Origin of the sequence: Dokdonella ginsengisoli, assembly GCF_042652785.1 — a bacterium.
Taxonomy (GTDB): domain Bacteria; phylum Pseudomonadota; class Gammaproteobacteria; order Xanthomonadales; family Rhodanobacteraceae; genus Dokdonella_A; species Dokdonella_A ginsengisoli.
The window spans coordinates 1-109,827 of record NZ_JBHSHD010000010.1; the positions used below are offsets into that span (position 1 = coordinate 1).

Here is a 109,827-nt window from a genome sequence, read left to right on the forward strand (position 1 = left end):
GGACGCTGCGCGTTGACGCGCGCCAGCAGGTGGTCCAGGCGCTGCGAGCGCGCCTCGAGCGCGCGCCGCACGCGCTGCTGCAGCTGCGCGCGTTCGCGCTCCAGCGTGCGCGCCACGGCACGTGCGTCCGGCACCAGCAGCTCGGCCGCCGCCGACGGCGTCGGCGCACGCAGGTCGGCGGCGAAGTCGGCGATCGTGAAATCGGTTTCGTGGCCGACCGCGCTGACCACCGGAATCGCGCAGGCGCGGATCGCGCGCGCGACGCTCTCGTCGTTGAACGCCCACAGGTCCTCGAGCGAGCCGCCGCCGCGCGTCAGCAGCAGCACGTCGTGCCGCTGCGCGCGCGAGGCCGCCGCGAGCATCGCGGCGATCGCCGGCGGCGCCTCCTTGCCCTGCACCGGCACCGGCAGGACGTCGACCTCGACCAGCGGGAAGCGCCGCGCGATCACGCTGAGCACGTCGCGCACGGCCGCGCCGGAGGGCGAGGTGATCACGCCGATGCGCCGCGGCAGCGGCGGGATCGGCCGCTTGTGCGCGGCATCGAACAGGCCCTCGGCGGCGAGCTTGGCCTTCAGCTGCTCGAACGCGCGCTGCAGCGCGCCTTCGCCGACGTCCTCGAGCGACTCGACGATCAGCTGGAATTCGCCGCGCGCCTCGTACAGGCTGACCCGCGCCCGCGCCAGCACGCGCTGGCCGTCGACCGGACGGAAGCGCAGCCAGGTGCTGCGCGGCCTGAACATCGCGCAGCGCACCTGCGCGGACGCGTCCTTCAGCGTGAAGTACAGATGCCCCGAGGCGGGGCGCGAGAAATTGGAGATCTCGCCCTCGACCCAGATCAGCGGCAGCGTGTCTTCCAGCAGGTCGCGCACGAAGCGCGTCAGTGCCGACGGCGTGTACACCTCGCGCGTGCGCGCGGCGGGAAGGTCGGCAGGGTCTTCGATGTCCGGCATGCGCGTATTGGAGCACAGCCGCGCCGCGTGAATGACAAGATCCCGTGAGCGTCAGGGCTTCTTGCGCCGCGCGGCCAGGTACTGCGCGACCAGCGTCACGCCGATCCAGATCGCCAGCACCGCCAGCGGCCAGGCGAGCGCGCGCGGCCAGACGATCGCCAGCGCGGCGGCGGCGAACAGCAAGATCGCGGCGAACAGCAGCGGGCCGGATTCGGCGCGGCCGAGCACGCGCCGGTTGGTGATCGCGGCGCCGACCGAATTCGCCAGGCGCAGCGCGCTGGCCGCAGCGGCGCGGCCGCTGCCGCCGCTGCCCGGACCGCTGCCGCTGCCGTGCGCGCGCGGCGCGTCGTCGCTCCTGCGCGATCGGCGCGGCATCTTCAGCACGATCTCGGTGGCGTTGCCGAGGTCCTCCAGGTACTGCGCCTCCATGCGCTGCGCGAACGCCTCGTCCTCGATCGCCACGTCGATCTCGCAGTTGCCGATCCAGCTGGCGACGTTCAGGTTGGTCGAGCCGACGCGCGCCCAGCGGCCGTCGGCGACCGCGGTCTTCGCGTGCAGCATCGAGCCTTTCCATTCGAACACGCGGATGCCGGCTTCCAGCAGCGGCCGGTAGCCCGCGCGCGACAGCGCACCGACCGCCGGCACGTCGCTGGTGCCCGGCACCAGCAGGCGCACGTCGACGCCGTCGCGCGCCGCGGCGACCAGCGCCTGCACGTACGGCGCGACGCCGACGAAGTAGGCGTCGGTCAGCCACAGGTTGGTGCGCGCCATGCCGGCGATCAGCTGGTCCAGGCGATACAGGCCGGCGGTGTTCGGCACGGTGGCGACCACGCGCAGGTCGACCGTCCCCGCCGGCAGGGCGTTGGTGCAGCGCGCGAGCGCCTCGTCCGGCAGCGGATCGCCGAGCTGGGCCCAGCTTTCGGCGAACGCGCGCGCGAGGTCGGCCAGCGCCGGCCCGCGCACCGCGACCGCGGTGTCGCGCCAGGGCTCGACGCCGCGCTGCGCGTCGCCGAGCCATTTCGCGCTGACGCACACGCCGCCGAGGAAACCGACCTCGCCGTCCACGATCAGCAGCTTGCGGTGATCGCGCGAGAGCCAGCCGAACGGACTGGCGAAGCGCGGCGGGTTGTACACGCGCACCTGTCCGCCGGCCGCCAGCAGCGGCTTCCAGAAGCCGGCGCGCGACTGACCCAGGCAGCCCATCCAGTCGCGCAGCACGCAGACGGTCACGCCGGCCTGCGCGCGCTCGACCAGGGCCTGGAGGAATGCACGGCCGACTTCGTCGTCGCGGAAGATGTAGTTCTCGAACAGCACGGTGCCGCGCGCCGCGCGGATCGCTTCCAGCCAGGCGTCGAAGGTGGCGCGCATGTCGATCTGCAGCTCGACCGCGTTGCCGTCGGTCAGGGGCGCGCCGGCGGCGCGGCTGAAGGCCTGTTCGGCGAGCAGGCGCAGGCTCGACGGCTTGGTATGCGGAAACGGTGGCGCGGCGGTCATCGCCGCAGTGTAGCCGCAGGAAGCGGCTCTATACTCCGCGGCGGGAATGGAGGGCATGGCTTGAGCGAGACGTATCTGCGACTCGGCGCGGCGCTGCCGCCGCGCCAGATACCCGGCAGCGACGCGTTCCGGGCCGAGCCACGCGCGCTGCGCAACTGGCTCGACGCCCTGCCGCTGGCGAATTTCGGCGCGGCCGCCGGTCAGGTCCTCGACGGCCTGCGGCGCCTCAACCGCCAGCGCGGCGACGCCTCGCAGCGCCTGGACGCGCTGGAGGCGATGCGTCCGACCGTCGTCCAGCTCGCCGAGGCGGCCGACCGGCAGATCGTCGGCGCGAGCTTTCCGCTGCCGGCGCCGAAAGTCGAACTCGGCCGGTCCGCGCTGGCCTTCCAGGACGAACTCGCGCTCGGCTACCGCATCGCGCTGGTCGAGCTGTGCGCGCCGTCCGGTGCGGTCGGATTCCTGCGCAGCCGCGCGGTCGCACTGGCCGCGCTGCGCGCGCTGCAGCACGGCCACGAGCATCTCGCCCGCGCGTACCTGCTGTACCGCGCGCCGCCGCAGGGCGTGTGGCAGGCGCTGCACGACGTGCACCGCTTCGCCGCCGCGGCGCGGCTGGACGATCGCGAGCTGGACGGCACGACGGCGCGCGCGGCCTACGCCGAGGCGCTGCTGCTCGCCCTGCTCAATCCGTACCGCTACACGCAGCGCGAGCAGGGCGAGGCGGCCGCATTCGCGCGCGTGCTGGCGCCCTACGTCGAGCTGCGCGAACGCGGCGGCGGCGCGCGCGACGTGCCGGTGCAGACCGACGTCGACCGCGGTCCGGGCTACGTCGCCGCCGAGCGCGCCGGCAAGACCGCCGGCGTTCCGGCGCTGTATCTGGACCGCGCCTTCGTCTTCATCGACGAGCAGTTCGCGCGCACGCCGCAGGGCGCGCTGGCGACGCCGTTCCGCCAGCGCGGCGGCAGCGCGCTGACGCTCGACAACGAACTGGCGCGCCGCTTCGTCGCCGACCTCGGTGCGCACGCCACGCGCGGCCACGTGCGCCTGGGCGGCGGCTACCGCTTCGACAGCGTGCTCGGCCTGCACGACCTGCACTTCGTGCTGGCCGGCGGCGAGGAGTTCGGCCGGTTCCTGCGCCGCTCCCTCGACGAGCCGGGCGAACCCGAACACGCCGGACGGACCGCGGCGGCGCCGCGCGTCGCGCGCGTGCCGGTGCGCGTGCTCGACCAGGGCCTGGGCGGCTACCGCCTGCTGTGGGATCGCGGCGGCGCGCAGAACGCGCGCGTGCGCGTCGGCGAGCTGGTCGGGCTGGCGCTGCCCGAACCCGAAGCGGGCGTGGCGCAGGACTGGCTGGTCGGCGTGGTGCGCTGGATCCGCATCGACGAGCAGGGCGCGATCGACGCCGGCGTCGAGCTGCTCGCGCGGCGCGCGCTGCCGGTCGGCGTGCGCGCGCCCGCCAGCGGCGACGCGCGCGCACCGGTGCGCGGCCTGCTGCTGGCGTCGCTGGAGCGCGGCGTCGAGGCCGGCTACGACTCGCTCGTCGCCTCGATCGAGCTGGCGCGCGACGCGACGCAGGTGGAACTGGTCCTGCCGGCGGATGAGCAGGGGCCGCCGGCGCCGCCGCGCAGCGTGCGCGTCGACGGCCTGGACGTGCTGGAGGAAACCGGCCTGTGCCGGCGCTTCGCACTGCCGGCTGGAGCCGCGGAAGGGGCGGCCGTGGCATCGCCCGAACTCGACGAAGCCTCCTGAGCGGAAGGCGCAAACGAAAACGGCGCCGGGATCGCTCCCGGCGCCGCCGAAATCACGCGGAACGGACGCTTACTGCTGCAGCGCCGACGCGGTCGGATCGTCCAGCTGGCCGGTCACCGGCAGGCCGCGGATCTGCTGGAACTTGCGCAGCGCGCTGGCGGTGCCCGGACCGGAGATGCCGTCCGGCTTGCCGGCGTACAGGCCCAGATCCTTCAGGCGACGCTGCGCGTCGATCAGCGACATGCCGGCGGTACCGGCGCTGCTGGCGCCGTCGACCTTCAGCTCGCCGCCGGTGCCCAGGCCGCCGGCCGTACGCTGCGGCGCGTAGGAACGCAGCGCCTGCACCATCTGGTTGTACGAGTCCATGAACGCGCTGGCGATGACCTTGCCCTGCGGGGTGCGCGCGTAGGCGCCTGCACCGGCCGCCGCGGCGCCGCCGGCGAGCACGCCGCCGAAGCCGAAGTCGGTGTTGCGCGCGCTGCCCTGTGCGGCCGAGACCTGCACGCCCGAGCGCGTGTCGGTCAGCATCAGCACGGTGGAGGCTTCCGAGGTCTTCATGCTGCCGGCGACGGCGCCGGCCAGCGGGTGGAACGCGCCGGCGATCGCGCCGAGGCCGCCACCGCCGGTCTCCTGCGAGAACTGGATGGTCGGCGTGATGATGTAGTCGGCCGCGACCATCTGGCCGCCACCCATGTTGCTGCGGTTGCGCAGCTCGCCGGACTTGGCGAGGTCGCGCTCGGCCATCATCGAGCCCATCGCGCGGCCGCGATCGACGATGACGAAGCAGTTGCTCTGCTGGATCATCAGGCGCAGCAGCGGCGTGGTCGCCGGCAGCTGGTACTGCGAGGTCAGGATCACGTACCACTGCTGCGAGGTGTCTTCCTCGACCGCGGCGGTGCCCAGCGGGCGATCGCAGTGCTCGAGCTGGGTGCTGCGGTTGACCGTCGACGAACCGCCGGCGGCGCCCGTCACCGGATTGTTCTTGCCGCCACCCATCTGCGGCCCGGTGGCACAGCCGGCCAGCAGCGTGGCGATGCCGGCCAGGCAGGCCATCTTCAGCGAATTCATGTGCTTCTCCATTGCTTGCTCCAGGTATGAGGTACGCGCCGGCGGCAGGCGCGCGCGATGCCGCGACCGGAGTGGCCGCCGCGTCGTCGCTGCCAGATGAGCCCCGAAAACTCCGCCCCCGCGGGGCGGAAACTATACCAGACCGCCTGCCCGAAGGCGTCGCGGCCGGGCTGCCCTCGGCGTGGCCCGCGCGGAGTCTAAGGCAGGTGCGCAGCGCACGGTGTCGCCGGCCGGTAACGGATCGGTAACTTCGCCTCGGGCGCGCGGCGCGGGCTCCGCGCGGAGCGCTCGCGGCGTCGCCAGCCGGCCGTGTGCCGGCCGTATAATCGGCGTTCCGCTGCGCGTCGCGCAGGCGCGCACGTAGAGAAAATGACCGATCCAGGCGAAAACGCAGCGTCCCCGCGCCGCCCCAGCGTGGGCGTGCGCATCGGCGCGACGACGATGGGCGGCTCGGCGCCGGTCGTGGTGCAGTCGATGACCAACACGGACACCGCCGACGTCGCCGGCACCGCCCGGCAGGTGGCCGAGCTGGCGCGGGCCGGCTCCGAGCTGGTGCGCATCACGGTCAACACCCCGGAGGCCGCCGCCGCCGTGCCGCGCATCCGCGAGCGGCTCGACATGATGGGCGTGGGCGTGCCGCTGATCGGCGACTTCCACTACAACGGCCACCAGCTGCTCGAGGGCGAGCCGGCCTGCGCGCAGGCGCTGGGCAAGTACCGCATCAATCCGGGCAACGTCGGCTTCGGCCGCAAGAAGGACATCCAGTTCGCCGCGATCGTCGAGGCGGCGCTGAAGTACGACAAGCCGGTGCGCATCGGCGCCAACTGGGGCTCGCTCGACCAGAGCATGGTCGCCGCGCTGATGGACGAGAACCACGCGCGCGCCGAGCCGTGGGATGCCGCGCGCGTCGGCCGCGAGGCGCTGATCCGTTCCGCGCTCGACTCGGCCGCGCGCGCCGAGGAGCTGGGCCTGCCGCGCTCGCGCATCGTGCTGTCGTGCAAGGTGTCCGGCGTGCAGGAGCTGATCGCGGTCTATCGCGACCTGGCCGCGCGCTGCGACTACGCGCTGCACCTGGGCCTGACCGAAGCCGGCATGGGCTCGAAGGGCATCGTCGCCTCCAGCGCGGCGCTGTCCGTGCTGCTGCAGGAGGGCATCGGCGACACGATCCGCATCTCGCTGACGCCGGAGCCGGGCGAATCGCGCACGCGCGAGGTGATCGTCGCGCAGGAACTGCTGCAGACGATGGGCCTGCGCGCGTTCACGCCGCTGGTTACCGCCTGTCCGGGCTGCGGCCGCACCACCAGCACGCTGTTCCAGGAGCTGGCCAAGACCGTGCAGGACCACGTGCGCGCGAAGATGCCGGAATGGCGCCTGAAGTACGACGGCGTCGAGAACCTGACCCTGGCCGTGATGGGCTGCGTGGTCAACGGCCCGGGCGAGTCCAAGCACGCCGACATCGGCATTTCGCTGCCGGGCACCGGCGAGGCGCCGGCCGCGCCGGTGTTCATCGACGGCGCCAAGGCGATGACCTTGCGCGGCGACAACATCGCGCACGAGTTCGTCGGTGTCGTCGAGGACTACGTCGCGCGGCGCTACGCCCCGCGCGCCTGACAGGCCGTGGCCATTCCTTAAGCTTCGCGGCGCAGGCTGCACGGATCGAAGGAGCGATCCGGCATGCCGATGGCTGCAAGAAACGACTGGAACGTTCGCACGCGGGCGGCGCGCCCGGCGCGCGATTGGGCGATCCTCGCCTTCGCGCTGCTGCTGGCGCTGCGCGTGGTGCGCGCGTTCACGCTGGCGCCCAACACCGACGAGGCGCAGCACCTGCACGTGGTCTGGGCCTGGACGCAGGGGCTGGTGGTCTACCGCGACGTGTTCGACAACCACACGCCGCTGTTCCACCTGCTGTGCGCGCCACTGCTGAGTCTGCTCGGCGAGCGCGCCGACGTCGTCCTGTGGGCGCGGCTGGCAATGATTCCGCTGTACTTCGGCACGCTGTACGCGACCTGGCGCATCGGCCGCAGCGTCTGGTCCTCGCAGGCCGGCGTCTGCGCCGCCCTGCTGGCCGGCGCGACGCCGGTGTTCTTCGACACCTCCACGCAGTTCCGCACCGACGACCTGTGGATGCTGCTGTGGACGTGCACGGTCGCTGCCGCGGTGGCGCGGCCGTTCACCGGCGCGCGCGCGTTCCTGGTCGGCGTGCTGGCCGGCGCGGCGTTCTGCGTTTCTGCGAAGACCACGCTGCTGCTCGCCGCCGCGCTGCTCGCCGTCGCCACGCTGCTGGTCCTCGACCGGCGGCGTCTCGCGACGCAGCCGGCGCAGCTGGCCGCGTGGGCGGCGGCCGCGCTTGCCGGCGCGGTGCTGACTCCCGCCGCGTTCGCCGCGTACTTCGTCGCGCACGGCGCCTGGCACCAGGCGCTCTACGCGATCTTCGAGCACAACCTGGTCGCCGGCCTGGGGCACTGGCAACACGGCGCCTGGCGCTTCTGGCTGTTTCCGCCCGGCTATGCGCTTGCGGTCGGTGCCGCGGCCGCGCTGCGATCGCGCGTCGAGGCGTCGCGCTGGCGGCGTGCCAGCGGAGTGCTGCTGTCGGCGACCGCCTACCTGCTGGCGCTGTTCGCGTACTGGCCGCTGTTCACGCACCAGGATCTGCTGCCCGTGCTGCCTCTGCTCGCGCTGCTGCCGGCCGCCTGGCTGACGGCACGTGGCGCGCCGCGGCGTGCGGTGCTCGCGCCGGCGCTGCTTTCGTTGATGCTGTGCGCGCTCGCAGCCGAGGTTCTCGGCGGGCCGGATTACTACGCGCCGGCGAAGGACGAACTCGCGCGAATCCTGTCCCTGAGCCGGCCCGGCGAATACGTGATGGATCCGAAGGGCGAATCGGTGTTCCGTCCACGCCCGTTCTTTTGGGTGATGGAAGGCGTCACCGAACGGCGCCTGCGCGACGGCTCGGTACGCGACGATCTGCCGGCGCGGCTGCAGGCGACCTCGACCGCGCTGCTGGTGGACGACCGGGTGCCGGCGGCGGATCGCGCCTTCGTCGAGGCGAACTACCTGCCGTCCGGCGGCCGGTTGCGCGTCGCCGGACGGCATCTGGGGCCGCTCGCCGCGGGACGCAGCGTCGACTTTTCGCTGGCGATCGCCGGCGACTACCGTTTCGTCGATCGCCGCGGCGGCGTGCCGGGCTGGGTGGACGGCGATCGCCGGGTCGACGGGCCGGTGCACCTGGTGGCGGGGCGGCACCGGTTCGTGCCGCTGGCCGATGGAGACGTCGCGCTGATCTGGGCGCGAGCGCTGGAGCGTGGCCTGTCGCTGCAGTCGCTGCTGCCGTCCGCGCGCGAGGGGAAGGCACCTTCGGCGTCCGGGATGGATCGCCGCGACGCCGCTGCGGCACACTTGCAGGGCGGTCGCGCCGGTGCGCGACACGACCCATTCGCAACGGATCCGGTTCCATGTCTCCACCCGCGCGCTCCTCGATCCTCGTCGCCGGCTCGGCCAACCTCGATTTCGTCGTGCGCGCGCCGCACGTGCCGGCGCCGGGCGAGACCGTGCTCGGCGGCGAATTCCGCACGTTTCCGGGCGGCAAGGGCGCCAACCAGGCCGTCGCCTGCGCGCGCGCCGGCGACGCTTCCACCCGCATGCTGCTGGCGCTGGGCGCCGACGCGTTCGCCGCGCCGATCGAGCAGTCGCTGCGTGACGCCGGCGTCGCCCTGCACGTGCAACGGTCGCAGACGCAGCCGACCGGCACGGCGTTCATCTGCGTTTCCGATCGCGGCGAGAACGCGATCACCGTCGCGCCCGGCGCCAATTCGGCCCTGCGCCCGCAGGACCTGCCGCCGCTGGACGGGGTCGGCCATCTGCTGCTGCAGCTGGAGACGCCGCTGGACAGCGTCGCCGCCTACGCACGCGCGGCGCGCGCGGCCGGTGTCGGTGTCGTGCTGAACGCGGCGCCGGCACAGGCGCTGGCGAAGGAACTGCTCGCCGACGTCGACGTGCTGATCGTCAACGAAGGTGAGCTCGCCGTGCTGGCCGGTGCCGGCGATTCGATCGAGGCGAACCTGGCGCGCATCGACGTGCCCTGCGTGATCGTCACGCTCGGCGAGCGCGGCTGCATCGCCCGCGTCGGCGGCCAAACCCTGCGGCAGCCGGCGTTCGCGGTCGAGGTGGTCGACACCACCGGCGCCGGCGACACGTTCTGCGGCGCGCTGGTCGCGGCGCTGGCGCGCGGCGGCGCGATGGCCGACGCGCTGCGCGAAGCCTGCGCCGCCTCGGCGCTGGCGTGCACGCGCATGGGCGCGCAGTCCAGCATCCCGACCCGCGCCGAAGTCGAGGCGTTCCTGCGTCAGGCCGACAAGGCCGGTACTGGCCGGTGAGAAGTGCGGCCGGGGATGGCCGCAGGGTGGATCCGCCGAAGGTCCGCCTTTCGTGACTTGCCGAACCGGCAGATCGCAGCGATCACGGACGATCGCACGAGTTGCACCTACTGCTCGAACTGCACGCCCTCGGCCCGGCAGTGGTCGACCGCGTCGACCTGCCAGCGCTGCCAGTGCGCGATCCAGCAGTCGTCGTAGACCGAGCAGTAGCAGATGTCCATGCTGAAGCGCCCGATCGCGTCCTTGAACAAGGTGGCGAGTTCGCGGCCGTGCACGCGGATCGCCGCGACCGTCGTCTCGCGGTTCGTGTTCGGCGGGATCACCGCGCCGGCGAAACTGGTGGTCGCGGTGCTCGGACGCTCGCGCATGCCCAACGCGGCGATCACCTCGTCCCAGTTGCGCATCGGCTTGCCGTCGAGGCCCACCGTGACCGACTGCACGCGCGCCGGGCCGACGCCGTTGTTGTCGATGGTCCAGATGAAGCCGTTGGTGTCGACGTTGCTGGTGTAGGTGTAGCCGATGGCGAGGTACGGCCACACGCTGGCGCGCGCCTGGCTCTGCATCAGCCGCGTCTGCCAGGCGCCGACGGCGAGCGCGAACACGCTGACCGCGAGTGCCAGCATGCTGATCAGGTCGGGCCGCGACGACCGCGGCGTTTCCGTCGACGGGGCAGGGGTGGGTTCCGGGGGCGAGGTCGTGGTCATCAGTGTCTCGATTCAAATCTGCGGTTCGGCCTTTTCCGCTTCGCGCGTGCGGCGCTGGCGCGCGAGCACGGCCTCGCGGCGGGCGATGTAGAGGCTGGCGCCGATCACGATCGCCGCGCCGAGCGCGGTGTAGCGGTCCGGCGTCTCGCCGAACAGCGCCCAGGCGAGCACCGCGACGAAGACCAGCTGCAGGTAGCTGAACGGTGCCAGGGTGGACGCGTCGGCGAGCTTGAGCGCGTGCGTCCAGCTGTACTGGCCGGCGGTACCGAGCACGCCGATCGCCACCAGCCACGGCCACAGGTCCGCCGGCGGCCACTGCCACACGGTCAGCGCGGCCGGCAGCGACAGCGGCACCCACAGCCAGGTCGTCAGCAGCACGATCGTGTCGGCCGGATCGCTGCGCGAGAGGAACTTGATGCTGATCGTCACCACGCCGGTCATCGCCGCCGAGAACAGCGCGACGAGGCTGGCCGCGCTGAAGCCGTCGCCGCCCGGACGCACGATCACCAGCACGCCGACGAAGCCGGCGGCCACCGCCGTCCAGCGCCGCAGGCGCACGGCCTCGCCGAGGAACAGCACCGCACCGATCGTCACGAACAGCGGCGAGGAATACGACAGCGCGATCGCCTGCGCCAGCGGCAGGTGCGCGATGGCCCAGAAGCCGGCCAGCATCGACACCGCGCCGATCGCACAGCGCACCACGTAGAAGCCGAGCCGGTCGGTGCGCAGGGTGCGCAGGCCGAGCGGCCACAGCAGGGGCATCGCGGCGAAGGCGCCGAACAGGCTGCGCAGGAACGCGATCTCGAACGGATGCACGCGCGCCGAGGCGATCCGGATCAGCACCGCCATGGTGCCGAAGCACAGCGTGCTCGCGACCATCATGACGACCGCGCGCAGCGGCAGGGCGGGTGCCGTGGGCGATGCGGCGGCGGGAGGGCTCAAGAGACGGGGCGGGGTCGGCGAAAAGTGGCGCGCATCGTAACACCGCGGCGCGCCGTGCCCGCGTTGTCGGCACGGCCGGCGCTCGGCTACGCTGCGGCGGACTCCTTCCTCCGGCGCCTCCCATGTCCCGCGCAGTCCCTCCGTTCGTCGTCGCGATCCCGGCCCGCTACGGTTCGACGCGCCTGCTCGGCAAGGCGCTGCTGCCGCTGGCGGGCGAGCCGATGATCGTGCACGTCGCGCGCCGCGCGCGCGCCGCCGGTGCGGCCGAGGTGGTCGTGGCGACCGACGACGCGCGCATCGGGGCCGCGCTGGCCGGCAGCGGCGTGCGCGTGGCGATGACGCGCGCCGACCACGCCTCCGGCAGCGACCGCCTGGCCGAATGCGCGGACCTGTGCGGCTGGCCGGACGACGCCATCGTGGTCAACCTGCAGGGCGACGAACCGCTGGCGCCGGCCAGCGGCATCCGCGAAGTCGCCGCGACACTGGCCGCCGACGATGCGCCGATGGCGACCCTGGCGACGCCGCTGCACGACGTCGCGGAGCTGTTCGACCCGAACTGCGTCAAGCTCGTGCGCGCCGCGTCGGGGCGCGCGCTGTACTTCAGCCGCGCGCCGCTGCCGTGGCCGCGCGACGCGTTCCAGGGCGACCGTTCGGCGCTGCCGGCCGGTCCGTTCCTGCGCCACATCGGCATCTACGCCTATCGCGCCGGATTCCTGCGCCGCTTCGCGAGCCTGCCGCGCACGCCGCTGGAAGGCCTCGAATCGCTCGAGCAGCTGCGCGCGCTCGAGCACGGCCACGCCATCGCCGTGCGCCTCACGCCGGAGCCGTTCCCGCCCGGCGTCGACACCGCCGAGGATCTCGCGCGCGCCGAGCGCCTGCTCGGCGGCGCGGCGGACTGAATCGGCATCCGGGCGAGGACTCCGCGCCGCCGGGAGTCCTCGCCGCGCCATTCACGCACTCATCGCGGCGTCGCGACGAAGCCGTGGCTGTGGTTCGCCGAATCGACGTAGTAGCCGACGATCACGCCGAAGCCGTTGATGTGGGTCGGGAACGTCTGCACGGCGCCGGGCACGTCCAGATAGGCGGTTTTCCCGCGCGTCTGGACGAAGCCGTGGTAGTGATTGGCCGCGTCCATGTAGTAGCCGACGATCTGGTCGGCATCGTTGATGCCGATGGAGACCGTCCCGCCCGGGCCGGCGATCGGTACGTCGATCGCGGAATACCGCCCCGCCGCGTTGCGGTAGAAACCGTGCGTCGTGCGCGGATCGGTGTACCACATGCCGACGATCCCGCCGCTGTTGTCGATGCCCAGCGGATAGGTGCCGAGCGAACCGGGAAATTCGATCGGCGTGTCGTGGCCGTAGCGGCGCAGCACGCCGTGCTGGATGCCGTCGGCGTCCCAGTACACGCCGGCGATCGCGCCGAACAGGTTGACGTCGTCGCAGTTCGAGTTCAGGTGGCCCGCAAAATCCACCGTCTCGAACAGTCCCCACAGCTGCACGAAGCCGTGCTGCCGTTGCGATTCGTCGGTGTAGAAGCCGCACAGCGTGCCGAGGTCGTTGGGGCCGCCCGACGCGCTGCCGCGATCGCCGAACAGTCCGTCCGGATCGAGCGACTCGAAGCGGCCGTTGCGATACGTCATCGCGTGGATCGGCGAGCCGTCGAGGCGGTACTCGCCGGCGAGATCGCCGAAATCGTTGATGCCCCAGAATTTCGTCGAAGATGCGCCGGGGTAGTCGAGCGTGCGGTAGGCGTAGCGCGCGACGCCGCTGGACGATGCGGCGGTTTCGGCCGCGGTGCCGGCCGGAAGCGGCGCTGCGGCGGCGCCGGCGGTTCCCGCGAGCGTGGCGAGCAGCAGGCTGGCGATGCGGGCGATCGGCCGGCGCGGGATGCGTGGGTATGACATGGGGTCGCTCCTGGATGGGTCGGGGAGGGCGGCGCCGCGGCGCCGCCGACGGCCGGAATCGGCTCGTCTTCCGATAGAGCGCAAAAGCGGCGGCCCCACCGACACGGCGCCCTCGCGCTAGACTGCGCGCGCGAATGAACGCCGAGCAGGACATCACGCAATTCCTCGCGCACGCCGGCGGCGACGCGGCGGCGCTGGAGCGGCTGATTCCGCAGGTCTACGCCTCGCTGCACCAGCTCGCCCACCGCCAGCGCGCACGCGAGGCGGCGCACACGCTGCAGACCACGGCGCTGGTGCACGAGGCCTACCTGACCCTGGCGCGGCAGAGCGGCGTCGCCTTCGCCGACCGCGCGCATTTCTATGCCTACATGAGCCGCGTGATGCGGCATCTGCTGATCGACCATGCGCGGCGCCGCAATGCGCGCAAGCGCCAGGCGGTGGAGCAAACCGAAGCGGAAGGCGAATCGCCGGTCGTCGACGTGCTCGCGCTCGACGAGGCGCTGCGCCGGCTGGCCGAGGCGGACCCGCGCCTGGCGCGCGTCGCCGAACTGCGACTGTTCGCCGAGCTGTCCAACGGCGAGATCGGGCAGATCCTCGGCGTGAACACGCGCACCGTCGAGCGCGATTGGCTCAAGGCGCGCACCTTCCTGGCGGGCTGCCTGCTGCCGGAGGCGTGAGCGATGTCGGTCGCGGCCGCCCGGTTGCGCTGGTAAGGATCATGACGCCGCTCCGCCGCCGCCGATGACCGCCGCCTTCGCCCGCCGCTGGCAGGAGATCGAACCGCTGCTCGACGCGCTGTTCGACGTGCCCGCCGCCGGCCGCGCCGACTGGCTGCGCCGCCATTGCGCCGACGAGACGCTGCGCAGCCTGGTGCTGCAGGCGCTCGACGACGTCGCCGGCGCCGAGGGGCTGGAGCGCGGCGTGGCGCAGTGGCTGCCGGCGCTGGCCGGCGAGCGCTTCGACGCGCTGCCTTCGATTGCCGGCTACCGCGTGCTGCGGTTCGTCGGCGCCGGCGGCATGGCCAGCGTGTTCGAGGCCGAGCGCGAACTGCCCGGCGGTCCGCAGGCAGTGGCGCTGAAGCTGCTGCGCATCGACGTGCACGACCCGGACGAGCGCCGGCGCTTCCTGCGCGAACAGGGCATCCTCGCGCGCCTGCGCCATCCGCACGTCGCGCAGCTGCTCGACGCCGGGTTCACGCCGGCGGGCACGCCGTTCCTCGCGCTCGAATTCGTCGCCGGCGATGGTCTCCTCGCGCACTGCGAACGCCGCGGGCTCGACGCGCGCGCGCGGCTGGCGCTGTTCCTCGACGTCTGCGCCGCGGTGGAGCATGCGCATCGCGGCCTGGTCGTGCACCGCGACCTGAAGCCGAGCAACGTGCTGGTCGGCGCCGACGGTGCGGTCAAGCTGGTCGATTTCGGCATCGCCAAGCTGCTCGACGGCGAAGACGAGCCGACGCGCACCGGCGCGCAGCGTCTGACGCGCGCCTACGCCGCGCCCGAGCAGATCGCCGGCGCGCCGGCGACCACCGCGATCGACGTGTACGCGCTCGGCGTGCTGCTGTGCGAGCTGCTCGGCGGCGCGCGTCCGCCGCGCGGCGACGGCGACGCGGACGCCGTCGACCAAGCCGTGCTGCAACGGCGGCTGGGCGCCGACCTGCACGCGATCGTGCGCGAGGCGACGCAGCCCGATCCGCAGCGCCGCTACGCCGGCGTCGCCGCGCTGCGCGAGGACGTCGAGCGCCATCTCGAAGGCCTGCCGCTGCGCGCGCGCGCCGGCACCTTCGCCTACCGCGCGCTCACTTCGGCGAAGCGGCACGCGCTGGCGCTGGCGCTCGGCGCGGCGGTCGCCGCCGTGCTGGTCGGCGCGACCGCGGTCAGCTCGTACGAATCGCGGCGCGCGCGCCACGCCGCGCAGGAGGCGCAGGCGCAGACGCTCGTCGCCGAAGGGCAGGCGCGCCGCGCCGAGGCGCTCAAGACCTTCCTCGAAGGACTGTTCGACGGCGCCTCGCCGTCGGCGAAGAAGAACGAAACCGCCGCCGACCTGCTGGCGCGCGGCCGCGAGCGCGCCGAGCGCGATTTCGCCACGCAGCCGGGATTGCGCGCCGAGATCCTCGCGCTGCTCGGCGACCTGCAGCGGCGCAGCGGCTATCCGGACCGCGCGCGGCCCGCGCTGGAAGAGGCCGCCGCGCTGGCCGGGGCGCAGTTCGGCGCGGCCGATGCGCGCACGCTGCACGTCGCCACGCTGCTGGCGAAGGACCTCGACGAACTCGGCCTCGTCGCCGACGCGCGCACGCAGCTGCGCAAGGCGCTCGACGCGTTCGAGGCCGGACCGGGCCGATCCGCGCCGCAGGAAGTCTCGGCGCTGGCCTGGCTGGCCGGGCTGGAGGAACGCAGCGGCGAATCGGCGCAGGCGATCGAACTCGGCGGCAAGGCGCTGGCGCTGGCCCGCCGCGCCTTGCCGGACGACAGCGACGTGGCCACCGAGGCGGTGACCAATCTCGGCTGGATCCTGATGGACGCCGGCCGCGCCGATCGCGCCGAGCCGCTGCTGCGCGAGGCGCTCGCGCGCAAGCGCAGCCGCTTCGGCGAGCGCCACGCGGAAGTCGCCGACGCGATGGAATACCTCACGCTCGCGCTGATCCGGCTCGGCCGCTACGGCGAAGGCGAGCGGCTGATGCGCGACGCGCTTGCCGTCGACGCGCAGGTCTACGCCAACCCGCACACGCACCTGGCCTGGCATCTGAACGAACTGGCCGTGGTGCTCTCGCTCGAAGGCCGGCTCGCCGAGGCGGACGCCTTCTTCGCGAAGTCCATCGAAGTCTGCCGTGCGCTCGGCGCCGGTTCCGCGCTGGCCGAGGCGGTGACGCTGGGCAACCGCGCGCGCATCCGCTTCCAGCAGGGCGATTACGAGGAAGCCGAGCGCGGCTTCCGCGACATGCTCGAACGCAAGCAGCGGTTGCTCGGCGAGGACTACGGCGACAACGGCCGCAGCTACGACCGCGCCAGCCTCGCCGACGTGCTGGTCGCGCGCGGGCGCTTCGACGAGGCGCAGGCGCTGCTTGACGCCGCGCTGGCGGAAGCGCGGCGGCGCCGCCAGGCCGCGAATCCGGACACCGCGTTCGCGCTGTCCGTCGCGGCGCGGCTGTCGGCGGCTCGCGGCGACCGCGAGCAGGCCGCGGCGCAGGCGAAGGAGGCCGTCGACGCCTACGCCGCGCTGGTGGATCCGGCTTCGGAGAAATCCATCCGCGCGCGGCTGCTGTACGGCGAAGCGCTGCAGGACCTCGATCGCGCGGCGCAGGCGAAGCTGCAGCTCGAAAGCGCGCTGGCGTCGATCCGCGCCGCGGCGCCGAACCCGCCCGCGCTGCTCGCGCACGCCGCGGTCGACCTTGCGCGTGCCGACGAATCGCTCGGTGAGCGCGACGCGGCGCTCGCACTGCGGCGCGAGGCGGCGGCCACGCTGGCTGGAAACGCCGCGGAGCCGAGCGTGGAGCGCGATGCCGCGTTGCGCATGCTCGCCGCGGCGCCGGTTCGCGCGCGGCCGTAGCGCACTGCCGGCGCGTTCGCCACGTGGCTGCACGTCACGCGCGCCGCTCCTATGATGGACGCCCGTCCGGTCGCGGCGGCTTCTTCATTTCGACGGTGTTCCGATGAGCCCGCAAGCCTCGCCTTCGTTCCTGTTCGTGTGCATGGGCAGCAAACTGGAAGCATCGTAAGACACTGTTCCTAAACAAGTTCTCAACGCCTCTCCGGTTCCTCTCCGCTTCGTCTCCGGATCAGCCTATTGCGATCCGCATCCACTCGGCGCCGCGCGCATCGTGGTAGAGATTGGCGCTGCGCGGATCCCGATGCCCGAGAAGCTCCTGCGTGTTGACGTTTCCCTGGGCCTTGTACAGTCGCTCCGAGAGCGACCTGATCTCATGGAACGTCGGCGGCGTCCGTCCCTCCCAATCGAGCTTCAGCCGGGCGATGCACTCGGACCAGCGTCGGGTGATCGTGTCGACCCAGATCTCGCGTCCGCGAGGGCTGTTGCCCCATGACTGGGTCTGATGCACCAGGTGCTTCGACAGCACGCCGGTGCCGCGGCACTGCCGGACGACGTCGTCGAGGCTCAGGCCGACTGCATCGAGCCGAAGCGCGAGCGGGATGCAGAGCCGCTGTCCGGTCTTGCTCTGCTCGACCCACCACGCGCCGTCGCGCACGTCACTGAAGCGCGCGGACGCGACATCCTCGCGCCGCTGCGCGCTGACGAGAGCCAGATTTGCTGCATTGCGAAGCCAATCGACGGCGAGCTCGCGCGCGGCGAGGAAGGCGTCCAGCCGCGCCGGCGCGATAGCTGGATGCGCCTCGGGCGCTCTGCCGTGCTCATGCTTCACACCCCCGTCCGATGGTGGCCCCACCGTCGGCGGGGTTCGTGAAAATCTCCCAATGGACCCAGCCGCGCTCCGGGCAGTGGAACCCCCAGTCGCGAACGACGGGGCCGGTCAGGAACAGCGTGCGCGGGTACAAGCCGCGCGCGCGGTCTTCTTCCAGCAGCTCGATCCGATGCGCCGCGATCGCTGGCCGGGAGATGACGTCACCAGCGTTGCGGAGCTTTCTGACGTGGATGCCCGACCATCGGTAGCACCTAGCACGGACAGTGCGAGTGGTCTAGTGAATTAGGCCCGAAGATCCGCGACGGACCATCGGCGCGCGATCGCTACAACTACATGAATGTGGCTTCTTTTAGCCGGCGCGAAAAGTCCGCGGCCGCTCCGGCTGGCAGGATGTCGGGCAGCTAATTCAGTAGACGGAATCGGGGTGCAGCGACCAACCTGTGAATTCGCAGCCGTAGTTCACTGGAGCCGGCACCGGGGCGGCTGCAAGATTGCCCTATCAGATTCGTGGACACGGAACCACGTTCAGCGCAGCCGAAAGTGCACGTAGAACGTGGTCGGCGAAAGGCGTTGAATCGCTAGGCGTCAATCGATGCAGAGGAGAACGAACAACGTGATTGAAGCTGGCCAACTAGCCCGGAAACGCGATCTCGCGCGCTGCCATCTCGGCAAGATAGAAGGCCTCCTCGCGGCTCAAGCCTTCCGCAAGAAGCTCATGCATGCGCCGCTCGAAGACCATGGAGAACATCTTCAGCTTCGCGCCTTCTACTTCCTGTCGCTGCGCGTCGAGGCGGTCGAGGATTCGCTGCAGCGCGGCGGCGTTGTCCCTGGCAGCGTCCTTGACTGCGGGTCGCTCGAAGCTGGCGGTGAGGCGCCCGACGATCTCAGCATTCATCGATCGCGACGTCCGCGCCGCCTCCGCCGTCAGCTTGGCGTGGAGGTCGTTCGGCATGCGTAGCGTGATTCGTGTGTAGCCGTCGTCGTTCATTTGTACCGGTGTGTAGCGGTGTGTATGCCTGTCTTAGATTGCACCAAATTCGTGTCAGAAGGTATTGACACCACTTTGGTGTCATGATTTGATGTGTGACACGACAATGGTGTCGTGTCACAGAAGGAGCATTCGATGGCAGCGGAGGACGACAAGCCGGCGATCTTGAATCTTCGGACCACCCGGCAGGTGAAGCAGGAACTCCAGCGTCAGGCGCGGGAGCAGGAGCGATCGATGAATTGGCTGCACGACCGACTGCTCCAGCAGGCGCTTGGGCTGGAGGGGAAGGTGGCATGAACGAGCTGACCATCATCGACACGCCGATCCGCCTAGATGGCGAGGGTCGCTACAGCCTCAATGACCTGCACCGAGCGGCGGGGAGCGAGGCGAAGCACCAGCCATCGAATTGGTTGCGGCTTGATCAGACACAGGCGCTCTGCGCCGAAATCGACCAGTCCTCAGATGTGAGGAGTGCCCAGGTAGTTGTTGGTGGCACGGCACCGGGCACCTATGTCGCGAAGGAGCTCGTCTACGCCTACGCGATGTGGATATCCGCGGCCTTCCACTTGAAGGTGATCCGGGCTTTCGATGCCATGATGACGGCCGAACGGGAAGGGCACCGCCAGCGCCGCGGCCGCGCCAACTTCGGTCTGCGCGAACTCGCTTCGGAGTTCCAGGGCGGCCTGTCGATCGCGAAGATTGCCGGCCTGAAGGGCAACCAGGCGATTTTGGCCGCGTCCAAGGCGGTGAAGGTTACGACCGGCACCGATCCGCTCGCGCTGATCGGGGAGACGCAACTGGTCGCGACCGAGCAGGTTCGCCACTACACGCCGACCGAGCTCGGGAAAAGGTATGGCGAGAGCGGTCAGGCGTTCAACCGTCGTCTCGAGCATGCCGGGTTGCAGATCCGCAATACGGCGAGGGGCTGGACGGCAACGCCAAAGGGTGAGCCATTTGCGGTCCTTCTCGACACCGGCAAGGCGCACTCGAATGGCACGCCGATCCAGCAGCTCCGCTGGCTGGAATCCGTGATGGACGCTCTCACGGCGCCGGCAGCATGACCTCTGAAAAAGCGAAGCCCCGACGGCGGCAACCGTCAGGGCTTCAGGTCGAAATCCCCTAGCGAGGAAATTTCAGTGAATAAGGCTAGACCGAAGCGGGCGAACAATCAAGCACTTGGGAACGTAGTCTTCATGGCCGACTGGCTGGCGGCGAAGCACCCTCAGCCGACAGCGCGCATGTACGACCTCCGTCCGAGCCTTCCAGCCCAGCGGGCCGGGCTCGCGCAGCGCCGCATGGCCAGCTTAGCGACTGAAGCCGAAGCGAGCAGCGAGACCGAGCAGCCCTTCTCCTTGACCGAAGAGGAGATCGCAGAGCTGGCGGCCATCCTCGACGAGCGAATGCGCGAACGTCGGATGGCGGGAGCCGGCGCATGAGCTCGACAACCCTAACTATTGCCGCTCCGAACATCCGGACAGGCACGACGTCGCAGGCATGACACGGCGAGGCAATGCCTGGCCAGGATTTCCCAGGCTCGGCGCCAGCCCCGGCAGTTCACTCTGTCGGGGCCTGTTGCTCCGGGGAAGCAATCCGAATCATTGTTTCTTCACATCTACCTGTAGGTCTTTTTCACCTCTATCTATGCGAGCTTTCTGATCCTCAAGCCTATCAATCTGATTTCGATATCGCCGTATCTGGTCAATGTAGGATTTCTCGTTGGCCCTCAGTATGTTGATGGTTTTCTTGCTCTCATCAGCGGCCATCTTGAACTTCTCGGCCCTTGCATTTGCATCTGTGGCGGCCATCGCCGCAATTGTGCTTTCAGCAATAGCGTCATCCGATTTCTTGATAGCTATCTCCGTATCTTTTCTGGCTGCCGCGAGATACTCGTCCTTTTCGTCGTTTTCCTTTTTTACATCCGCCAACCAGGCAACGAAGCCTTCACGCAGCTTCGCGGAAGCCTGAGCCAGAACTCTGTTCTCACGCTCCGACGCCGAGAAGCCCAGTACAGCACCGACAGCTAGCGTGAGGAGAACGAGGAGCCATATCGGCATCTCGAATGCCAGCCCCCAAACCGTGAAGGATATGGAGCTTGCGCCGCCCGACCCGCCTCCACGACCAGACACGCTCGGACCGCTAGCCGATAACGACGCACCCTGAGTTGCAGCCCCATGCATCACCCCGAGGGCCTGCGCCGCGATAGCCATCATCTCCCCCCTTGCCACATTCGCATCTTGCGCGCGCGCCTCCTGTATCTCCTCCATTCGCGCCTGGAGCCGCTTTCGTTCCTCTTCGAGCAGTCGCCATTGTTCATTCTGATCCCTGACGATCTTTTCTAGGAACGCGGTTCGACCCACAAGAATCATCGTCATCGGATCGATCGCGACATTGTTCTTAATAAGTAACTGAAGAAACTTCGATACATCAGCGACCGGTATCTCGTATCGCCCGCTCGTGTCCTTGGACAGCGTGATCTCCCGCTGTGCCTTCGCTATTTCTAGAACCTCATCCGAGTCGGCGCTAATTGATTGCGCAATCGACGACGTCCTGATCAGATCAGTAGACATGGCACCTCCCCCTTGGATTGGAATACACCCGATAACCCCGGAGGGAATGCTACGCCCGGTTTCGCATGGTGTCTCCAGGTGCTATGGCGCGTTGGAAGAGTCGCTTGGCCCTGCCATCCGCAGCGTCGACGCAGCGCAATCGCATCCCACGACGCGACGCATTCCTACAGATGTGGCCCGCGGTCGCGCGTAGGATCCCAGTGATCCCCGCGCCATATCGCCTGTCCCGACTTCGCCGGGACCAACGGCTAGCCTGCGTGCCGACCTCCCGGAAAATGTTGCCTAGCGACCAGAATCTCCAGGGTGTGCCACGCCCCCCTAACAGCGGGACACCCCTTCACATCACGCTTCACCTCGTAGCCAGCGCGCGGACGCGCGTGGGCGCCATCTGGCCGGAAGGCCGCGATTGGGCGGATGCCCGCACGAGGATTTCATGAAGATCAAGACCGCCGAGATCGAAGGAAAGCAGTACGCAGTACTGCAGGACGGCATGCCGATTTACGTGCATGACGACGGCAAGGAGTCGCCATTCGACGCTGCTGCCACGGTTGCTGCGATCCGCACTCGAAACGCCGAAGCGAAGGCGAACCGAGAGCGTGCCGAGGCAGCCGAAGCCAAGCTCAAGGTGTTCGATGGCATCGAAGATGCGGAGGCCGCGCGAAAGGCGCTCGACACGCTCGCCAAGCTCGATCAGAAGAAGCTGATCGACGCCGGCCAGGTCGACGCTGCGGTGGCTGCTGCTCTGAAGCCGGTGCAGGCCAAGGCCGACGAGGAGGCGAAGCGTGCGTCGACACTCGAGCAGCAACTGCACAACGAGATCGTCGGAGGTGCGTTCGCGCGCTCCAAGTACATTACCGATCGACTGGCGATCCCTTCGGACATGGTGCAGGCCGCGTTCGGCAGCCGGTTCACTGTGAAAGACGGAAAGCTCTCGGCGTCCGGCATCGATGGCGGTCCGCTCTTCTCCCGGAAGAACCCTGGGTCAGCGGCGGACTTCGACGAAGCATTGGAAATCCTCATCGACGCGTATCCGCACAAGGACTCGATCCTGAAGGCGGACAACAAGTCCGGCTCCGGCGCACCGACAAACGGTGGTGGCGGGAAGGGCAGCAAGAATATCAATCGCGCCGCATTCGAAGCCCTCGATCCCGCAGGTCGGCAGGCGCACATCACCGGCGGCGGCACCGTCACCGACTAAGCATCTGAGGACTCACCCGTGGCCAACACTCTGACTGGCATCATCCCGACCCTTTACGAGGCGCTGAACGTCGTCTCGCGCGAGATGGTCGGCCTCATCCCCGCGGTCCGCCGCGACTCGAACGCGGAACGTGCGGCGGTCGGTCAGACCGTGCGCGTGCCTCTCGGCGAGGCCGGTGCGCTGGAGGACATCGCGCCTGGCGCCACGCCGGCGAACTCAGGGGACACCACGGTCGGATTTACCGACGTGATGATCACCAAGAGCAAGGCCGCGCCAGTCCGCTGGAACGGCGAGGAACAGCGCGCCGTCGGCACGAGCGGAACCTACAACGCGATTCTGGCGGATCAGTTCGCCGATGCGATGCGCAAGCTGGTGAATGCGGTCGAAGTCGACCTCGCCATCGCTGGCAAGCAGGGTGCCTCGCGCGCCTATGGAACGGCGGGCACGACCCCGTTCGGCACCGCTGGCGACCTATCCGATTTCGCTGGTGTGCTCCAGATCCTTGAGGACAACGGCGCACCGAAGACGGATTTGCAGCTCGCGCTCGGCTCGATGGCGATGGCCAATCTGCGCGGCAAGCAGTCGGTGCTGTTCAAGGTCAACGAGGCCGGCACAAACGACATGCTGCGGAACGGTATGACCGACCGCGTGCAGAGTTTCGCTCTTCGCAATTCGGCCGGCATCGCGAAGCACGTCAAGGGAACGGGCGCGAACTACGTCACCCGCGTCGTGTTCTCGACGGATTGGGGCGAGGATCGCCCCGTGTGTGACATGCAGATCGTTCTGCCGTCCTGGGCCGTTCCCGGCGCGGCGGTGCCGGAGGCGCCGGCGAGTCTGGTCGCCCCGGCCGTGACACCGTCGCCGGCGACGACCGAGGGCACGCTGAGTACCACGTCCGGAAACTGGAGCGGCTTCCCGGCCCCGACCTTCGCGTACCAGTGGACGCGCGACGGCGCGGATGTTCCCGACGCCACGTCGGCCAGCTATCACCCGACTGCGGCCGGAGAGCATCGCTGCCGCGTGATCGCGACAAACGAGTCCGGCTCTGCGTCCGCCCTGTCGAACGTGGTGACCGTCACTGTCGTGGAGAGCGAGGCGCCTCCGTCGAACGTCCTGGCCTTCTCCGGCCAGCCTGATGGAACGCTGCTGTCTGCTCTCCCGCCTGGCTGGTCCGAGGACGCTGCGCACTACGCCGTCATGGCCGGCACGCTGCGCGCGGGCGGCAACGGGTACGACGAGGGAATGGCGTACATCGCCACGGCGCGCGGCGAGGATCAGACGCTACAGGTCACGCGCCAGGCGGCGCCGACGGACGGATACGCGGAGCTGATCCTCCACATCCATGCGTCTCCGCTGACGGCAGGCTACGTCGCGAAGATCCAGCAATCGAACATCCAGCTCTACCGCGGCGACGAGTACATGGGCCAAGCCGCGCACGGCGTGAACCTGGACACGACCGACCTGACCGTCCGCCTCGCGAACTTCGGCGGCCGAGTCCGCGTGTATCTCAACGGCTCTGCGGTCCCTCTGATCGAGATCAACGACCCGGCCCCGCTCGTCGAGGGCGCTCAGGGCTTGAACATCTATAGCAACGGCAACACTGCGCGGCACCAGATCGCCGAGCTGCGTTACTCGTAACTTGTGGGCTCTGCCTCTATCGTCGGCGAGCATTGGCGGCGTTATGATTCCCTACAGCCACGGTTCGGCCGTGGCTAACAGGGGAAAACGCATGGAATGCCGCATCTGCATCTTCGCCGCAGCGTTGCTTTTCGCTGCGCCGCCGACCTCCGCGACAAGCGACGAAGCCTTCCGCATCTACGCGACGTGGAATCCCTTCGACGCGCACGATCTCCTCGAATTCGACAACGACCGTTTGACCGTCGCCAACGGGCGGAACTTTTGGGCCGGCTCGCGCGCGACGATGTCCGTTGCCGAGGGCGTGTGGTACTGGGAGATCACCTACAGGTACTTCCCTCTCGGATTCTCGGATGCTCAGACGGGGCTCGCGTGGACGAACTGGAGCGTCAGCGACCCTCCCGGCGCGTTCGGCAGCGTCGCCCGCGCCGTCGGCACGAACAGAGCCGGCGACATCCTCGTCGGAGGCAATCTCCTCGCCTCTATCGGGCCAGTCGCGGATGAGGCGGTCGTTCGGCACCTCCTCGACGCTGACACGGGCAACTACCAGGTCGCCAACGGTGGAGAGCCGTGGGTGTCAGCCACGCTCTTTCCTGGCTACTTCTCCAGAACGCCGCAGTTTCCAATCGTGAGCGTCAGGGCCGGCGCCGTAGTGACGGCGAACTTCGGAGCCTCCGCCTTCGTGTACGAGGTTCCCGCCGGGGCGCACCCAGGCATCTACATCGAGTACCGGTACGACGACTACATCATGCGCGATGGGTTCGAGTGGTAGCGGGAGTCGCGCACCTCGACGCGGTCGGCTGCGGGGATGTACGGCGAAGCCGCCGCGGCCGCGAGCGAAGCGAAGGGCTTCATGGTTTCCCCATGTTCCGTGTAGATGGTATTCCCGAGCGCTGGGTGAATTGAAGCGGCTGCGCCGCTCGACTCTGCGTAGGAAATCTCCCACTGAGTCCCAAGAGTGCCTCTCCGGTTCAGCCTTGTAAGCCTTTGATTCCATTACATCGGATTTGCACGTTTTATCATGTTTCCGACGTCGTATATATGATCATAAGCTAATGAATAGTAAAGAAAAACCGTCAGTTTTGTTCGTGTGCATGGGCAACATCTGCCGCTCGCCGATGGTCGAGGCCGTCGCGCGCGTGGAGTTCGCGAAAGCCGGCTTCGACGCGCGCGTCGCGTCGGCCGGCACCGAGGGCTATCACGTCGGCGACCGCGCCGATTCGCGCGCGATCGAAGTGGCCGAGGCCCACGGCTATCCGCTGGCCAAGCACCGTGCGCGGCAGGTCGTGAGCGAGGATTTCCAGCGGCACGACCACGTGTTCGCGATGGATCGCGTGAACCTGCGCGCGCTCGGCCGGCTGCAGGCGGAGCATCCGTCGCGGCTGTTCCTCGACGGCGCCGCGCTCGATCTGGACGAGGTGCCCGATCCGTACTACGGCGGCCGCGAGGATTTCGAGCGCGTGCTCGCGCTGGCCCGGGACGGTGTCGCGGCGCTGATCGCGCGGCTGCGCGCCGGCGGATGACGCCGCGAGCGCCGCCAGGCGCCGAGGGCGCCCATGGCGAGGCCGATGGCGACCGGCGTTACGACCAGGTGCCGTAGCGGAAGACGAACGCGCCGGCGCCACGGTCGGAGGCCTCGACCGTGACGAACGGATTGGGCGGCGAGGCGATCGGATACAGCCGCCACACCATCGAGCGCTTGCGCGGACGGCAGCGGAACTCGGCCAGAAGGGCGTGGTCGATTTCCGACCAGAGTTTCTGCTTCAGCAGCGGGTGCATGGCTGGAATCCTCACTCGATCCGCAACGATGACCGGTCCGGTGCGGTTTCCTGCCCCGGCTTCGCGCGACGCTTCCGCCGCGAGCGGCTAGGATATTCGACCTGTGCAGTACGGCCCGCCCCGTGAAGACGACGCAAATCCCCAACAGCGCGCCCGCCGCTGGCGAGTCCCCCGGTGCGCGCTAGCCGCGACGCAGAGCCGGTGAGCGCGCCCGCGGAACCCTTCGACGGCAAGACCTTCGTCCGCACGCTGACCGGCGCGCCGGGCGTCTACCGCATGTTCGGCGACGGCGGCGAACTGCTCTACGTCGGCAAGGCCGGCAACCTGAAGAAGCGCGTCGGCAGCTATTTCCTGAAGCCGGCGCTGCAGCCGCGCATCGCCTCGATGATCGCGCAGATCGGGCGCATCGAGACCACGGTCACGCGCACCGAGGGCGAGGCGCTGCTGCTCGAAGCGCAGCTGATCAAGACGCTCAAGCCGCGCTACAACATCGTCCTGCGCGACGACAAGAGTTATCCGTACATCCATCTGACCGGCGGTCCCGCGCCGCAGGGCCGCGGCGCACGCGCCGCCGCGGCGCAGGACGCTTCGCCGTCGCAGGCGTTCCCGCGGCTTGCGTTCCATCGCGGCGCGCGCTCGGAAGCCGGCCGCTACTTCGGCCCGTTTCCGAGCGCGGGCGCGGTGCGCGCCAGCCTCGACCTGATCCAGAAGCTGTTCAAGATCCGCAACTGCGAGGACAGCTACTTCCGCAACCGCTCGCGGCCGTGCCTGCAGCACCAGATCAACCGCTGCACGGCGCCGTGCGTCGGCCTGGTCTCGGTGGAGGACTACGCCGAGAACGTGCGCCACGCGGAGATGTTCCTCGACGGCCGCGCCAGTGCGGTGATGGACGAACTCGTCGCGACGATGGAGCGCGCCAGCGCGGACCTCGCGTTCGAGCGCGCCGCGCAGATCCGCGACCAGATCGCCGCGGTCAAGCGCGTGCAGGCCAACCACTACGTGCAGGGCGCCAGCGCCGACATGGACGTGATCGCCTGCACGATCCGCGCCGGAATCGCCTGCGTCAGCGTGCTGTTCTTCCGCAACGGCGTCAGCCTCGGTTCGCGCGACTTCTTCCCGCGCCTGCCGACCGAGGCCGACGAGGGCACGATCCTCGGCACCTTCGTCGCACAGTACTACCTCGAGCGCCCGCTGCCGTCCGAGCTGATCCTGAGCCACCCGATCGAGGACGCCGCGCTGCTCGCCGGCGCGTTCAGCGAGCGCGCCGGGCGCGCGGTCGAGATCAAGACCAGCGTGCGCGCCGAGCGCGCGCGCTTCCGCGACCTGGCGATGCGCAACGCGGAGGCCGCGCTGGCCTCGCGCCTGGCCAGCCGGCAGACCCTGCTGGCGCGCTTCGAGGCGCTGCGCGAGCTGCTCGGCCTGGACGAGGTGCCGCAGCGCATCGAGTGCTTCGACATCAGCCACACGATGGGCGAGGCGACCGTCGCCTCGTGCGTGGTGTTCGGGCCGGAAGGGCCGGAGAAGTCGCAGTACCGGCGCTTCAACATCGCCGGCATCACCGGGGGCGACGACTACGCGGCGATGCGCCAGGCGCTGCAGCGGCGCTTCCGCCGTGCGGTCGCGACCGCGGAGGCGACCACGGAACCGGCCGCGGAGCCGGCCGGCGAGGACGCGGCGAAGACGCGCCGCGTCGACGAATCGCTGGCCAAGCTGCCGGACCTGCTGCTGATCGACGGCGGCAAGGGGCAGGTGCAGCAGGCCGTCGACGTGCTCAACGAACTCGGCCTGGAAGGCGTGCCGGTGGTCGGCGTCGCCAAGGGCGAGGCGCGGCGATCGGGCGACGAAACCTTGATCCTGGGCCGATCCGGACGCACTCTGTGGCCTGGGCCGGAATCGCTGGCCTCGCACCTGATCCAGAGCGTGCGTGACGAAGCGCACCGTTTCGCGATCACCGGCCACCGCGGTCGTCGCGAGAAGGCGCGCGAAGCGAGTACGCTGGAGGAAATCGCCGGCGTCGGCGCGCGCCGCCGGTCGGCCCTGCTGCGGCACTTCGGCGGTCTGGGCGGACTCTCCAAGGCGGGTATCGAGGAACTCATGCAGGTAAAAGGCATCAGTCGAGATCTGGCCGAACGAATCTATGCGAGTTTCCATGGATGACGCTGCACCCCCGTCGCCGAAGATCACCATCCCGACCGCGCTGACGCTGTTCCGCATCGCGCTGCTGCCGGTGATGGTGCTGGTGTTCTACGCGCCGTTCCGCGGCTCCAACATCGCCGCCGCCGTGATCTTCGTCTTCGCCGCGCTGACCGACTGGCTCGACGGCTGGATCGCGCGCCGCTACGACATGATGTCCGCGTTCGGCGCGTTCCTCGACCCGGTCGCCGACAAGCTGATGGTGGCCGTCACGCTGTTCCTGCTCGTGCAGGACAACCCGCAGCCGCTGCTGGCGGTGACCGCCGCGGTGATCGTCGGCCGCGAGATCAGCATCTCCGCGCTGCGCGAATGGATGGCCGAGATCGGCCAGCGCGCCACCGTGCGAGTCGCCACCATCGGCAAGATCAAGACCGTCATGCAGGTCGTCGCCATCGTCGTGCTGCTGCACCAGCGCGACTTCCAGGAGCTGCGCTACTACCGCATCGGCGAAGGCCTGCTGGTGATCGCGGCGATCCTGACGATCTGGTCCGGCCTCAAGTACGTCCGCGCCGCCTGGCCGATCCTGCGCGGCCACCAGTAGCACCGGCCGCGGGTAGACCATCCGAAGCCGCCACGCGAAGGTTCGTACGCACCTCGCAGATCAAAGCGATCCAGGAAGGATCGCAAGAGCTTCGATGAAAAGTGCGGCCATGGATGGCCGCGAGTGGACCAGCCGGAGTCGCTGTGCAAAGGGTTGGTACGACCTTGCCGATCGCAGCGATCCCGGACGGATCGCAAAAACTATTGACTCTGCGGCGCCAAACCGTAATATGCGCGTCCCACGCGGGAATAGCTCAGTTGGTAGAGCACGACCTTGCCAAGGTCGGGGTCGCGAGTTCGAGTCTCGTTTCCCGCTCCAGATTGCAGACGAAGCCCCGGTACGCCGGGGCTTCGTTTTTCTGCAGGATGCAGACGTTCCGTCGCGACGACGGGACTCCAAGCACGGATGAAGAAAGTGTGTGTCGTCACCGGCCTGGTGGCAGAGTGGTCATGCAGCGGACTGCAAATCCGTGTACGCCGGTTCGATTCCGACCCAGGCCTCCACTTCGCCCCAAGCGGGCGAAGTGACGTTTCCCTCCGTATCATTTCCGCATTCTTCCTCCCGCGACCGCATGCCTTCCACGCGTCCTCGCAGCCGCACGCCCGCGCCCGACCCGAGGCCGTCATGACCTACGCCTTCTGGATTTCCTACGCCTGCATCGCCGCGCTGGCGATCTGGCAGCAGTGGCAACTGCGTCGGCTGGCGCGCGACAACCGGGACCTGATCGGGGCGTTCGAGGCGGTCCGGGCCGCCGAGGCCGGCTGGAAGAAGGACTTCTTCGAGCTGCTGGAAAAGGTGGATCCGCCGCAGGCCGCCGCGTTGCGTGTGTTCGAGGCGAAGGCCATCGCCGAGGCCGGGCACGATCGCTGAAGCGGGTGTAGGCGGTCGATGATCGGGCAGCCTCGGCGCGGAGCGCCGACGGGCGCGGTCGATGCATGTCGATCGCTTTGCGTGAACACCCCGCGGCTCCGGCCGCGCATGGGACGCGGGAGACGAAGCCGCGGGGTGGGGTGACAGGCCGGACGGCGCCGCCCGCTGCGGCGGAGGGTTCCATCCTCGACGCGGCTCAGTGGCACTGGTAGTCGCCGCTGCCGGGTGTGCCGACGATGCGGATCTGGTCGAGGAAGAAGCCGTCGAAGCCGGTGTTCTGGTCCGACGAGAAGCGCCAGCGGATCTGCACCGTCTGCCCGGCGTAGCTCTGCAGGTCGGTGGTGAACGGCTTGAACACGGCCGTGGCGGTGCCGTTGCCCGGATCCGCATTCGACGAGGCGGTCGAGACGCCGCTGAACGCGCCTTGCGCGGCGGGGTAGCCGCAGGCGTTGATCGGCGGATCCTGGGTGCGCGCGAACGAGCTCGGATAACCGTCGTCGGGCGGCAGGTCGGTCCAGCTGGCGCCGCCGTCGGTGGAGATTTCCTGAACGACACCGTCCCACTGGTATTCAAGGTCGTAGCGCGCCTGCAGGCTCAGCACGGCGTCGGCGGTCAGGGTCAGCGGCGGCGTGCTCAGGCTGCCGCAGGTTCGATCCGGATACGGTGCGCCGTCGGCGCCTGCGCGATAGCTGTAGGTTCCAGCCGCCGCGGCCGCGTCGGTGACCCGCCACGGCGTCTGCAGCACGGCATAGCTGCGTGTATCGACGTCGTCGAGATAGTCGCTCGGGTCCGGGCCGTCCGGGCCGGTCGGCGTCACCACGATCGGATACGAAGTCAGGCTCGGGTTGCCGGCGTCGTCGTGCGCCGTGACGCGGTAGTAGTACGAAGTGCCGTTCGTCACCGCCGTGTCGACGTACTCGGGCGCGCTCAGCGCTGCGGCCACGGTCTGCGGATCGCCGAAGTACGGATCGGTGTCGCGCTCGACCTGGTAGGTCATCGCCGTCTGCGTCGGGCAGCTCGACGTCGCCGCGCTCCACGACAGATCGACGCTGCACGTCGCATGCGCACCCGAAGCGGTCACCGACGCGCGATCGAAGTCCGGCGTCAGGCTGCAATCGTCCTGCGAGACGACGTCGACGCATTCGGACAGCTCGCCTTCGACGTCGTGGCGCACCCCGCGCAGGCGATAGGCGTAGGCGAAGCCGCCCTGGCTGCGCGTGTCGGCCAGCGGCAGCGCCGGCCCGTTCGCGACCGGATGGAAATCGCCGCGCGCCGCCGTCGCGCAGTGGCCGTCGGCGCGATACAGCTGGAAGCCCTGCGCATCGCCGGCGGCGTTCGCCTCGACGCTCACGCCTTCGCTGTCATTGGCCGCGACCGACAGCGCGGTCGGCGCCGGGAACGCCGGCGCGTCGGGCAGGCCGAACGCGCCGGACACGGCGACGGCATAACCCTGCCGGTCGGTTTCCGCTTCGCCGTTGCCGGGCACGTCGGTCGCCTTCACGCGGATCGTGTACGCGCCGGCGAGCGGTGCGGTGAAGCGCACCTGTTCGACCGTGTCCTTGCGGTCGGGCGAGCCGCCGGGGGCCGAGACGCCGTTGCTGAAGCGGTTGCCGCGGTAGGTGGTTCCGTCCGGCGCGACGACTTCGAGGTCGAGATTGTTGACCAGCGCCGCCGCCGCGCCGGCCGAGGCCGGCGGATCGAACCAGGTCAGCGTCGCGCGGAATTCGATGCCGGCAGCGACCTCGGCGATCGCGTACTCGTCAGCCTCGCCGGTGACCAATCCGGCCGCATTGGTGCGCTCGAACAGGCGCAGGCGGCGGCTGTCGTCGCCGCCGGGCAGTGTTTCCTTGAACCAGACGTTGCCGTCGAGCCACGGACGGCCCCAGCCGGTGCCGGTATTGGGGAAGGCCGCCGGCGTCGTGGTCGGCACGGTGCCGTTGAGCAGCACGGCCTTCAGCACGGCGCCGGTCGGGTTGAACGCATCGACCGCCTCGCCGCCGGCGGGCGACGGCGGCGCGACGCCGTCGAAGCCGTCGGCGAACAGGCGATCCGCCGCGGCGGCGGTGTTGGCGAAGCCGCGCGGGTAGAAGCCGTCGACGAAGTACTGGCGCAGCAGCACGGCGTTGCCGGCGACCACCGGAGTCGCCATCGAGGTGCCGGTGTTGGGCGCGGTCTGCGGTGCGGTGATCGTCGCGGTGACTTCGCCGCCGGCCGCGGCGGAGATCGTTTCCGTCCCCGGTGCGGCGAGATCGGGCTTGAGGCGGCCGTCGGCGGTCGGGCCGGCGTTGGAAATCGCGGATTTGACCAGGCTGCCGCCGTGGCCGAGCGCCGCCACCGTCAGGCCGTTCTTGGAATTGCCCGGCGAGCCGACCGCCATCGCGCCGGTCTGGTTGTTGCCGGCCGCGATCACCACCAGCAGGTCTTCGAGCCGGTGTGTCATGCGGTCGACGTTGGCGTCGACAGTGCTGTACTGGCCGGAGGTCGAACCACCCCAGCTGTTGCTGTGGACGCGCACGCCGCCGCCGTGGGCCTGCTGCAGCGTGCCCTCGAAGTCCTGCACGATCAGCTCGACCGGATTGTCGCCGCCGATGTCCTGCATCAGCAGCTGCGCGTTCGGTGCCATGCCGTCGGCGAGGTCGTGGTTGGGCAGCCACGGCGTCGACGGCAGGAAGCGGTCCGCGCCGAAGGTGCCGGCGGCGTCGCCGACCAGGGTGCCGCTGGTGTGCGTGCCGTGGCCGGAGAAATAGTCATAGTCGGTCGGACCGCCCGGCTGCGTCCAGTACGCGATGATCTTGTTGTCCGGATGCAGCGTGCCGAGCGCCGGCGGCAGCGGCGGCGGATTCTCGGCGAAGGTCACTTCGGTGTGCGGCCCGTCGCCCTTGTCCAAGGTGGTGAACCAGGCCGCGTTCGGCGTGGTACCGGAATCGGCGATGCCGGCGATCTGGCCGCTGCCGGTCAGGCCGTGATCGAACATCGGCGCCGCGCCGCAGAGCCGGCCGCTGCCGGCGCAGTCGTCGGTCATGTCGCCCTGGATCGCGCCGATGCTGGCGGCGTTGCTCGTGCGCAGCGGATGCCACGGCGAAACGAAGGCGACGCCGTCGATCGCGGTCGCGCTCGCCAGCAGCGCATCCAGCGCGGCGGCCGGTACGCGAGCGCGCACGTAGGGAGTCGCCTCGCTGCGCTGGCTGCGCAGCGGAATCTCCACGTCCGGCACGTCGCGACGCAACGCGGCCTCGATCTGCGCCGCGGAGACACCGCGGAAGGCATCGACGAGGATTTCGTAGCGACCGTCGTTCTGCAGCGCGGCCGAGTTCGCGCGCGCCGCCTTCCACAGGCTCGGATCGAGCTTCAGCGCCGGCCGCAGCGGCCCGGCCCAGCGCACGGCGGGATCGCTCGTGAGCGCGGCCAATCCATCGCGTCCCAGACGTAGGTAGTAAGCGTTGTTCGGCACGTAGCCCAGCACCTCGATGCCGCGCGCGGCCAGTGTCTTGTGCGCGGCCGTCCTGCCCGGCTGGAACTGCACGATCGCATAGCGCGTGGCCGCATCCGGCGCCGCACCGACCGCGGCGACGTCGAGCGATTGCTGCGTTGGGTCGAAGAGGCCCGAACGCAGGATCAGCCGGCTCGAATCCCCGCGCGCCGCCTCGACGGCGTCGAGCGAGGGAGGCGCAGCGGGCTGGCGTTCGGATGCGATGGCCTGGCCGAGCGCCAGCAGCAGGGCAGTGGAGAGGGCGGTGCGGCGAAGGGATGGGCTGGGCATGAGGGCGTTCCGAAGAGGGTGTGTTTGCGAATGAGAGGGCGAGTCGCGCTCGACGCGGCCTTTGAAGTTCGTCCAAGGAGGAAGGCAACGCTCCGATTGCCCTCACCCCACCCCTCTCCCGCAAGCGGGAGAGGGAGAAAGGCCCGGCAGGTTTTCACCTCTCCCGTTTGCGGTAGAGGTCGCGCCGAAGGCGCGGGTGAGGGGAGCCGGAGCGCAGCACTCCGCTTTCCCTCACCCCAGCCCTCTCCCGCAAGCGGGAGAGGGAGAAAGGCCGGGCAGGTTTTCACCTCTCCCGCTCGCGGGAGAGGTCGCGCCGAAGGCGCGGGTGAGGGGAGCCGGAGCGCAGCACTCCGCTTTTCCTCACCCCAGCCCTCTCCCGCAAGCGGGAGAGGGAGAAAGGCCGGGCAGGTTTTCACCTCTCCCGCTCGCGGGAGAGGTCGCGCCGAAGGCGCGGGTGAGGGGAGCCGGAGCGCGGCACTCCGTATTCCCTCACCCCAGCCCTCTCCCACACGTGGGAGACGGAGAACAGCGCGACGCTCAGGCCGTCACCTCTCCCGCAAGTGGGAGAGAGGAGAAAGCAGCCGCGATCGTTACGGCTGCGCGCCTTCAAACCCGTCGGCGAAAATCGCATCGCCCGCCTCGATCACCGTCAGCTCCACCGGCACGCGCATCATCGACGGCAGCGGACCCTTGGTCGCCACGCACAGCTCGGTCGAATACTGTCCGGGCGCGAGGTCCGCAGCGTCGATCGCCACCGCGAGGTCCTGCGAGGAACCGGCTGCGATGCGCCCTTCCGTCGGCGCAACGACGCGCAGCCACGGAGTGTTCTGCGGTGTCGCGCAGCGGATGCCCGAAGCGGCCGGATCCAGGTGCGGCGAAATCAGGATGTGCGAGGTCTGCCCCGCGTACAGGTAGTCGCCGCGGAACGAGGTGATGAAGGTCGAGTGCGTCTGCGGCGAGGCGTTGGCGCCGGGCACGAATGCCGGCAGGCCGGGATGCTCGTCGACGTGGTATTCGACGACCAGGTCCTCGAAGGCGGTGTCCTGCACCGTCACCGTGCCGTCCATCGGCACGCGCAGCAGGCTGTGCGGCGTACCGTCGGTGACGGCCGTACCGCCGCCGATGTATTCGAGCTGGAAGGAGTCGAGCGTGTCGACAGCGTCGTCGTCGTGCGGCTTGGTGTACAGCTTCACTGACACAGGAATGCCGGCTTGCGCGCCTTCGATGCCGACGGTGACCGCGTCGATCGTCGCACTGGCGCCGACGTGCGGGTATTCGCCGAAGTAGAAGCGGCGGTACCAGCTGGTGGCGGCGGTGCCGATCACTTCGACGCAGTCCTGCACGACCTCTCCGCGCAGGCGGCACTGCGGCATGCCGATGCCCATGCCGGGTACCGGCGTTTCCTCGCTCATCTGCGTCAGCGTGCTGCCGTCGGTCAGACTGAAGGTCAGCGCTGCGCCCGCACCGGCATTGCCGATGCGCACCGAGGCCGAAGCCTGCTCGCCCGGTGCGAGCGAGAGCGTCAGCGATTCCGGCGCGGTTGTGGCCTGCGCCGGGAAATCGAAGATGCCGATGCTGCCGAAGTCGACGCCGACGTCCTTAGCACCTCCCCCAACCACCGTGCTGCCGTCGATTCCTATGACACCAGCACCGCCACTGTTGTCATACAGATAGCCTGGCCCGCCTCGAATGACCCTGTCGGACACGCTCCAGCCCGATCCGCTTCTGCTGAAGACATAGACGATGCCGTTCGCGAGATACGGGTCGCTACCGAAGGATCGAAGCGAACCGATCGCCAGAAGATCGCCTTTCAGCGCGAAGGACACACCGAACGAGTCGCCTGTCGTCGGATCGTCCGCGGTCAGGGCCTGGCTGTGGGTCCAGGTGCCGTTCGATCGCGTGTAGACGCAGGCGATGCCGGTTTGTTCGCTGGTATCGGGGGTGGTCAGCGATCCGACGGTGTCGGCGATCACGGCGGTGTCGCCGGCCAACGCAATGGCTCGGGTGCCGAAATTGTAGACGTTGCCGTCTTCGGTGAGCCCGCAGCTCGTCAAGCTTTGCGTGGAACTCCATTGGCCGCTCGATGCGTCGCGTTCATACACGTGGACAACCGGATTGGCATGCGGCGTCGGCTCCCAGCCGACCATCGGGGCGGTGATCATGGCGGTCGAGCCGTCCAGGCCAAGGCCGTTGCCGAACTGCGCGAGTTCCGGTGCGTCGGTGAGCGTCAGTCGTTGCGTCTGCATCCAGGCGCCGTCGCCGGATCTGCCAAAGGCATATACCGCGCCACGCAACCCGTTCTCCGCCACGTCGGCGATGAGCGCGCGGTCACCTTGCAAGGCCATGTACGCGCCGAAGCCGGAGCCGTGGTTCTGCACGACACCGTCGGTCAGGATCTGCGTCTGCCGCCAGACTCCCTCGATGCGTTTGTAGACGTACACCTTGCCGGGGCGTGACGCGGCGACGTTGCCTCTCGGGGCGCCGACGAACAGCGTGTCGCCGGAAACAGCCAGCGTCTGGCCGAAGTTCGCAGTCGTTCCGACCACTTCGGACGGGAATTCCAGCTTCTGGATGCGTTGCCATGCTCCTTCGCGCTTTTCGAGGAAATGGATCGCACCGGGACCGGCCTGCGGGCCGTTCTCCGGGTCCGGATAGAGGGGATTGGCCCTTTCGATTCTGGCCACGATGACCAGGGTGTCGTCGGACAGGGCCGCGTTACCGAAGCGGTTGTCCTTCTGGAAAGTCCAGGTTTCGCTCAGGGGAATGACGCCATCGTAGATTTCGCTGGTAATCACCTGAATTTCGCGCCGCGTGGCGTCGCCCAGCGGGTTCGCCAGCATCCCGGCGCCGACGCTGTCGGTCCATCGCGGCTGCGTGGCGCCGCTGTGCTGCAAGCCCGGCTCCCACGGTGCAGAAGCGACGGCGCCGAAGTCCATCGGATCATCTGTCGCTACGCGCAGATAGGAAGAGTTCGTCGTCGAGGGAGGAAACGGCTGGGCCGAAGCGGCCGCCGGAGCGAGTCGGGGAGAGCTTGCTGCAGCAGGGACGGCGAAGCCTGTGGTGGCAAGTCCCAGCGCGGCGACCATGGCCGTGCAGTGGACGAAGCGGATGTTCATGGGCGATATCTCGATGATGGCTCGGGCGAGGCTTGCCTACTCCGCCGGTCCCGAGGGCCGGTTGGGGGCAGATTCATGGGCTCCTCAAAGAGTGAAGCGGAATGGGCAGGGCGGATCCTGACATCGGATTTCGTGCGAGGTCGTCGCGCCCGCTCGGGAGGCGGAGAGGGCGGGCAAATGGATGCCCGCGTTCGCGGGCATGAGGCCGAAGGGGTAGTGCGGCCCCGGCTGTCTCGGAGAGCAGGAGAGCCGGGATCGCCTCGCGGACTCAGAATTCGCTGAGCCCGACATAGGCCGGCGGCTTCGAGGCCCCGGCGGCGCGGCGCAGGCCAGCTTCGGCGCGTGTGCGGCGCTCGACGTCGATGCCAGAGCGGCCGAGGTGGCGTGAAAGATCGTCGAGCAGCCGGTCGAGCTGCCAGACCTGGAGCTTGTCTTCGCCACCGAGTGCGGCGACCAGCACGATGCGCTTTTCCTGCAGCCGGTCGAGGAATTGCGGATCCTTCGTCGCCAGCGCCCGCGCCCACAATTCGTGGATCTCGCTGCGCAGTATGTCCGCCTTGTCCACCGCCTGGATTCGGCGAAAGTCTTCCGCGGCTCGCTGCAGCGACTCGATCGCCGACGCGGTGTCGCCTTCGGCCAGTCGGGCACGGCCAATGCCGTCCTCCAATACGGCACGCCGTGCGATTTCTCCTGGCGTCACCTCGCTCAGCACGGCTTCAAACGTCGACAGCGCATTGGCGGGCTGGCCGAGATGCAATTGCGCTTCGCCGAGCAGTCGCCGGATGTCGTTGCGACGGCGCAAATCCGCCGGATCTCCCTCGGGGACTTTCTCCAGGTAGTCGCGTGCGAGGCGCAAGGCGTCGCCGAACCGTCCCGTTGCGAGTTCGTAGCGCAACATGCCGTTGGCGGCGTATCCCTGCGCGCGTGCGAACTGCGCGCCAGCCGTCGGCAAGACTGCCTGCAACTGGTCGAACAGCGGGCGTGCCCGCTGAGGGTCCCCGGCGGCGAGATAAGACTGCGTCAGCAGCATCTTGGCCGCGAGCGTGCCGAGATGCGCCACGCCGACCATGGCCTCGGTCTCCTTCAAGGTGGGCTCCAGCAGCTCGATGGCCGCGTCCGTTTCGCCGGTGTCATAGAGCGTCACGGCGAGATTCATCTTGGCGGTCAGCAGGTTGGATTTAGCGATCGGTGGATTGCGTCCTTCCAGCGCGATGATCCTGCGCAGCGCGGCTTGCGCGACGGGATAGTTCGACTGGTAGGACGCGGCGACGGCGAGCTTGCTCAACGCTTCGAGCACGTCGTCACTGTCTGTTTCGCCGCGCGCGTTCAAGTGGTCGAGTGCAGTGCGCGCATCGACTTCGGCTTCGGCGTACTTTCCTAGAGAAGAAAAGGCGAAACTGCGCTGCCACAGCAGCGCGGCATACGTGTCGCTTCCGTCGCCGCGCACGCTTCGAGCCAGTGGAAGCGCGCGGGTCGCTCGGTCGAGCTGGTCCTGATAACGCCCCAGGAAATTCTGGATCGTCAGCAGCACGCCGAGATTGTTCAGATATTCGGCGGCGTGCTGTCCGCGATGCGGTTCCATCAGTTCCACCGCGCGTTCGGCCGGCGCGAGAGCGGTTTGCGGCTGGCCGAGATTGGCGAAGGCGGATGCCACTTCCGTAAGCAGTTCGGCGCGCGTCAGATCGTCGACGTCGACGCGTTGATCGAGGGCCGCCAGCGCACGCGAGAGCAGCTCGGGCGCCATGAGTTCGCTGTGGCCTTGTACATCCGGATTGGCCTGCCGGAACACGCTGCGCAGGAAGCCAACCATCGCCTCCGACCGCTCGCGCTGGCTGCGCGCCAGGTCGCGCTGCTGCTCCGCTTCGCGGCGCTGGGCTTCAGCCTGTTCGCGCTGGTGCCGCTCCGAGGCGGCCTTGTCGAAGGCGATCACCGTCGCGGCGACGAGGCCGAGGCTGAGCAGCACGATCGCCGCCGCCGCCCAGGCGTGCCGGCGCAGCAGCTTGCCGAACGAATACGCCAGCGACGGCCGGTGCGCGCGCACCGGCAGGCCGGCCAGCCAGCGTTCCAGGTCGTCGGCGAGCGCCTGCGCGGTGTCGTAGCGCTCCGCCGGCCGCGCGGCGGTGGCCTTTGCCACGATGTTGCCGAGATCGCCCTTCAGCAATCGCACCAACCGATCCGGCGATTCGCCGCGCGCGCGGGCGGCCTGTTCGGCGGCGCTGCGGTCGCCGACGATGCGCGCGGCGAGCGCCTGGTGCGGCCGCGGCAGCTCGCCGATGGCGTCGGCGTCGCGCGCGGCCGCGCTGCGCGCCTGCTGCACCGGCACGCCGCAGAGCAGTTCGTACAGCACGCTGCCGAGCTGGTAGACGTCGCTGGCGGTGGTGGCCGGCTCGCCGCGCAGTTGCTCCGGCGCGGCGTAGGCCGGCGTCAGCGCGAGAGTGCGCGTCTGGTCGGTATCGTTGGCGTCGATGACCTTGGCGATGCCGAAGTCGAGCAGCTTCGGCACGCCTTCGTTGTCGATCAGGATGTTCGACGGCTTCAGGTCGCGATGCAGGATCAGGTTCTTGTGCGCGAACTGCACGGCGTTGCAGATGTGCACGAAGCGCCGCACGCGATCGGCCACGTTCGAACGGCGGCCGTCGCACCAGGCGATCAGGCGCTCGCCGTCGACGTAGTCCATCGCGAACCACGGCCGTCCGCTCTCGCTGACGCCGGCGTCGATCAGGCCGGCAATGTTCGGATGCGACAGCCGGGCCAGGATCTGCTGCTCGCGCCGCGCCCGCGCGCGCGACATCGCGCGGCCGCCTTCGTGCAGCAGCTTGATCGCGACGTACTGCTCGATCCCGTCGGTGCGTTGCGCCAGGAACACCTCGCCCATGCCGCCGCTGCCGAGCGGGCGCAGCAGGCGGAAGCGCCCGCCGATCAAGGAGTCCGGCCCGAGGCGTTGCGGATCGAGCGGCGCGCCGTCGTCGCCATCGTCGCCGTCAATGGCGTCCGCCGATGACAGCAGCTCGCGCACGGCCTCGGCCATCCCGGCATCGCGCGCGGCGAGCGCGCCCAGCTCCGCCTCGCGCGCGGAGGCGGGCAGGTCGAACAGGCGGTTGAGCCATTCCAGCTGCGCGAGGCTGCGCGCGCGATCGGCCGGGTTCGTCGTCACGGCGCCATCTGCTTCTGCAGCCAGCTGCGCGCGACCGCCCAGCCGCGATAGACCGTGCGCTCGTCGACCTCGAGCGCCTTGGCGATGTCCTGCATGGTCAGGCCGACGAAGTAGCGCAGTTCGACGATGCGCGCCAGGCGCGCGTCGACCTGGTCGAGATCGTCGATGGCGACGTGCAGCCGCTCGATGTCCATGTCGTGCGGCAGCGGCAGGTTGATCGCCTCGATCAGGTCGACGCGCTCCCAGTCGCCGCCGCGCTTCTCGGCACGCGCTTCGCGGATGCGGTCGACGATCAGGTGGCGCATCAGGCGCGCGAACGCGCTGAAGAAATGCCGGCGGTCGACGATGCGCAGCGCGTCCACGCGCAGCACCTTGAGCAGGGTGTCGTGCAGCAGCTCGGTCGGCTGCAAGGTGCTGGCCGATTCGCCGGCCAGAAGGCGCGCCGCCATTGCGCGCAGGTCGGCGTAGACCACCGGCAGGAGTTTTTCCAGCGCGCCGGATTCGCCGCCTTGCCAGGCATGGATCAGCAAGGTGACGTCATCGCTCTGCTGCATCGACGATGCCCCGAAGACCCCACGTGTCGCGGCATTGTAGGGATGCCTGCGAGTGGACGTCACGCCGGCATCCGTGCTCGGGCGTATGGCGCCGCTCCGGCGCCGTGAACAAAGGTGTCGCCGCCGTACGCGGCGTGCTCGCGGGCCGGATTCAGCTCGCCGGTGGCGCCGTGGCGGCGCGCCGTGCGTCCTCGCGCAGCACGTGGGCGAGGGTGTCGATGCTGTCGGTGATGCGGTCGAAGGCGTCGGTGATCGCGCCGGCGACGTTGCGCGCCTCGTCGTCGGCGGCGGAGGCTTCCAGGCGCGCGACGAGCGCGCGTTCCTCCTCGCGCAGACTGCCGATCTGCGGCGGCGTGCCGCCGCGCAGGTCGCGTGCGAGGGCGGCCAGGCTCATGTCGATGCGGTCGATGAAGGCGAGCACGGCCTCGCGTTCGGGCAGCGCGCGCGCGTCGAGCGTGACGGCTTCCAGCGCCATGCCGGCGCGGATGAAACGGTTGGCGTTGGCGAACACGCCTTCGGCGAAGGCGATCAGCTCGCGGTCGCGGCGCGGTTCGCCGCGCAGGCGCTCGAGCGAGGCCTGCGCGTTGGTGCGCGCGGCGCGCGCCGAGGTGCGCGTGGCGGCGCGCCGCGCGGCGTCGTCGCGCAGCAGGACGGAGAAGTACGCGCGGTATTCGTCGAGCATCGAGGCCAGCGCCGGCCGCACGCGCAGGTGTTCCCAGGTCGGCCAGACCACGTAGGCGACCAGTGCCAGCGCGCTGCCGATGGCGGTGGCGAGGCCGCGCGCCTGCAGCACTTCGCCCGGCGCCAGGCCGTCGAAGGTGAACAGCAGCACGACCAGTCCGGTCAGCATCATCACGCCGATGCCGTAGTGCACCGTGGTCAGCAGGCGGAAACCGAAGGCGAACAGCGCGACCAGGGCGACGCGTTCCCACGGATCGTCGAACGCGTAGTGCACCAGCGCGGTGACCAGCACCAGGCCGAGCATGGTGCCGATCACGCGCAGCAGGCCGAAGCTGAAGGTGCCGGCGAAATCCGGTTTCAGCACGATCGCGGCGGTCATCGGGATCCAGTAGCCGTGCGGGATGCCGGCCAGGCGCGCGCCGACGATGGCCAGGGCCAGGCACACGCCGCAGCGCAGGGCGTGCCGGAACGCGATGGAGGACAGCGTCAGGTTCGCGCGCAGGGTCTGCAGCGCGTTGCCCGGCTGCATCGCCGCCGGCAGCTGCTGCTCGGCCGCGCCGGCGCGCAGTTCGCCGCGGCTGCCGGCGAAGTCGGCGTTGCGCGCGGCGGCGCGCAGCTGGCCGCCGAGGCCGTCGGCGCGGGCGAGGGCGATCATCAGTTCGCGCGGCGCGTGCCCGGCGTTGCAGATCTCGCGCAGCGAGGCGAGGGCGGCGTCGAAGCCTTCCATCGCGGCGGCGGCCCCGTGCGGGCTGGCGCCGTCGTCGAGCGCGCGCGCGATGGTTTCCAGCGCGCGCGCGGCGTACTCCAGCACGCGCGCCAGGGTGCGCCGCGCGTCTCCCTCGTCGAGGGTCTCCTGCAGGTCCTTCAGCGCCAGCAGCTCCAGGCGGATGCGCTCGACCAGTTCGGCCAGCACGCGGAAGGTCTCCATCACGCTGCCGCGCGCGCGGTGCGCGCCGTGCAGCAGGCTTTCCACGTCGAGCAGGGCCTGGGTGACCGGCGGCGCGCTGCGCGCGTCGGCGCGTTCGCGCACGCTGGCCGCCAGCTGGCGGCAGACGTCGGCCAGCGCCTGGCGTTCGGGGCGATAGCGCTGCAGCGGCCACGCGGCGATGGCGAACAGCATCTGCAGCACGCCGCCGGCGACGATCAGCGCGGCCGGGCCGAGCGCGGTCAGCGCATCGAGCGGCGTGGCGGCGCTGATCACCAGCAGGATCATGCAGGCCAGCCCGGTGCGGCCGGCGTTCGGGCCGAGCGCGACGAGCAGGCCGCCGCTCACGCCGCAGAGCATCGCCGCCAGTGCCAGCAGCGCGGTGTGCGCGCCGAGCAGGCTGCCGACGTAGGCCGACACGCCCGAGGCCAGCGAGGCCAGCAGCATGCGCTGCATGCGCAGCCGGTACGGGCCGGGCTGGTCGATGAACATCGTGTTGAGCGCGCCGGCGGCCATGCCCAGGCCGACGCCGGGGCGGCCGGCAGCGAGCGCCAGCGCCAGCGGCAGCACGATCGCCAGCGTGTTGCGCAGCGCCACGCGCAGCGGCACGTCGCGCGGCTTCAGTTCGAGCAGGGCACTCAGCATGGTCGCGTGGTGGCGGCCGCCTCGCGGACGGGGACGCGGACGTTCAGCGGTACTTTTCCGGCGCCGGGTTCACGTGGGCGCAGGACTTGCAGGTGCGCGCCTCGAGCGAGCGGTAGAAATGCTCGAACACGCGCGGGAAGTCCTTTTCGATGTCGACGAGGTGGAAATACTCCTCGTACAGCGGATGGTTGCAGCGCTCGCAGAACCACAGCAGACCGTCCTGCTCGTGCGGCAGGCGTTTGCGCTCGATCACCAGGCCGACCGAGTCGGGCATGCGCTGCGGCGAGTGCGGCACGCGCGGCGGCAGGTAGAAGACCTCGCCGGCGCGGATCGGGATGTCGCGCACGCGGCCGTCCTCCTGGATCTTCAGCACCATCTCGCCTTCGATCTGGTGGAAGAACTCCGGGCCTTCGTCGAAGTGGTAGTCGGTGCGCTGGTTCGGGCCGCCGACGACCATCACGATGAAATCGGCGTCGACGATGCACTTGTTGCCGACCGGCGGCTTGAGCAGGTGGCGGTGTTCGTCGATCCAGGCTTGCAGGTTGAAGGGCGGGGCCAGCATGGCGTTTCCTGCGGGGGTGCTCGGCGGGGAGTTTACCTCGCACGGGCACGCGAGCCGCAGGAAAAAGGTCGCTCGGCGAGAAGCGCAATCTCTCGCAGAGCCGCAGAGGACGCAGAGAGAGAAAAAGATTCAGGCGAAGAAGAAAACAAAGAATGCCTTTCTCCGCGTCCTCTGCGCCCCTGCGAGATCAGCTTTCTGCCTCAGCCCCCGACCGCAGCACCGCGATGCACTTCAGCTCGATCGCGATCGGCGTCGGCAGCGCGGTGATGCCGAGCGTGGTGCGGCACGGAGCCGTGGCCGGATCGGTGAAATGCTCGGCGTAGACGCGGTTGTAGGCGGCGAAGTCGCGCTGCATGTCGGTCAGGAACACGGTCACGTCGACGAGGTCCTCCCAGCGTGCGCCGGCCGCTTCCAGCACCGCACGCACGTTGGCGAACACCTGGCGGCACTGCGCCTGGATGTCGTAGGCGGCCAGCCTGCCGTCGGTGTCGTGCACGTTGCCGGGGATCGCGTTCGTGCCCGGCGTGCGCGGGCCGACGCCGGACAGGAACAGCAGGTCGCCGACGCGGCGGGCGTGCGGATAGGCACCGACCGGCGCGGGCGCGGCGTCGCTGTGGATCGATGTCTGCGTGGTGGCGCTCAAGGCGTGGTCCCGATCGTGGTCGTGGTGCTGCCGAGCTGGCGGTTGGCGGCGTCGCGCGCGACGATGCGGTAGCGGCCGGGGCGCAGGTACAGGTCGCCGCTGGGCACCGCGTCGGAGGAGGTGCGCACGCGGTCCTTCGCATTGGTCGATTGGGTGATCAGCTCGAACACCAGCCGGTCGGCCGGGATCGCGTCGTCGCCTTCCTCGGCGTAGCGCGCTTCGACCAGGCAGGGGTAGACGTCCTTGCACAGGTCGGCGTTGATGCCGTACGGCGTGCGCAGCCCGCCGATGCTCGCCCAGGTCGGCCGGCCGCGCCGGTAATTCTCCGCCGGGAACACCACGCTGGCGTCGAACGCCTGCGGCCGCAGCGACCACAGCGCGCCGGCCTCGTTGCGGAACACGATCGGCGCGTCGAACGGCACTTCCTGAGCGATGCGGCGGTAGACCGGATGGTCGCCGCTGGTGATGTCGTGCGGGATCATCACGGTCTGCTCGACCGCGACCGGATCGATGCCGCTGAGCTTGGCGAAATGCTGCGCCATCGCCGCGCCGTCGAAGTACTTGCCGGCCTTCTGGATGTGGGTGAAGCCGGCATTCACGACGAGCCGCGCCTTCGGGTGCTTCTTGTCGAAGGCGCGCTGGTAGAGGTTCCTGGCCTGTTCGCGCTCACGCGCGTCGCCGGTCGCCATCGATTCCGATTCGTAGGCGACCACGCGGAAGCCGAGCTTGAGCGCGGTGCGCACCATCTCGGCGTAGATCGGCTCCTCGGTGTAGAAGCCGGAGTCCGCGGTGGGGTAGCCGCGCTTGGCCAGGTCGTCGTCGTCGTGGTACAGGGTCTCGGCGGCGAAGGTGTCGTAGCCCAGCTCGCGCAGCTTGGGCAGCAGCTGCACGGTCAGCGTGCGCGTCAGCGCGATGTTGTGGTTCTCGTTGAGGAAGATCGCCTGGCGGTCGCGGGCCAGCTCCGCGATCGCGTCGAGCGCCGGCGTCGGCTTGTAGCCGCCGTCCATCGGCGCCGGGCTGTCGCCCTTCTCCGGCGGCTGCGCGATCGAGAACGTGATGCGCGAGCCGGCGTAGTCGCCGACCCAGGTCTGGAACCAGCTCAGGTACTGGTTGAAGATCAGGCGGAACGGAACGTTCGAATCCCTCTCGCGCGCTTCGCGCATGTAGAGGTACTGCGCGAGCAGCCCCTGGCGCTTCTGCGCCTCGGCCATGATGCGCTCGGACTTGGTCACCGCGTCGCGCTGCTGGGTGATCGAGGCGCTGCCGGTCGGCAGCGGTTGCACCTGCGACAGCTGCGTCGCGAGGACCAGCGCCGCCACGCTTGCGGACATGGACATGTCTATTCCCCCGTCGATTCGGCGTCCTGCCCGGAGGTCCTTCCGAGCAGCGCCAGGGCTTGTTCCTGTCGCTCCGCGATCAGTGAGGTGTCCTTCACGTCGAGTCCGAGGTCGCGCACGCGGCCGTTGCGCAGGCTGTAGATCCAGCCGTGTACGCTGAGCTTCTGGCCGCGATCCCAGGCGTCCTGCACGACGGTGGTGTGGCAGACGTTGACGGCCTGCTCGACGACGTTCAGTTCGCACAGCCGCGCGTGACGCGCGCGCGCGTCGTCCACGCGGCGCAGCGATTCGAGGTACTTCTGGCGCACGTCGGCGACGTGGCGCAGCCAGTTGTCGACCAGGCCGAGCCGGCGGCCCTCCAGCGCCGCCTGCACGCCGCCGCAGCCGTAGTGGCCGACGACCAGGATGTGCTCGACCTTCAGCACGTCGACGGCGAACTGGATCGCGCTGATGCAGTTGAGGTCGGTGTGCACGACGACGTTGGCGACGTTGCGGTGCACGAACACCTCGCCCGGGTCCATGCCGATGATCTGGTTGGCCGGCACGCGAGAGTCCGAGCAGCCGATCCACAGGTACTTGGGCGCCTGCTGTTCGGACAGGCGCTTGAAGAAGTCCGGATCCTGCGCGCGCAGCGCCTCGGACCAGAGGCGGTTGCGTTCGAGCAGGTCGTCGAGTTCGGCCATCGGAAACCTCAGCGCAGGCGCAGGCAGACGTTTTTCGCGTCGGTGAAGAAGCGCAGCGCCTCGACGCCGCCCTCGCGGCCGACACCGGAATTCTTGACGCCGCCGAACGGCGTGCGCAGGTCGCGCACCAGCCAGCAGTTGATCCAGACGATGCCCGTTTCCAGGCGCGCGGCGACGCGATGCGCGCGATCCAGGCCGCCCGTCCACAGCGAGGCGGCCAGGCCGTAGCCCGACTGGTTGGCGAGCGCCACGGCTTCGTCCTCGCCGTCGAACGGGATCAGGCAGACCACCGGGCCGAAGATCTCGTCCTGGTTGGTCGCCGAATCGTTGGCCAGGCCTTCGATCACGGTCGGCGCGACGAACCAGCCGTCCGCGCAGCGGCCGTCGACGCGCAGCGGCGCGCCGCCGCAGAGGATCGTGCCGCCTTCGGCGCGGGCGCGTTCGATGCAGCCGACGACCTTGTCGTAGTGCGCCCTGGAGACCAGCGCGCCGAGGTCGACGCCGGCCTCGCGCGGGTCGCCCACGCGCAGCGCCCGCACGCGTTCGAGGTAGCGGCGCTTGAACGTCTCGTAGAAGGACCGCTCGACCAGCAGGCGCGAGCCGCACAGGCAGATCTCGCCCTGGTTGGCGAAACCTGAGCGCACGATCGTGTCCAGATCGGCGTCGGATAGGTCCGCGTCGGCGAACACGATCGCCGGGTTCTTGCCGCCCAGTTCCAGTGACAGCTTCTTGAACTTCGGCGCGGCCGCGGCGGCGATCGCAGCGCCGGTGCGCGTGCTGCCGGTGAAGGAGATCGCCTTGACCTGCGCATGCTCGACCAGCGCCTGGCCGACGCCCGCGCCGTGTCCGTGCACGATGTTCAGCACGCCCGGCGGAAAGCCCGCCTCGACCGCCAGCTCGCCGAGCCGCGCCGCCGTGCACGGAGTCACCTCCGACGGCTTGGACACGACCGCGTTGCCGGCGGCCAGCGCCGGGGCGATCTTCCAGGTGAACAGGTACAGCGGCAGGTTCCATGGCGAGATGCAGGCGACCACGCCCAGAGGCTGGCGCAGGGTGTAGTTCAGGGTGGCGTCGTCGGTCGCATGCGATTCGCCGGCCCACTGCGTGATCGCCGCTGCGAAGAAGCGCAGGTTAGCCACCGCACGCGGGATGTCGAGGCTGCGTGCGAGCGCGACCGGTTTGCCGCAGTTGCGCGATTCCAGCTCCGCCAGGGCGTCCAGTTCGCGCTCGACCAGGTCGGCCAGGCGGTTCAGGTGCTGCGCACGTTGTTCCGGGGCAGTCGCCGCCCAGCCCGCGGCGGCCCTGCGCGCGGCCTCGACGGCGGCGTCGACGTCGGACGCGTCGGAGTCCGGGCAGCGCGCGAAGGCGGCGCCCACGGCCGGTTCGGACACGTCGAGATAGCGGCCGGCGCGCGGCGCCTGCGCGTGGCCGTCGATCAGATTCGCAAGGACGAGGGTCATCGCGCGCAGCTTAGCGATTCGCGCTGGGCGGTGAAATGCCGATCGTCATTCCGGCCAGGGTTTCGATCCCGGCCGGGTTCTCGGGAAGCCGGTTTTCTCGCAGAGCCGCAGAGAACGCCGAAAAAAGCTCTTCTCTGCGCTCTCTGCGGCTCTGCGAGATCGGCTTTTTTTGTTGTTCTCGGGATGGAACGCACCGTGGTCGCGGCGGTTCCGGATTCAGCCCCGTTCGGCGACCGGGCGCAGCGCCGGATCGAGCGCGATGCGCTCGTCGAACACGAAGCAGGCGCCCTCGTAGCCGGCGCCGCCGACTTCCTCGAAGTAGCCCAGGATGCCGCCGTCGAGCTGCCAGACATGCTCGAAGCCGTTCGCCTGCATCCACAGGGCGGCCTTTTCGCAACGGATGCCGCCGGTGCAGAAGCTGACCACGGTCGCGTCGGCCAGCGACTCGCGCTCGGCCGCGAGCGCATCGGGCAGGTCGGTGAAGCGGTCGATCGGCAGGGCGAGGGCGCCTTCGAAGGTGCCGTGGCGCACTTCCTCGCGGTTGCGCGTGTCGAGCAGCACCAGCCGGCGGCCGTCGTCGTCCGCGCCGCGCTCGATCCAGCGCGCCAGGGTGGCCGGCGCGACGGCCGGCGCGCGTTCGGCCTCCGGCGTCGTCTGCGGCTGCCGGAAGCGGATGATCTCGCGCTTGCGGCGCACCTTCAGGCGCGCGAACGGCACGTTCTCGCTGCGGCTGGCCTTCACGCGGATCCCGGCGAAGCGCGTATCGCCGCGCAGCGCCGCCAGGAATGCGTCGATCGCCTCGTCCGGCCCGGCGAGGAACAGGTTGATGCCTTCCTCGGCGACCAGCACGGTACCGCGCAGCCCGCCGCTCTCCGCCGCCTCGCGCAGGCGCACGACGAGCGCATCGGCGTCGTCGATCGGCACGAAGTGGTAGGCGGCGATGTTGAGGATCATGGGAGGAGGGAGCGGGCTCGGGCAAAGCGTTTCAATGGATGCCCGCGTTCGCGGGCATGACGTCGACAAGAGTTCCAGCGGTTGCCTTTACGAAACGCGGAAACACGTTCCCCGAAGCCGTGCTTCAAGTGAAAAGTGCGGCCATGGATGGCCGCTTCTGGATCATCCGAAAGGCATCGCGCGACATGACGTCACGACCAACCCAGACCGTAGCGATCACGGACGATCGCAAAGGCTACAGCGACAGCGTACGGCCACCGTCCACCGGCACATTGATGCCGTTGACGTACGCCGCCGCCGGCGTGGCGAGGAACGCGATCACGTTGCCGATCTCGCTGGCCTTGGCGAAGCGGCCGAGCGGGACGGTCGCCAGCATCGCCTGCTCGATCTCGGCGCCGTTCTTGCCGGTCGCGCGCGTGCGCTCGGTGAGGATCTGCTCGAGGCGCTGCGTCTGCGTGTAGCCGGGCAGCACGTTGTTGACGGTGATGCCCTGCGCGCCGAGTTCGCCGGCGAGGGTCTTGGCCCAGCTCGCGACCGCGCCGCGGATCGTGTTGGACACGCCGAGGTTCCGGATCGGCTCCTTCACCGAGGTCGAGATCACGTTGACGATGCGGCCGTAGCCGGACGCCTTCATGCCCGGCAGCACGGCCTGCAGCAGGACCTGCGCGGCGACCAGGTGCTGGTCGAACGCGCTGCGGTAGTCGTCGGCCGCGGCGGTGTTGGCCGGGCCGCCCGGCGGGCCGCCGCTGTTGTTGACCAGGATCTGGATCGGCTGCGCGTTGGCGATCGCCTCGACCTTCGCGCGCAGTTCGGCGTGGTCGAGCATGTTGACCGCGACGGTGGCGTGCTGCTGCGCCGCGTGCGTCTTCGGCAGCGCCGCCAGCGCGGTCGCCAGCGCCTCGCGCGAGCGCGCCAGCAGGGTCACGTCGGCGCCGAGCGCGGCCAGCTCGACCGCCGCGGCGCGGCCGATGCCTTGCGAGCCGCCGCAGACGAGCGCGTGTTTGCCGGTGAGGTCGAGGTTCATGGGGTGTGCCGTTCTGCGGAGAAGAAAGAAGTTTGAAACACCAAGGACACGGGGAAAAGATCAGGCGTCGTATCGGAGTTCGATGAAAGAGCTTCCTCGCAGAGGCGCAGAGAACGCGGAGAAGAGCGCAAGCAAATCTCCCTCTGCGTTCTCTGCGCCTCTGCGAGAGAGCTTTCCCGTCGGCGCCGAGCTCGCCTCGCGATCAATGCCGCGGCGGCAGCTTCTGCACCATGCGCTTGAGCAGGTCCTCGTCGCTGTCGCCGGACGGCGGCTCGACGCTGTCGAGATCGAAGCCGAGCACGGCGGCGTCATCCTCGTCGAGGCCGTCGAAGGCGCGGAACTCGGCGTCGAGCAGGGCCATGCGCGCGGCGGTCTCGTCGTCGTAGCGCAGCACGCGGCCGTCGTTGTCGAGGACTTCGGCGATGCCGGAGTCGAGCACGCTCAGGCGCGCCCAGATCAGCGTGTCGCCGAGCGCGGCCAGCCACCACTGCGCGTTCATGCGCCGATCCCGCCGGAAGCCAGCAGCTTGACCACCACCGCGCTGACCGTGCCGATCGCGATGCCCCAGGCGCCGATGCTGCCGAGCAGGGCGAGCGCGTTGAGGCCGCGGTCGCGCAGCCGGCGCCAGCCGGCGCCCAGGTACCAGCCGAAGGCGCGCGGCGCGAACAGGAAACCGCCCAGGCGCGCGTGTTCGGCCGGGTGGTGGTCGCGCAGGTGCACGGCCACCAGCATCCAGGCAATGATGTAGGTGGTCAGGCCGGCGACGGCGACGCCGAGCCCGCCGGTGAAGATGAACTGGTGCCAGGCGGAAGCGTTCATCAGAACTCCGCCGAGCCCGGCGCGCGCGGATACGGGATTGCGTCGCGGATGTTGCCCAGGCCGCAGACGTACACGACCAGGCGCTCGAAGCCGAGGCCGAAGCCGGCGTGCGGCACCGTGCCGTAGCGGCGGAAATCGCGATACCACTGGTAGTGCGCGGGATCCAGGCCGAACTGCGCCATGCGGCGGTCGAGCACGTCCAGGCGTTCCTCGCGCTGCGAGCCGCCGACGATCTCGCCGATGCCGGGCGCGAGCACGTCCATCGCGGCGACGGTGCGGCCGTCGTCGTTCAGGCGCATGTAGAACGCCTTGATCTTCTCCGGGTAGTTGGTCACCACGACCGGACGGCCGACGTGCTCCTCGGTCAGGAAGCGTTCGTGCTCGGTCTGCAGGTCCGCGCCCCATTCCACGGCGTACTCGAACTTCCTGCCGGATTTCTTCAGGATCTCGACCGCGTCGGTGTACTCGATGCGCTCGAACGGCGCTTCGACGAAGGCTTCCAGGCGCGACACCGCGGTCTTCTCGACGCGGTCGGCGAAGAAGGCCATGTCGTCGGCGCGCTCGGCGAGCACCGCCTTGAACACGTACTTGAGCAGTTCCTCGGCGACGCGCGCGTCCTCCGCGAGGTCGGCGAAGGCGATCTCCGGCTCGATCATCCAGAACTCGGCCAGGTGGCGCGTGGTGTGCGAGTTCTCGGCGCGGAAGGTCGGGCCGAAGGTGTAGACCTTGCTGAGCGCGAGGCAGTAGGCCTCGACGTTGAGCTGGCCGGACACGGTGAGGAAGGTTTCCTTGCCGAAGAAGTCGCGCGAGAAGTCGATCGCGCCCTTGTCGGTGCGCGGCAGATTCATCAGGTCCAGCGTGGAGACGCGGAACATCTGGCCGGCGCCCTCGGCGTCGGAGGTGGTGATGATCGGCGTGTTGACCCAGAAATAGCCGCGCTCGTGGAAGAAGCGGTGCACGGCGTTGGCGAGCGTATGGCGCACGCGCGTCACGGCGCCGAACAGGTTCGTGCGCGGACGCAGGTGCGCCACTTCGCGCAGGAACTCCGGCGAATGCGGCTTGGGCTGGATCGGGTAGGTTTCCGGATCGTCGACCCAGCCGAGCACCTCGACGCGGCTGGCCTGCAGCTCGAACGACTGGCCCTTGCCCTGCGAGGCGACCAGTTCGCCCTCGGCGGCCAGCGCGCAGCCGGAGGTCAGGTGCAGGATCTCGTTCTCGTAGTTGGGCAGCGTGTTCGGCGCGACGACCTGGATCGCATCGAAGCAGGAGCCGTCGCTGAGATTGACGAACGACAGACCCGCCTTCGAATCGCGCCGCGTGCGGACCCAGCCGCGCACGAGCACGCGCGTGCCCGCCGCGACCGCGCCGGACAGCGCGTGCTTGACGTCAATGGTTTCCACGGTGTCGGCCGCCGCCATCGCTTGAAACTCCTGGAATGGGCGCCCACGTTCGGCGGGCACGGAAAGACCTTCGATGATAGCGGAATGTTCCGGCGGCGAAGGCGCCGTCGCGCGCAAGGCGCTACAATCGGTCGCATCCCGGTTTTTCCAGTCTCCAACATCCGATCCCGGCTCTCCCGATGGCCATCCAGCTCACCTCCGCCGCCCGCCAGCGCATGCAGGACTTCCTCGCCAGGGAGCCCTCCGCGGTCGGCGTGCGCTTCGGCATCAAGCGCACCGGGTGCTCGGGCTTCGGCTACACGGTCGATATCGCGAACGTGGTTGCCGAGAACGACCAGGTGTTCGAGCAGGACGGCCTGCAGATCCTGGTCGATCGCAAGGCGCTGCCGTTCGTCGACGGCACCGAGATCGATTTCCAGCGGCAGGGGCTCAACGCGAGCTTCGTGTTCCGCAACCCGAACGCGACCGGCGAGTGCGGTTGCGGCGAGAGCTTCACCGTCGACGCGGCCGGCTGAGCCGCGACCGTGACCCTTCCGGTTCCCACGGACGGCGCCAGGCCGCCGTCGCCGCGGCCCGCCGCCTCCGAGATGGCCCTGCAGGACATGCTGCCGCACGTGCTGCGCCTGTTCCGCCGCGAGCCGGCGCTGGCGATCACGCTGGGCTACCTGCTGCTGGTGATGGCCGGCATCTTCTACAACGCCCGCTTTTTCGGGCAGTTCGGCATTCCCGTGCTGACCCTGTCGCAGATCAGCGACTTCCTGATCGCCGGCATCCAGCAGCCGATCGCGATCCTGCTGGTGCTGTCGACCCTGCCGCTGTGCTGGCTGTTCGACCTCGCCAACCGGCGCTACGTGCGCCGCCGTGTCCGTACCATCGAGCGGCTGCGCGCGATGGCGGCGCCGGCCGGATGGCAGCGCCTGCACCTGTGGCGGCTGGAATGGCGCGACCGGCAGGTCTGGATCATGCCGCTGAGCTACCTCGCCGTGGTGGTCCTGTACGGCTGGGCATTCGTGGCCTTGTACGCGGACTACCGCGTGCATCGCGTGCGCGAGGGCGACGCGGCCCAGGTGCGCGTCTGGCTGGGCGGCGGCGAGGCCGGCTTCAAGCCGGAGCAGGCGCAGGCCTGGACCTACCTCGGCGCGGTCGCCAACTACGTCTTCGTCTACGACCATGCGGCCGGCCGGTCGGTGATCCTGCCGGTCGAGAACATCGAGCGCATCGAGCCGGTGAAATCGGCCCAGCCCGTGGGATTGGCCGCGCGACTTGCGCCAAAGCCCTGATTCCACTAGTATCCGCGCCCCTTTCGTCGACTGGGGCGGTGCGTCCACGAGCGCACTTCCCGATTAGGAGCGAAAGGCCTTGCCTCACCGCGCCGCGGGAGGCTGTCGGGCGGAATCCTCCGCCGCGATACCCACAAGGAGTTTCCATGCGTCATTACGAAGTCGTGTTTCTGGTCCACCCTGACCAGAGCGAGCAGGTGCCCGCGATGATCGAGCGTTACAAGACGCTGATCGAAAACGACGGCGGCAAGGTGCACCGCCTCGAAGACTGGGGCCGCCGCCAGCTGGCCTATCCGATCCAGCACCTGGCCAAGGCGCACTACGTGCTGCTGAACATCGAATGCAGCGCGGCCGTGCTGGCCGAGCTGGAGTCCGGTTTCCGCTTCAACGACGCGGTGCTGCGCCACCTGATCGTCAAGCGCGAGACGGCGGTGACGGAGATGTCGCCGATCATGAAGAACAAGGACGACAAGGGCGGCCGTCGCCGCGACGACGAAGGCTTCGGCTTCGGCGATTCCGACGACGAACCGCGTCCGCGCCGCGAGCGCGCTCCGCGCGAGGAAGCGGCCGCCGAACCGGCCGCCGAGTAAGCGTCCGCCCCAGTCCAAGGAGAAATCACCATGTCCAAGTTCTTCCGCCGCAAGAAGTTCTGCCGTTTCACCGCCGAAGGCGCGACCGATATCGATTACAAGGATCTCAACCTCCTGCGCCAGTACATCAGCGAGACCGGCAAGATCGTGCCGAGCCGCATCACGGGCACCAAGGCGCGCTACCAGCGCATGCTGGGCACCGCCGTCGAGCACGCGCGCTTCCTCGCGCTGCTGCCCTACAGCGACGCGCACTGACCCATCCCGCCGTCGTCCGGGCCCGCGCCGGGACGACGGCCACGCATTCGGACAGCGCAAGCTGCGCCGGACATTCCGACGCTAACGAATAGGAAATCCCATGGAACTGATTCTTCTGCAGAAAGTGAAGAACCTCGGCGCCCTCGGCGACAAGGTCAAGGTGAAGCCGGGTTACGGCCGCAACTACCTCGTGCCGCAGGGCAAGGCGACCGCCGCCACGCCGACCAACATCGCCGAGTTCGAGCAGCGCCGCGCCGAGTACGAGGCGCGCGCCAACCAGCAGCTCTCCGGCGCCGAAGCGCGCAAGGCGCAGTTCGAGAACCTGTCGGTCACGATCAAGGCGAACGCGAGCCCGGAAGGCAAGCTGTTCGGCTCGGTCGGCCCGCGCGACATCGCCGACGCGTTCACCGCCGCCGGCGCCGCGCTCGACAAGAGCGAGGTCGTGATGTCCGAAGGCCCGCTGCGCCACATCGGCGAGTTCGAGGTGCAGGTGCACCTGCACGCCGACGTCAACACGACGGTCAAGGTCGTCGTCGCCAACGACGACTGATCGGCTGCGGCATCGCTGCGAAGACAAGGGCGCCTGCGGGCGCCCTTGTCGTTTCCGCTCTCCACGTCGGAGCGGCGGAAAGAACCGGCAACGTCAAAGACCCGAACACGAAGGGCAAGAAGAAAGGGCGGAAGGCTTTCCGGTTCTTTTCCCGGCGCGCGGTTCGGCTCGGGGTTCCTGGTTTCGATGAGTGCCGCGACGGCGACGGCCTGAACCAAGGAGCGCACGCGCAATGCGAAGAAGGCGGAAAAGCCGCTTTTCCTTCGTGTTCTTCGTGTTCTTCGTGCGCTTCGTGTTTCGATCTTTCGCCTTCCCCCGAGCAAAGCACACAGGTTTTCCACAGGGTTATTGTCTCGACAGCTGAGACCCGCCCGCGGATGATGCACGGCCGAACTTCCGTCCGCTTCGTCATGGTCCAGACCGAACGCAAACCCGCCTCCAACATCGAAGCGCTGCGCGTTCCGCCGCATTCGATCGAGGCCGAGCAGGCCGTGCTCGGCGGGTTGATGCTCGCGCCCGAGTCCTGGGACCGCGTCGCCGACCGCCTGGTCGAGGACGATTTCTACCGGCGCGACCACCGCCTGATCTTCCGCGCGATCGGCGACCTGTCGAACAAGGGCATGCCCTACGACGCGGTCACGCTGGGCGAGTGGTTCCACTCGCAGAACCTCTCCGAACTGGTCGGCGGCGCCGGCTACGTCATCGAGCTGGCGAACTCCACGCCGAGCGCGGCGAACATCACCGCCTACGCGGACATCGTGCGCGAGAAGTCCGTGCTGCGTCAGCTGATCGACGCCGGCACCGAGATCGCCGGCGATGCGTTCCAGCCGGAAGGGCGCTCCAGCCAGGAGCTGCTGGAGACCGCCGAGCAGAAGGTGTTCCACATCGCCGAGGCCGGCGCGCGCGGGCGCAAGGGTTTCGTCTCGATGCGCTCGGCGGTCAAGGAAGCGTTCCAGATCCTGCACCACCGCTACGAGAACCGCGGCGCGGTCACCGGCCTGCCGACTGGCTTCATCGACCTGGACGAGATGACCGCCGGCCTGCAGCCGTCGGACCTGATCATCGTCGCGGCGCGCCCGTCGATGGGCAAGACCGCGTTCTCGGTCAATATGGCCGAGAACGCGGCGATGCGGACCAAGAAGGCGGTGGCGATCTTCTCGATGGAAATGTCGGCCTCGCAGCTGGCGTTCCGACTCATCTCCTCGATGGGGCGCATCGACGCGCGGCACCTGCGCACCGGCGACCTCGCCGAGGAGGAATGGCCGCGCGTGACCAACGCCATCACCTTGCTGAGCGAAGCGAAGATCTTCATCGACGACACGCCGGCGCTGAGCCCGAGCGAGCTGCGCGCGCGCGCGCGCCGGCTCAAGCGCGAGCACGACCTCGGCCTGATCGTGATCGACTACCTGCAGCTGATGCAGGTGCCCGGAACCAAGGAGAATCGCGCCACCGAAATTTCAGAAATCTCGCGCAGCCTGAAGGCGCTCGCGAAGGAACTGAACATCCCGGTGATCGCCCTGTCCCAGCTCAACCGCTCGCTCGAACAGCGCACCGACAAGCGCCCGGTGATGGCCGACCTGCGCGAATCGGGCGCCATCGAGCAGGACGCAGACGTCATCATGTTCATCTACCGTGACGAGTACTACAACCCGGAATCGGGCGAGAAGGGCGTGGCGGAAATCATCATCGGCAAGCAGCGAAACGGCCCGACCGGCGCCGTGAAGCTGGCCTTCCTCGGCCAGTACACGAAGTTCGAGAACCTGGCCAGCGACAGCTACGTGGGGTCGTTCGAGTGAAAGCCGGGAATCGGGAATCGGGAATGGAGAATCGGAAAGAACGACCACGTGCGTGCAATCGCGCCGACGGCAAGCGCCCGCCCGCTCTTCGATTCCCGATTCCCGATTCCCGACTCCCGGCTCTCGGCTGATGCGCGCCACCTGCGCCACGATCCACCTCGGCGCCCTGCGCGAGAACCTGCGCCGCGTGCGCGAGCTCGCGCCCGGGGCGAAGGTCATGGCAGTGGTCAAGGCCGACGGCTACGGCCACGGGCTCGAGCGCGTGGCGAGGGCGCTGGAAGGGGCCGACGCGTTCGGCGTCGCCTCGATCGCCGACGGCCAGCGCCTGCGCGCCGCCGGGGCTTCGCAGCGCGTCGTCGTGCTGTCCGGCCCGGACGAGGCCGGCGACCTCGCCGAGCTGCGGCGGCTCAAGCTCGACGCGGTCATCCATCACGAGACGCAGATCGAACTGCTGGCGGCCGACGCCGATCCGCGGCCGCTGCGCGTCTGGCTCAAGCTCGACACCGGCATGCACCGCCTGGGCTTCGCGCCCGAGCGCGCGCGCGACGTGCACGCGCGCCTGCGCGCGCTGCCCAGCGTCGACCGCGACATCTCGCTGATGACGCATTTCGCCAATTCCGACGTGTTCGACGACGCCCTGACCACGCACCAGATCGAACGCTTCGAACGCAGCGTGTCCGGCCTCGACGGCGAACGTTCGCTGTCGAACTCGGCCGGCATCCTCGGCTGGCCCGAGGCGCAGGGGCAGTGGGTGCGCGCCGGCGGCGCGCTCTACGGCATCTCGGTCGTCGCCGGCAAGATCGGCGCCGATTTCGGCTTCCGTCCCGCGATGACCCTGTCGACGCGCCTGATCGCGATCAATCGCGTGCGCCGCGGCGAGCGGGTCGGCTACGCGGCGACCTGGGAGGCGCCGGAGGACATGGCGGTCGGCGTCGCCGCGATCGGCTACGGCGACGGCTACCCGCGCCACGCCGACTTCGGCACGCCGGTGCTCGTCGCCGGCACGCGCGCCAGCCTGATCGGGCGCGTGTCGATGGACCTGGTCACGGTCGACCTGCGCGAGGTGCCGTCGGCGAAGATCGGCGATCCGGTCGTGCTGTGGGGCCGCGGACTGGCGGTGGAGGAGATCGCCGAGCACGCCGACACGATCGGCTACGAGCTCACCTGCGGCGTGACGCGGCGCGTGCGCTTCGTCGAGGACGAAAGCTGAACGCGCGTCGTCCGTTCGCGTCCGGTCCCCGCCGAACCCTGCGGTAGTATCGACGGGCGACGGCCCGCCGGGTCGCGCGCGGAGGCGGGCGATGGGGCACGATTCCGAAACACGAGCGATACCGCCCCGGCGAGCGGCCGGTGCGGCGCGCGCGGGCGCGCCGTTCGACGGTGGGCGCGGTCGCGCGGCGGCGGCGAGTCTCGCCTCGATCGTTCCCGGCCTGCGCCTGCTGACCGGCCTTGCGATCGCGACGATCCTGATCGCCGCGCTGTACTTCGGGCGCTCGCTGCTGATTCCGCTCGCGCTGGCCGCGTTGCTCGGCTTCCTGCTCGATCCGCCGGTGCGCCTGCTCTGCCGCTGGGGCCTGCCGCGCGTGCTGTCGGTGTGCCTGGTCGTGCTGTTCGCGGTCGGCGTCCTGGTCGGCGTCGGGGTCTACGTGACGACCCAGCTCACCGCGCTCAGCCGGGACCTGCCGACCTACCAGAGCACGATCCGCGACAAGCTGCATGCGCTGCGCGAGACGGCGACGCGGCCGGGCGCGTGGGAAGGCGCGCTGAAGACGCTGCAGACGATGCAGAAGGAAATCGACACCACGCAGGCGCAGGCCGGCAAGCCGGCCGCCAGCGCGCAGAAGGTCGAGATCGTCGGGCCTGAGTCGCGTCCGACGCGCGTGGTGCTGGACTGGCTCGGCCGCGTCAGCGAGCCGGTGGCGACCGCCGGCATCGCGCTGCTGTTCGTGATCCTGATGCTGATGGACCGCCGCGACCTGCGCGATCGCCTGCTGCGCCTGGCCGGCGGCGACCTGCACACGGCGACCGACGCGATGGACGAGGCGTCCGGGCGCATCGGCCGTTACCTGCGCATGCAGTTCCTCATCAACGCCGGCTACGCGGTGCCGATGGGGCTGGGGCTGTGGTGGATCGGCGTGCCCGCCGCCGCGCTGTGGGGTTTCGTCGCCGCGGTCATGCGCTTCGTGCCGTACGTCGGCCCGATCGTTTCGGCGGTGTTCCCGATCGCGCTGGCGTTCGCGGTGTCGCCGGACTGGAGCATGGTGCTGTGGACCATCGGCCTGATCCTCGCGCTGGAGGTGCTGTGCGGCAACCTCGTCGAGCCGTGGCTGTACGGTTCGAGCACCGGCCTCAGCGCGATGTCGATCATCGTCGCGGCGATGTTCTGGACCGCGTTGTGGGGGCCGCTCGGCCTGATCCTGTCCACGCCGCTGACCGTATGCCTGCTGGTGATCGGCCGCTACCTGCCGTCGCTGCATTTCCTCGAGGTGCTGCTCGGCAGCGAGAGTGCGCTGGCGCCGCCGCAGCGCCTGTACCAGCGCCTGCTCGCCGGCGACGTGGAGGAGGCGCTCGACCTCGCCGACGAGATCGTCGAGGAGCGCCGCGTGTCGAAGAACGGCGACGGCAGCGCCGACGCGCTGGCCGGCTTCTACGGCGAGGTCGCCGTGCCGATGCTGCGCCTGGCGACCACCCATCACGCCGACGTGGCCAGCGCCGAGCATCGCCTGCGCCTGGCCACCGGCACGGCCGAGCTCGTCGAGGAACTGCGCGAGCAGTATCCGCCTGTGCCGTCCATGCAGGAGGACGCGCCGCGCGTGCTCTGCCTCGGCGCGCGCTGGGAAGTCGACGTGCTCGCCGCCGCGATGGTCGCGCACGCGCTGGAGCTGCGCGGGCTTCGCGCGCACGCGGCCGCGCAGGCGCTTCCTTCGACGACTGCCTTCGAGCTGCCGGCGGACGGACGTCCCGGAATCGTCTGCCTGTCGGTGTTCGGCACCCAGCCGCAGGCGCGCGTGCGCCTGATCGCGCGGCGCCTGCGCCGGCGGCTGCCGGACGTGCGCATCCTGGTCGCCGCCTGGAGCGCTTCCTCCGACCTGCTCGACGTCGACGCGCCGCGCCGCCTCGGCGTCGACGCGATCGTCGCCGACCTCGGCAGCCTGCTGCTGCACGTGGACCACCTGTCGGTGCGCGGCGGCAACGGTCCCGGCGCCGCGCCCATCCCGCCCGACGACGCCGCCCGCGTGCACGCCCTGCACCGCAGCGGCGCGCTGTCGCCGGCGCACGCGGCGCTCTACGAGGAGACGATCCGCCGCGTCGCCAACGCGTTCGACGCGAAGTACGCCGAGATCTCCTGGGTCGACGCGGAACGCGTGCTCAAGCCGGCGAGCGCGCTCGCCGCTGCGAACCAAGGCGTGCCGCGCGAGCTGTCGGCCTGCGCCCACGTCGTCGGCACGAACGCCGCCGTCGTCGTGGCCGATCTCGCGCGCGACCCGCGCTTCGCCGGCAATCCGCTGTTCGGCGAGCACGGCATCCGCTTCTACGCCGGCACGCCGATCCGCGACCGCGACGGCCGCGCGCTCGGCGCGCTGTGCATCCTGGACGCCGCGCCGCGCGAGATGAAGCCGGCCGACCTGGAACTGCTGGCGCAGATGGCCGACGAGCTGATGCGGCGCGTGCAGGAGCGTGCCGGGGACGCCGCGCCGGCCTGATCCGCGGCCGCGGTCTCGCTTCCTGCGACGTGCTGACGCGACGCTGCGCGCATACTGGCGCGGCCGCCTCGCCTGCGCCGATCACGGGTAAGATTTTCACGAACGTCCGGCGCGGCGGGCCGGGCGAAAGGAACGCTCCGCCGGCCGGCGGCGGCGTGCAGAACGGAGTTCCGATGGCCAAAGCGAAAACCGCCTACGTCTGCAGCGAATGCGGCGCCGAGCATTCCAAGTGGCAGGGCCAGTGCGTGGAGTGCGGCGCCTGGAACACGCTGGCCGAGTTCGTCGTGCAGCCGGCGGCGAAGTCGGCCGCCGCCGCGCGCACCGGCTATGCCGGCGCCGGCGGAGCGGCGAAGGTCACGCGGCTGGCGACGGTCGCCGCCGAGGCCGAGCAGCGCAGCGCAACCGGCATCGGCGAACTCGACCGCGTGCTCGGCGGCGGACTGGTGGCAGGTTCGGTGGTGCTGATCGGCGGCGATCCGGGCATCGGCAAGTCGACCCTGCTGCTGCAGATGCTCGGCACGATCGGGCAGCGCGTGCGCGGCCTGTACGTGACGGGCGAGGAATCGCTGGCGCAGGTCGCCGCGCGCGGACAGCGCCTGGGCATCGCGCTGGACGGGCTCGAAGCGCTCGCCGAAACGTCGATCGAGCGCATCCTCGCCGAGGCGGTGCAGGCCAGGCCCGAGGTGCTGATCGTCGATTCGATCCAGACGATCTGGACCGAGCTGCTCACCGCCGCGCCCGGCTCGGTCTCGCAGGTGCGCGAATCGGCCGCGCGGCTGGTGCGCTTCGCCAAGGAAAGCGGCACCAGCGTGTTCCTGGTCGGCCACGTGACCAAGGAAGGCGGCATCGCCGGACCGCGCGTGCTCGAGCACATGGTCGATGCGGTGCTGTACTTCGAGGGCGAGTCCGGCTCGCGCTTCCGCGTGCTGCGCGCGTTCAAGAACCGCTTCGGCGCGGTCAACGAGCTGGGCGTGTTCGCGATGGGCGACAAGGGCCTGCGCGAGGTGCCCAATCCGTCGGCGATCTTCCTGTCGGCGCACGCGCAGCCGACTTCGGGCAGCGCGGTCATGGTCACGCGCGAGGGCACGCGTCCGCTGCTGGTGGAGGTGCAGGCGCTGGTCGACCAGAGTTCGCTCGGCAATCCGCGCCGCGTCGCGATCGGCCTGGAGCAGAACCGGCTGGCGATGCTGCTCGCCGTGCTGCACCGGCACGGCGGTGCGGCCGTCTACGACCAGGACGTGTTCGTCAACGTCGTCGGCGGCATCCGCGTGCAGGAGACCGCGGCCGACCTGCCGGTGCTGCTGGCGGTGCTGTCGAGCTTCCGCGACCGGCCGCTGCCGGACAAGACCGTCGCATTCGGCGAGGTCGGCCTGTCCGGCGAGATCCGCCCGGTGCCGAACGGCGAGGAGCGCCTGAAGGAAGCCGCCACGCACGGTTTCCGCCGCGCGATCGTGCCGAAGGCGAACGCGCCGAAGAAGGCGCGCATCGGCGAGCTGGAGATCGTCGCGGTCGAACGCCTGGGCGAGGCGCTCGCCGCCGCCGCGGAAGGATAAGTGACAAAGTGGGATAAGCACCAAAGTATAGAAATGCGCAACGCGTCATCGTTCCCCGTGCGACCGGCGGCTAGGCTTGGACGCGTCAGGGGAGGGCAGGGACGATGCGCATTCTCTTTTTGTGTACCCGGCACAACAGCCTGTCGCAGCGGCTGCAGGTGGAGCTGGAGGACGGCGGACACGAGATCGTCGTCGCCGAGGCCGCGTCCGGCGAGGAGATGGAGATCGCCGCGCAGGAGGCCTATCCGGACCTGATCGTCGCGCCGATGCTCAAGCGCGCGATCCCCGAATCGGTGTGGACGCGCTGGACCAGCCTGATCGTGCATCCGGGCATCCCCGGCGACCGCGGGCCGTCCGCACTCGACTGGTCGATCCTCGACGGCGCCGAACGCTGGGGCGTGACCGTGCTCGAGGCGCGCGCCGAACTCGACGGAGGGCCGGTCTGGGCCAGTGCCGGGTTCCCGATGCGCGGCGACAGCAAGAGCGCCCTGTACCGGCGCGAGACGACGCAGGCGGCGGTCGATGCGGTATTGCGCGCGATCGCCGCGTTCGAGCGCGGCGAAAACCCGCCGCCGCTCGCGCCGGCCGCGCTGGCAGGCCGCGAGCGGCCGGCATGCCGGCAGAGCGACCGGCGCTTCGACTGGCAGGAACCCACCGCCGATATCCTGGCGCGCATCCGCTCCGGCGACAGCGCGCCGGGCACGCTGGCGCGGGTCGCCGGCCAGTCGATGCACGTCTTCGGCGCGCACAAGGAGCGCGGCCTGCGCGGCGAGCCCGGCACGCTGCTGGCGCGCCGCGACGGTGCGGTCTGCATCGCCACCGGCGACGGCGCGCTCTGGCTCAGCCATCTGCGCCTCAAGGACGGCATCAAGCTGCCGGCGGTGCAGGTGCTCGGCGCCGTCGCCGAGGCACTGCCCGAATCGTCGCTGCCGCCGCAGGTCGAGCCGGCCTACGCGACGTTCCAGGACATCCGCTATCGCGAGCGCGGCCGCTTCGGCCTGCTGCATTTCGATTTTCTCAACGGCGCGATGAGCACGGCGAACTGCGAGCGCCTGCTGGCCGCCTATCGCCACGCGCTGCAGCGTCCCACGCGGGCGATCGTGCTGTGCGGCGGCGGCGATTTCTGGTCGAACGGCATCGACCTCAACGCGATCGAGGCGGCGGCCGATCCGGCCGAGGAATCCTGGCGCAACATCCTGGCGATGAACGCGCTGGTGCGGGCCATCGCCACGACGCAGGACAAGCTGGTGGTCTGCGCGCTGCAGGGCAACGCCGGCGCCGGCGGCGTCACGCTGGCGCTCGCCGCCGATCGTGTGTACGCGCGCAGCGGCATCGTGCTGAACCCGCACTACAAGCGCATGGGCGGCCTGTACGGTTCGGAGTTCTGGACCTACCTGCTGCCGCGCCGCGTCGGCGAAGCCACCGCGCGGCACCTCATGGACGCTCTGCAGCCGGTCGGCACCGCGCGCGCCGCGCGCATCGGCCTGATCGATGCGGCGCTGGACGGCGACGACCTGCCGGCCCGCGTCATGCGCATCGTCGAGCCCGAGCTCGGCTTCCTGCGCCATCGCGCCCTGCTGGCGAAGAAGGCGCTGCTGCGCGAACAGGACGAACGCCGCAAGCCGCTCGACCGCTACGCCGAGGAGGAGCTGGCCGAGATGCGCCGCAACTTCTTCGGTCCGGATCGCAGCTACCACGAGGCACGCCGGCGCTTCGTGCGCAAGCTCTGCGCCGAGCCGGTGTGCGCGGCGCCGATGTCGCAGGCGCTGGCCTGAGGCCGCCCCGTCCGGCTAGGTGTCCCCGTCCCGGAACCTGGCGACGAGCACGGCCACGCCGACGATGACGGCCGTCCAGAACATCCAGCTCACGCCCGCATCGGACAGCAGCCAGTTGCCGATCTCCGGCAGCGAGCAGCGGCGGTATTCGTCCCACTCGAACAGGTCGTGGCCGCAGTCCTTGCTCATCCGGTGGAGCGCGAGAATCGCCAGCAGCACGACGACGAAGACGGCTCCGCCGATCCGGTAGCGCCGGGCGATGCGCTCCTGCTCCTTGCGGCGCTCGTGCCGGAGCCGCTCGTACAGGTCCATCAGGCGGTCCGGTGCAGCACCACTTCGAGCACGAACTTGGAGCCGAAGAACGCCAGCAGCAGGATCGTCATGCCGATCAGCGTCAGGTTCACCGCACGGCGCCCGCGCCAGCCGTAGCGCCAGCGGCCGAGCAGCAGCGCGCCGAACACGAACCAGGCAACGATCGACAGCGCGGTCTTGTGTACCAGGTGCTGGCCGAACAGATCGGCCACGAACAGGATGCCGCTGAGCAGGGTCAGCGTGAGCAGCACGAAGCCGGCGCCGATCAGGCGGAACAGCAGGGTCTCGGTCAGGGTCAGCGGCGGCAGCGCGCGCAGCCACGGACCGAACTGGCGATGACGCAGCGCGCGTTCCTGCAGCGCCAGCAGGATTGCCAGCGCCGCGGCGATCGACAGCACGCCGAAGGCGAGCAGCGCGACGGTCACGTGCAGCTTGATCTGCCAGTCCATCTCCAGCGGCGTCGTGCGCGGCGAGGCGAACATGTCGATCGCCAGCAGCGCGGCGGCGAGCGGAAACACGATGACGCCGAGCGCGGCGACCGGGCGCGTCAGGTTCACGATCAGGGTCAGCGCGGCGACCACGCCGGCGACCAGCGACAGGGCGGCGAAGAAGTGCAGGTCCAGTGCGCCCGGATGCATGCCGAACAGCACGCCGGCGTGCGCGATGACGGCGGCCGCGGCGATGCCGTCGGCGCTGCGGTTCAGCGGCTCGCCGCCGCCGAGCAACGGCCGCGCGAGCAGGCCCGCCGCGACGAGATAGAGCGCGATCGCGAGCAGGGCGAGGAGGGGGATCAGCATGCGGCCAGTGTCGCATGACCGACGGTAATTAAGAATCGGTCGCAAGTCGGCGCGCGGCGCGGCGCGGCGCGTGCTCCCGCCGCAGTCCCGGCGCCCGATTCCCGATACAATTCCGCGCTTTCCCGCCGCATCGGTCCGCCCATGTTCGAGTCGCTCAGCCAACGCCTGTCCGCCACCGTCCAGCGCCTGCGCGGCAAGGGGCGGCTGACCGAGGCGAACATCCGTGAAAGCCTGCGCGAGGTGCGCATCGCGCTGCTTGAGGCCGACGTGGCGCTGCCGGTGGTGCAGGCGCTGATCCAGCGCGTGCAGGTCAAGGCGCTGGGCCAGGAAGTGCTGCGCAGCCTGACCCCGGGCCAGGCGCTGGTGAAGGTGGTGCGCGACGAGCTGACCGCGGTCATGGGCAGCGCCAACAGCGACCTCAACCTCGCCGCGGCGCCGCCGGCGGTGGTGCTGATGGCCGGCCTGCAAGGCGCCGGCAAGACCACCACCGTGGCCAAGCTCGCACGCCTGCTGAAGGAGCGCCGCAAGAAGAAGGTCATGGTGGTCAGCTGCGACGTCTATCGTCCGGCCGCGATCGAGCAGCTGCGCACGCTGGCGGAGCAGGTCGACGTGCTGTTCCATCCGTCCAGCGGCGGGCAGGACCCGGTCGCGATCGCCGCCGGTGCGCTGGACGCGGCGAAGAAGAACTTCGCCGACGTGCTGCTCGTCGACACTGCCGGCCGCCTGCACGTCGACGCCGAGATGATGGCGGAGATCAAGGCGCTGCACGCGGCGCTCAATCCGGTCGAGACGCTGTTCGTGGTCGATTCGATGACCGGCCAGGACGCGGCGAACACGGCGAAGGCATTTTCCGAGGCGCTGCCGCTGACCGGCGTGGTGCTGACCAAGACCGACGGCGACGCGCGCGGCGGCGCGGCGCTGTCGGTGCGCTACGTCACCGGCCGCCCGATCAAGTTCATCGGCGTCAGCGAGAAGCCGGACGGGCTGGAACCGTTCCATCCGGACCGCATCGCGCAGCGCATCCTCGGCATGGGCGACGTGCTGTCGCTGGTCGAGCAGGTCGAACAGAGCGTCGACCAGGAGAAGCAGCGCAAGCTGGCCGAGAAGGTCATCAAGGGCAAGCGCTTCGACCTCAACGACATGAAGGACCAGCTCGAGCAGATGGTCAACATGGGCGGCATGTCGTCGCTGATCGAGAAGCTGCCGGGCGTGTCGAACCTGCCCGACAACGTGAAGTCGAAGGTCAACGATCGCGAGGTGCACCGCATGATCGCGATCATCGGCTCGATGACGAAGAAGGAGCGCCGTCATCCGGACCTGCTGAACGGCTCGCGCCGCGCGCGCATCGCGCGTGGATCGGGGATGCAGCCGGCCGACGTCAATCGCCTGCTCAAGCAGTACCAGCAGATGGAAAAGATGATGTCCAAGCTCGGCAGCGGCGGGCTGAAGGGCCTGATGCGGCAGATGTCCGGTGCGATGAAAGGCATGGGCGGCGGCGGGTTCATGCCTCCGCGCTGAGGCCTAACCCCGCGCAGGACTTTATTTTTCCCGCGAATCCGCTAGAATGCCCGGCTCCCTCGGGGGCGGCCAGCCGATTCGCTGCGCCCAACTAGAAAATCCTAGAGAATTCAGAGAGCTACGATGGTCAAGATTCGCCTTTCCCGTGGCGGCGCGAAGAAGCGTCCGTTCTATCACATCGTCGTGACCGACGGACGCAGCGCGCGTGACGGTCGCAACCTCGAGCGCGTCGGCTATTTCAATCCGATCGCCGCGGGCAAGGAAGTGCGTCTGGAGCTCGACACCGCCAAGGTCAAGGCCTGGGTGGAGAAGGGCGCGCAGATGACCGACAAGGTGAAGGCGCTGTACAAGGAAGCCGGCAAGCAGACCGCTGTCGCTGCCTGATGGCGTCCGGCGGGGCAGGCGAAAGACTCGTCCTGCTCGGCCGTGTGGTCGGGGTTCACGGAGTACGCGGCGAGCTGAAGCTCGAGTCGTACACCGAGCCGAGAACGCAGATCTTCCGCTACCAGCCGTGGCGGATCCGCTCCGCGGCCGGCGAGAAGACGATCGAAGGCTGCCGTGGGCGCGCCCAGGGCAAGGGCATCGTCGCCGAAATACCCGGCATCGCCGACCGCGATGCGGCGGCGGCGCTGGTCGGTACGGAAATCTGGGTGGCGCGCTCGGTCCTGCCGGCGACGAAGCCCGGTGAGTATTACTGGTCCGATCTCGAAGGACTCGCGGTCGTGACCGTGGACAACGTGTCGCTCGGCCGCGTCTCGCATCTGATCGCGACCGGCGCGAACGACGTGATGATCGTGCGGGACGGTGAACGCGAACGCTTGATTCCGTTCCTGCCCGGGCACTTCGTCACCGAGGTGGATCTCGACGCCGGCCGCGTGACCGTCGACTGGGACCCGGATTTCTAGTTTTTCCGGGCTGCTGAATTGGAAAGCGCGGGACAGGACGACCGCTCTGGATTGCGTGCTCGAGGACGAGCACACGAATACATGCGTATCGATGTCATCACGCTGTTCCCGGACTTCATCGAGAGCAGCACCAAGATCGGCGTGGTCGGGCGCGCGCGCGAGCGAGGCCTGATCGAGATCGCGACCTGGAATCCGCGCGATTTCGCCAGCGACAACTACCGTTCGGCCGATGATCGGCCGTACGGCGGCGGTCCCGGCATGGTGATGATGATCGACCCGCTGCGCCGTGCGCTGGCTGCGATTCGCGCCGCGAACGGAGCAGGGGAGCAGGACGCCGAGGCGCGAGCCGGGGCGAAGGTGATCTACCTGAGTCCGCAGGGATCGCGGCTCGACCAGGCCAAGGTGGCGGAACTCGCGCGGCGCGATCATCTGATCCTGCTGAGCGGACGCTACGAAGGCGTGGACGAGAGATTCCTGCAGCACGCGGTGGCCGAGGAAATATCGATCGGCGACTACGTGCTGTCGGGCGGCGAACTGGCGGCGGCGGTGTTGATCGACGCCGTCGGTCGCCTGCAGGAAGGTGCGTTGAACGACGCCGAATCGGCCGCGCAGGACTCGTTCTCGAACGGCCTGCTCGACTGCCCGCACTACACGCGCCCCGAGCGCGACGAGTGGGGGGAGGTGCCGGCGGTGCTGAAGTCGGGCGATCACGCGGCGATCCGCCGCTGGCGCCTGAAGCAGTCGCTGGGGCGGACCTGGCTGCGCCGGCCGGATCTTCTGGAGCGGCTGGAGCTGGACAAGAAAACACGTGCGCTGCTGGTCGAGTTCCAGCACGAGCATGCGCAGGGACGGACGACGTCGGACGCTGACGTCGAATCGAAATAACAGAGTCACATTATTCGGTGAGTGTCATGAGCAACCTGATCCAGCAATTCGAAGCCGCCCAGATGACCCGCACGCTGCCGGAGTTCAGCCCGGGCGATACGGTCATCGTCAACGTCAAGGTCAAGGAAGGCAATCGCGAACGCGTGCAGGCCTACGAAGGCGTGGTCATCGCGCGCAAGAACGCGGGCCTGAACTCGGCCTTCACGGTGCGCAAGATTTCGCACGGTTTCGGCGTCGAGCGCGTGTTCCAGTCGCACAGCCCGACGATCGATTCGGTGGTCGTCAAGCGTCGCGGCAAGGTGCGCGGAGCCAAGCTGTACTACCTGCGCGGCCTCGAGGGCAAGGCGGCGCGTATCAAGGAAGATCTCAGCGCACACGCCAAGGGCTGAGTTCCCTTTGAAAAGCGCGGGCAGGATGCCCATTTCGAGAATGACCGCGCCGTAACCAGGCGGCGGTTCTTCGCGAGGCGGCGTTCCGGGCCGAACGCACATGCACATCCCTCTTGGAGCATCGAGTCGCGTCTTTGCTCCTCGTCAGAAGCGGCCATCGGCAACGATGGCCGCTTTTTTTTTGAAGGGAGACGGGAGATTGGGTTTAATGCAGGTGCGGGCGGGCTCTTTCCCCTCTTCCGCTTGCGGGAGAGGGCCGGAGTGGGGGCGGGTCGGAGTCGACGCTGCGTTTCCGGACGGCGCCATTCCCGCGCATCGCCTCTCAAAACCCGTCGATCTCCACGTTCCAGCGCTCCAGCGCGTCGAGCAGCGGAACCTGCGCCGGCGTCAGCGCGGGATCGGCGCGCAGGCGCGCGATCGTCGCGAGATAGTCCTCGCGCGTGAGCGCGGTCAGCGGCGTCGCGGTCTCGAGCCTGCGCCGGCGGAAATCCTCCCAGCGCACGCGCTCCTCGGCGCCCAGCGTGTCCGGCCAGTTGCGGGCGCGGTAGCGGAACAGCAGCTCGGCGTAGCGCGAGTCGCGGAACGGGACCACGCGTTCGCCGAGCTGCTCGGGCGGCGTTTCCCGCACCGTGCGCAGGAGCCGCTTGTCGGTGTCGGGCAGGAAGCCGTCGTACAGCGCGAGCTCCGGATCGACGGCCGCGCGCGCCTCTCCCCGCGAGAACACGCGATGCAGCTTGGCGAGCAGATCGCCGGCTCCCCGCAGGGTTTCCAGGTGCGCCAGCGCGCGCTGCGGATCCAGCCCGATGCGCGCGAGGTCGACGCCCTTCAGCGCGCTCATCGGCGCCAGGGCCGGCGAGCGGTTCGCATGGATCGTCTTCAGCGGGATCCGCTCCACGCCCTCGGGCAGGTCGGCGCGCGCGGTGAACACGCGATCGGCGATCTCGTCGGCGTCGAGTTCGATCAGCGGCGCCGGATCGGCGTCGAGGTCGTAGACGATCACGCCGTTCGGCTGGCTCGGATGCATCGCCAGCGGCGCGACCACGGCGAGACAGCCGCGACTGGCCGGATAGCGCGAGGACACGTGCAGCAGCGGGGTTCCGCGCGCGACGTCGAGCAGCTCGAACACGCGCTGCTTCCTGCGCAGCGCGAAATGGAACTCCCACAGCCGCGGCTGGCGCACGCGCAGCAGGCGCGCGAGGCCGAGCAGGGCCTCGACGTCGGAAACGGCGTCGTGCGCACGCGCCTGCGCGATGCGGTTGGCGGAGGCGAGGTCCTCCAGGCGGAAGCTCGGCGTGCCGTCCTCGCGCCGCGGCCATTCCACGCCGTCGGGGCGCAGGGCGTAGTACATGCGCGCGAGGTCGATCAGGTCCCAGCGCGAATTGCCGTCCTTCCACTCGCGCTCGTAGGGATCGTGGAAATTGCGGTAGAGCAGGTTGCGCGTGAACTCGTCGTCGAAGCGCAGCGAGTTGTAGCCGACGCTGCAGGTGCCCGGCTCGGCCATCTGTTCCTGCACCAGGGCCGCGAATTCGGCCTCGCGCACGCCCTCGCGCAGCATGCGCTGCGGCGTGATGCCGGTGATGAGGCAGGCCTCGGGATGCGGCAGCACGTCGGGCGCCGGCCGGCAGAAGATCGACAGCGGCTCGCCGACCGGCTCCAGCTCGAGCGTCGTGCGCAGCGCGGCGAACTGCGACGGGCGGTCGCGGCGTGGATCGGCGCCGGTGGTCTCGTAGTCGTGCCAGAGGAAGGTCTGCGTCATTGCGGCGAGGATAACGCAGGGTTCTCAATCCGCGCCCGCCCGCCTAAACTCGCCCAGGGTTTTCAGGGAGCAGGGCATGAGTTCGACGAGCGACGACCATCTGATCTGGATCGACCTGGAAATGACGGGTCTGGACCCCGACCACGATTCGATCCTCGAGATCGCGACGATCGTCACCGACAAGGAACTGAACCTGCTCGCCGAGGGCCCCGAGTTCGCGATCCGCCATCCGCTCGAACGGCTGGAGGCGATGGACGACTGGAACCGCAATCAGCACCGCAAGTCCGGACTGTGGCAGCGCGTGATCGATTCCGACATCGACCTCGCCACCGCCGAAGCGCTGACCGTGGAATTCCTGTGCCAGTGGGTGCCGGCCGGCAAGTCGCCGATGTGCGGCAATTCGATCTGCCAGGACCGCCGCTTCCTGCACCGCCTGATGCCGCGGCTGGAGCGCTACTTCCACTACCGCAACCTCGACGTCTCCACCATCAAAGAGCTGGCGCGGCGCTGGGCACCCGAGGTCAGCCGCGGCTTCTCGAAGGATTCCGCGCACACCGCGCTCAGCGACGTGCGCGACTCGATCGCCGAACTGCGCTACTACCGGCCGTTCATGGGAAGGCTGGCAGGAGCGTAGGCTGCGTCAGGCCTGCTTGTTGCGGCCCCTCATCACGCGCTGCTTCTCGCGGTTCCAGTCGCGCTCCTTGGCGGTGTCGCGCTTGTCGTGCTCCTGCTTGCCGCGCGCCAGGCCCAGATCGATCTTCACGCGGTTGGACTTCCAGTACAGCGACAGCGGAACCAGCGTGTAGCCCTTGCGCTCGATCGAGCCGATGAGCTTGTCGATCTCGGCGCGGTGCAGCAGCAGCTTGCGCGTGCGGCGGTCGTCGGCGACGACGTGGGTCGAGGCGGAGATCAGCGGCACGATCGAGGCGCCGAACAGGAAGATCTCCCCGCTGCGCACGATCGCGTAGGCGTCGCCGAGATTGACGCGACCCGCGCGCAGGCTCTTCACTTCCCAGCCTTCCAGCGCCACGCCGGCTTCGTAGTGCTCGTCGATGTGGTACTCGTGCCGCGCGCGCTTGTTCTGCGCGATCGTGCCGGTACCGCTTTTTTCCTTGGTCTTCTGCTTGGCCATGTCCACTACAATCCTGTCACTACGATGATCCAGATCCGCCGCCACGCCCTGGTCCGCCAAACGCCCGAACGGATGTTCGATCTCGTCAACGACGTCGAAGCATACCCGAGGCGGTTTCCGTGGTGCTCCGCCGCGCGCGTGCTCGAGCGCGAGGGCGACGCCGTGCTGGTGGCGCGGCTGGACCTGCGCTTCGCCGGCCTGACGCAGGGCTTCACGACACGCAACACGCTCGATCGCCCGCACCGTCTGCACCTCCACCTCGTCGACGGACCGCTGCGTTCGCTCGACGGCGAATGGACGTTCGCGCCGCTCGGCGAGGACGGCTGCAAGATCTCGCTGGCCCTGGACTTCGACTACAGCGGGCGCCTCGCCGGGGCCGCGCTGCGTCTGGGCTTCCAGGGCGTGGCGAACCGCATGGTCGACGATTTCTGCGCCGCCGCGGCGAAGGCCGATGCCTGACGCGGCGGCCGGCATCGCGGTCGAGGTCGCCTACGCCGAGCCGCAGCGGCAGTTCCTGCGCCGCGTCGAGCTGCCGGACGGTTCCACGGTCGCCGACGCCATCCTGGCTTCGGGAATCGAACGCGAGTTCGCCGTCGAGGTTGCCGCGCTCGCCGTCGGCATCTGGTCCAGGCCGGTCGCGCGCGAGACGCGCCTGCGCGACGGCGACCGCGTCGAGCTGTACCGTCCGTTGCAGGTGGATCCGAAGGAATCGCGCCGCCGGCGTGCGGCGACGCGGGCGAAGCCCTGAACGCCGGCCTCAGCTGCCCTGGCGCTTCTTCTTCTTGTCGTCTTCCGGCCGCTTCTCGTCCGGGTACTCGCGCTTGTACTTGCGCGCGTCCTTGACCAGCTGGTCCGGATCTTCCGGAAAGTAGTCGCCCTCGATCTTGACCAGGGCGTCGTCCTTGAAGTGCAGCGTGAGGTCCTTGGTTTCCATCTGGTTGCGGCCGCGGCGCATGGTCGAGACGTAGTCCCAGCGGTTCTGGTCGAACGGGCTGATCACCGACGGCGACCCCATCACCAGCAGCACCTGCCGCTTGGTCATACCTTCCTTGAGCGACTCGACCGTGGCCTTGTCGAACAGGTTGCCCTGCTGCGTGTCGACGCGATAGATCGGACTCCAGCCGCAGCCGGTCAACGGGACGAGGGCGAACAGGGCGAGCCAGGTGAGGCGCATGCGCAGGCGGTCCACGGGTCGGAAAAGAGCGGATGATACACTAGGGCCCTGAACGACAAGACGAACCGCGGGGAGGGCCCAGGAATGAAGGTGGAATCGACGGAACTGCGCAAGGCCGGCCTCAAGGTTACCCATCCGCGCATGCGGATCCTGGAGATCCTCGACAGCCAGGACGGCAAGCATTTCACCGCGGAAGACATCTACCGCGAGCTGCTCGACCGCCACGACGACATCGGCCTGGCCACGGTCTACCGCGTGCTGACGCAGTTCGAGGCCGCGGGCATGGTGCTCAAGCACAATTTCGAAGGCGGCCAGGCCGTCTACGAACTCGATCGCGGCAAGCACCACGACCACATGGTCGACATCGAATCGGGCAAGGTCATCGAGTTCTCCAGCGAGGAGATCGAGCGCCTGCAGCACGAGATCGCCGAGAAGCACGGCTACGTCATCGAGGACCACAGCCTCGTGCTGTACGTGCGTCCGGCGAAGCGCAAGTAGCGCATGCGCGCGGCGCTGCTGCTGCTCGTCGGTCTCGTCGCCTGCGCCGCCACCAGACCCGCCCGGAGCCGGCCCGGAACGTCCGGTTCGTCGGCAACAGCGTGATCGACTACGCCGCCGTGCAGGCGGCGTAGCCGGCTTCGGCTAGTCCTTGCCGCCGAACAGCCGCGCGAACAGCCCGCGCTTCGGCCGGCCGGCGTTCTCGGCCGCCTTGCGGCAGTGTTCGGCTTCGCCGTTCTCGCCGGCCGCCAGGTAGCTCGACGCGGCCTTCTGGTACGCCAGCTTCGCGTTCGCGACGTTGCCGAGCGCCTCGTACGACTGGCCCTTCTTCAGGTAGCCCCAGCCGTCGGCCGGAATCAGGCGGATCAGCTCGTCGCAGCGGGTCAGCGCCTCGGCGTGGCGATCGAGCGACTGCAAGGCCTTGATCAACTGCACCAGCGCGGCGACGCTGCTTGGCGCCAGCGCGACCCATTGCTCGAACGAAGGCACCGCGTCGGCCGTGCGCCCGAGCTTGACCAGGGCCAGCCCGCGCAGGCGATGCGCGCGGTCCTCCTTGGGGTCCAGCGCGATCGCGGTTTCCGCGTGCGCCTGCGCGCCGGCCGGATCGTCGAGGGCGAGCAGCGCCTCGCCGTAGTTGCGATGCACGTAGGCGCGGCTGTCGTCCAGCGCGAGCGCACGCTCGTAAGCCGCCTTGGCCTGCGCGGGGCGGTCGAGCCTGGCGAGGCAGAAACCGGCCAGGTTGAACACGTCCACGTCGACCTGGCCGGCGGCGATCATCTTCTCCAGCAGGCGCAACGCCGCTGCGTGCTCGCCGGCCTCGATCAGGCGCCGCGGCTCGGCCTGCAGCACCTCGCTGGAATCGGGGCCGACGATCTCCATCCAGCGTGCGTGGTCGGCGTCGGCTTCGGCATTGCGCCCGAGCGCACGCAACGAGCGGAAGCGGCCGCTGACGGCCCAGTCCCAGTCGGGCTCGCGCAGCAGCACGCTGCTCCATTCCTCGACGGCCTCGGCGTGGCGGCCGAGCGCCTGCAGGGTCAGCGCGCGGTTGTGCTGGATCGCGTTCTGCTCGCCGAGCAGGTGGCGGCCGCGGTCGAGGTGCACGATCGCCTTGTCGTACTGGCCGAGCTGGTAGTAGTGCGTGCCGACGTTGTAGGCCGTCATGCCGTCGTCCGGGTTCGCGGCGGCGGTGCGCTCGTAGAACGCGGAAGCCTCGTCGGCCCGGCCCGCCTCCTGCAGGAAGGTGGCGGCGTTGGCGGCCGGGCGGCGGCGGTGCGGGCGTGCTCGCAGCGCGGCTTCCCAGGCGGCGACGGCCTCATCGAGGCGGCCCAGCAGATGCAGCCGCCAGCCGCGCGACAGGTGGCAGCCGTAGTGGTCGGGTTGCCGTGCCAGCAGGCGATCGAGTTCGGCGATGGCGCGCACGTTGGCGCTCTCGCTTTCCTCGTCGATCAGCAGAGTGCGCATCCACAGCGCGTCGACGCACTGCGAATCGAGGGCGAGGGCGGCATCGACGTCGGCCTGCGCCGCCGCGAGGTCGCCGCGCTTGAAGCGGGTGCGCGCGCGGATCGCGAGCGCGCGCGGCTCCCGGTCGAGCTCGGCGACCAGCCGCTGGGCCAGCACCAGCGCGCGGCCGCTGTCGTCGAGATCGTCGAGATCGAGGATGGCTTCGATGCGTTCTTCGAGGGTGCCGGCGTGCATGGGGTCTCCGTTCAGTCGGGGGCGTTCGGCTTCGTGCTGCGGCAGCGGAACGGCAGCTCGCGGGTGGTCAGGTCCGGGCTCGTGCAACGCCAGCTCTTGATGCGCCGGTGATCGTTCTTCGACACGATCTCCGGCGTCAGGACGATGCGCGCACCGGCGATCAGGGGGTCGTTCGCCGTCGCCGTCAGCGTGCCACTGACGGCGTCGATGCGCAGGCTCTCCAGAACGGGTGCCACCGCTTCGTTCCATTGCGGCGAGAAGCTCCCGGTCGCCTGCCAGCTGTCGCCGACGCGGCGTGCCGCCTCGTTCGCGGCGGCGACCACCGCCCGCGCCGCATCGCGGCGCGGATTCGGCTCGGCGGTGACGGCGGCGTAGCCGAGCAGCGCGGCGAGCGCCAGGATCGCGACGACGAGAAGCACGCCGACCAGGCGTGCCAGCCGGCGGAAACGCGCGCTGCCGGTGTCGTTGCCGATGCGATAGCGGATCGCCTCGCGCGAGGCTTTCGCCGAGACGACGTAGCTTTCGGTCATCAGGTTGTGCAGCGAATGCCGGCCGAATACGAGGCGTTCCAGCAGCAGCACCGGCAGCGACAGCAGCGGATGCAGCGCGTATTTCCCGATCGTGCGCAGGATCGAGCGGCCGATGCCGGGCGCGTCGCCGTCCGCGTCGACGACGCGGATGCGTGCGAAGCGCTTGCCGGGCGAGCCGCGCGTCCAGCTGTCCAGCAGCGCGGTCGAGAGGATCGCGAGCAGGGCCAGCGCCGCCAGCAGGCCGAACAGCGCGCCGCCACCGAGCTGGAGCGCGCCGGCGAGATGCAGGCCGCCGTACAGGAGCAGCGGCAGCAGGGCGGCCAGCAGGCACAGGTCGACGAGCGTGGCGACGATGCGCGCGCCCTCGCCGGCGAACACTTCGCCCGAGGCGTGCGAAACGCCCGGCACGGCCGCTCGCGCGTCCGTCGGCGTCAGCGCCTTGCGGCAGTTGTGGCAGTGCGTGAAGCCGGCTGGATTGGTCCAGCCGCAATGGGTGCAGCGCATGGAGTCTCCCGGTGAGCGGGCCGCAGCCGGCTGCGGAATCGTTCGCGTCGCTTTTCTTCATCCCGCAAACGCGGGAAAAAGCGTCACCAAGCTTGCGCGGCGACGGCGGCGGGGGAAAAGCCGACGTGCCGCTTCCGAACTTCGATCGTTTCTCAGCGCGCAGCGCTGGCCAGCATCTGTTTCGCGTGCGCCAGCGTCTCGCGCGTGATCTCCACGCCGCCGAGCATGCGCGCGATTTCCTCCTGCCGCGCCTTGCCGTCGAGCGCTTCGATGCGCGTGCGCGTCGAACCGTCGTCGCTGGACTTGCTCACGCGCACGTGCCGGTGTCCCTGGCTCGCGACCTGCGGCAGGTGCGTCACGCACAGCACCTGGCTGCGCTCACCGAGCGCGCGCAGCTTCTGGCCGACGACCTCGGCGACCGCGCCGCCGATGCCCGAGTCGACCTCGTCGAAGACCATCGTGGCGACCGCGTCGCTGCCCAGCGCGGCGACCTCGATGGCCAAGCTGATGCGCGACAGCTCGCCGCCGGAGGCGACCTTGCGCAGCGGGCGCGGCGGCTGGCCGGGATTGGCGCTGACCAGGAATTCGCAGCGCTCGGCGCCCTGCGCGTCGGGTTCGCCGCCGTCCTGCGTCTCCAGCTGCACCTCGAAGCGTCCGCCGCGCATGCCGAGCTCGTCCATCAGTCCGCTGACGGCGTCGCCGAGCCGGCGCGCGGTCGCCGCGCGCTTGCCGCTCAGCGCCGCGGCGACCCGGGCGTAGTCGGCCGCGAGCTTCTGCCGCTCGGCCTGCAGGGCGGCGATGTCGGCACCGGCGCCGCGCAGGCTTTCCAGTTCCTCGCGCAGGCCGTCCGCGTGGGCCTTCAGCTCGGGCATGCGCACGCGGTGCTTGCGCGCGAGTTCGTGCAGCTTGGCCAGCTGCGCCTCGGTTTCGGCCAGGCGTTCGGGATCGAGGTCGAGCGCGTCCTGGTAGCGCGCCAGCGTGTCGTTGGCCTCACCGAGCTGGATCTGCGCCGCGTCGAGCAGTTCGCCGACCGGGGCGAGGCGCGCGTCGAGCGTGGCCAAGTGGCCGATCTCGGCCTGCGCACGGGCGAGCAGGCGCAGCAGGGCGAATTCGTCGTCGCCGTCGAGCCGTTCGGCCAGCGCCGCGCAGCCCTGCAGCAGCTGGCCGGAATTGGCCAGCCGGCGGTGCGTTTCCTCGAGCGCGGCCAGATCGTCGGGGGCCAGCGCGTGGCGGTCGAGTTCCTCGACCTGGTGCGAAAGCCATTCGATGCGCTCGGCATGGTCGGCGCCGCGCGACAGCTCGGCGATGCGCGCGCCGGCCGCGCGCCAGCCACGCGCCAGGCGCGCGGCCTCGGCCAGGTCGGCCGCGTGCTCGCCGAACGCGTCGAGCAGGGCGAGCTGCTGGCCGCGGTCGAGCAAGGCCTGGTGCTCGTGCTGGCCGTGGATCTCGATCAGCCCCGCGGCCAGCGTCTTGAGCTGGCCAAGCGTGACCGGCCGGCCGTTGATCCACGCGCGCGAGCTGCCCTCGCTGCGGATCACCCGGCGCAGCTGGCAGGCGCCGTCCTCGTCGAGGTCTTCCGCGGCGAGCCAGTCCTGCAGGTCGGCGCGGCCGGCCAGGTCGAATTCGGCCGACAGCTCCGCGCGTTCGCAGCCGTGCCGCACCATCGCGGCCTCGGCGCGGCCGCCGGCCAGCAGCAGCAGCGCGTCGACCAGCAGCGACTTGCCGGCGCCGGTCTCGCCGGTGACCACGGTCATGCCCGCTCCGAACGCGATCTCGGCTTCGTCGACGATCGCGAAATCCTTGACGTAAAGACTTTCCAGCATCGCTCGAGCAGCCCCGGAAAAATGCCGCGGAACGCTAGCACGCCGATCGGAAGCGGCCAAGGCAGGGGTTGGCGGAGCGCGGGCGCGGCGGGGTGGCGTTGAATTGCCGCCTCCGCAACCCTATTGATTGGACCGGCGGTGCTTGTTAGCGTCGTTTCGAAGCCGGCGCGGGGGCGCCGCCGTGGACTACGATGGTCTCCCACTCCAGCCACCATTCGCTCGACCCGCGCTCGCGCCGCCTGCTGCGCTCGCTGATCGCGCAGTACATCGCCGAGGGCCAGCCGGTCGGGTCGCGCACGCTGGCGAAATCGTCCGGCCTGGACGTCAGCCCGGCGACGATCCGCAACGTGCTGGCCGATCTCGAGGAAGCCGGTCTGGTCGCGGCGCCGCACACCTCGGCCGGGCGGGTGCCGACCGCGCAGGGCTATCGCGTCTTCGTCGACAGCCTGCTCGAGCTGCGTCCGCTGGGCGAACCTGAGGTCGACCAGCTACGACGCGAGCTGCCGACCGACGCGGCGACGCCGGACCTGCTCGGCAGCGCGACCTCGCTGGTGTCGGAGATGACCCGCTTCGTCGGCGTGGTCAGCGTGCCGCGGCACGAGGAGTTCCCGTTCCGCCACATCGATTTCGTGCCGCTCGACGGCGGCCGCGTGCTGGTGATCCTGGTCTTCACCGACGGCCAGGTGCAGAACCGCGTGATCGCCACGCAGCGCACCTACGCGCCCGGCGAGCTGGAGCAGGTCGCCAACTACCTCAACCAGAACTTCGGCGGCCAGCGCCTGGACGAGATCCGCGCGCGGCTCCTGCGCGAGATGCGCGACGAGCGCGCACGCCTGAACTCGCTGCTGGCGGCGGCGGTCGAGGTCGCCGAGCAGGCGTTCCAGAGCGGCGCCGGCAGCGACATGCTGGTGGCCGGCCAGACCAACCTGATGGGACGCCAGGACGTCGCCGACGTCGACCGCCTGCGCGAGCTGTTCGAGGCGTTCCAGCGCAAGCGCGACCTGCTGCAACTGTTGGAGCGCTGCGCCCGCGCCGAGGGCGTACGCCTGTTCATCGGCGAGGAATCGGGTTTCGCCGCGCTGGACGGGTACAGCCTGGTCACGGCGCCGTACGGCGTCGGTGGCCGCGTGCTCGGCGTGCTCGGCGTGATCGGTCCGACGCGGATGGCCTACGAGCGCGTCATCCCGGTCGTGCAGGCGACCGCGGGCCTCATTTCCGGCGCCTTGAAGCGCGCCCAGCCGACCTCATAAACGCAGCCGTTGCGGGGATTTCCGGGGCGGCGTCTGCCGTCGCGGCATTTTCTTGCGACAATCACCGATTTGAGCGCTTCCGCGACGTTGCGGAAAGTGCATTTTTGAAATGAGCAGTTCGCAAAATCCCCGGCGGATTTTTGCGCGATGCGGAAACGGAGGAATGATGGAGAGCAACGACCCGAAGGCGGCGAACGTCAATTCGCAGCCCAATGGCGACAGCGGGGCCGACAACGAACTGGAAATCCTTTCCCGTCAGCTGGCCGAATGCGAAGCCAAGCTCGCCGAAATGCGCGACACGGTGCTGCGCGAGCGCGCCGAGCTGGACAACCAGCGCAAGCGCCTGCAACGCGATCTGGAACAGGCGCGCAAGTTCGCCAACGAGAAGCTGCTGGCCGATTTGCTGCCGGTGCTCGACAATCTCGAACGCGGGCTGGCGCTGGAGAACAGCGACTACGCCGGTCTTCGCGGCGGCGTCGAGCTGACCCAGCGCGAGCTGGCGCGCGTGGTCGAGGCGAACGGCCTCAAGCCGGTCGGTGCGATCGGTGAAGCGTTCAATCCCGAACACCACCAGGCCATGGCGATGGTCGAGGTCGCCGGGCAGGGCGCCGGGCGCATCGTCGCGGTCATGCAGAAGGGCTACGTGCTGAACGAGCGCCTGTTGCGCCCGGCGCTGGTTTCCGTTTCCAAGTAAGAAGCACTTTTTAAGAGTTGAAGAGTGCGGCCATGGATGGCCGCGGCTAGACCTTTCGAAGGCAGGCCACGAGAATCCGGGCGGTCTGCCCCGATTGCAGCGATCCGGGATGGGCCGCACAAGTGACGATCGCGCTTGAAACATAGGCGCAGAACCCCAGATTCGCCGACAGTCGCGGCTTCAGTGCCGCATCGAATTCAGAGCGGGAGAGTACAGAAATGGGCAAGATCATCGGAATCGACCTCGGCACGACGAACTCGTGCGTGGCGATCATGGAAGGCAGTACGACGCGGGTGATCGAGAACGCCGAAGGCGATCGCACGACTCCGTCGGTCGTCGCGTTCAAGGACAGCGAAGTCGTGGTCGGTGCGACCGCGAAGCGCCAGGCGGTGACCAATCCGAAGAACACCTTCTATGCGGTGAAGCGCCTCATCGGCCGCAAGTTCACCGACGCCGAGGTGCAGAAGGACGTCGGCATGGTGCCGTACAAGATCATCGCGCACGACAACGGCGACGCCTGGGTCGAGACCGCGGAAGGCAAGAAGATGCCGCCGCAGGAGATCTCGGCCAAGATCCTCATGAAGATGAAGAAGACGGCCGAGGACTTCCTCGGCGAACCGGTGACGGAAGCCGTCATCACGGTTCCGGCCTACTTCAACGACAGCCAGCGCCAGGCGACCAAGGACGCCGGCCGCATCGCCGGCCTGGAAGTCAAGCGCATCATCAACGAGCCGACCGCGGCGGCGCTCGCCTACGGCTTGGACAAGAAGGGCGGCGACCGCAAGATCGCCGTGTACGACCTCGGCGGCGGCACGTTCGACATCTCGATCATCGAGATCGCCGAAGTCGACGGCGAGAAGCAGTTCGAGGTGCTGGCCACCAACGGCGACACCTTCCTCGGCGGCGAGGACTTCGACAAGCGCGTCATCGACTACCTCGTCGACGAGTTCAAGAAGGACCAGGGCGTCGACCTGAAGAACGATCCGCTCGCGCTGCAGCGCCTGAAGGACGCCGCCGAGCGCGCCAAGATCGAGCTCAGCTCCTCGCACCAGACCGAGGTCAACCTGCCGTACGTCACGGCCGACGCCTCCGGTCCCAAGCACCTCAACATCAAGCTCACGCGCGCCAAGCTCGAGGCGCTGGTCGGCGATCTCGTCGAGAAGACGATCGGGCCGTGCCGCACCGCGCTCAACGACGCCGGGCTGAAGGTTTCCGACGTCAACGAGGTCATCCTGGTCGGCGGCCAGACGCGCATGCCGAAGGTGCAGGAAGCGGTCAAGGACTTCTTCGGCAAGGAGCCGCGCAAGGACGTCAATCCGGACGAGGCGGTCGCGGTCGGCGCGGCGATCCAGGGCGGTGTGCTCGGCGGCACGGTCAAGGACGTGCTGCTGCTCGACGTCACCCCGCTGTCGCTGGGCATCGAGACGCTCGGCGGCGTGTTCACCAAGCTGATCGAGAAGAACACGACGATCCCGACCAAGGCCTCGCAGGTGTTCTCGACCGCCGAGGACAACCAGTCGGCGGTGACCGTGCACGTGCTGCAGGGCGAACGCGAGCAGGCGCGCTACAACAAGTCGCTGGCCAAGTTCGACCTCGCCGGCATCCAGCCGTCGCCGCGCGGCATGCCGCAGATCGAGGTCACCTTCGACATCGACGCGAACGGCATCCTGCACGTCGGCGCCAAGGACAAGAACACCGGCAAGGAACAGCGCATCGAGATCAAGGCCGGTTCGGGCCTGTCCGAGGAAGAGATCCAGCGCATGGTGCGCGACGCGGAAGCGAACAAGGAAGAGGACAAGAAATTCCACGAGCTGATCGGCGTGCGCAACAAGGCCGACCAGCTGGTGCACGCCACGCGCGCCGCGATCAAGGAGCATGGCGGCAAGGTGCCGGGCGACATCGGCCGCATCGAGGAGGCGCTGGCCGATCTGGAGAAGGTCATGAAGGGCGACGACAAGGCGCAGATCGAGGCGCGCACGGCCAAGCTGGAAGAGGCCGCGCAGTCGCTGCACGCCGCGGCGGCCGCAGGTCCCCAGGCAGCCGGCGACGCGTCGCAGGCCTCGGGCGGTTCCTCGGCGAACGGCGACGACGTGGTCGACGCCGAGTTCACCGAGGTCAAGGACGACAAGAAGTAAGGACGGGATCAGGGATCGGGGATTCGTGATTCGGAAGAGCGACTTCCAATCGCGGGTCCCCGTTCACGTCCGGACACAGCCATGCATCGACTCTCCAATCCCGCCTCTTCGCTCCCGGCGCTTCCATGAGCAAGCGCGACTACTACGACGTTCTCGGCGTCGCCCGCACGGCGAGCGACGAGGAGCTGAAGAAATCCTTCCGCCGCCTGGCGATGAAGTGCCATCCGGACCGCTGTCCGGACGATCCGGCGGCGCAGGAGAAGTTCAAGGAGGCCAAGGAGGCCTACGAAGTGCTGTCGGACGCGCGCAAGCGCGCGATGTACGACCAGCACGGGCACGCCGCCTTCGAGCACGGCGGCGGCCGCAACGGCTTCAACGGCGACGTCGGCGACATCTTCGGCGACATCTTCTCCGACATCTTCGGCATGGGCGGCGGCCGCGGTCGTGCGCGGCGCGGATCGGACCTGCGCTACCTGATCGAACTCGATCTCGAAGAGGCCGTGTTCGGCATCGACAAGCAGATCGAGGTGCCGACGCTGGTCGAGTGCGACTCCTGCGAAGGCAGCGGTTCCGCCGACGGCAAGACCTCCACCTGCACGACCTGCCGCGGCCAGGGCCGCGTGCGCATGCAGAACGGCATCTTCTCGATCCAGCAGACCTGCCCGCACTGCGGCGGCGCCGGCAAGGTCGTGGTCAATCCGTGCCGCGAATGCCGCGGCGAAGGCCGCGTGCATTCCGAGCGCACGCTGTCGATCAAGATTCCGGCCGGCGTCGACAACGGCGATCGCATCCGCCTGAGCGGGCAGGGTGAAGCCGGCCCGAGCGGCACCGTGCCGGGCGATCTCTACGTCGAGGTACGCGTGCGCGAGCACGCGATCTTCCAGCGCGAAGGCGACGACCTGCACTGCGAGATTCCGGTCCGCTTCGCGCAGGCCGCGCTCGGCGCCGATCTCAAGGTGCCGACGCTGGAAGGGGAAACCGAGATCACGATTCCGCCCGAGACGCAGACCGGCAAGCTGTTCCGGCTGCGCGGCAAGGGCGTGAAATCCGTGCGCAGCGGTCGCACCGGCGACCTGCTCTGCCGCATCGTGGTGGAGACGCCGGTGCGGCTGACCGGCGAACAGCGCGAGCTGCTGCAGCAGTTCGAGGCGACCTTCGCCGGCGAACAGGCTTCCGCGCATTCGCCGCGCACGAGCAGCTGGCTCGACGGCGTCAAGCGCTTCTGGGATCGCGTCACTTCGTAGGGAAGTCCGTCCGGAAAGCACTGTCTCGCAGAGGCGCAGAGGCGCGGAGAAAGGCAGTCGAGGAGCGCTTTTCTCTGCGCCCCTGCGAGAGATCTTCTTCGACGTCCGCCTCTGGCGCCTCCGCGTGGCTGGGCTACCATCGCGCTCCTGATCCACGGAGCGCACCATGTCTTCATCGATTCCAGTCGTCCTTCACGGGGCCGGCGGCCGCATGGGGCAGGCGATCCTGCGCGTGCTCGGCGGCCGCGACGACGTCGCGGTCGTCGCCGCGCTGGTGCGTCGGGATTCCCCGTTCGCCGGGCAACCGGTGCATCCCGGATCCGATCGTGCGCTGCACTACGCGAGCACGCTCGCGGCGGACGTCGCCGCGCGAGTGCTGGTCGACTTCAGCGTCGCAGCCGCCTTCGACCACGGCCTCGCGCTCGCGCTCGAGCGCAAGCTTCCCTTCGTCAGCGGCACCACCGGACTGGATGCGCGCCAGCACGACGCGCTCGCACGCGCGGCGGAATCGATTCCGGTGCTGTGGGCGGCGAACTTCAGCCTCGGTGTCGCCGTGCTGGCGCGGCTCGTCGCGACGGCGGCGAAGGCGTTGCCGGATTGGGACTGCGAGATTGTCGAGGCGCATCACGCGCGCAAGCAGGACGCACCCTCCGGCACCGCGCTGATGCTCGGCCGCGAAGCCGCGTCCGCGCGCAGCCAGGATTTCGACACCGTCGCACGCTTCCCGCACACCGATTCCGTGCGCCCGGCGGGCAGCATCGGTTTCGCCTCCGTGCGCGCCGCGGACATCGTCGGCGAGCACACGGTGATGTTCGCCACGGCCGGCGAGCGCATCGAGCTGGTCCACCGCGCCACCGACCGCACGATCTTCGCCCGCGGCGCGGTCGCCGCCGCCCGTTGGATCGCCGGCCGGCCTCCCGGCCGCTACTCCCTCGATGACGTCATTTCCTCCTGATCAAAATGGATCCCCGCTTTCGCGGGGATGACGACGAGAGGGATGACCAACCCTTTAGCTGTCGGAACGTTCACTTGCAGATTGCAGCGATCCCGGACGGATCGCAAAAAAAAAAGGGGCGCTTGCGCGCCCCAAGGAGAGTGAACGGATGAGCGGTGCGGATCAGAACGCGATCTGCAGGCGCGCCTCGAAGATGCGCGGATCGACGTCGACGTTCTTCTTGATCGTGCCGCCGTAGTACTTGGTGCTGTTCGCCCAGATGTAGTTCGCCTGCACCTTGAAGTGCTGGCCGAGGTACCAGTTCGCGCCGACGGTCCAGTTGTCTTCCTTGCCGCCGAGCACCGGGCCGTCGTTGAGATCGAGCGAGCTGTAGCGCAGCGCGACTTCGAACGCACCCCAGTCGTGGACCGGACGCACGTTGCCGATCGTGCCCTTGCTGTACGGGCGGCTCTCGCCGGTCAGCACCCACGAACCGGAGATGTAGTAGCCGTCGCCGTCGTAGCTCGGCTTGCCGCGCGGGTCGGCGCTGAAGGTCAGGTATTCGGCCTGCACCAGCAGCGGGCCGTGGATCCAGGCGAATTCCAGGCCGAGGCGGTCGATGTCACCGGGGTAGTTCAGGTTGCCGCTGTCGATCAGGCGCGTGCCGGTCATGCCCGATTCCGGACGCGCACGGAAGCGCGCCTGCGGCGGCGTGATCACGCCACGGCCGTCCTTGGTCTCGTCGCGGTCTTCCTGCGACCAGGCCAGGCCCAGGTGCAGCACGTTGCTCTCTTCGCGCGAACCGGCGCCGGGCTGGCGGTTGAACGGGGTCCAGACCACGCGCGCGGCCGGGCCGTCGCCGTCGTTGTCGCCGTTGAGGTCGCCGCCGGAGAAGTAGGCGAGGTAGAACAACCAGTCCTTGATGCCGGTGTAGGTCCAGTCGGCGCCGATGCGGCGGCCCATGTTCGTCGCCTGCACGGGCAGCGAGCGCTCGAGGAACGTCGTCGCGCTGGAGCTGATCGTCTCTTCCCAGCCGACCGGCGTCTTGAACTGGCCGATGCGGAATTCGCCGGCCTCCTTGTTCGTGTAGCGCACGAAGTTGTCGATCCAGCCCGTCGCCGGCGCGCCGTTGCGGATGGTGACGTCGTAGCCGATGTTGAAATCCAGGCCCCACGGCGTCTTGCCGTAGAGGTTGATCTCCTTGCGGCGCCACGCATTCATGTCGGGCAGGAACTCGGCGCCGTTGGACGGGTTCGTCGTGTCGCCCGAGTAGCCTTCGTACTGATACTGGAACAGGCCCTTGAGGCCGATTTCATAGCCGTCGGCCGTCTTGTACTTGGTCGGCCAGTCGTTGAGCAGGTCGTACGCCATCGCGTTGGTGCCGAACGCACAGAATAGTGCCGCGGCGATCGCAGTGCGCAGTTTCATCCGGAAAGTCCTCGAAAAGGCGGGCAGAAAACTGGCGCGAAGTCTGGACAGCGCCTGTTACGCTTCGATGACAGAAGAACGCGGACTTAACGCGGACCGCTCAGAAGTCCGCGCCGGGCATGGCGAATCAGAGGGTGACGGTCTTGTGACGATACGCGCACAAGTCGTTGATAACGCAGCGCGGGCACTCCGGCTTGCGCGCCTTGCAGACGTAGCGGCCGTGCAGAATCAGCCAGTGGTGCGCGTCCTTGCGGAATTCCTCGGGGACGACTTTTTCGAGCTTGTCCTCGACCGCGCGCACGTTCGCGCCCGGCGCCAGGCCGGTGCGGTTAGCGACGCGGAAGATGTGCGTGTCGACCGCGATGGTGGGTTCGCCGAAGGCGGTGTTCAGCACCACGTTGGCGGTCTTGCGGCCGACGCCGGGCAGCGCCTCCAGCGCTTCGCGCGAACGCGGCACTTCGCCGCCGTAGCGTTCGACCAGGATGCGGCAGGTCGCGATGACGTTCTTGGCCTTGGCGTTGTAGAGGCCGATCGTGCTGATGTAGGACTTCAGTCCTTCCTCGCCGAGGTCGAGGATTGCCTGCGGCGTGTTCGCCACCGGATACAGCCGCCTGGTCGCCTTGTTGACGCCGACGTCGGTCGCCTGCGCGGACAGGATCACCGAGACCAGCAGCTCGAACGGCGTCGTGTAGACGAGTTCGGTGGTCGGGGTCGGATTCAGTTCGCGCAGGCGGCGGAACAGCTCGGTGATCTTTTCGCGTTTCATGGGCTCTTGCGGTCCGTCCGGGATCGCTGTGGTGTGAATGGTCGCATCGGCTCGCCGGCGTTGGACTTTGGAAGGTCTACGCGCAGCCCTCCAGGCCGCACTTCTCAATCGGTTCCTTTCAATGAGGTTCCTTGCTCATTTTGCGGGCGCGGCCGCGCGCGATGGCTTCGAGCACGGCCGAACGGCTGATCGGTGCAGGAGAAGTCGAGGCCTCGGCCCGGTCCGGCGCGGGAACAGGAATCATCGACGGGAGGACGGCCGCCGACGGAGTTTCGGCAAGGTCGGTTCCGCTCCGCTCTTCGTCGTGCAGGGCAGATTCGGGATCTCGCCCGTCACGTGCGGAAGTGCGGTTCGCGGAGTCCGCAAGACGCGTCTGGCGCGTCTCGTAGCGCCGGCGCGCGTGCGCGGCGCGCGCGAGCACTTCCGTACGCGGCAGCGGTTGCGCGGCGGTCGGCCGCAGCGAAATGCAGTCGACCGGACACGGCGGCAGGCACAGCTCGCAACCGGTGCATTCGGCGGCGATGATCGTGTGCATGCGCTTGGCTGCGCCGACGATCGCATCGACGGGACAGGCGCGGATGCACTTGGTGCAGCCGATGCAGACCGCCTCGTCGATGACCGCCACCAGCGGCGGCTGTTCGACGCCGAAGTCCGGATTCAGCGGCTTCGCGGCGCGGCCGAGCAGGGCGGCCAGCGCGGCGACGCCTTCCGCGCCGCCCGGCGGGCAACGGTCGATGTCGGCCGCGCCGTCGGAGATCGCCTGCGCATAGGCGCGGCAGGTCGGGTAGCCGCAGCGCGTGCACTGCGTCTGCGGCAGCAGGGCGTCGAGGTGGTCGGGGAGTCCGGCGTGACGGTCAGTGCCCACGGAATTTTCCGCGCGTGCGTCGGAACCCGAGCCCCGCGAGCAGGCCTATCAGACCCAGCTGGATTGCCATCGAGAGCCCTGGAACGGCGGCGGCATGGGCGGGCGGTGCTGCGACCGGGTTCAGCTCGATCGTGTCGTTCGCAGGATTGGGATCCAGCATGAACTCGTCGTTCGCATCGACAAGGCGCCCCACGTAGAGTTGAAGCCCTGCCGGCAGCCTGGGCAGCGGTCCGCGTACGCGCGCAAGGCATTGCGTCGACTCGCCCTGAGCGATCTTGCCGAAACGAAAGCCCAGGCCGAACTCGGCGCACGGACTCACAAGGCCGTAGGAATTGCATCCGCCCGGGAACGTGTCCGTCACCTGGATGGGCGGCGGATCCGCAAGGCAGGTAGCCACCACGAACGAGGAAACGTCGTCGGGGCCGTGATTGACTGCGTTGATGAGGACCAGGTTCTCGACGGAGTCGCCATCGGAGATGGATTCGAGGGTCTTCACGGTGACGGCGACGTCGGCGACTGCGTAGTCCGCAGCGGGGCGGGCAGTCGCGGGCAACGTCGCCAACAACAGTTCGGCACAGAGAAGGCACGACAGGATAGTGCGCCGAGTCCTCATGACATCCACCCTCCGGCCGCGTTTCGTCTTCAGCGCACAGGCATTCCAGCGGCGGCCCCGGGATCCGCATCGAGCAGGAACAGATCGCTGCCGCCGCTACCGGCCGAAAGGATCATGCCTTCCGAGGTGCCGAAGCGCATCTTGCGCGGCGCGAGGTTGGCGATGAACACGACGTTGCGGCCGACCAGGCTGGAGGGCTCGGCGTAGGCGGCGCGGATGCCGGAGAAGATCTGGCGCTTGCCCAGTTCGCCGGCGTCGAGTTCGAAGCGCAGCAGCTTGTCCGAACCGTCGACGAACTCGCAGGCGAGCACCTTGCCGACGCGCAGGTCGAGCTTGGCGAAGTCGTCGATGGAGATGAGCGGGCCGAGAGTCGACGGCTGAGGGTTGGAGGTCGCGGCGTCGCTTTCCCTTCTCCCGGTATCGGGAGAAGGTGCCCCGTCAGGGGCGGATGAGGGAGCTTTGGCGAGCGATTCCTTGGAGGCTTCGATCATGGCTTCAATCCTTTTCGTGTCGACGCGGGTCGTCAGCGCATTGAATTCGGCGATGGCGGTGCCGAGCACAGGGGTCGCCGCTGCGGCGAAGCGCGTCCAGTCCTCGCGCAGCAGCGCGCGGGCGCGCTGCGCGATCGCCGGCACGACCGGGCTCAGCCAGATCGACAGCAGGCGGAAGTAGTTCAGCGCCAGCGTGCAGACGACGTGCAGCTCCTCGCGCTTGGCCTCGTCCTTGGCCAGCTGCCACGGGGCCTTTTCGGCGACGTAGGCATTCGCCTCGTCGGCGACCTCGACGATGCGGCGCATCGCGCCGGCATAGTCGCAGGCCTCGTACAGGGCGGCGCAGCCGGCGAGCTTGGTGGCGGCGCCGTCGTACAGCGCGTGCTCGTGTTCGGGCATCGTGGCGGCGAGGCGTCCGTCGAAGAACTTGTGCACGAAGCCGGCGCAGCGGCTGGCGATGTTCACCCACTTGCCGACCAGATGCGAGTTCACGCGCTCCTCGAACGCCTTCAGGTCGAGGTCGAGATCGATCGGCGCGGCGGTCAGCATCGTGGCGAAGTAGTAGCGCAGCCAGTCCGGTTCGAGTCCGGCGTCGAGGTAGGTGCGCGCCATGACGAAGGTGCCGCGCGACTTCGACATCTTCTCGCCGTTGACCGTGAGATAGCCGTTCACGTGCAGCGCGGTCGGCGTGCGCAGGGCGGCGCCTTTCAACATCGCCGGCCAGAACAGGCCGTGGAAGTTGACGATGTCCTTGCCGAGGAAGTGATGCATTTCCCGCGGCGAGGGCTGAGGGCTCAGGGCCGAGGGCTGCTCGGCAGCCATGAAGTCGTCGAAGAATCCCGGTGCTATACCGTTCTTCGCGCCCGCTTCGCTGGCGCAGTATTTCTTGAAGCTGGCGAGGTAGCCGATCGGCGCGTCGAGCCAGACGTAGAAGAACTTGCCCGGCGCGTCGGGAATCGGGAAGCCGAAGTAGGGCGCGTCGCGCGAGATGTCCCAGTCGCGTACCCCGCCGTCCGCATCCAGCCACTCCTTCAGCTTGGCGGCTACCGACGGATGCACGACGGGCTGGCCGTGCGTGAGCCTGCCGGCCAGCCAGTCCTGCAGCAGCGCGGTGAAGTCGCCGACCTGGAAGAAGTAGTGCTCCGAATCGCGCAGCTCCGGCGTGGCGCCGGAGAGCACCGAGCGCGGTTCCTTGAGGTCGGTCGGAGCGTAGGTCGCGCCGCAGTTCTCGCAGTTGTCGCCGTACTGGTCCGGCGTGCCGCAGTTCGGGCAGATGCCCTTGACGTAGCGGTCGGGCAGGAACATCTCGCGCACCGGGTCGTACAGCTGGCGGATCGAGCGCACGGCGACGTGGCCGCCGTCGCGCAGGCGCCGGTAGACCAGTTCGGCGAGTTCGCGGTTCTCGGGCGAGTGGGTCGTGTAGTAGTAGTCGTGCGCGATGCCGAAGTCGGCGAAGTCGCGCACGTGGTCGTCGTAGACCTTGCCGATGAAATCCTCGGGCGTCTGGCCGGCCTTCTCGGCGGCCAGCATGATCGGCGTGCCGTGCACGTCGTCGGCGGCGACGAAATGCACCGTGTCGCCGGCCATGCGCTTGGCGCGCACCCAGACGTCGGTCTGGATGTAGCCGAGCAGATGGCCGATGTGCAGCGGGCCATTGGCGTAGGGCAGGGCGTGGGTGACGAGAATCTGTTTCGGGGCCGGCGCGCTCATGCGTCGTGGGTTCCGCTGCGTTGCTGCAAAGCGGAATTATCGCATGAGGGCGGGGGGGCTTAACGAAGGTGCCTCTCGCGGAGGCGCGAAGAACGTCATGGAAGAACGGGTTGCTGCAGCGCGTGAGCCTCCGCGTTCTCTGCGCCTCTGCGAGAAACCCGCCTTGAACCGGCGAAAGTCGTCGTCATTCCCGCGAAGGCGGGCGCTTTTCAACAGCCGCAGGGTTGGTTATCCACCTTTGCTTTTGTCGCACCGGAGGAAAGTCAAAGTGGATCCCCGCGTTCGCGGGGATGACGGGGCAGGCTGAGCCTCTGGCGCCTCGGTGTTGCGTGCGATGTCGGGATGGCGAAAAAGCCTCTCTCGCAGAGGCGCAGAGAACGCGGAGGAAAGGAAAAACGTGTCGTGGAGATGGATCAACCTCTGCGCTCTCTGCGCCTCCGCGAGAAACCCGCCTTACGCGTCGGCATCCGCCTCGGCCGCGACGAAACCGCCGGTCTGGCGCGCCCACAGCCGTGCGTACAGGCCCTCGTGCGCGAGCAGCTGGGCGTGCGTGCCGGATTCGACGATGCGGCCCTTGTCCATCACCACCAGGCGGTCCATGCGCGCGATCGTCGACAGGCGGTGCGCGATGGCGATGACGGTCTTGCCCTGCATCAGCTCGTCCAGGCTGTCCTGAATCGCCGCTTCGGCTTCGGAGTCCAGCGCCGAAGTGGCTTCGTCGAGCACCAGGATCGGCGCGTCCTTCAGCAGCACGCGCGCGATCGCGATGCGCTGGCGCTGGCCGCCGCTGAGCTTGACGCCGCGCTCACCGACGTGCGCGTCGTAGCCGCGGCGGCCGTCGCCGTCGGCGAGCTGCGGGATGAACTCGTCCGCGCGGGCGCGGCGCACGGCGTCGGCAAGCGCGTTCTCGCCGGCGTCGGGACGGCCGTACAGCAGGTTGTCGCGGATCGACCGGTGCAGCAGCGAGGTGTCCTGCGTGACCATGCCGACCTGGCAGCGCAGGCTCTCCTGCGTCACGGCGGCGATGTCCTGGCCGTCGATCGCGATGCGCCCGTCTTCCAGGTCGTGCAGGCGCAGCAGCAGGTTGACCAGGGTCGACTTGCCGGCACCGGACGGACCGACCAGGCCGATCTTCTCGCCGGCGCGGATCGACAGGTCCAGCCCGGAGATCACGCCGCCCTTCTGGCCGTAGTGGAAATGGATGTCGCGGAACTCGACCGCGCCGGCGCGCACGTCCAGGTCCGGCGCGCCGGGCGCGTCGACGATGTCGCGCGGCTGCGAGATCGTCTCGATGCTGTCCTGCACGGTGCCGATGTTCTCGAAGATGCCGTTGACCACCCACATGATCCAGCCGGACATGTTGTGGATGCGGATGGTCAGGCCGGTGCTCAGCGCGATCGCGCCGGCGGTGACCGCGCCGCGGCTCCACAGCCAGGTCGCCAGTGCCGCCGTGCCGACGATCATGAAGCCGTTCACGATCGAGATCGAGGTGTCCATGCCGGTGACCTGCCGCGTCATGGCGCGGCTCGCCGCGACCTGTTCGCGCAGCGCTTCGGCGACGTAGGCGTCCTCGCGTTCGCTGTGCGCGAACAGCTTCAGCGTGAGGATGTTGCCGTAGCCGTCGACCAGGCGGCCCATCAGCTTCGAGCGCGCTTCGGAAGCACGCCAGGAGCGCGCCTTCGTGCGCGGCACGAAATAGCACAGGATGCCGACGTAGGCGAACAGCCAGACCACCAGCGGCGCGATCAGCCACAGGTCGGCCTCGGCGAACAGCACCAGCGCGCTGGCCGTGTAGATCAGCACGTACCAGATCGCGTCGACGATCTGCACCGCCGATTCGCGCAGCGAGTCACCGGCGTGCATGACGCGGTTGGCGATGCGTCCGGCGAAATCGTTCTGGAAGAAGGACAGGCTCTGCCGCACGACGTGGCGATGGCTGAGCCAGCGCACGCGGTTGTCCAGGCTCGGCGCGATCGCCTGGTTGATGAACAGGCAGTGCAGCGCGAGCAGCGCCGGCCGCGCGACCAGCACCACGAAGACCATCCACGCCAGCGTGTCGGCGTGATCGCGAAAGAAGCTCTCGGGCCGGCCGGCGTTGACGAGATCGATCAGCTGGCCGAGGTAGCCGAACATCATGACTTCGGCCAGCGCCAGCAGCAGCCCGGCCACGCAGGCACCGGCGAACACGCGCCAGACCGGGCGCAGATGGAACAGGTAGAACGCCAGCACGCCGCGCGGCGGCGTCTGTGGCGACGCCTGCGCGAACACTTCGATGAGAGATTCGAACCAGCGCAGCATGGCGGGCGGGAAACGGCGGCGGAACCGCCGAGTCTAACCGCTCGCGTCGCGCGATTCAGCGCGGCCTGCCGTTGCCTTCGTTCGTTCCCGCGCGAAACGCGCGGGAACGCAATACGGCGGGAATGGCGTCAGGGCGCCTTGCGCACCCAGGTCTGCGTACGACCGAGCAGGGAGATGCCCTTGAAGCCGCGTACCTCGAGCTTCTGGCCGCCTTCGATCAGGTGGATCTTGCAGCCGTAGGTCTTGCCCGACTTCGGATCGAGGATGGTGCCACCTTCCCAGCCGTCGCCGGACTTTTTCATGTCCCAGATGATGGTCATGCCTTCGACCGGCTGGTCCTTGCGGTCGCCCTCGCATTTCTCGCACACCGGATGCGGTCCGCGCTCGGACCACAGTACTTCGACCACCTTGCCGGTCAGCTGGTCGTTGGCGACGGCGATCTCGACGATCGACTTCGGCTTGCCGGTCTCGTCGTCGATCGTGGTCCACTGGCCCGCCGGCGAGGTCAGGTCCTGGGCGAGGGCGGGTCCGCCGAACAGCAGGCCCAGCGCGAACGCAGCGATGAAGCGCGATTTCAGCATGACGCAACCTCCCGGCACGGATGGAAGCGGCAAGTTGCCGTTGCGCCGGGACGGCGTCAAGGCGCGCCGCAACGGAGCGGCTGGCATAATCGCCCGATTCCCTCGCCTGTCGCGAGCATTCGCATTCCGAGCATGAGCACTCCTCTCGAAACCCGCGTCCGGCAGATCCTCTCCGGCGTCGTCGATCCGCACAGCGGCGCCGACCTGGTCGCCAGCGGCGCGCTTCGCGGCGTCGGCGTCTCCGGCAACGACGTTTCCGTCGACGTCCTGCTGCCGTATCCGGCGCTCGGCGCGCAGGCCGCACTCGCCGACGACGTCCGCCGCGCCCTGGCCGCCGAGCCGTCGATCGCGCACGCCGCGGTCAGCGTGTCCTGCCGCGTCTTCGCGCACGAGGTGCAGCAGGGGCTGACGCCGCTGCCGGGCGTCAAGAACGTCATCGCCGTCGCCTCCGGCAAGGGCGGCGTCGGCAAGTCGACCGTGTCGGCCAATCTCGCGCTGGCGCTCAAGGCCGAGGGCGCCAGCGTCGGCGTGCTCGACGCCGACATCTACGGCCCGAGCCAGGTGCGCATGCTCGGCCTGACCGGCAAGCCCGACACCAAGGACGGCAAGCGCATCGAGCCCAAGCTCGCGCACGGCATCCAGGCAATGTCGATCGGCCTGATGATCGAGGAAGACACCGCGATGATCTGGCGCGGGCCGATGGCGACGCAGGCGCTGCAGCAGATGCTCGGCGAGACCAACTGGTCCGACCTGGACTATCTGATCATCGACCTGCCGCCCGGTACCGGCGACATCCAGCTGACCCTGTGCCAGCGCATTCCGGTGTCCGGCGCGGTGATCGTGACGACGCCGCAGGACATCGCCCTGCTCGACGCGCGCAAGGCGCTGAAGATGTTCGAGAAGGTCAACGTGCCCACGCTCGGCATCATCGAGAACATGGCCACCCACGTGTGCACGAACTGCGGCCACGAGGAGCACATCTTCGGCGCGGGCGGCGGCGCGCGCATGGCCGAGCAGTATGGCGTGCCGCTGCTCGGCAGCCTGCCGCTGGACATCCGCATCCGCGAACAGGCCGATGGCGGCACGCCGACGGTGGCGGCGATGCCCGATTCCGACCTCGCCGCGCGCTATCGCCAGATCGCGCGCAACGCCGCCGCGCGGCTGTCGCTGCGCGCGCGCAACAAGGCCATCCAGTTCCCCAAGATCGTGGTGCAGAACACATGAATCCGAACCTGTCCAGGCTCGCCGCCGCCGCGTTGTTCGCCGCGACCTTCCTCGCCGGCTGCGCGACCACGCCCTCCGCTCCGGGTGCGAAGCCGGCTGGTGCATCGGACGCGAGCCTGCTCGCCGCCGCGCAGCCGGCGATCACCGCCGCCAACGCCGAATGGCCCGGCGCGATGCGCAGCCGCGACGCCTCCGCGCTGGCGGCCCCGTTCGCCGAGACCGGCGCGCTGGTCACCGCCGGCGGCAAGGCGATCAGCGGCCGTGCCGCGATCGAGCGCTACTACCGCGAGGCGTTCGAGCACAGCCCGCCGATCCTCGATGGCGAGATCGTCGACGACGGCATGGCGACCTCCGGCAACCTCGTCTACGTCTGGGGCCACGGCAACTACACCGTCGAGCACACGCCGGGCCAGGCGAGCGCCAACAGCGGCTATTTCCTGACCGTCTGGCAGGCCGACGAGGCGGGCAACTGGAAGGTCGTGCGGCACCTGGTCTTCTGAGCGGCTGTCGCTTCGCCGAAAGAATCCGCCGTGTTCCCTCGCCCGCTTGCGGGAGAGGTGAGGCGAACAGCGCTGCCTCGCGGGTGGGCCGTTCTCCCTCTCCCGCTTGCGGGAGAGGGCTGGGGTGAGGGCAATCTTGAAACGGCGTCTCCAATTTCCCCACCTGCGCCGGTGCCGATCGGGCATCGGCGCCGGCGCGCTAGAATCGCGCCCCTTCCTCTTTCCAGAATCCGCGCCTTCGCGCGAACCGGAGCGTCCGTGAGCATCAAGAGCGACAAGTGGATCCGCCGCATGGCCGAGCAGCAGGGCATGATCGAGCCGTTCGAGCCGGGCCAGGTCAAGCACAACGGCGGCGATCGCCTGATCTCCTACGGCACTTCGAGCTACGGCTACGACGTGCGCTGCGCGGACGAGTTCAAGGTGTTCACCAACATCAACTCGACCATCGTCGATCCGAAGAACTTCGACGAGCGCAGCTTCGTCGACGTGAAATCCGACGTCTGCATCATCCCGCCCAATTCGTTCGCCCTGGCACGCACGGTCGAGTACTTCCGCATCCCGCGCAAGGTGCTCACCATCTGCCTGGGCAAGAGCACGTACGCGCGCTGCGGCATCATCGTCAACGTCACGCCGCTGGAGCCGGAGTGGGAAGGCCACGTGACGCTGGAATTCTCCAACACCACCCCGCTGCCGGCGCGGATCTACGCCAACGAGGGCGTGGCGCAGATGCTGTTCCTGGAGTCGGACGAGGAGTGCGAGACCAGCTACAAGGACCGTGGCGGCAAGTACATGGGACAGACCGGCGTGACCCTGCCGCATGCGTGAACGCGCGGCAACGGCAGGTTACCCGGCCGACGCCGCGGTGGTAGGCTTGGCGCCTCGAATTCACAGCGGAGTAGGCGCGATCATGCGGAGTTTCACGATAGTCGGTTCGGCGAAGGCGGTGGTCCTGATGCTGGCGCTCGCCGCCTTGTCGGCCTGCGGCCTGTTCGGCGGCTCCAAGTCGGACGGCGTGACCAAGCAGGCGGCCAACATCCCCACCGGCTTCGACGTGACCCTGCTGGCCGAGAAGGACGTCCAGTTCGACTTCGACGGCGCGCCGCTGACCTCGCAGGACCTGGAAAGCGCGTTCCGCTACCGCAAGGAAGAAAAGCTGCCGCTGTCCACCGTGCTGCTCAAGCGCGGCGAGAAGCAGAAGGTCAAGAAGGAGCACCTGGCGAGCCTGGTGCGGATCGCCGGCCAGATGGGCTTCAAGGCCTACGTCGAGGAAAGCGACGGCGTGATCAGCGAACTGCAGGCCAGCGGCAAGCTGGCCGATCAGGCGCAGCCGGAAGAGAAGAAGAGCGAACAATGAACAACGGAGCGAAGGCGATGAAGAGTCTGGTGCGCGGTCTGGTTCTGGCAGCGGGAATGGTCGTGGCCGCCGGCGCGTATGCGCGCTCGGACGTGCGCGACGGCAACGCGATGGTGCAGCCGGTCAAGAGCGATCGCTATTCGATCGACGGATCCACGATGGGCAAGGCCGAGCTGTTCGGCTACATCAGCGACCTCAAGGATCGCGAGGAGCTGACCGGCATCGTGCTCAAGAAGGGCGGCAGCGACGAGCAGCGCAAGTCGATCGGCTCGATCGCGCGCACGCTGCAGCTGAAGGCGTTCGAGCAGGTCGACGGCGAGCTGAAGCCGATCGACCAGCCGGCCGCCGCGCCGGCGCCGCCGCCGATCGAGAACAAGCCGGAAGCGGCTCCCGCCGCCGAGGCGACGCCAGCGCCGCCGGCGCATTGATCCGCCGGCCGCGCCCACCGGCGCGGCATGCGGCATCCCCGCCGGGCGCCCAGGCGCCCGGACTTTCGCACGAAACGCGCCGCCCAGCCCGGCGCGTGTGTTTTTCGACGCTCCGATGATCCGTCTACGCATTCTGGTTTTCGTCGCCCTCACCGTCGTCGCGGCGGATGCGCTCGCCAATCCGCTTCGCTTCATCGGCGAAACCTATTCCGAGTGGAAGGAACGCCTGTTCGGCTCCGGCCATCCGACGCCGGCGGTGGTCAACGCGCCCGCGACCGGCCCCATCGCACTGCCCGCCGACCAGCCGATGCGCGTGCGCATCGACGACAAGACCCCGCGCCGCGACCTGCCCAAGGGCGAGAGCCGCTACCGCCTGATCGAGCTTCCCGATCACATCGATCACGCGTCCGTCCGCCTGCAGGTGTTCGCGATCGCCAATCCCGAAGGGCGCGGCAAGGCGGTGTTCAAGCCGCTGCTGTACGTGCTCGGCGACGACGACACCGTGCGCGCGCCGGTCGAGGCGAAGCCGCTGAACCTCGACATCCGTCCGTTCCGCCGTACGCGCCTGCTCGCCTGCGTGAAGCTCGACCAGGTGCGGCGCTTCGTGCTGGCGACCACGCCCGATGCGGTCGGCAAGTCCTACGAATCGGAGCTGCGCGAGGCGGTGAGCGCGCCGACCCAGTACGGCTTCTACTACAACACCGACGCGATCAAGACGCGGCTGCCGTACGCGGCCACCGGCGAAGTCGTCATCGAAGTGACGCCGGAAAGCGCGGCGGGCAAGGGCTGCTGAGCGCCTCTCAGCAGATCGTGCCGCCGGCGACGGACAGGTCGCTTTCGGTCCGTACGGCGCAGTCGAGCGCGGCGCGCACGCCGGCGACCATCGTTTCCAGTGCCATGCTCGGCTGGCCGGGCTGCCGCGCGGCCTGCTCGGGCAGCGACGGCACGTGCACGAAACCGCCACGCACGCTGGGCCAGCGCGTCGCCAGCAGATGGGCGAGCGCGAAGAACGTCTGGTTGCAGACGTAGCTGCCGGCCGACAGCGACAGCGCGGCGGGAATGCCCAGATCGCGCAGCCGTGCCTGCATCGCCTTCAGCGGCAGGGTGGAAAAATACGCGCCGGGCGCGTCGGCGACGACCGCTTCGTCGATCGGCTGCAGGCCGTCGTTGTCGGCAATGCGCGCGTCGATCAGGTTGATCGCGACGCGCTCCAGCGAGATCTCGCCGCGGCCGCCGGCCTGGCCGAGGGCGAGCACGAGGCGCGGGCGGTGCTCCTCGAGCAGGGCTTCCAGCAGTGCGTGCGTCGAGGCGAACGCGACCGGCAGGACCGCGCCGACGACGCGGTGCGCCGCGACGACGTCGCCGTCGAGCGCGAGCACGATCTCGCGTGAAGGATTGACGCGCTCGCCGCCGAAGGGTTCGAAGCCGGTGAGCAGGATCGCGGGTTCGTCGGTCATGGGAGCGTCGTGGGAAGGTCGAGGAGGATCGAAGCCGGCGACGGCCGCGTCCTAGCGCGGATTCTGCGGCAGTGCGTCGCCGATGTCGTAGTAGTCGCCCTTGTCGGCGACGAAGATGTGCTTTTCCAGGCGCGTGCCGGTGGGCGAATCGAAGGCTCCCATCGAGACCGAGATCGTGTCCTTGCCCTGCGCGTCCCAGAACAGCACCGAGCCGCAGGTGGCGCAGAAGCCGCGCCGCACCTTTTCCGAGGAGCGGAACCAGGCGAGCGGGTCGGCGCCGATGAAGCGCAGGTCCGTGCGCAGCACGTCGGTGGAGGCCCAGAAATGTCCGGACTGGCGGCGGCACATCGAACAGTGGCACGCATCCGGTGCGCGCAGGTCGGCGTCGACCTCAAAGCTCACGGCGCCGCACAGGCACGATCCTCGATGCACGTTTCCTTCTCCTTGCCAGGTTTCAGCGGAACACCAGGAACCACATCAGCGCGAGATTGACCGCGAGCAGGGCCAGCGCCGTCGGGATCTGCGCGCGGATCACCCCGTACTGGTCCGACAGCTCCAGCAGCACCGCCGGCACGATGTTGAAGTTCGCCGCCATCGGCGTCAGCAGGGTTCCGCAGTAGCCGGTCAGCATGCCGATCGCGCCGAGGGCCGCCGGTTCGGCACCGTGCCGCAGCACGAGCAGCGGCAGGCCGATGCCGGCCATCATGACCGGAAACGCCGCGAACGCGTTGCCCATGATGACGGTGAACAGCACCATGCCGAAGGCGAACGCGGCCAGGCAGGCGAGCCGGCTGTCGGTCGGAATCAGCATCTCCACCAGCGCCGCGATGGCGTCGCCGACGCCGGTTGCGGCGAACACGCTGCCGAGCGTGGCCAGCAGCATCGGCAGCAGCGCGACGCAGCCGAGCGTGTCGAGCAGGCGGCGCCCCTCGGCCAGGGACTGTGGCAGGGTCGAGCGCGTCGTGCGCAGCGCGAAGGCCAGCGCGACGAGGCAGGCCAGGCCGAGCGAGGCCAGCGTCAGATGCGCGCCGTCGATCAGCGAAGCCTCGCCCCAGCGCAGGTACGGCGCGCCGAGCACGATCGCCAGCGTGACCAGCGGGATCGCCAGCGCCGGCGCGAACAGACGGTTGCCCAGGCGCGATGCCGACTCGCGTCTTTCCTCCTCGCCGGCCGTCTTCGTCTGCATCGTCCCGCTGGCGGCCAGCAGGCCCAGCGCGACCACGCCGAGCCCCATCGCCTGCGCCGGCCAGCGCACGCCCGCCGCGGTGGCGAGCTGCACCAGGTCGCCGAGCAGGAACGCGCCGGAAAGCACGAACCAGAACGCCGCCATCGACCAGCGCCGCTGGCGCACGTTCATGCCCGCCGCGATCAGCAGGAACGCGCCGATGAGCCAGTAGACGTGTTCAACCTTCAGCATCGTCGCGCAGCCTCTTCTGGAACCAGACGATGCGTACCGCGTGGATCACGAACGCCGCGATCGCGGTCGGCAACGCCCACAGCGCGATCGCCAGCGGTTCGAGATGGATGCCCTGGCGTTCGTAGAAGCCCTGGATCAGCAGCACCGCGCCGAAGGCGAGGAACACGTCCTCACCGAAGAAGCGGCCGACGTTGTCGGTGGCAGCGGCCAGCGCGCGCACGCGTTCGCGCGCCGGCGCGTCCAGCGGACGATCGCCGTCGGCGGCGGCCTCGCTCATCGGCGCGAGCAGCGGCCGCACGGTCTGCGCGTGTCCGGCGAGATCGATCAGGCCGAACATCGACAGCAGCTGGCGCAGGCCGAGATAGGCGATCAGCAGTCGCGCCAGGGTCATCGAACGGAAGCCGGCGATCCAGGCCTGCGCCCGCTCGCGCAGACCGTAGCGCTCGAGCAGGCCGATCACCGGCAGGGTCAGCACGAACAGAAGCAGGGCGCGGTTGCTGACGAAGGAGTTGCCGATCAGCGCGAGCAGGTCGCCGATGCCCATGCCGGCAGCGAGCCCGCTGACCACGCCGGCGGCGACGACGACCAAGACCGGGTTGCGTTTCAGCACGAAGCCGATCACCACGACGGCGACGCCGAGCAGGGGCCAGTAGTTCATGCGGAACGCCTTGCGCCGGGTGCCATGACGGGAAGCCCGGCCGTGCGCAGCGCCGCGCACAGGCGCGCCGCGAAGACGGCCGCATTCGGGCGGTCGCCGTGCACGCAGATCGTGTCGGCGCGCAGCTGCAGCACGGCGCCGTCACGAGTGGCGACCTCTCCGCGCATCGCGATCGCCAAGGCCTGCGCCACGGCGGCGTCGACGTCCTCGATGACGGCATCGGCTTCGCGGCGCGGCGTCAGCGAGCCGTCCTTCTCGTAGCGGCGGTCGGCGAAGGCCTCGTGCGCGACGCGCAGACCGGCGCGCTCGCCCGCGCGCGGCAGTTCGCTGCCGGCCAGTCCGACCAGCACCAAGGCGGCGTCGAAATCGTGCGTCGCCCGCGCGATCGCGTCGGCCAGCCCGGCGTCGCGCGCGGCCATGTTGTACAGCGCGCCGTGCGGCTTGACGTGGCGCAGCCGCGTGCCGGCCGCGTGTGCGAAGCCGGCCAGCGCGCCGATCTGGTACAGCGTCAGCGCATACGCCTCGTCGGCACCGAGCTTCATCTCGCGCCGGCCGAAGCCTTGCAGGTCGGGCAGCGACACGTGTGCGCCGATCGCGACGCCGGCGCGCGCGGCGAGTTCGACCGTGCGCCGCATCGTGTCCGGATCGCCGGCGTGGAAGCCGCAGGCGATGTTCGCCGAGGAGACGTGCGCGAGCACGCCGGCGTCGTCGCCCATCGTCCAGGCGCCGAAGGATTCGCCGATGTCGCTGTTGAGGTCGATGCGTTGCGTCATCCACGTGTCTGCCGAAGGATTCCACCACGAAGGACACGAAGAACACGAAGCAGGCAAGGCGAATGGAGTTTTCCCGGCTTTGCTCCGTGATCTTCGTGCCCTTCGTGTTTCAGTCTTTCCCGTCCCGGCCACGATCCCGTCCGAGCCTGGCGGTGATCGCGTCGAGCAACTGCGTCAGTTCGTGCTCGCGGCGAAGATAGCGTGTTTGCGCCTCGTCGAGGCCGATTTCGGCGAAGCGCAGCGGATCGCCGGGGCGGCGCTGGGCCAGGCGCGGCAGGTCGACTGCGGCGACCTGGCCGATGCGCGGATAGCCGCCGGTCACCGGGTGCTCGGCCATCAGCGCGATCGGCTGGCCGCCGGGCGGCAGCTGCACGGTGCCGAAGGCGAGCGGTTCGCTGACGATCTCCAGCGGCGTGGCGAGCGTGAGGCGTTCGCCGTCGAGGCGGTAGCCGACGCGGTTGGAGTCCGCTGCGATGCGGAATGGCGCGCCGAACAGCGCCGCGCGCGAGCGCGCATCGAGCGCGTCGAAATGGCGTCCGCGCAGTAGCCGGATCGGGCGGTGCGGATCGGCATCGAACCACGGTCGCGGGTCCAGTGACCAGGTCGCCCGGCTGGCCGGCACCGAAGCCCACTGGCCGATACCCAGTACCTCGCCGCCGTGCAGCGGCGCGCCGAGGCCCGCATTGACGTCGGTCGCCGCGCTGCCGAGCACCGGCGCGGCGCGGAAGCCGCCGGCGATCGCGAGATAGGCGCGCGTGCCGCGTCGCGCACGCGCGAGATCGAGCACCGTACCGGCGGGCACCGGCACGGCGCGCCAGCCGGCGAAGGGCGCGTCGCCGAGGCGGCTGTCGAAATCCGCTCCGGTCAGGGCGATCACGGCATCCGTGTCGAAGCGCAGGCGCGGTCCCGTCAGCGTGATTTCCAGTACGGCGGTCTCGTCCGCGTTGCCGACCAGGGCGTTGGCCAAGCGCAGCGCGACCTCGTCCATCGGACCGGCGTGGCCGACGCCGAACGCGGCATAGCCGTGTCGGCCGCGGTCCTGCAGCGTCGTCAGCAGGCCGGGCTTGAGCACGGCGACGCTCACCGCGCCGATTCCGCCAGCGCGTCGAATTCGGCGGCATCGATCGCGCGGAAGCGCACGCGGTCGCCCGGGGCCAGCAGGCAGGGAGGTTCGCGCGCGGCGTCGAACAGCGTCAGCGGTGTGCGGCCGATCAGCTGCCAGCCGGCCGGAAGCTCGGACGGGTAGATGCCGGTCTGCGCGCCGCCGATCGCGACCGAGCCGCGCGGCACGCGCGTGCGCGGCTGCGCGCGGCGCGGCATGCGCAGGGCCGGATCGAGGCCGAGCAGGTACGGAAAGCCCGGTGCGAAGCCGAGCATCGCCACGCGGTACTCGACGGCGACGTGGCGGGCGATCACCGCATCGATGTCGAGGCCGGCGTGTGCCGCCACCGCCTCGAGATCGGCGCCGTGCTCGCCGCCGTAGCGGACGGGAATCTCCACGCTGCGGCCCTCGTGCGGTTCGCTGCGCTGCACGCCGGCGAACACTGCGCGTAGCGCGCCGGCCAGGTGCTGCCACGGCGGACTGCCGTCGCGGCCGGCCCAGAACGGCGCGTCGTAGTGAAGCGCGAGGGTCGCGTAGGCGGGAATCACGTCGACCAGGCCGGGCAGCTCGACCCGGCTCAGCATGTGTGCGGCGGCGTGCACGCGCGCGTTGACCGCGGCGTCGACTCGCTCGCCGAAGCGCAGCAGCAGCATCGTTTCGCCGAGCGGCTCGATCTCGAAATCGGCCGGCCCGGCGCCTTCGTTCATGCCAGCTGTTCCTTCAGCGCCGCGCGCAGTTCGGCGATGCGCGCGACGGCGTCCTCCCGCGCATAGGCGACGCGCTCGCCGCGCCCCCACACCGGATGCGGCCAGTTCGCGTCGTCGGCGTAGCGGGCGATCACGTGCACGTGCAGCTGCGCCACGACATTGCCGAGCGCGGCGACGTTGAGCTTGTCCGGGCGCAGCAGCGTTTCCATCGCGCGCGAGACCGCGGTGATCTCGTCGAACAGCGCGGCGCGGTCGACGACGTCGAGATCCATCAGCTCGCGCGCACCGGCGATGCGCGGCACCAGGATCAGCCACGGGTGGCGCGCGTCGTCCATCAGCAGCAGGCGCGACAGCGGCATTTCGCCGATCGGGTGCGTATCGGCGGCCAGGCGGGGATCGAGCGGGAACGACATCAGGCTTGCTTCAGGTTGTGGTCGAAGAACGCCAGCGCGCGTTCCAGCGCGAGTTTGGCGCTGCCTTCGTCGTAGGCCTTCGGATCGACGTCGCGGTTGAACGCGTGGCCGGCCGGGTAGACGTAGATTTCGGCATCGGGCAGGGCGGCGCGGTGCTTGGCGATCGCTTCCGGCGGAATCGAGGCGTCGCGTTCGCCGAAATGGAACTGCACCGGCGCCTTCGGCTTCTGTTCGAGGAACGCCGGGTTGCGCGAACCGTAGTAGCTGACGGCGGGCAGGCCGAGGCGGATCGCGGCGAGCAGGGCGACGGTGCCGCCCCAGCAGTAGCCGACGCAGCCGATCTTGCCGGCAGAGGAGATCGACTCCGCCGCGCTGGCGACGTCGTCGACGGCGAGGTCGAGGCCGATCTCGCCGATCAGTTCGCGGCCGCGCGCGTAGCCGGCCTCGTCGTAGCCCAGTTCGACGCCGCTCTCCACGTGGTCGAAGAACGCCGGCGCGATCGCGGTGTAGCCGAGCGCGGCGTAGCGGTCGACGACGTCGCGCATGTGCGCGTTGACGCCGAAGATTTCCTGCACGACGACGAGACCGCCCTTCGGCGTGCCTTCGGCCTTGGCGAGGTACGCGCCGATGCAGTGCATGCGCGAGGTGTTCAACTGGATGTGCTGGCCCATGCGGGATTCCTCAACGAGTTTGCGAGAACGTGCGTCCTGCCGCCTCCGCGCCGCATCGGGCGCAGGCGCTACAGGTTAACCGAGCGCCAGCCCGCCCAGCGGCGGCCGCCACGCGTCCGCCGCGACGCCCGGCGCCGGCAGCGCTTCGATGGCGCGTGCGTCGCGGCCGAGGAAGTGCGCGGTGATCATCGCCTGCACCGCGTTCATGCGCGGCAGCGCGGCGTGCAGGTCGACCAGGCCGTTGACCAGGCGGTCGCCCAGTTCCCACCAGGCGTAGTGATGGCGCGTGACGGCGACGAGCTGTTCGTAGGGCAGGAAGGTCGGCGTCGCGCCGGCCAGCGGCACGGTGGCGTCGCCGGTGCGCACGTCGGCGCGTTCGCGCCGAGCGGGGTCGTAGTCGTCGACCGGCGCGGACGCGCGCAGGTCGATCTCGATCGCGTTGCCGCCGTCGAAGATCGCCGCCTTGGCGAATGCGGCCGGGTCCGGCAGCGGCACGGTGGTGGCGGCGATGCGGTCCACGGTCGCCTCGCCGATGCCGGCGATGCAGAGCCAGTCGCTCGGCGCGAGTCCGGCGTCCTTAAGGTTCAGCGCGTCGACGCCGGCGCGATGCTTCTGCGCTTCGTTGAGCATCGCGCGCAGGATGCCGGCGGCTTCGGCGATGCGATCGGGCAGGGCGGCGGTCTCGGCCGGATCGCGCCGCGAATACAGGCGGATGTACTCGGCGATGGTCTGGTACACGCTCGGCTGCCAGGCCAGCGGCTTGTAGAAGCCGCGCGCAAGCGGCTGCGGCCAGGCCAGCGCGCCGGCGTAGCTCGGCAGCAGGTGGTAGACCGCCGGCAGCATGCGCGCGACCTCGCGCTCGGCCGGGCTGACGTCGACGCCGGTCATCGAGGCCTGCCCGGTGGCGATCGACAGCACGGCGTTGGCCGAGCCCTGGAACGGCGTCGCCAAGGTGGCGACCCTGGCCACCTTGGCGCCGCCGTAGCGGGCGAGGTAGCCGGCGATGAGCAGGCCGCCCATCGAGTGCCCGACCAGGTGCACGCGCGGTCGCTTGCGGTAGTCCGAGCCGAAGTAGTGGCGCAGCAGCAGGGTGCGCGCGATGACTTCGTCGATGAAGCCGTCCAGTTGTTCCTCGATGTCGCCGAGCGCCCGCCGCCAGTCGTAGGGAAAGGCAAATACCGGCGTCGGTCGGTCCTCCGCCGGCGACAGCTCGTGGCGCAGGCTGGTCAGGAACTGCTCGTAGATCAGGTTGAACACCGGGCCGGGCGCCACCCGCGCCGGTTCGATGCGCTCGTAGCGGCGGTCGTCCGGATGCAGGGCCAGGCGCTTGAAGTCGCCGCGCAGGCTGTTGGACACCGACCACACCGATTCGCGGTCGGTCGGGTATTCGTCGGTGAGCTCGGTGCCCTTGATGCCGGGCAGCAGGATGACGGGGCAGCAAGGGGCTTGGCTCATATGCCCGATTCTAGCCACAGCCCCCGGCGGCGAACATGACGCGCCGGCGCTGCTAAAATGCGCGGTCCATTCCGCTCCGGATCTCCATGTCCCGCCGCAATCCCAAGGTCGGTTTCGTCAGCCTCGGCTGCCCCAAGGCGCTCGTCGACTCCGAACGCATCCTCACCCAGCTGCGCGTGGAGGGCTACGACATCGTGCCGAGCTACGACGCGGCCGACGTCGTCGTCGTCAACACCTGCGGCTTCATCGACGCGGCGGTGAACGAATCGCTCGACGCGATCGGCGAGGCGCTGGAGGAGAACGGCAAGGTCATCGTGACCGGCTGCCTCGGCAAGCGCGCCGAGCTGATCCGCGAGACGCATCCGGACGTGCTCTCGATTTCCGGCCCACAGGACTACGCCAGCGTGATGGGCGCGGTGCACGCGGCGCTGCCGCCCAAGCACGACCCATTCCTGGATCTGGTGCCGCCGCAAGGTGTCAAGCTGACGCCCAGGCACTACGCGTATCTGAAGATCTCCGAGGGCTGCAACCACCGCTGCACCTTCTGCATCATCCCGTCGATGCGCGGCGATCTGGTCTCGCGGCCGGTCGACGAGGTGCTGGTCGAGGCCGAGAAGCTGGTCAGGGGCGGCGTGAAGGAACTGCTGGTCGTGTCGCAGGACACCAGCGCCTACGGCGTCGACCTGAAGTACGCCGCGCGCGACTGGCGCGGACGCGCCTACGCCACGCGCATGAAGGACCTGTGCGAAGGCCTGGCCGAACTCGGCGCGTGGACGCGGCTGCACTACGTCTATCCGTATCCGCACGTCGACGAGGTGATCGCGTTGATGACGGACGGCAAGCTGCTGCCCTATCTCGACATCCCGTTCCAGCACGCCAGCCCGCGCATCCTCAAGCTGATGAAGCGCCCCGGCGCGGTCGACAAGGTGCTCGCGCGCGTGCAGGCGTGGCGCCAGGCGTGTCCGGATCTGACCTTGCGCAGCACCTTCATCGTCGGCTTCCCCGGCGAGACCGAAGCGGAGTTCGAGGAACTGCTCGACTTCCTGCGCGAGGCGCAGCTCGATCGCGTCGGTGCGTTCGCGTACTCGCCGGTCGACGGCGCCAGGGCGAACGAGCTGCCCGATCCGGTGCCGGAGGAGGTCAAGGAAGAACGCCTCGAACGCTTCATGGAAGTGCAGGCCGAAATCTCTGCGGTGCGCCTGGCGCGCAAGATCGGCACGCGCCAGCGCGTCCTCGTCGACGAGGTCGACGAGGACGGCGCGGTCGCGCGCTCGCAGGCCGACGCACCGGAGATCGACGGCATCGTGCGCATCGACGACGGACAGAAGCTCAAGCCCGGCCAGTTCGCGGAAGTGGAGATCATCCATACCGACGAGCACGACCTGATCGGACGGCTGGCCGGCTGATCGCCCGTCTCGGGCGGACGTGACGCACGGCGCAACGGACATCCTGCTCCGGTGCGCCGAGGCTCGGCGGCGAGCGACGTCTTCCGGAGATTCTGCGGCAAGCGCAGCCTTTTCCCGCGTGTCCGACGACGTGCCTGCGGCAGCGGGGGCCGGCCGCCCGGAAGAAATCGTTGCCTCAGCGGTAATCGCGTACGCGGGGCTCGTGCACGGCGCCCGTCGTTTCGACGCGCAGATGCCTGCGCAGCCACGCGGCGAACTCCGCTTCGGAGAGTTCTCCATCGGCGAGGGCGACCATGTTGACGTACTTTTCCTCGTCGCTCGCCGTCAATTCGGCGCCGTTGAGCGCGATGAACGCGCGGTAGCAGACGTGCGCCGTGCGCTTGTTGCCGTCGACGAACGGATGATTGCGCGCGAGGCCGTAGGCGAGGCTGGCCGCAAGGTCGGCGAGGTCCGGCGGCGGATCGCCGTACGCGTAGAGTTGCTGCGGCCGCGCCAGCGCCGATTCGAGCATCGACGCATCGCGCACGCCTTCGCCGCCGCCGTGCTCGGCGAGCTGGCGATCGTGGATCGCCAGCGCGAGCGCCTTGCCGATCCAGACGATCACTGCGCCAGCTTGCGCAGCACCGCGCGGTCCTCGCGCATGAGCTTTTCGGCGACTTCCATCTGCTCGGCCAGCTCCGGATCGAACACCGTGAGCTTGATGCCCCCCGGCGTTTCCAGCGCGTAGAGTTCGTCGCCCTTGTCCAGGCGCAGCCGCGCGAGCAGCTCCTTGGGCAGGATGACGCCGGCGGAATTGCCGATGCTGGTGATCTTCAGCTTCATGGAGGTGGCCTCTCAGAGAGTGTTATAACGTTTGTTATATCATCCTTTGACGGCTTCGGAAACCGGTTTTCGCCGGTCCGGGCCGATGCCGGTCCGGCGCGGACTACCTTATCCTCCGCGCCGCCATGGATGTTCCCGTTCAAATCCGCACCCGCGTCGAATCGGGCCTGCCGCAGGCGGCGGCGATTGCGCGGCAAGTTCCGATGCGTCATCTGCTGCTGCGAACCTGGGAAACAACGGCCGGGACGGTTTCCGCGGATGCGTTCAGTGTGGCCGAGCTGGAGCGGCTGCGCCTAGCCGCTGTCGACTCGGATCGGATCGAGCGGCCGCGGTTCTGCGCCCAGGATGCTGCGCTGCTGGCCGACGGCCTGCACTACGAGACGCGCATCGCCGAGCGTGGCGAGCTGGCCACGCGCGAGTCGCATCCGCACGATTTCTTCAATGCGCTGGTCTGGCTGCGCCATCCGCGGCTCAAGCGGGCGTTGAACGCGCGCCAGGTCGCCGACATCGCCAGGGTGGGGCCGAAGCAGCGCACGCGAGGGCAGTGCGCGCTGACGCATTTCGACGAGGCCGGCGCGATCGTCTGGCTCGCCGGCACGGACCTGCTGCCGGCGTGGGATGCGCACGACTGGTCCACGCTGTTCGGCGCGCAGCGCGCGGGATGGGGGCGTTCGATCGCGGTCACCGTGTTCGGCCATGCGCTGGTCGAGCACGTGTGGAACGGACATGACCTGCCGGTGGCGAAGGCGCTGGCGGTGCGCGTCGATGCGCGTGCGTTCGCCGCGCTGGACGTGGAGGCGGGGTCGATGGTCGCGCGCTGGCCCGATGCGGAAGCCCGCGTCGCCGCCGCGATCGCCGCCGGCGAACTGCTCGCCGACCCGCAGGAACTGCGTCCGCTGCCGCTGGCCGGCATTCCGGGCTGGCATGTGGACGGCGCGCAACCGGCGTTCCTGCGCGAGGCGCCGTGCTTCCGGCCACTGCGGCCCGGACGGCGCTATCCGGCGCCGTACGCGCCGTGAAACGCGCCGCTCAGGCCAGCCGCGTGTCGATCACGATCTTCGAGGTCAGCGTGCGATGCACCGGGCATTTGTCCGCCATCTCGAGCAGGCGCGGCTTGTGTTCCTCCGCCGCGCCGATCAGCTCGATCTCGCGCTGGATGTGGTCGAGCATCACCGGCTTGTCGCCGCAATCGCGGCAGTCCTCGACGTAGCGCTTGGCGTGGCGCAGCCGCACGATCACGCGCTCCAGCGGGATCTGCTTGCGCGTCGCGTACAGACGCAGGGTCATCGAGGTGCAGGCGCCCAGGGCCATCAGCAGCAGTTCGTACGGCCCCGGCCCGGTATCGGTACCGCCGACCGCGACCGGCTCGTCGGCGGCGAATTCGTGCCGTCCGTCCAGCACGTACTGGGCGAACTGCCCGTCGCCGGTCTCGGCGACGACGACGGTGCCGTCGGCGACAGACGGCCGATCGAAGTGCGCGCCGCTCATGCCTGCACCAGATCCTGGTATTCGGAGTGCTTGCGGATGTAGGCCGCGATGAAGGGGCACTGCGGGATCACCTTCTCGCCGGCCCGGCGCGCCTCGTCGAGGACGTGCCGCGCGAGCTGGGAAGCGATGCCGCGCCCGCCGAGCTCGTCGGGCACGATGGTGTGGATGAAGGTGATGGTGCCGGCCGCGCGTTCGTAGTCGACGTGCGCGACGTGTCCGTCGACGGTGAGTTCGTAGCGCTTGCGCGCGCGGTTGTCGATGATTTCTTCCGACATGGTCTGGTCCGTTCTGCCGAGCGTGGATGCCGCGGCGTCGCCCGCCGCCGGCCGGGTGATTCTCGCGCAAACGGCCGCGACCGGGGCCGTTTCCCGCCCGGGAACTTTCCGCCGGCTTTGCGGTATCTTTCGCGGCGCCTCGAAGTTTCGTCCACCGTGCGGGCGGTCGACGACCACGAGCTTCGAAGCGTTTCCAGCGCGGACATCCGCCCGGCACCCCAGGGCCGGCCTGGAGCTTTTTTTGAAAAGTGCGGCCATGGATGGCCGCAGGTAGACGTCCCGGAGCCGTTGCGCAAGGGTTGGCGCGGCTTCGCAGATTGCGGCGATCCCGGACGGATCGCACAAACCACGGAGCACACGATGATCGAAACGCGGCAACTCACCAAGCGCTACGGCGGCTTCACCGCCGTGGACGCCATCACGTTCAAGGTCGAGCCCGGTCAGGTGCTCGGCTTCCTCGGGCCGAACGGCGCCGGCAAGTCGACGACGATGAAGATGCTGGCCGGCTTCCTCGCGCCGACCTCGGGCGGCGCGACGGTGGCCGGCTTCGACGTCGAGACGCAGCCGCTGGAGGCCAAGCGTGCGCTCGGCTACCTGCCGGAAGGCGCGCCGAGCTACGGCGAGATGAGCGTGCGCGAGTTCCTCGACTTCATCGCCGACGTGCGCGGGCTGAAGGGCGAGCGGCGCTACGGCCGCATCGACGACGTGATCGCGCGCCTGCACCTGGAACGCGTGCTGGAACAGGCCATCGACACCTTGTCGAAGGGCTTCAAGCGCCGCGTCGGCCTGGCCGGTTCCATCCTGCACGATCCGAAGGTGCTGATCCTCGACGAGCCCACCGACGGCCTCGACCCGAACCAGAAGCACGAAGTGCGCACGCTGATCAATTCGATGGCGCGCGACAAGACGGTGATCATCTCCACGCACCTGCTGGAGGAAGTCCACGCCGTCTGCACGCGCGCGATCATCATCGCCGGCGGCCGCGTGCTCGCCGACGCCACGCCGAGCGAGCTGGAGGCGCGCTCGCGCTACCACCAGGCGGTGTCGCTGACGGCCGCCAACGTGCAGCAGGCGAAGGACGCGCTGGGCAAGGTCGCCGACATCGCCGCGATCGAGATCGATCCGCAGGACAACCGCATCACCGCGTTCCCCAAGCCCGGACGCTCGATCTTCGTCGCCGTCGGCGACGCGCTGAAGGCGCAGGGCGTGACGGTGCGCGAACTGGCGCTGGAGCCGGGCCGCCTCGACGAGGTGTTCCGTACGATCACCCAGGGCGGGGCCGGCAAGGAGGCGCGCACATGAGCGGCACGCTGACGATCTTCAAGCGCGAGCTGCGCAGCTATTTCGCCACGCCGGTCGCGTACGTGTTCATCGTGATCTTCCTGCTGCTGTCGGGCGCGTTCACGTTCTATCTCGGCGGCTTCTACGAACGCGGCCAGGCCGACCTGCAGCCGTTCTTCAACTTCCATCCGTGGCTGTACCTGTTCCTGGTGCCGGCGGTGTCGATGCGCCTGTGGGCCGAGGAGCGCAAGAGCGGCACGATCGAACTGCTGCTGACCCTGCCGGTGACGATGTGGCAGGCGGTATTCGGCAAGTTCCTCGCCGCGTGGGCGTTCATCGCGATCGCGCTGGCGCTGACGTTTCCGATCTGGATCACGGTCAACTACCTCGGCAGCCCGGACAACGGCGTGATCTTCGCCAGCTATATCGGCTCGCTGCTGATGGCCGGCGCGTTCCTGGCGATCGGCTCGTGCCTGTCGGCGTCCACGCGCAACCAGGTCGTCGCCTTCATCCTGACGGTGGTGATCTGCTTCCTGCTGCTGCTGGCGGGCTTTCCGCTGGTGCTCGACGCGATCGGCGCGATCGCCCCGCAAGGCGTCGTCGACGCGGTCGCCGGGCTCAGCTTCCTCACGCATTTCGCCTCGATCAGCAAGGGCGTGATCGACCTGCGCGACCTGATCTATTTCGTCCTGATGATCGCCGCCTGGCTGTATGCCACCGCGGTCGTCATCGACATGAAGAAAGCGGCCTGAAGGAGGGAACCGACATGGCACTCAATCGCAAAACCCTCTCCGGTACCGCCCTGGTCGTCATCGCGGTGCTGTTCGTCGCGGTCATGCTGCTGGTCAACGTGCTGTTCCGCGGCGCCCGCGTGGACCTGACGCAGAACCACCTCTACACGCTGTCGGACGGTACCCGCAACATCC

The 109,827-nt window shown here is 69.2% G+C and carries 105 protein-coding genes, 2 tRNA genes and 1 pseudogene (1 of these 108 only partly in view); 54 read left to right on the forward strand and 54 right to left on the reverse strand.

Translation table 11 applies throughout. The features are described 5' to 3' along the window. Positions 1-950 (reverse strand): exodeoxyribonuclease VII large subunit (gene xseA, locus ACFO6Q_RS12360; protein WP_380021411.1); only part of this gene is annotated, 950 nt, incomplete at its 3' end. A gap of 51 nt (positions 951-1,001) precedes the next feature. Further along, the gene (locus ACFO6Q_RS12365) at positions 1,002-2,444 is read right to left on the reverse strand and encodes a phospholipase D-like domain-containing protein (protein ID WP_380021412.1); all 1,443 of its coding nucleotides are present in this window, start codon (positions 2,442-2,444) and stop codon (positions 1,002-1,004) included. 60 nt (positions 2,445-2,504) lie between these two features. Between ACFO6Q_RS12365 and ACFO6Q_RS12370 the strand changes: the two genes are divergently transcribed. Continuing rightward, positions 2,505-4,190: a hypothetical protein gene (locus ACFO6Q_RS12370; protein ID WP_380021413.1), complete on the forward strand. Its 1,686-nt coding sequence runs from the start codon at positions 2,505-2,507 to the stop codon at positions 4,188-4,190. A gap of 69 nt (positions 4,191-4,259) precedes the next feature. Here the strand turns inward: ACFO6Q_RS12370 and ACFO6Q_RS12375 are convergent, their stop codons facing one another. Next, on the reverse strand, positions 4,260-5,258 hold the full coding sequence (locus ACFO6Q_RS12375; protein ID WP_380021414.1) for a peptidoglycan-binding protein: 999 nt from the start codon (positions 5,256-5,258) through the stop codon (positions 4,260-4,262). Between the two features lie 369 nt (positions 5,259-5,627). On the opposite strand from ACFO6Q_RS12375, the gene ispG reads away from it, so the two are divergent. From ispG to ACFO6Q_RS12390, 3 genes and pseudogenes are all read left to right on the forward strand, one after another. Further along, the gene (ispG, locus tag ACFO6Q_RS12380; protein WP_380021415.1) at positions 5,628-6,869 is read left to right on the forward strand and encodes a flavodoxin-dependent (E)-4-hydroxy-3-methylbut-2-enyl-diphosphate synthase; all 1,242 of its coding nucleotides are present in this window, start codon (positions 5,628-5,630) and stop codon (positions 6,867-6,869) included. Between the two features lie 69 nt (positions 6,870-6,938). Further along, positions 6,939-7,595 (forward strand): annotated as a pseudogene (locus ACFO6Q_RS12385) (glycosyltransferase family 39 protein); the annotation flags it as partial. Positions 7,596-8,707: 1,112 nt separating this feature from the next. Continuing rightward, positions 8,708-9,628, forward strand: a complete 921-nt coding sequence (locus tag ACFO6Q_RS12390; RefSeq protein ID WP_380021416.1) for a ribokinase — start codon at positions 8,708-8,710, stop codon at positions 9,626-9,628. A gap of 107 nt (positions 9,629-9,735) precedes the next feature. Here ACFO6Q_RS12390 and ACFO6Q_RS12395 read toward each other — a convergent pair whose 3' ends face one another. Both ACFO6Q_RS12395 and ACFO6Q_RS12400 read right to left on the reverse strand, forming a co-directional pair. Then, on the reverse strand, positions 9,736-10,332 hold the full coding sequence (locus ACFO6Q_RS12395) for a hypothetical protein (RefSeq protein WP_380021417.1): 597 nt from the start codon (positions 10,330-10,332) through the stop codon (positions 9,736-9,738). Between the two features lie 12 nt (positions 10,333-10,344). Then, positions 10,345-11,214: a DMT family transporter gene (locus tag ACFO6Q_RS12400; RefSeq protein ID WP_380022203.1), complete on the reverse strand. Its 870-nt coding sequence runs from the start codon at positions 11,212-11,214 to the stop codon at positions 10,345-10,347. A gap of 182 nt (positions 11,215-11,396) precedes the next feature. Between ACFO6Q_RS12400 and kdsB the strand changes: the two genes are divergently transcribed. Continuing rightward, positions 11,397-12,173, forward strand: a complete 777-nt coding sequence (kdsB, locus tag ACFO6Q_RS12405; protein ID WP_380021418.1) for a 3-deoxy-manno-octulosonate cytidylyltransferase — start codon at positions 11,397-11,399, stop codon at positions 12,171-12,173. A gap of 59 nt (positions 12,174-12,232) precedes the next feature. Here kdsB and ACFO6Q_RS12410 read toward each other — a convergent pair whose 3' ends face one another. Beyond that, a complete protein-coding gene (locus ACFO6Q_RS12410; protein ID WP_380021419.1) occupies positions 12,233-13,180 on the reverse strand; it encodes a hypothetical protein in 948 nt (315 codons plus the stop codon). A 134-nt stretch (positions 13,181-13,314) separates the two neighbouring features. On the opposite strand from ACFO6Q_RS12410, the gene ACFO6Q_RS12415 reads away from it, so the two are divergent. Together ACFO6Q_RS12415 and ACFO6Q_RS12420 are read left to right on the forward strand one after the other, a co-directional pair. Beyond that, entirely contained in the window at positions 13,315-13,857 is a 543-nt protein-coding gene (locus ACFO6Q_RS12415; RefSeq protein WP_380021420.1) for an ECF-type sigma factor, read from the forward strand. A 64-nt stretch (positions 13,858-13,921) separates the two neighbouring features. Continuing rightward, positions 13,922-16,723 (forward strand): serine/threonine-protein kinase, encoded by a 2,802-nt coding sequence (locus tag ACFO6Q_RS12420; protein WP_380021421.1) that lies wholly within the window; start codon positions 13,922-13,924, stop codon positions 16,721-16,723. 229 nt (positions 16,724-16,952) lie between these two features. On the opposite strand, the gene ACFO6Q_RS12425 is transcribed toward ACFO6Q_RS12420, so the two are convergent. Both ACFO6Q_RS12425 and ACFO6Q_RS12430 read right to left on the reverse strand, forming a co-directional pair. Next, positions 16,953-17,552, reverse strand: coding sequence for a tyrosine-type recombinase/integrase (locus ACFO6Q_RS12425; protein ID WP_380021422.1), 600 nt, complete (start codon positions 17,550-17,552; stop codon positions 16,953-16,955). 631 nt (positions 17,553-18,183) lie between these two features. Further along, the gene (locus tag ACFO6Q_RS12430) at positions 18,184-18,540 is read right to left on the reverse strand and encodes an Arc family DNA-binding protein (RefSeq protein ID WP_380021423.1); all 357 of its coding nucleotides are present in this window, start codon (positions 18,538-18,540) and stop codon (positions 18,184-18,186) included. A gap of 135 nt (positions 18,541-18,675) precedes the next feature. Here ACFO6Q_RS12430 and ACFO6Q_RS12435 point away from each other — a divergent pair, with 135 nt between their 5' ends. The 3 genes from ACFO6Q_RS12435 (at position 18,676) to ACFO6Q_RS12445 (ending at position 19,976) form a co-directional block, all read left to right on the forward strand. Further along, a complete protein-coding gene (locus ACFO6Q_RS12435; protein WP_380021424.1) occupies positions 18,676-18,837 on the forward strand; it encodes an Arc family DNA-binding protein in 162 nt (53 codons plus the stop codon). Continuing rightward, the gene (locus tag ACFO6Q_RS12440; protein WP_380021425.1) at positions 18,834-19,601 is read left to right on the forward strand and encodes a KilA-N domain-containing protein; all 768 of its coding nucleotides are present in this window, start codon (positions 18,834-18,836) and stop codon (positions 19,599-19,601) included. The genes ACFO6Q_RS12435 and ACFO6Q_RS12440 overlap by 4 nt, the downstream gene beginning before the upstream one ends. Before the next feature lie 132 nt (positions 19,602-19,733). Continuing rightward, positions 19,734-19,976 (forward strand): hypothetical protein, encoded by a 243-nt coding sequence (locus ACFO6Q_RS12445; RefSeq protein ID WP_380021426.1) that lies wholly within the window; start codon positions 19,734-19,736, stop codon positions 19,974-19,976. 159 nt (positions 19,977-20,135) lie between these two features. Here ACFO6Q_RS12445 and ACFO6Q_RS12450 read toward each other — a convergent pair whose 3' ends face one another. Further along, complete coding sequence (locus tag ACFO6Q_RS12450; protein ID WP_380021427.1) at positions 20,136-21,107, reverse strand: hypothetical protein; 972 nt, start codon at positions 21,105-21,107, stop codon at positions 20,136-20,138. A gap of 433 nt (positions 21,108-21,540) precedes the next feature. Between ACFO6Q_RS12450 and ACFO6Q_RS12455 the strand changes: the two genes are divergently transcribed. From ACFO6Q_RS12455 to ACFO6Q_RS12470, 4 genes are all read left to right on the forward strand, one after another. Further along, positions 21,541-22,305, forward strand: coding sequence for a DUF6651 domain-containing protein (locus ACFO6Q_RS12455; protein WP_380021428.1), 765 nt, complete (start codon positions 21,541-21,543; stop codon positions 22,303-22,305). An 18-nt stretch (positions 22,306-22,323) separates the two neighbouring features. After that, entirely contained in the window at positions 22,324-23,943 is a 1,620-nt protein-coding gene (locus ACFO6Q_RS12460) for a major capsid protein (RefSeq protein WP_380021429.1), read from the forward strand. A gap of 91 nt (positions 23,944-24,034) precedes the next feature. After that, positions 24,035-24,712: an SPRY domain-containing protein gene (locus tag ACFO6Q_RS12465; protein WP_380021430.1), complete on the forward strand. Its 678-nt coding sequence runs from the start codon at positions 24,035-24,037 to the stop codon at positions 24,710-24,712. A gap of 283 nt (positions 24,713-24,995) precedes the next feature. Beyond that, entirely contained in the window at positions 24,996-25,463 is a 468-nt protein-coding gene (locus tag ACFO6Q_RS12470) for a low molecular weight protein-tyrosine-phosphatase (protein ID WP_380021431.1), read from the forward strand. Between the two features lie 58 nt (positions 25,464-25,521). On the opposite strand, the gene ACFO6Q_RS12475 is transcribed toward ACFO6Q_RS12470, so the two are convergent. Continuing rightward, positions 25,522-25,719, reverse strand: coding sequence for a hypothetical protein (locus ACFO6Q_RS12475; protein WP_380021432.1), 198 nt, complete (start codon positions 25,717-25,719; stop codon positions 25,522-25,524). A gap of 201 nt (positions 25,720-25,920) precedes the next feature. Here ACFO6Q_RS12475 and uvrC point away from each other — a divergent pair, with 201 nt between their 5' ends. The 5 genes from uvrC to ACFO6Q_RS12500 all read left to right on the forward strand — a co-directional run bounded on the left by uvrC (position 25,921) and on the right by ACFO6Q_RS12500 (position 29,323). Beyond that, positions 25,921-27,876, forward strand: a complete 1,956-nt coding sequence (uvrC, locus tag ACFO6Q_RS12480; protein WP_380021433.1) for an excinuclease ABC subunit UvrC — start codon at positions 25,921-25,923, stop codon at positions 27,874-27,876. Further along, a complete protein-coding gene (gene pgsA, locus ACFO6Q_RS12485) occupies positions 27,869-28,453 on the forward strand; it encodes a CDP-diacylglycerol--glycerol-3-phosphate 3-phosphatidyltransferase (RefSeq protein ID WP_380021434.1) in 585 nt (194 codons plus the stop codon). The genes uvrC and pgsA overlap by 8 nt, the downstream gene beginning before the upstream one ends. A gap of 242 nt (positions 28,454-28,695) precedes the next feature. Continuing rightward, positions 28,696-28,771: transfer RNA gene (locus ACFO6Q_RS12490), tRNA-Gly, on the forward strand. 111 nt (positions 28,772-28,882) lie between these two features. Further along, a tRNA-Cys gene (locus tag ACFO6Q_RS12495) sits at positions 28,883-28,956 on the forward strand. A 121-nt stretch (positions 28,957-29,077) separates the two neighbouring features. Then, entirely contained in the window at positions 29,078-29,323 is a 246-nt protein-coding gene (locus ACFO6Q_RS12500) for a hypothetical protein (RefSeq protein ID WP_380021435.1), read from the forward strand. Positions 29,324-29,519: 196 nt separating this feature from the next. Here the strand turns inward: ACFO6Q_RS12500 and ACFO6Q_RS12505 are convergent, their stop codons facing one another. The 15 genes from ACFO6Q_RS12505 to asnS all read right to left on the reverse strand — a co-directional run bounded on the left by ACFO6Q_RS12505 (position 29,520) and on the right by asnS (position 51,058). Further along, entirely contained in the window at positions 29,520-33,083 is a 3,564-nt protein-coding gene (locus tag ACFO6Q_RS12505; RefSeq protein ID WP_380021436.1) for a S8 family serine peptidase, read from the reverse strand. A 590-nt stretch (positions 33,084-33,673) separates the two neighbouring features. Then, positions 33,674-36,199, reverse strand: coding sequence for an FG-GAP repeat protein (locus ACFO6Q_RS12510; RefSeq protein ID WP_380021437.1), 2,526 nt, complete (start codon positions 36,197-36,199; stop codon positions 33,674-33,676). Between the two features lie 268 nt (positions 36,200-36,467). Beyond that, on the reverse strand, positions 36,468-39,227 hold the full coding sequence (locus tag ACFO6Q_RS12515; protein ID WP_380022204.1) for a protein kinase domain-containing protein: 2,760 nt from the start codon (positions 39,225-39,227) through the stop codon (positions 36,468-36,470). A gap of 122 nt (positions 39,228-39,349) precedes the next feature. Continuing rightward, positions 39,350-39,907: an ECF-type sigma factor gene (locus ACFO6Q_RS12520; RefSeq protein WP_380021438.1), complete on the reverse strand. Its 558-nt coding sequence runs from the start codon at positions 39,905-39,907 to the stop codon at positions 39,350-39,352. 151 nt (positions 39,908-40,058) lie between these two features. Then, on the reverse strand, positions 40,059-42,158 hold the full coding sequence (locus ACFO6Q_RS12525) for an FUSC family protein (RefSeq protein ID WP_380021439.1): 2,100 nt from the start codon (positions 42,156-42,158) through the stop codon (positions 40,059-40,061). 43 nt (positions 42,159-42,201) lie between these two features. Next, positions 42,202-42,720, reverse strand: a complete 519-nt coding sequence (locus tag ACFO6Q_RS12530) for a 3-hydroxyanthranilate 3,4-dioxygenase (RefSeq protein WP_380021440.1) — start codon at positions 42,718-42,720, stop codon at positions 42,202-42,204. Positions 42,721-42,907: 187 nt separating this feature from the next. Next, positions 42,908-43,363: a RidA family protein gene (locus ACFO6Q_RS12535; RefSeq protein WP_380021441.1), complete on the reverse strand. Its 456-nt coding sequence runs from the start codon at positions 43,361-43,363 to the stop codon at positions 42,908-42,910. Beyond that, positions 43,360-44,700 (reverse strand): hypothetical protein, encoded by a 1,341-nt coding sequence (locus ACFO6Q_RS12540; protein WP_380021442.1) that lies wholly within the window; start codon positions 44,698-44,700, stop codon positions 43,360-43,362. The genes ACFO6Q_RS12535 and ACFO6Q_RS12540 overlap by 4 nt, the downstream gene beginning before the upstream one ends. 2 nt (positions 44,701-44,702) lie before the next feature. Beyond that, on the reverse strand, positions 44,703-45,383 hold the full coding sequence (gene can, locus ACFO6Q_RS12545; protein ID WP_380021443.1) for a carbonate dehydratase: 681 nt from the start codon (positions 45,381-45,383) through the stop codon (positions 44,703-44,705). A gap of 8 nt (positions 45,384-45,391) precedes the next feature. Continuing rightward, positions 45,392-46,843: an aldehyde dehydrogenase gene (locus ACFO6Q_RS12550; protein WP_380021444.1), complete on the reverse strand. Its 1,452-nt coding sequence runs from the start codon at positions 46,841-46,843 to the stop codon at positions 45,392-45,394. Positions 46,844-47,059: 216 nt separating this feature from the next. Beyond that, positions 47,060-47,797: a sulfurtransferase gene (locus ACFO6Q_RS12555; RefSeq protein ID WP_380021445.1), complete on the reverse strand. Its 738-nt coding sequence runs from the start codon at positions 47,795-47,797 to the stop codon at positions 47,060-47,062. Positions 47,798-48,032: 235 nt separating this feature from the next. Continuing rightward, positions 48,033-48,821, reverse strand: coding sequence for an SDR family oxidoreductase (locus ACFO6Q_RS12560; RefSeq protein ID WP_380021446.1), 789 nt, complete (start codon positions 48,819-48,821; stop codon positions 48,033-48,035). Between the two features lie 202 nt (positions 48,822-49,023). Then, on the reverse strand, positions 49,024-49,320 hold the full coding sequence (locus tag ACFO6Q_RS12565) for a hypothetical protein (protein WP_380021447.1): 297 nt from the start codon (positions 49,318-49,320) through the stop codon (positions 49,024-49,026). Then, on the reverse strand, positions 49,317-49,640 hold the full coding sequence (locus tag ACFO6Q_RS12570) for a hypothetical protein (protein ID WP_380021448.1): 324 nt from the start codon (positions 49,638-49,640) through the stop codon (positions 49,317-49,319). Before ACFO6Q_RS12570 ends, ACFO6Q_RS12565 begins: the two co-directional genes overlap by 4 nt. Next, on the reverse strand, positions 49,640-51,058 hold the full coding sequence (gene asnS, locus ACFO6Q_RS12575; RefSeq protein WP_380021449.1) for an asparagine--tRNA ligase: 1,419 nt from the start codon (positions 51,056-51,058) through the stop codon (positions 49,640-49,642). Before asnS ends, ACFO6Q_RS12570 begins: the two co-directional genes overlap by 1 nt. Positions 51,059-51,219: 161 nt before the next feature. Here asnS and ACFO6Q_RS12580 point away from each other — a divergent pair, with 161 nt between their 5' ends. The 10 genes from ACFO6Q_RS12580 to ACFO6Q_RS12625 all read left to right on the forward strand — a co-directional run bounded on the left by ACFO6Q_RS12580 (position 51,220) and on the right by ACFO6Q_RS12625 (position 62,543). After that, positions 51,220-51,555, forward strand: coding sequence for a HesB/IscA family protein (locus ACFO6Q_RS12580; RefSeq protein ID WP_380021450.1), 336 nt, complete (start codon positions 51,220-51,222; stop codon positions 51,553-51,555). 9 nt (positions 51,556-51,564) lie between these two features. Continuing rightward, positions 51,565-52,320: a hypothetical protein gene (locus tag ACFO6Q_RS12585; RefSeq protein ID WP_380021451.1), complete on the forward strand. Its 756-nt coding sequence runs from the start codon at positions 51,565-51,567 to the stop codon at positions 52,318-52,320. Positions 52,321-52,466: 146 nt separating this feature from the next. Continuing rightward, the gene (gene rpsF, locus ACFO6Q_RS12590; RefSeq protein ID WP_380021452.1) at positions 52,467-52,910 is read left to right on the forward strand and encodes a 30S ribosomal protein S6; all 444 of its coding nucleotides are present in this window, start codon (positions 52,467-52,469) and stop codon (positions 52,908-52,910) included. Positions 52,911-52,940: 30 nt separating this feature from the next. Next, entirely contained in the window at positions 52,941-53,165 is a 225-nt protein-coding gene (gene rpsR / locus ACFO6Q_RS12595) for a 30S ribosomal protein S18 (RefSeq protein WP_380021453.1), read from the forward strand. Positions 53,166-53,265: 100 nt separating this feature from the next. Further along, positions 53,266-53,715, forward strand: a complete 450-nt coding sequence (gene rplI / locus ACFO6Q_RS12600) for a 50S ribosomal protein L9 (RefSeq protein WP_380021454.1) — start codon at positions 53,266-53,268, stop codon at positions 53,713-53,715. Between the two features lie 410 nt (positions 53,716-54,125). After that, complete coding sequence (locus tag ACFO6Q_RS12605) at positions 54,126-55,511, forward strand: replicative DNA helicase (protein ID WP_380021455.1); 1,386 nt, start codon at positions 54,126-54,128, stop codon at positions 55,509-55,511. Positions 55,512-55,641: 130 nt separating this feature from the next. Beyond that, positions 55,642-56,721: an alanine racemase gene (alr, locus tag ACFO6Q_RS12610; protein WP_380021456.1), complete on the forward strand. Its 1,080-nt coding sequence runs from the start codon at positions 55,642-55,644 to the stop codon at positions 56,719-56,721. 91 nt (positions 56,722-56,812) lie between these two features. Beyond that, positions 56,813-59,215, forward strand: coding sequence for an AI-2E family transporter (locus ACFO6Q_RS12615; protein WP_380021457.1), 2,403 nt, complete (start codon positions 56,813-56,815; stop codon positions 59,213-59,215). A 173-nt stretch (positions 59,216-59,388) separates the two neighbouring features. Continuing rightward, complete coding sequence (radA, locus tag ACFO6Q_RS12620; protein WP_380021458.1) at positions 59,389-60,768, forward strand: DNA repair protein RadA; 1,380 nt, start codon at positions 59,389-59,391, stop codon at positions 60,766-60,768. A 104-nt stretch (positions 60,769-60,872) separates the two neighbouring features. Then, a complete protein-coding gene (locus tag ACFO6Q_RS12625; protein ID WP_380021459.1) occupies positions 60,873-62,543 on the forward strand; it encodes a hydrogenase maturation protein in 1,671 nt (556 codons plus the stop codon). Positions 62,544-62,558: 15 nt separating this feature from the next. On the opposite strand, the gene ACFO6Q_RS12630 is transcribed toward ACFO6Q_RS12625, so the two are convergent. Further along, positions 62,559-62,855: a hypothetical protein gene (locus ACFO6Q_RS12630; protein WP_380021460.1), complete on the reverse strand. Its 297-nt coding sequence runs from the start codon at positions 62,853-62,855 to the stop codon at positions 62,559-62,561. Next, the gene (locus ACFO6Q_RS12635; protein WP_380021461.1) at positions 62,855-63,652 is read right to left on the reverse strand and encodes a cytochrome C assembly family protein; all 798 of its coding nucleotides are present in this window, start codon (positions 63,650-63,652) and stop codon (positions 62,855-62,857) included. Before ACFO6Q_RS12635 ends, ACFO6Q_RS12630 begins: the two co-directional genes overlap by 1 nt. A gap of 141 nt (positions 63,653-63,793) precedes the next feature. Here ACFO6Q_RS12635 and ffh point away from each other — a divergent pair, with 141 nt between their 5' ends. From ffh to rplS, 5 genes are all read left to right on the forward strand, one after another. Further along, positions 63,794-65,170 (forward strand): signal recognition particle protein, encoded by a 1,377-nt coding sequence (gene ffh, locus ACFO6Q_RS12640; RefSeq protein WP_380021462.1) that lies wholly within the window; start codon positions 63,794-63,796, stop codon positions 65,168-65,170. 123 nt (positions 65,171-65,293) lie between these two features. Next, entirely contained in the window at positions 65,294-65,554 is a 261-nt protein-coding gene (gene rpsP, locus ACFO6Q_RS12645) for a 30S ribosomal protein S16 (RefSeq protein WP_380021463.1), read from the forward strand. Beyond that, positions 65,554-66,075, forward strand: a complete 522-nt coding sequence (gene rimM, locus ACFO6Q_RS12650; protein WP_380021464.1) for a ribosome maturation factor RimM — start codon at positions 65,554-65,556, stop codon at positions 66,073-66,075. The genes rpsP and rimM overlap by 1 nt, the downstream gene beginning before the upstream one ends. A gap of 81 nt (positions 66,076-66,156) precedes the next feature. Continuing rightward, the gene (gene trmD, locus ACFO6Q_RS12655; protein ID WP_380021465.1) at positions 66,157-66,960 is read left to right on the forward strand and encodes a tRNA (guanosine(37)-N1)-methyltransferase TrmD; all 804 of its coding nucleotides are present in this window, start codon (positions 66,157-66,159) and stop codon (positions 66,958-66,960) included. A 26-nt stretch (positions 66,961-66,986) separates the two neighbouring features. Further along, positions 66,987-67,349 carry a 50S ribosomal protein L19 gene (rplS, locus tag ACFO6Q_RS12660; protein WP_380021466.1) on the forward strand — a complete coding sequence of 121 codons (363 nt, stop codon included), beginning with the start codon at positions 66,987-66,989 and terminating at the stop codon, positions 67,347-67,349. Positions 67,350-67,671: 322 nt separating this feature from the next. On the opposite strand, the gene sbcB is transcribed toward rplS, so the two are convergent. Beyond that, entirely contained in the window at positions 67,672-69,105 is a 1,434-nt protein-coding gene (sbcB, locus tag ACFO6Q_RS12665) for an exodeoxyribonuclease I (protein ID WP_380021467.1), read from the reverse strand. A 76-nt stretch (positions 69,106-69,181) separates the two neighbouring features. Here sbcB and orn point away from each other — a divergent pair, with 76 nt between their 5' ends. After that, the gene (gene orn / locus ACFO6Q_RS12670; RefSeq protein WP_380021468.1) at positions 69,182-69,739 is read left to right on the forward strand and encodes an oligoribonuclease; all 558 of its coding nucleotides are present in this window, start codon (positions 69,182-69,184) and stop codon (positions 69,737-69,739) included. 6 nt (positions 69,740-69,745) lie between these two features. Here orn and smpB read toward each other — a convergent pair whose 3' ends face one another. Beyond that, positions 69,746-70,237 carry an SsrA-binding protein SmpB gene (gene smpB, locus ACFO6Q_RS12675; protein WP_380021469.1) on the reverse strand — a complete coding sequence of 164 codons (492 nt, stop codon included), beginning with the start codon at positions 70,235-70,237 and terminating at the stop codon, positions 69,746-69,748. Between the two features lie 24 nt (positions 70,238-70,261). On the opposite strand from smpB, the gene ACFO6Q_RS12680 reads away from it, so the two are divergent. Together ACFO6Q_RS12680 and ACFO6Q_RS12685 are read left to right on the forward strand one after the other, a co-directional pair. Then, complete coding sequence (locus tag ACFO6Q_RS12680) at positions 70,262-70,696, forward strand: type II toxin-antitoxin system RatA family toxin (RefSeq protein WP_380021470.1); 435 nt, start codon at positions 70,262-70,264, stop codon at positions 70,694-70,696. Further along, positions 70,689-70,985: an RnfH family protein gene (locus tag ACFO6Q_RS12685; protein WP_380021471.1), complete on the forward strand. Its 297-nt coding sequence runs from the start codon at positions 70,689-70,691 to the stop codon at positions 70,983-70,985. The genes ACFO6Q_RS12680 and ACFO6Q_RS12685 overlap by 8 nt, the downstream gene beginning before the upstream one ends. Before the next feature lie 9 nt (positions 70,986-70,994). Here ACFO6Q_RS12685 and ACFO6Q_RS12690 read toward each other — a convergent pair whose 3' ends face one another. Further along, a complete protein-coding gene (locus tag ACFO6Q_RS12690) occupies positions 70,995-71,411 on the reverse strand; it encodes an outer membrane protein assembly factor BamE (protein ID WP_380021472.1) in 417 nt (138 codons plus the stop codon). A gap of 84 nt (positions 71,412-71,495) precedes the next feature. Here ACFO6Q_RS12690 and fur point away from each other — a divergent pair, with 84 nt between their 5' ends. Next, positions 71,496-71,909, forward strand: a complete 414-nt coding sequence (gene fur / locus ACFO6Q_RS12695) for a ferric iron uptake transcriptional regulator (RefSeq protein ID WP_380021473.1) — start codon at positions 71,496-71,498, stop codon at positions 71,907-71,909. 144 nt (positions 71,910-72,053) lie between these two features. Here fur and ACFO6Q_RS12700 read toward each other — a convergent pair whose 3' ends face one another. The 3 genes from ACFO6Q_RS12700 to recN all read right to left on the reverse strand — a co-directional run bounded on the left by ACFO6Q_RS12700 (position 72,054) and on the right by recN (position 76,461). After that, the gene (locus ACFO6Q_RS12700) at positions 72,054-73,604 is read right to left on the reverse strand and encodes a tetratricopeptide repeat protein (RefSeq protein ID WP_380021474.1); all 1,551 of its coding nucleotides are present in this window, start codon (positions 73,602-73,604) and stop codon (positions 72,054-72,056) included. Positions 73,605-73,615: 11 nt separating this feature from the next. Then, positions 73,616-74,638 (reverse strand): RDD family protein, encoded by a 1,023-nt coding sequence (locus ACFO6Q_RS12705; RefSeq protein ID WP_380021475.1) that lies wholly within the window; start codon positions 74,636-74,638, stop codon positions 73,616-73,618. A 152-nt stretch (positions 74,639-74,790) separates the two neighbouring features. Continuing rightward, positions 74,791-76,461 carry a DNA repair protein RecN gene (recN, locus tag ACFO6Q_RS12710; protein ID WP_380021476.1) on the reverse strand — a complete coding sequence of 557 codons (1,671 nt, stop codon included), beginning with the start codon at positions 76,459-76,461 and terminating at the stop codon, positions 74,791-74,793. 191 nt (positions 76,462-76,652) lie between these two features. Here recN and hrcA point away from each other — a divergent pair, with 191 nt between their 5' ends. From hrcA to dapB, 5 genes are all read left to right on the forward strand, one after another. Beyond that, positions 76,653-77,711: a heat-inducible transcriptional repressor HrcA gene (hrcA, locus tag ACFO6Q_RS12715; RefSeq protein WP_380021477.1), complete on the forward strand. Its 1,059-nt coding sequence runs from the start codon at positions 76,653-76,655 to the stop codon at positions 77,709-77,711. 163 nt (positions 77,712-77,874) lie between these two features. Then, a complete protein-coding gene (gene grpE / locus ACFO6Q_RS12720) occupies positions 77,875-78,405 on the forward strand; it encodes a nucleotide exchange factor GrpE (RefSeq protein WP_380021478.1) in 531 nt (176 codons plus the stop codon). 218 nt (positions 78,406-78,623) lie between these two features. Then, positions 78,624-80,540 carry a molecular chaperone DnaK gene (gene dnaK, locus ACFO6Q_RS12725; protein WP_380021479.1) on the forward strand — a complete coding sequence of 639 codons (1,917 nt, stop codon included), beginning with the start codon at positions 78,624-78,626 and terminating at the stop codon, positions 80,538-80,540. A gap of 125 nt (positions 80,541-80,665) precedes the next feature. Beyond that, the gene (gene dnaJ / locus ACFO6Q_RS12730; protein ID WP_380021480.1) at positions 80,666-81,784 is read left to right on the forward strand and encodes a molecular chaperone DnaJ; all 1,119 of its coding nucleotides are present in this window, start codon (positions 80,666-80,668) and stop codon (positions 81,782-81,784) included. Between the two features lie 166 nt (positions 81,785-81,950). Further along, entirely contained in the window at positions 81,951-82,739 is a 789-nt protein-coding gene (gene dapB, locus ACFO6Q_RS12735) for a 4-hydroxy-tetrahydrodipicolinate reductase (RefSeq protein ID WP_380021481.1), read from the forward strand. A gap of 162 nt (positions 82,740-82,901) precedes the next feature. Here dapB and ACFO6Q_RS12740 read toward each other — a convergent pair whose 3' ends face one another. The 7 genes from ACFO6Q_RS12740 to ACFO6Q_RS12770 form a co-directional block, all read right to left on the reverse strand. Continuing rightward, a complete protein-coding gene (locus tag ACFO6Q_RS12740) occupies positions 82,902-84,146 on the reverse strand; it encodes an OprO/OprP family phosphate-selective porin (RefSeq protein ID WP_380021482.1) in 1,245 nt (414 codons plus the stop codon). Positions 84,147-84,273: 127 nt separating this feature from the next. Next, positions 84,274-84,912, reverse strand: a complete 639-nt coding sequence (nth, locus tag ACFO6Q_RS12745; RefSeq protein ID WP_380021483.1) for an endonuclease III — start codon at positions 84,910-84,912, stop codon at positions 84,274-84,276. Positions 84,913-85,030: 118 nt separating this feature from the next. Then, on the reverse strand, positions 85,031-85,777 hold the full coding sequence (locus tag ACFO6Q_RS12750) for an RnfABCDGE type electron transport complex subunit B (protein ID WP_380021484.1): 747 nt from the start codon (positions 85,775-85,777) through the stop codon (positions 85,031-85,033). Then, positions 85,767-86,339 carry a hypothetical protein gene (locus ACFO6Q_RS12755; RefSeq protein ID WP_380021485.1) on the reverse strand — a complete coding sequence of 191 codons (573 nt, stop codon included), beginning with the start codon at positions 86,337-86,339 and terminating at the stop codon, positions 85,767-85,769. The genes ACFO6Q_RS12750 and ACFO6Q_RS12755 overlap by 11 nt, the downstream gene beginning before the upstream one ends. 80 nt (positions 86,340-86,419) lie before the next feature. Next, positions 86,420-88,591 (reverse strand): methionine--tRNA ligase, encoded by a 2,172-nt coding sequence (gene metG, locus ACFO6Q_RS12760; protein WP_380021486.1) that lies wholly within the window; start codon positions 88,589-88,591, stop codon positions 86,420-86,422. Between the two features lie 453 nt (positions 88,592-89,044). Further along, a complete protein-coding gene (locus ACFO6Q_RS12765) occupies positions 89,045-90,889 on the reverse strand; it encodes an ABC transporter ATP-binding protein (protein ID WP_380021487.1) in 1,845 nt (614 codons plus the stop codon). Between the two features lie 128 nt (positions 90,890-91,017). Next, positions 91,018-91,470 (reverse strand): DUF2147 domain-containing protein, encoded by a 453-nt coding sequence (locus ACFO6Q_RS12770; RefSeq protein WP_380021488.1) that lies wholly within the window; start codon positions 91,468-91,470, stop codon positions 91,018-91,020. A gap of 132 nt (positions 91,471-91,602) precedes the next feature. Here ACFO6Q_RS12770 and apbC point away from each other — a divergent pair, with 132 nt between their 5' ends. The 6 genes from apbC to ACFO6Q_RS12800 all read left to right on the forward strand — a co-directional run bounded on the left by apbC (position 91,603) and on the right by ACFO6Q_RS12800 (position 95,769). Next, on the forward strand, positions 91,603-92,694 hold the full coding sequence (apbC, locus tag ACFO6Q_RS12775; RefSeq protein WP_380021489.1) for an iron-sulfur cluster carrier protein ApbC: 1,092 nt from the start codon (positions 91,603-91,605) through the stop codon (positions 92,692-92,694). After that, positions 92,691-93,194, forward strand: a complete 504-nt coding sequence (locus ACFO6Q_RS12780) for a YybH family protein (RefSeq protein WP_380021490.1) — start codon at positions 92,691-92,693, stop codon at positions 93,192-93,194. Before apbC ends, ACFO6Q_RS12780 begins: the two co-directional genes overlap by 4 nt. Positions 93,195-93,452: 258 nt before the next feature. Continuing rightward, on the forward strand, positions 93,453-94,019 hold the full coding sequence (gene dcd, locus ACFO6Q_RS12785) for a dCTP deaminase (protein ID WP_380021491.1): 567 nt from the start codon (positions 93,453-93,455) through the stop codon (positions 94,017-94,019). An 82-nt stretch (positions 94,020-94,101) separates the two neighbouring features. Next, positions 94,102-94,548: a hypothetical protein gene (locus ACFO6Q_RS12790; protein WP_380021492.1), complete on the forward strand. Its 447-nt coding sequence runs from the start codon at positions 94,102-94,104 to the stop codon at positions 94,546-94,548. Continuing rightward, a complete protein-coding gene (locus ACFO6Q_RS12795) occupies positions 94,545-94,976 on the forward strand; it encodes a hypothetical protein (protein ID WP_380021493.1) in 432 nt (143 codons plus the stop codon). The genes ACFO6Q_RS12790 and ACFO6Q_RS12795 overlap by 4 nt, the downstream gene beginning before the upstream one ends. A gap of 115 nt (positions 94,977-95,091) precedes the next feature. Next, positions 95,092-95,769, forward strand: coding sequence for a hypothetical protein (locus ACFO6Q_RS12800; RefSeq protein WP_380021494.1), 678 nt, complete (start codon positions 95,092-95,094; stop codon positions 95,767-95,769). Positions 95,770-95,776: 7 nt separating this feature from the next. On the opposite strand, the gene pcp is transcribed toward ACFO6Q_RS12800, so the two are convergent. The 10 genes from pcp to ACFO6Q_RS12850 all read right to left on the reverse strand — a co-directional run bounded on the left by pcp (position 95,777) and on the right by ACFO6Q_RS12850 (position 103,629). Further along, positions 95,777-96,433, reverse strand: coding sequence for a pyroglutamyl-peptidase I (gene pcp / locus ACFO6Q_RS12805; RefSeq protein WP_380021495.1), 657 nt, complete (start codon positions 96,431-96,433; stop codon positions 95,777-95,779). Between the two features lie 51 nt (positions 96,434-96,484). Beyond that, positions 96,485-96,865 (reverse strand): GFA family protein, encoded by a 381-nt coding sequence (locus ACFO6Q_RS12810; protein ID WP_465251709.1) that lies wholly within the window; start codon positions 96,863-96,865, stop codon positions 96,485-96,487. 22 nt (positions 96,866-96,887) lie between these two features. After that, on the reverse strand, positions 96,888-97,850 hold the full coding sequence (locus ACFO6Q_RS12815) for a DUF979 domain-containing protein (RefSeq protein ID WP_380021497.1): 963 nt from the start codon (positions 97,848-97,850) through the stop codon (positions 96,888-96,890). Further along, complete coding sequence (locus ACFO6Q_RS12820; protein ID WP_380021498.1) at positions 97,837-98,508, reverse strand: DUF969 domain-containing protein; 672 nt, start codon at positions 98,506-98,508, stop codon at positions 97,837-97,839. The genes ACFO6Q_RS12815 and ACFO6Q_RS12820 overlap by 14 nt, the downstream gene beginning before the upstream one ends. Next, the gene (locus tag ACFO6Q_RS12825; RefSeq protein WP_380021499.1) at positions 98,505-99,281 is read right to left on the reverse strand and encodes a LamB/YcsF family protein; all 777 of its coding nucleotides are present in this window, start codon (positions 99,279-99,281) and stop codon (positions 98,505-98,507) included. Before ACFO6Q_RS12825 ends, ACFO6Q_RS12820 begins: the two co-directional genes overlap by 4 nt. Positions 99,282-99,390: 109 nt before the next feature. After that, on the reverse strand, positions 99,391-100,365 hold the full coding sequence (locus ACFO6Q_RS12830; RefSeq protein WP_380021500.1) for a 5-oxoprolinase subunit C family protein: 975 nt from the start codon (positions 100,363-100,365) through the stop codon (positions 99,391-99,393). Continuing rightward, the gene (pxpB, locus tag ACFO6Q_RS12835) at positions 100,362-101,090 is read right to left on the reverse strand and encodes a 5-oxoprolinase subunit PxpB (protein ID WP_380021501.1); all 729 of its coding nucleotides are present in this window, start codon (positions 101,088-101,090) and stop codon (positions 100,362-100,364) included. The genes ACFO6Q_RS12830 and pxpB overlap by 4 nt, the downstream gene beginning before the upstream one ends. Continuing rightward, positions 101,087-101,503 carry an HIT domain-containing protein gene (locus ACFO6Q_RS12840; protein WP_380021502.1) on the reverse strand — a complete coding sequence of 139 codons (417 nt, stop codon included), beginning with the start codon at positions 101,501-101,503 and terminating at the stop codon, positions 101,087-101,089. The genes pxpB and ACFO6Q_RS12840 overlap by 4 nt, the downstream gene beginning before the upstream one ends. Continuing rightward, complete coding sequence (locus ACFO6Q_RS12845; protein WP_380021503.1) at positions 101,503-102,174, reverse strand: dienelactone hydrolase family protein; 672 nt, start codon at positions 102,172-102,174, stop codon at positions 101,503-101,505. The genes ACFO6Q_RS12840 and ACFO6Q_RS12845 overlap by 1 nt, the downstream gene beginning before the upstream one ends. A 75-nt stretch (positions 102,175-102,249) precedes the next feature. After that, the gene (locus ACFO6Q_RS12850; protein WP_380021504.1) at positions 102,250-103,629 is read right to left on the reverse strand and encodes a lipase family alpha/beta hydrolase; all 1,380 of its coding nucleotides are present in this window, start codon (positions 103,627-103,629) and stop codon (positions 102,250-102,252) included. 86 nt (positions 103,630-103,715) lie between these two features. Between ACFO6Q_RS12850 and rimO the strand changes: the two genes are divergently transcribed. Further along, positions 103,716-105,035, forward strand: coding sequence for a 30S ribosomal protein S12 methylthiotransferase RimO (gene rimO, locus ACFO6Q_RS12855; protein WP_380021505.1), 1,320 nt, complete (start codon positions 103,716-103,718; stop codon positions 105,033-105,035). Between the two features lie 175 nt (positions 105,036-105,210). On the opposite strand, the gene ACFO6Q_RS12860 is transcribed toward rimO, so the two are convergent. Together ACFO6Q_RS12860 and ACFO6Q_RS12865 are read right to left on the reverse strand one after the other, a co-directional pair. Further along, on the reverse strand, positions 105,211-105,639 hold the full coding sequence (locus ACFO6Q_RS12860) for a type II toxin-antitoxin system death-on-curing family toxin (protein ID WP_380021506.1): 429 nt from the start codon (positions 105,637-105,639) through the stop codon (positions 105,211-105,213). After that, positions 105,636-105,857 (reverse strand): AbrB/MazE/SpoVT family DNA-binding domain-containing protein, encoded by a 222-nt coding sequence (locus tag ACFO6Q_RS12865; protein ID WP_380021507.1) that lies wholly within the window; start codon positions 105,855-105,857, stop codon positions 105,636-105,638. Before ACFO6Q_RS12865 ends, ACFO6Q_RS12860 begins: the two co-directional genes overlap by 4 nt. Before the next feature lie 203 nt (positions 105,858-106,060). Between ACFO6Q_RS12865 and ACFO6Q_RS12870 the strand changes: the two genes are divergently transcribed. Continuing rightward, positions 106,061-106,876: a DUF3025 domain-containing protein gene (locus ACFO6Q_RS12870; RefSeq protein ID WP_380021508.1), complete on the forward strand. Its 816-nt coding sequence runs from the start codon at positions 106,061-106,063 to the stop codon at positions 106,874-106,876. 10 nt (positions 106,877-106,886) lie between these two features. Here the strand turns inward: ACFO6Q_RS12870 and ACFO6Q_RS12875 are convergent, their stop codons facing one another. Both ACFO6Q_RS12875 and ACFO6Q_RS12880 read right to left on the reverse strand, forming a co-directional pair. Then, positions 106,887-107,345, reverse strand: coding sequence for an OsmC family protein (locus ACFO6Q_RS12875; RefSeq protein WP_380021509.1), 459 nt, complete (start codon positions 107,343-107,345; stop codon positions 106,887-106,889). After that, positions 107,342-107,620, reverse strand: a complete 279-nt coding sequence (locus ACFO6Q_RS12880) for a GNAT family N-acetyltransferase (protein ID WP_380021510.1) — start codon at positions 107,618-107,620, stop codon at positions 107,342-107,344. The genes ACFO6Q_RS12875 and ACFO6Q_RS12880 overlap by 4 nt, the downstream gene beginning before the upstream one ends. Positions 107,621-107,980: 360 nt before the next feature. Here ACFO6Q_RS12880 and ACFO6Q_RS12885 point away from each other — a divergent pair, with 360 nt between their 5' ends. The 3 genes in view from ACFO6Q_RS12885 to ACFO6Q_RS12895 are tightly spaced (at most 14 nt apart) and all read left to right on the forward strand, a layout consistent with a single transcriptional unit that may run on beyond the window. Then, positions 107,981-108,922: an ABC transporter ATP-binding protein gene (locus tag ACFO6Q_RS12885; RefSeq protein ID WP_380021511.1), complete on the forward strand. Its 942-nt coding sequence runs from the start codon at positions 107,981-107,983 to the stop codon at positions 108,920-108,922. Then, positions 108,919-109,653 (forward strand): ABC transporter permease subunit, encoded by a 735-nt coding sequence (locus ACFO6Q_RS12890; RefSeq protein ID WP_380021512.1) that lies wholly within the window; start codon positions 108,919-108,921, stop codon positions 109,651-109,653. The genes ACFO6Q_RS12885 and ACFO6Q_RS12890 overlap by 4 nt, the downstream gene beginning before the upstream one ends. A gap of 14 nt (positions 109,654-109,667) precedes the next feature. Continuing rightward, a protein-coding gene (locus tag ACFO6Q_RS12895; protein WP_380021513.1) for a GldG family protein crosses the window boundary here: on the forward strand, positions 109,668-109,827 show its beginning. 1,718 nt of this gene lie beyond the right edge of the window; only the first 160 of its 1,878 coding nucleotides appear in the window; its start codon is at positions 109,668-109,670; its stop codon lies off the right edge, out of view.

What these genes read in the sequence shown, in the direction of transcription:
- ACFO6Q_RS12365 (WP_380021412.1), bottom strand. Translation starts at nt 2,444, where the DNA reads ATGACCGCCGCGCCACCGTTTCCGCATACCAAGCCGTCGAGCCTGCGC.
- ACFO6Q_RS12375 (WP_380021414.1), bottom strand. Translation starts at nt 5,258, where the DNA reads ATGAATTCGCTGAAGATGGCCTGCCTGGCCGGCATCGCCACGCTGCTG.
- ispG (WP_380021415.1), top strand. Translation starts at nt 5,628, where the DNA reads ATGACCGATCCAGGCGAAAACGCAGCGTCCCCGCGCCGCCCCAGCGTG.
- ACFO6Q_RS12390 (WP_380021416.1), top strand. Translation starts at nt 8,708, where the DNA reads ATGTCTCCACCCGCGCGCTCCTCGATCCTCGTCGCCGGCTCGGCCAAC.
- ACFO6Q_RS12395 (WP_380021417.1), bottom strand. Translation starts at nt 10,332, where the DNA reads ATGACCACGACCTCGCCCCCGGAACCCACCCCTGCCCCGTCGACGGAA.
- ACFO6Q_RS12400 (WP_380022203.1), bottom strand. Translation starts at nt 11,214, where the DNA reads ATGATGGTCGCGAGCACGCTGTGCTTCGGCACCATGGCGGTGCTGATC.
- kdsB (WP_380021418.1), top strand. Translation starts at nt 11,397, where the DNA reads ATGTCCCGCGCAGTCCCTCCGTTCGTCGTCGCGATCCCGGCCCGCTAC.
- ACFO6Q_RS12410 (WP_380021419.1), bottom strand. Translation starts at nt 13,180, where the DNA reads ATGTCATACCCACGCATCCCGCGCCGGCCGATCGCCCGCATCGCCAGC.
- ACFO6Q_RS12415 (WP_380021420.1), top strand. Translation starts at nt 13,315, where the DNA reads ATGAACGCCGAGCAGGACATCACGCAATTCCTCGCGCACGCCGGCGGC.
- ACFO6Q_RS12420 (WP_380021421.1), top strand. Translation starts at nt 13,922, where the DNA reads ATGACCGCCGCCTTCGCCCGCCGCTGGCAGGAGATCGAACCGCTGCTC.
- ACFO6Q_RS12430 (WP_380021423.1), bottom strand. Translation starts at nt 18,540, where the DNA reads ATGAACGACGACGGCTACACACGAATCACGCTACGCATGCCGAACGAC.
- ACFO6Q_RS12435 (WP_380021424.1), top strand. Translation starts at nt 18,676, where the DNA reads ATGGCAGCGGAGGACGACAAGCCGGCGATCTTGAATCTTCGGACCACC.
- ACFO6Q_RS12440 (WP_380021425.1), top strand. Translation starts at nt 18,834, where the DNA reads ATGAACGAGCTGACCATCATCGACACGCCGATCCGCCTAGATGGCGAG.
- ACFO6Q_RS12445 (WP_380021426.1), top strand. Translation starts at nt 19,734, where the DNA reads ATGGCCGACTGGCTGGCGGCGAAGCACCCTCAGCCGACAGCGCGCATG.
- ACFO6Q_RS12450 (WP_380021427.1), bottom strand. Translation starts at nt 21,107, where the DNA reads ATGTCTACTGATCTGATCAGGACGTCGTCGATTGCGCAATCAATTAGC.
- ACFO6Q_RS12455 (WP_380021428.1), top strand. Translation starts at nt 21,541, where the DNA reads ATGAAGATCAAGACCGCCGAGATCGAAGGAAAGCAGTACGCAGTACTG.
- ACFO6Q_RS12465 (WP_380021430.1), top strand. Translation starts at nt 24,035, where the DNA reads ATGGAATGCCGCATCTGCATCTTCGCCGCAGCGTTGCTTTTCGCTGCG.
- ACFO6Q_RS12470 (WP_380021431.1), top strand. Translation starts at nt 24,996, where the DNA reads ATGAATAGTAAAGAAAAACCGTCAGTTTTGTTCGTGTGCATGGGCAAC.
- ACFO6Q_RS12475 (WP_380021432.1), bottom strand. Translation starts at nt 25,719, where the DNA reads ATGCACCCGCTGCTGAAGCAGAAACTCTGGTCGGAAATCGACCACGCC.
- pgsA (WP_380021434.1), top strand. Translation starts at nt 27,869, where the DNA reads ATGGATGACGCTGCACCCCCGTCGCCGAAGATCACCATCCCGACCGCG.
- ACFO6Q_RS12500 (WP_380021435.1), top strand. Translation starts at nt 29,078, where the DNA reads ATGACCTACGCCTTCTGGATTTCCTACGCCTGCATCGCCGCGCTGGCG.
- ACFO6Q_RS12505 (WP_380021436.1), bottom strand. Translation starts at nt 33,083, where the DNA reads ATGCCCAGCCCATCCCTTCGCCGCACCGCCCTCTCCACTGCCCTGCTG.
- ACFO6Q_RS12510 (WP_380021437.1), bottom strand. Translation starts at nt 36,199, where the DNA reads ATGAACATCCGCTTCGTCCACTGCACGGCCATGGTCGCCGCGCTGGGA.
- ACFO6Q_RS12515 (WP_380022204.1), bottom strand. Translation starts at nt 39,227, where the DNA reads ATGGCCGAGGCCGTGCGCGAGCTGCTGTCATCGGCGGACGCCATTGAC.
- ACFO6Q_RS12520 (WP_380021438.1), bottom strand. Translation starts at nt 39,907, where the DNA reads ATGCAGCAGAGCGATGACGTCACCTTGCTGATCCATGCCTGGCAAGGC.
- ACFO6Q_RS12525 (WP_380021439.1), bottom strand. Translation starts at nt 42,158, where the DNA reads ATGCTGAGTGCCCTGCTCGAACTGAAGCCGCGCGACGTGCCGCTGCGC.
- ACFO6Q_RS12530 (WP_380021440.1), bottom strand. Translation starts at nt 42,720, where the DNA reads ATGCTGGCCCCGCCCTTCAACCTGCAAGCCTGGATCGACGAACACCGC.
- ACFO6Q_RS12540 (WP_380021442.1), bottom strand. Translation starts at nt 44,700, where the DNA reads ATGTCCATGTCCGCAAGCGTGGCGGCGCTGGTCCTCGCGACGCAGCTG.
- can (WP_380021443.1), bottom strand. Translation starts at nt 45,383, where the DNA reads ATGGCCGAACTCGACGACCTGCTCGAACGCAACCGCCTCTGGTCCGAG.
- ACFO6Q_RS12550 (WP_380021444.1), bottom strand. Translation starts at nt 46,843, where the DNA reads ATGACCCTCGTCCTTGCGAATCTGATCGACGGCCACGCGCAGGCGCCG.
- ACFO6Q_RS12555 (WP_380021445.1), bottom strand. Translation starts at nt 47,797, where the DNA reads ATGATCCTCAACATCGCCGCCTACCACTTCGTGCCGATCGACGACGCC.
- ACFO6Q_RS12560 (WP_380021446.1), bottom strand. Translation starts at nt 48,821, where the DNA reads ATGAACCTCGACCTCACCGGCAAACACGCGCTCGTCTGCGGCGGCTCG.
- ACFO6Q_RS12565 (WP_380021447.1), bottom strand. Translation starts at nt 49,320, where the DNA reads ATGAACGCGCAGTGGTGGCTGGCCGCGCTCGGCGACACGCTGATCTGG.
- ACFO6Q_RS12570 (WP_380021448.1), bottom strand. Translation starts at nt 49,640, where the DNA reads ATGAACGCTTCCGCCTGGCACCAGTTCATCTTCACCGGCGGGCTCGGC.
- asnS (WP_380021449.1), bottom strand. Translation starts at nt 51,058, where the DNA reads ATGGCGGCGGCCGACACCGTGGAAACCATTGACGTCAAGCACGCGCTG.
- ACFO6Q_RS12580 (WP_380021450.1), top strand. Translation starts at nt 51,220, where the DNA reads ATGGCCATCCAGCTCACCTCCGCCGCCCGCCAGCGCATGCAGGACTTC.
- rpsF (WP_380021452.1), top strand. Translation starts at nt 52,467, where the DNA reads ATGCGTCATTACGAAGTCGTGTTTCTGGTCCACCCTGACCAGAGCGAG.
- rpsR (WP_380021453.1), top strand. Translation starts at nt 52,941, where the DNA reads ATGTCCAAGTTCTTCCGCCGCAAGAAGTTCTGCCGTTTCACCGCCGAA.
- rplI (WP_380021454.1), top strand. Translation starts at nt 53,266, where the DNA reads ATGGAACTGATTCTTCTGCAGAAAGTGAAGAACCTCGGCGCCCTCGGC.
- ACFO6Q_RS12605 (WP_380021455.1), top strand. Translation starts at nt 54,126, where the DNA reads ATGGTCCAGACCGAACGCAAACCCGCCTCCAACATCGAAGCGCTGCGC.
- alr (WP_380021456.1), top strand. Translation starts at nt 55,642, where the DNA reads ATGCGCGCCACCTGCGCCACGATCCACCTCGGCGCCCTGCGCGAGAAC.
- ACFO6Q_RS12615 (WP_380021457.1), top strand. Translation starts at nt 56,813, where the DNA reads ATGGGGCACGATTCCGAAACACGAGCGATACCGCCCCGGCGAGCGGCC.
- radA (WP_380021458.1), top strand. Translation starts at nt 59,389, where the DNA reads ATGGCCAAAGCGAAAACCGCCTACGTCTGCAGCGAATGCGGCGCCGAG.
- ACFO6Q_RS12625 (WP_380021459.1), top strand. Translation starts at nt 60,873, where the DNA reads ATGCGCATTCTCTTTTTGTGTACCCGGCACAACAGCCTGTCGCAGCGG.
- ACFO6Q_RS12630 (WP_380021460.1), bottom strand. Translation starts at nt 62,855, where the DNA reads ATGGACCTGTACGAGCGGCTCCGGCACGAGCGCCGCAAGGAGCAGGAG.
- ACFO6Q_RS12635 (WP_380021461.1), bottom strand. Translation starts at nt 63,652, where the DNA reads ATGCTGATCCCCCTCCTCGCCCTGCTCGCGATCGCGCTCTATCTCGTC.
- ffh (WP_380021462.1), top strand. Translation starts at nt 63,794, where the DNA reads ATGTTCGAGTCGCTCAGCCAACGCCTGTCCGCCACCGTCCAGCGCCTG.
- rpsP (WP_380021463.1), top strand. Translation starts at nt 65,294, where the DNA reads ATGGTCAAGATTCGCCTTTCCCGTGGCGGCGCGAAGAAGCGTCCGTTC.
- rimM (WP_380021464.1), top strand. Translation starts at nt 65,554, where the DNA reads ATGGCGTCCGGCGGGGCAGGCGAAAGACTCGTCCTGCTCGGCCGTGTG.
- trmD (WP_380021465.1), top strand. Translation starts at nt 66,157, where the DNA reads ATGCGTATCGATGTCATCACGCTGTTCCCGGACTTCATCGAGAGCAGC.
- rplS (WP_380021466.1), top strand. Translation starts at nt 66,987, where the DNA reads ATGAGCAACCTGATCCAGCAATTCGAAGCCGCCCAGATGACCCGCACG.
- sbcB (WP_380021467.1), bottom strand. Translation starts at nt 69,105, where the DNA reads ATGACGCAGACCTTCCTCTGGCACGACTACGAGACCACCGGCGCCGAT.
- orn (WP_380021468.1), top strand. Translation starts at nt 69,182, where the DNA reads ATGAGTTCGACGAGCGACGACCATCTGATCTGGATCGACCTGGAAATG.
- smpB (WP_380021469.1), bottom strand. Translation starts at nt 70,237, where the DNA reads ATGGCCAAGCAGAAGACCAAGGAAAAAAGCGGTACCGGCACGATCGCG.
- ACFO6Q_RS12680 (WP_380021470.1), top strand. Translation starts at nt 70,262, where the DNA reads ATGATCCAGATCCGCCGCCACGCCCTGGTCCGCCAAACGCCCGAACGG.
- ACFO6Q_RS12685 (WP_380021471.1), top strand. Translation starts at nt 70,689, where the DNA reads ATGCCTGACGCGGCGGCCGGCATCGCGGTCGAGGTCGCCTACGCCGAG.
- ACFO6Q_RS12690 (WP_380021472.1), bottom strand. Translation starts at nt 71,411, where the DNA reads ATGCGCCTCACCTGGCTCGCCCTGTTCGCCCTCGTCCCGTTGACCGGC.
- fur (WP_380021473.1), top strand. Translation starts at nt 71,496, where the DNA reads ATGAAGGTGGAATCGACGGAACTGCGCAAGGCCGGCCTCAAGGTTACC.
- ACFO6Q_RS12700 (WP_380021474.1), bottom strand. Translation starts at nt 73,604, where the DNA reads ATGCACGCCGGCACCCTCGAAGAACGCATCGAAGCCATCCTCGATCTC.
- ACFO6Q_RS12705 (WP_380021475.1), bottom strand. Translation starts at nt 74,638, where the DNA reads ATGCGCTGCACCCATTGCGGCTGGACCAATCCAGCCGGCTTCACGCAC.
- recN (WP_380021476.1), bottom strand. Translation starts at nt 76,461, where the DNA reads ATGCTGGAAAGTCTTTACGTCAAGGATTTCGCGATCGTCGACGAAGCC.
- hrcA (WP_380021477.1), top strand. Translation starts at nt 76,653, where the DNA reads ATGGTCTCCCACTCCAGCCACCATTCGCTCGACCCGCGCTCGCGCCGC.
- grpE (WP_380021478.1), top strand. Translation starts at nt 77,875, where the DNA reads ATGATGGAGAGCAACGACCCGAAGGCGGCGAACGTCAATTCGCAGCCC.
- dnaK (WP_380021479.1), top strand. Translation starts at nt 78,624, where the DNA reads ATGGGCAAGATCATCGGAATCGACCTCGGCACGACGAACTCGTGCGTG.
- dnaJ (WP_380021480.1), top strand. Translation starts at nt 80,666, where the DNA reads ATGAGCAAGCGCGACTACTACGACGTTCTCGGCGTCGCCCGCACGGCG.
- dapB (WP_380021481.1), top strand. Translation starts at nt 81,951, where the DNA reads ATGTCTTCATCGATTCCAGTCGTCCTTCACGGGGCCGGCGGCCGCATG.
- ACFO6Q_RS12740 (WP_380021482.1), bottom strand. Translation starts at nt 84,146, where the DNA reads ATGAAACTGCGCACTGCGATCGCCGCGGCACTATTCTGTGCGTTCGGC.
- nth (WP_380021483.1), bottom strand. Translation starts at nt 84,912, where the DNA reads ATGAAACGCGAAAAGATCACCGAGCTGTTCCGCCGCCTGCGCGAACTG.
- metG (WP_380021486.1), bottom strand. Translation starts at nt 88,591, where the DNA reads ATGAGCGCGCCGGCCCCGAAACAGATTCTCGTCACCCACGCCCTGCCC.
- ACFO6Q_RS12765 (WP_380021487.1), bottom strand. Translation starts at nt 90,889, where the DNA reads ATGCTGCGCTGGTTCGAATCTCTCATCGAAGTGTTCGCGCAGGCGTCG.
- ACFO6Q_RS12770 (WP_380021488.1), bottom strand. Translation starts at nt 91,470, where the DNA reads ATGCTGAAATCGCGCTTCATCGCTGCGTTCGCGCTGGGCCTGCTGTTC.
- apbC (WP_380021489.1), top strand. Translation starts at nt 91,603, where the DNA reads ATGAGCACTCCTCTCGAAACCCGCGTCCGGCAGATCCTCTCCGGCGTC.
- ACFO6Q_RS12780 (WP_380021490.1), top strand. Translation starts at nt 92,691, where the DNA reads ATGAATCCGAACCTGTCCAGGCTCGCCGCCGCCGCGTTGTTCGCCGCG.
- ACFO6Q_RS12790 (WP_380021492.1), top strand. Translation starts at nt 94,102, where the DNA reads ATGCGGAGTTTCACGATAGTCGGTTCGGCGAAGGCGGTGGTCCTGATG.
- ACFO6Q_RS12795 (WP_380021493.1), top strand. Translation starts at nt 94,545, where the DNA reads ATGAACAACGGAGCGAAGGCGATGAAGAGTCTGGTGCGCGGTCTGGTT.
- ACFO6Q_RS12800 (WP_380021494.1), top strand. Translation starts at nt 95,092, where the DNA reads ATGATCCGTCTACGCATTCTGGTTTTCGTCGCCCTCACCGTCGTCGCG.
- pcp (WP_380021495.1), bottom strand. Translation starts at nt 96,433, where the DNA reads ATGACCGACGAACCCGCGATCCTGCTCACCGGCTTCGAACCCTTCGGC.
- ACFO6Q_RS12815 (WP_380021497.1), bottom strand. Translation starts at nt 97,850, where the DNA reads ATGCTGAAGGTTGAACACGTCTACTGGCTCATCGGCGCGTTCCTGCTG.
- ACFO6Q_RS12820 (WP_380021498.1), bottom strand. Translation starts at nt 98,508, where the DNA reads ATGAACTACTGGCCCCTGCTCGGCGTCGCCGTCGTGGTGATCGGCTTC.
- ACFO6Q_RS12825 (WP_380021499.1), bottom strand. Translation starts at nt 99,281, where the DNA reads ATGACGCAACGCATCGACCTCAACAGCGACATCGGCGAATCCTTCGGC.
- pxpB (WP_380021501.1), bottom strand. Translation starts at nt 101,090, where the DNA reads ATGAACGAAGGCGCCGGGCCGGCCGATTTCGAGATCGAGCCGCTCGGC.
- ACFO6Q_RS12840 (WP_380021502.1), bottom strand. Translation starts at nt 101,503, where the DNA reads ATGTCGTTCCCGCTCGATCCCCGCCTGGCCGCCGATACGCACCCGATC.
- ACFO6Q_RS12845 (WP_380021503.1), bottom strand. Translation starts at nt 102,174, where the DNA reads ATGGGCCAGCACATCCAGTTGAACACCTCGCGCATGCACTGCATCGGC.
- ACFO6Q_RS12850 (WP_380021504.1), bottom strand. Translation starts at nt 103,629, where the DNA reads ATGAGCCAAGCCCCTTGCTGCCCCGTCATCCTGCTGCCCGGCATCAAG.
- rimO (WP_380021505.1), top strand. Translation starts at nt 103,716, where the DNA reads ATGTCCCGCCGCAATCCCAAGGTCGGTTTCGTCAGCCTCGGCTGCCCC.
- ACFO6Q_RS12865 (WP_380021507.1), bottom strand. Translation starts at nt 105,857, where the DNA reads ATGAAGCTGAAGATCACCAGCATCGGCAATTCCGCCGGCGTCATCCTG.
- ACFO6Q_RS12870 (WP_380021508.1), top strand. Translation starts at nt 106,061, where the DNA reads ATGCGTCATCTGCTGCTGCGAACCTGGGAAACAACGGCCGGGACGGTT.
- ACFO6Q_RS12875 (WP_380021509.1), bottom strand. Translation starts at nt 107,345, where the DNA reads ATGAGCGGCGCGCACTTCGATCGGCCGTCTGTCGCCGACGGCACCGTC.
- ACFO6Q_RS12880 (WP_380021510.1), bottom strand. Translation starts at nt 107,620, where the DNA reads ATGTCGGAAGAAATCATCGACAACCGCGCGCGCAAGCGCTACGAACTC.
- ACFO6Q_RS12885 (WP_380021511.1), top strand. Translation starts at nt 107,981, where the DNA reads ATGATCGAAACGCGGCAACTCACCAAGCGCTACGGCGGCTTCACCGCC.
- ACFO6Q_RS12890 (WP_380021512.1), top strand. Translation starts at nt 108,919, where the DNA reads ATGAGCGGCACGCTGACGATCTTCAAGCGCGAGCTGCGCAGCTATTTC.